107 protein-coding genes, 1 tRNA gene and 1 pseudogene are annotated in these 93,597 nt (G+C 46.5%); 82 read left to right on the top strand and 27 right to left on the bottom strand.

Going from position 1 to position 93,597, the window contains the following annotated elements; translation table 11 throughout:
• The first annotated feature begins 313 nt into the window (after positions 1-313).
• Positions 314-1,516, top strand: coding sequence for an MDR family MFS transporter (locus ACWP87_RS06520; protein WP_029944032.1), 1,203 nt, complete (start codon positions 314-316; stop codon positions 1,514-1,516).
• A 76-nt stretch (positions 1,517-1,592) separates the two neighbouring features.
• The gene (locus ACWP87_RS06515; RefSeq protein WP_014569426.1) at positions 1,593-2,408 is read left to right on the top strand and encodes a Cof-type HAD-IIB family hydrolase; all 816 of its coding nucleotides are present in this window, start codon (positions 1,593-1,595) and stop codon (positions 2,406-2,408) included.
• 75 nt (positions 2,409-2,483) lie between these two features.
• On the opposite strand, the gene ACWP87_RS06510 is transcribed toward ACWP87_RS06515, so the two are convergent.
• Complete coding sequence (locus ACWP87_RS06510) at positions 2,484-3,359, bottom strand: PPK2 family polyphosphate kinase (protein ID WP_014569427.1); 876 nt, start codon at positions 3,357-3,359, stop codon at positions 2,484-2,486.
• A 122-nt stretch (positions 3,360-3,481) separates the two neighbouring features.
• Here ACWP87_RS06510 and ACWP87_RS06505 point away from each other — a divergent pair, with 122 nt between their 5' ends.
• The gene (locus ACWP87_RS06505; RefSeq protein ID WP_014569428.1) at positions 3,482-5,380 is read left to right on the top strand and encodes a M13-type metalloendopeptidase; all 1,899 of its coding nucleotides are present in this window, start codon (positions 3,482-3,484) and stop codon (positions 5,378-5,380) included.
• Positions 5,381-5,508: 128 nt separating this feature from the next.
• Here the strand turns inward: ACWP87_RS06505 and ACWP87_RS06500 are convergent, their stop codons facing one another.
• The 4 genes from ACWP87_RS06500 to ACWP87_RS06485 all read right to left on the bottom strand — a co-directional run bounded on the left by ACWP87_RS06500 (position 5,509) and on the right by ACWP87_RS06485 (position 8,577).
• Complete coding sequence (locus tag ACWP87_RS06500; protein ID WP_014569429.1) at positions 5,509-5,964, bottom strand: GNAT family N-acetyltransferase; 456 nt, start codon at positions 5,962-5,964, stop codon at positions 5,509-5,511.
• 380 nt (positions 5,965-6,344) lie between these two features.
• A complete protein-coding gene (locus ACWP87_RS06495) occupies positions 6,345-7,217 on the bottom strand; it encodes a DegV family protein (RefSeq protein ID WP_014569430.1) in 873 nt (290 codons plus the stop codon).
• 191 nt (positions 7,218-7,408) lie between these two features.
• Complete coding sequence (locus tag ACWP87_RS06490; protein WP_014569431.1) at positions 7,409-8,341, bottom strand: SPFH domain-containing protein; 933 nt, start codon at positions 8,339-8,341, stop codon at positions 7,409-7,411.
• Positions 8,342-8,382: 41 nt separating this feature from the next.
• Positions 8,383-8,577 carry a hypothetical protein gene (locus ACWP87_RS06485; RefSeq protein WP_005716079.1) on the bottom strand — a complete coding sequence of 65 codons (195 nt, stop codon included), beginning with the start codon at positions 8,575-8,577 and terminating at the stop codon, positions 8,383-8,385.
• A 440-nt stretch (positions 8,578-9,017) separates the two neighbouring features.
• On the opposite strand from ACWP87_RS06485, the gene ACWP87_RS06480 reads away from it, so the two are divergent.
• Together ACWP87_RS06480 and ACWP87_RS06475 are read left to right on the top strand one after the other, a co-directional pair.
• Entirely contained in the window at positions 9,018-9,743 is a 726-nt protein-coding gene (locus ACWP87_RS06480; protein WP_015764902.1) for a GH25 family lysozyme, read from the top strand.
• 131 nt (positions 9,744-9,874) lie between these two features.
• Positions 9,875-10,231, top strand: coding sequence for a YxeA family protein (locus ACWP87_RS06475; RefSeq protein WP_005685769.1), 357 nt, complete (start codon positions 9,875-9,877; stop codon positions 10,229-10,231).
• Between the two features lie 313 nt (positions 10,232-10,544).
• On the opposite strand, the gene ACWP87_RS06470 is transcribed toward ACWP87_RS06475, so the two are convergent.
• On the bottom strand, positions 10,545-10,901 hold the full coding sequence (locus ACWP87_RS06470; protein WP_005685770.1) for a DUF4828 domain-containing protein: 357 nt from the start codon (positions 10,899-10,901) through the stop codon (positions 10,545-10,547).
• A 324-nt stretch (positions 10,902-11,225) separates the two neighbouring features.
• Between ACWP87_RS06470 and ACWP87_RS06465 the strand changes: the two genes are divergently transcribed.
• The 7 genes from ACWP87_RS06465 (at position 11,226) to recQ (ending at position 17,527) form a co-directional block, all read left to right on the top strand.
• Positions 11,226-12,179 (top strand): Gfo/Idh/MocA family protein, encoded by a 954-nt coding sequence (locus ACWP87_RS06465; RefSeq protein ID WP_005685771.1) that lies wholly within the window; start codon positions 11,226-11,228, stop codon positions 12,177-12,179.
• Positions 12,180-12,236: 57 nt separating this feature from the next.
• Positions 12,237-13,532, top strand: coding sequence for a DEAD/DEAH box helicase (locus tag ACWP87_RS06460; protein WP_014569433.1), 1,296 nt, complete (start codon positions 12,237-12,239; stop codon positions 13,530-13,532).
• A gap of 37 nt (positions 13,533-13,569) precedes the next feature.
• Entirely contained in the window at positions 13,570-13,899 is a 330-nt protein-coding gene (locus ACWP87_RS06455) for a PTS lactose/cellobiose transporter subunit IIA (RefSeq protein ID WP_005685773.1), read from the top strand.
• Between the two features lie 330 nt (positions 13,900-14,229).
• Complete coding sequence (locus ACWP87_RS06450; protein ID WP_015764905.1) at positions 14,230-14,652, top strand: DUF3284 domain-containing protein; 423 nt, start codon at positions 14,230-14,232, stop codon at positions 14,650-14,652.
• A 96-nt stretch (positions 14,653-14,748) separates the two neighbouring features.
• A tRNA-Arg gene (locus tag ACWP87_RS06445) sits at positions 14,749-14,822 on the top strand.
• An 84-nt stretch (positions 14,823-14,906) separates the two neighbouring features.
• Positions 14,907-15,629 carry a hypothetical protein gene (locus ACWP87_RS06440; protein WP_014569436.1) on the top strand — a complete coding sequence of 241 codons (723 nt, stop codon included), beginning with the start codon at positions 14,907-14,909 and terminating at the stop codon, positions 15,627-15,629.
• Positions 15,630-15,745: 116 nt separating this feature from the next.
• Positions 15,746-17,527: a DNA helicase RecQ gene (recQ, locus tag ACWP87_RS06435; protein WP_014569437.1), complete on the top strand. Its 1,782-nt coding sequence runs from the start codon at positions 15,746-15,748 to the stop codon at positions 17,525-17,527.
• A 364-nt stretch (positions 17,528-17,891) separates the two neighbouring features.
• Here the strand turns inward: recQ and ACWP87_RS06430 are convergent, their stop codons facing one another.
• Positions 17,892-19,127 (bottom strand): aminopeptidase, encoded by a 1,236-nt coding sequence (locus ACWP87_RS06430; protein ID WP_014569438.1) that lies wholly within the window; start codon positions 19,125-19,127, stop codon positions 17,892-17,894.
• 274 nt (positions 19,128-19,401) lie between these two features.
• Between ACWP87_RS06430 and ACWP87_RS06425 the strand changes: the two genes are divergently transcribed.
• From ACWP87_RS06425 to ACWP87_RS06415, 3 genes are all read left to right on the top strand, one after another.
• Entirely contained in the window at positions 19,402-20,010 is a 609-nt protein-coding gene (locus ACWP87_RS06425; protein WP_005685782.1) for a TetR/AcrR family transcriptional regulator, read from the top strand.
• A gap of 444 nt (positions 20,011-20,454) precedes the next feature.
• A complete protein-coding gene (locus ACWP87_RS06420; RefSeq protein ID WP_014569439.1) occupies positions 20,455-21,831 on the top strand; it encodes a DUF2252 domain-containing protein in 1,377 nt (458 codons plus the stop codon).
• A gap of 155 nt (positions 21,832-21,986) precedes the next feature.
• A complete protein-coding gene (locus tag ACWP87_RS06415; protein ID WP_005717397.1) occupies positions 21,987-22,991 on the top strand; it encodes a YihY/virulence factor BrkB family protein in 1,005 nt (334 codons plus the stop codon).
• A gap of 73 nt (positions 22,992-23,064) precedes the next feature.
• Here the strand turns inward: ACWP87_RS06415 and ACWP87_RS06410 are convergent, their stop codons facing one another.
• Positions 23,065-23,526, bottom strand: coding sequence for a flavodoxin (locus ACWP87_RS06410; RefSeq protein WP_005685786.1), 462 nt, complete (start codon positions 23,524-23,526; stop codon positions 23,065-23,067).
• A 1,431-nt stretch (positions 23,527-24,957) separates the two neighbouring features.
• Here ACWP87_RS06410 and map point away from each other — a divergent pair.
• Together map and ACWP87_RS06400 are read left to right on the top strand one after the other, a co-directional pair.
• Entirely contained in the window at positions 24,958-25,782 is an 825-nt protein-coding gene (map, locus tag ACWP87_RS06405; RefSeq protein ID WP_005685788.1) for a type I methionyl aminopeptidase, read from the top strand.
• A 182-nt stretch (positions 25,783-25,964) separates the two neighbouring features.
• Positions 25,965-27,008, top strand: coding sequence for a glycosyltransferase family 2 protein (locus ACWP87_RS06400; protein WP_005685790.1), 1,044 nt, complete (start codon positions 25,965-25,967; stop codon positions 27,006-27,008).
• 369 nt (positions 27,009-27,377) lie between these two features.
• On the opposite strand, the gene ACWP87_RS06395 is transcribed toward ACWP87_RS06400, so the two are convergent.
• Together ACWP87_RS06395 and ACWP87_RS06390 are read right to left on the bottom strand one after the other, a co-directional pair.
• Positions 27,378-27,611 carry a DUF2922 domain-containing protein gene (locus ACWP87_RS06395; protein ID WP_005685793.1) on the bottom strand — a complete coding sequence of 78 codons (234 nt, stop codon included), beginning with the start codon at positions 27,609-27,611 and terminating at the stop codon, positions 27,378-27,380.
• Positions 27,612-27,626: 15 nt separating this feature from the next.
• Complete coding sequence (locus tag ACWP87_RS06390) at positions 27,627-27,836, bottom strand: DUF1659 domain-containing protein (protein WP_005685794.1); 210 nt, start codon at positions 27,834-27,836, stop codon at positions 27,627-27,629.
• A 336-nt stretch (positions 27,837-28,172) separates the two neighbouring features.
• On the opposite strand from ACWP87_RS06390, the gene ACWP87_RS06385 reads away from it, so the two are divergent.
• The 3 genes from ACWP87_RS06385 (at position 28,173) to ACWP87_RS06375 (ending at position 31,254) form a co-directional block, all read left to right on the top strand.
• Positions 28,173-29,246, top strand: a complete 1,074-nt coding sequence (locus tag ACWP87_RS06385; RefSeq protein ID WP_005685796.1) for a phosphomevalonate kinase — start codon at positions 28,173-28,175, stop codon at positions 29,244-29,246.
• A gap of 208 nt (positions 29,247-29,454) precedes the next feature.
• A complete protein-coding gene (gene galU, locus ACWP87_RS06380; protein ID WP_029943618.1) occupies positions 29,455-30,369 on the top strand; it encodes a UTP--glucose-1-phosphate uridylyltransferase GalU in 915 nt (304 codons plus the stop codon).
• 258 nt (positions 30,370-30,627) lie between these two features.
• The gene (locus tag ACWP87_RS06375; protein WP_005685800.1) at positions 30,628-31,254 is read left to right on the top strand and encodes a hypothetical protein; all 627 of its coding nucleotides are present in this window, start codon (positions 30,628-30,630) and stop codon (positions 31,252-31,254) included.
• Positions 31,255-31,330: 76 nt separating this feature from the next.
• Here the strand turns inward: ACWP87_RS06375 and ACWP87_RS06370 are convergent, their stop codons facing one another.
• From ACWP87_RS06370 to ACWP87_RS06360, 3 genes are all read right to left on the bottom strand, one after another.
• Positions 31,331-32,797: a glycoside hydrolase family 1 protein gene (locus ACWP87_RS06370; protein ID WP_014569441.1), complete on the bottom strand. Its 1,467-nt coding sequence runs from the start codon at positions 32,795-32,797 to the stop codon at positions 31,331-31,333.
• Positions 32,798-32,811: 14 nt separating this feature from the next.
• Positions 32,812-34,647 (bottom strand): beta-glucoside-specific PTS transporter subunit IIABC, encoded by a 1,836-nt coding sequence (locus ACWP87_RS06365; RefSeq protein WP_014569442.1) that lies wholly within the window; start codon positions 34,645-34,647, stop codon positions 32,812-32,814.
• 444 nt (positions 34,648-35,091) lie between these two features.
• Positions 35,092-37,740 carry a YfhO family protein gene (locus ACWP87_RS06360; RefSeq protein WP_014569443.1) on the bottom strand — a complete coding sequence of 883 codons (2,649 nt, stop codon included), beginning with the start codon at positions 37,738-37,740 and terminating at the stop codon, positions 35,092-35,094.
• Between the two features lie 354 nt (positions 37,741-38,094).
• Here ACWP87_RS06360 and ACWP87_RS06355 point away from each other — a divergent pair, with 354 nt between their 5' ends.
• A complete protein-coding gene (locus ACWP87_RS06355; RefSeq protein ID WP_014569444.1) occupies positions 38,095-39,822 on the top strand; it encodes a glycosyltransferase family protein in 1,728 nt (575 codons plus the stop codon).
• A gap of 92 nt (positions 39,823-39,914) precedes the next feature.
• Here ACWP87_RS06355 and ACWP87_RS06350 read toward each other — a convergent pair whose 3' ends face one another.
• Complete coding sequence (locus ACWP87_RS06350; RefSeq protein WP_014569445.1) at positions 39,915-40,844, bottom strand: glycosyltransferase family 2 protein; 930 nt, start codon at positions 40,842-40,844, stop codon at positions 39,915-39,917.
• 66 nt (positions 40,845-40,910) lie between these two features.
• Positions 40,911-41,555 carry a YkyA family protein gene (locus ACWP87_RS06345; RefSeq protein ID WP_005685809.1) on the bottom strand — a complete coding sequence of 215 codons (645 nt, stop codon included), beginning with the start codon at positions 41,553-41,555 and terminating at the stop codon, positions 40,911-40,913.
• A gap of 306 nt (positions 41,556-41,861) precedes the next feature.
• Here ACWP87_RS06345 and ACWP87_RS06340 point away from each other — a divergent pair, with 306 nt between their 5' ends.
• From ACWP87_RS06340 to purB, 9 genes and pseudogenes are all read left to right on the top strand, one after another.
• Positions 41,862-42,827 carry an aromatic acid exporter family protein gene (locus ACWP87_RS06340; protein ID WP_014569446.1) on the top strand — a complete coding sequence of 322 codons (966 nt, stop codon included), beginning with the start codon at positions 41,862-41,864 and terminating at the stop codon, positions 42,825-42,827.
• Positions 42,828-43,153: 326 nt separating this feature from the next.
• The gene (locus ACWP87_RS06335) at positions 43,154-43,354 is read left to right on the top strand and encodes a cold-shock protein (protein ID WP_005685812.1); all 201 of its coding nucleotides are present in this window, start codon (positions 43,154-43,156) and stop codon (positions 43,352-43,354) included.
• A gap of 241 nt (positions 43,355-43,595) precedes the next feature.
• Positions 43,596-43,839 (top strand): annotated as a pseudogene (mazE, locus tag ACWP87_RS06330) (type II toxin-antitoxin system PemI/MazE family antitoxin).
• A gap of 240 nt (positions 43,840-44,079) precedes the next feature.
• Complete coding sequence (locus ACWP87_RS06325; protein ID WP_014569448.1) at positions 44,080-44,562, top strand: GNAT family N-acetyltransferase; 483 nt, start codon at positions 44,080-44,082, stop codon at positions 44,560-44,562.
• A 5-nt stretch (positions 44,563-44,567) separates the two neighbouring features.
• Positions 44,568-45,203, top strand: a complete 636-nt coding sequence (locus tag ACWP87_RS06320; RefSeq protein WP_005685815.1) for a glycoside hydrolase family 73 protein — start codon at positions 44,568-44,570, stop codon at positions 45,201-45,203.
• 190 nt (positions 45,204-45,393) lie between these two features.
• Positions 45,394-45,972: a xanthine phosphoribosyltransferase gene (locus tag ACWP87_RS06315; RefSeq protein WP_005685816.1), complete on the top strand. Its 579-nt coding sequence runs from the start codon at positions 45,394-45,396 to the stop codon at positions 45,970-45,972.
• A gap of 8 nt (positions 45,973-45,980) precedes the next feature.
• Positions 45,981-47,309: a nucleobase:cation symporter-2 family protein gene (locus tag ACWP87_RS06310; RefSeq protein WP_005688928.1), complete on the top strand. Its 1,329-nt coding sequence runs from the start codon at positions 45,981-45,983 to the stop codon at positions 47,307-47,309.
• A 20-nt stretch (positions 47,310-47,329) separates the two neighbouring features.
• Positions 47,330-48,439: an ATP-grasp domain-containing protein gene (locus ACWP87_RS06305; protein WP_014569449.1), complete on the top strand. Its 1,110-nt coding sequence runs from the start codon at positions 47,330-47,332 to the stop codon at positions 48,437-48,439.
• 102 nt (positions 48,440-48,541) lie between these two features.
• Complete coding sequence (gene purB, locus ACWP87_RS06300; RefSeq protein ID WP_014569450.1) at positions 48,542-49,837, top strand: adenylosuccinate lyase; 1,296 nt, start codon at positions 48,542-48,544, stop codon at positions 49,835-49,837.
• A 184-nt stretch (positions 49,838-50,021) separates the two neighbouring features.
• On the opposite strand, the gene ACWP87_RS06295 is transcribed toward purB, so the two are convergent.
• The 3 genes from ACWP87_RS06295 to ACWP87_RS06285 form a co-directional block, all read right to left on the bottom strand.
• Positions 50,022-50,591, bottom strand: coding sequence for a hypothetical protein (locus ACWP87_RS06295; RefSeq protein ID WP_005685821.1), 570 nt, complete (start codon positions 50,589-50,591; stop codon positions 50,022-50,024).
• Positions 50,592-50,600: 9 nt separating this feature from the next.
• On the bottom strand, positions 50,601-51,347 hold the full coding sequence (locus ACWP87_RS06290) for a hypothetical protein (RefSeq protein ID WP_014569451.1): 747 nt from the start codon (positions 51,345-51,347) through the stop codon (positions 50,601-50,603).
• 84 nt (positions 51,348-51,431) lie between these two features.
• Complete coding sequence (locus ACWP87_RS06285; RefSeq protein ID WP_014569452.1) at positions 51,432-53,690, bottom strand: LTA synthase family protein; 2,259 nt, start codon at positions 53,688-53,690, stop codon at positions 51,432-51,434.
• 439 nt (positions 53,691-54,129) lie between these two features.
• Here ACWP87_RS06285 and ACWP87_RS06280 point away from each other — a divergent pair, with 439 nt between their 5' ends.
• The 3 genes from ACWP87_RS06280 to ACWP87_RS06270 all read left to right on the top strand — a co-directional run bounded on the left by ACWP87_RS06280 (position 54,130) and on the right by ACWP87_RS06270 (position 57,410).
• Positions 54,130-54,735 carry a VanZ family protein gene (locus ACWP87_RS06280; RefSeq protein ID WP_014569453.1) on the top strand — a complete coding sequence of 202 codons (606 nt, stop codon included), beginning with the start codon at positions 54,130-54,132 and terminating at the stop codon, positions 54,733-54,735.
• A gap of 280 nt (positions 54,736-55,015) precedes the next feature.
• Positions 55,016-55,873 (top strand): GRP family sugar transporter, encoded by an 858-nt coding sequence (locus ACWP87_RS06275; protein ID WP_014569454.1) that lies wholly within the window; start codon positions 55,016-55,018, stop codon positions 55,871-55,873.
• 196 nt (positions 55,874-56,069) lie between these two features.
• A complete protein-coding gene (locus tag ACWP87_RS06270; RefSeq protein ID WP_005685831.1) occupies positions 56,070-57,410 on the top strand; it encodes a glucose-6-phosphate isomerase in 1,341 nt (446 codons plus the stop codon).
• Positions 57,411-57,536: 126 nt separating this feature from the next.
• Here ACWP87_RS06270 and ACWP87_RS06265 read toward each other — a convergent pair whose 3' ends face one another.
• Entirely contained in the window at positions 57,537-58,721 is a 1,185-nt protein-coding gene (locus tag ACWP87_RS06265; RefSeq protein WP_014569455.1) for a tyrosine-type recombinase/integrase, read from the bottom strand.
• Positions 58,722-58,867: 146 nt separating this feature from the next.
• On the opposite strand from ACWP87_RS06265, the gene ACWP87_RS06260 reads away from it, so the two are divergent.
• A complete protein-coding gene (locus ACWP87_RS06260; RefSeq protein WP_223804796.1) occupies positions 58,868-59,098 on the top strand; it encodes a hypothetical protein in 231 nt (76 codons plus the stop codon).
• On the opposite strand, the gene ACWP87_RS06255 is transcribed toward ACWP87_RS06260, so the two are convergent.
• From ACWP87_RS06255 to ACWP87_RS06245, 3 genes are all read right to left on the bottom strand, one after another.
• A complete protein-coding gene (locus ACWP87_RS06255; protein ID WP_014569456.1) occupies positions 59,066-60,067 on the bottom strand; it encodes a DUF6414 family protein in 1,002 nt (333 codons plus the stop codon). The genes ACWP87_RS06260 and ACWP87_RS06255 overlap by 33 nt on opposite strands.
• 110 nt (positions 60,068-60,177) lie before the next feature.
• Positions 60,178-60,381 (bottom strand): hypothetical protein, encoded by a 204-nt coding sequence (locus ACWP87_RS06250; RefSeq protein WP_005716134.1) that lies wholly within the window; start codon positions 60,379-60,381, stop codon positions 60,178-60,180.
• Positions 60,382-60,404: 23 nt separating this feature from the next.
• Complete coding sequence (locus tag ACWP87_RS06245) at positions 60,405-60,830, bottom strand: pyridoxamine 5'-phosphate oxidase family protein (protein WP_015764910.1); 426 nt, start codon at positions 60,828-60,830, stop codon at positions 60,405-60,407.
• 133 nt (positions 60,831-60,963) lie between these two features.
• Between ACWP87_RS06245 and ACWP87_RS06240 the strand changes: the two genes are divergently transcribed.
• Together ACWP87_RS06240 and ACWP87_RS06235 are read left to right on the top strand one after the other, a co-directional pair.
• Positions 60,964-61,131 (top strand): hypothetical protein, encoded by a 168-nt coding sequence (locus ACWP87_RS06240; RefSeq protein ID WP_016364973.1) that lies wholly within the window; start codon positions 60,964-60,966, stop codon positions 61,129-61,131.
• A gap of 84 nt (positions 61,132-61,215) precedes the next feature.
• The gene (locus ACWP87_RS06235) at positions 61,216-61,434 is read left to right on the top strand and encodes a hypothetical protein (RefSeq protein WP_016364974.1); all 219 of its coding nucleotides are present in this window, start codon (positions 61,216-61,218) and stop codon (positions 61,432-61,434) included.
• Here the strand turns inward: ACWP87_RS06235 and ACWP87_RS06230 are convergent, their stop codons facing one another.
• From ACWP87_RS06230 to ACWP87_RS06215, 4 genes are all read right to left on the bottom strand, one after another.
• Positions 61,435-62,190, bottom strand: a complete 756-nt coding sequence (locus ACWP87_RS06230; protein ID WP_003606998.1) for a hypothetical protein — start codon at positions 62,188-62,190, stop codon at positions 61,435-61,437. It lies immediately after the preceding gene.
• Between the two features lie 106 nt (positions 62,191-62,296).
• Positions 62,297-62,998 carry a DUF3862 domain-containing protein gene (locus ACWP87_RS06225; RefSeq protein WP_014569458.1) on the bottom strand — a complete coding sequence of 234 codons (702 nt, stop codon included), beginning with the start codon at positions 62,996-62,998 and terminating at the stop codon, positions 62,297-62,299.
• Positions 62,999-63,057: 59 nt separating this feature from the next.
• On the bottom strand, positions 63,058-63,480 hold the full coding sequence (locus ACWP87_RS06220; protein ID WP_014569459.1) for an ImmA/IrrE family metallo-endopeptidase: 423 nt from the start codon (positions 63,478-63,480) through the stop codon (positions 63,058-63,060).
• Positions 63,470-63,805, bottom strand: a complete 336-nt coding sequence (locus ACWP87_RS06215; protein WP_005714743.1) for a helix-turn-helix domain-containing protein — start codon at positions 63,803-63,805, stop codon at positions 63,470-63,472. The genes ACWP87_RS06220 and ACWP87_RS06215 overlap by 11 nt, the downstream gene beginning before the upstream one ends.
• Positions 63,806-63,942: 137 nt before the next feature.
• Here ACWP87_RS06215 and ACWP87_RS06210 point away from each other — a divergent pair, with 137 nt between their 5' ends.
• Together ACWP87_RS06210 and ACWP87_RS06205 are read left to right on the top strand one after the other, a co-directional pair.
• Positions 63,943-64,185, top strand: coding sequence for a helix-turn-helix transcriptional regulator (locus ACWP87_RS06210; RefSeq protein WP_014569460.1), 243 nt, complete (start codon positions 63,943-63,945; stop codon positions 64,183-64,185).
• Positions 64,182-64,430 carry a hypothetical protein gene (locus ACWP87_RS06205; protein WP_029943629.1) on the top strand — a complete coding sequence of 83 codons (249 nt, stop codon included), beginning with the start codon at positions 64,182-64,184 and terminating at the stop codon, positions 64,428-64,430. Before ACWP87_RS06210 ends, ACWP87_RS06205 begins: the two co-directional genes overlap by 4 nt.
• Here ACWP87_RS06205 and ACWP87_RS06200 read toward each other — a convergent pair.
• Positions 64,427-64,654: a hypothetical protein gene (locus ACWP87_RS06200; RefSeq protein ID WP_014569461.1), complete on the bottom strand. Its 228-nt coding sequence runs from the start codon at positions 64,652-64,654 to the stop codon at positions 64,427-64,429. The genes ACWP87_RS06205 and ACWP87_RS06200 overlap by 4 nt on opposite strands.
• A gap of 87 nt (positions 64,655-64,741) precedes the next feature.
• Here ACWP87_RS06200 and ACWP87_RS06195 point away from each other — a divergent pair, with 87 nt between their 5' ends.
• The 44 genes from ACWP87_RS06195 to ACWP87_RS05980 all read left to right on the top strand — a co-directional run.
• Positions 64,742-64,900: a hypothetical protein gene (locus ACWP87_RS06195; RefSeq protein WP_014569462.1), complete on the top strand. Its 159-nt coding sequence runs from the start codon at positions 64,742-64,744 to the stop codon at positions 64,898-64,900.
• Positions 64,901-64,965: 65 nt separating this feature from the next.
• On the top strand, positions 64,966-65,514 hold the full coding sequence (locus ACWP87_RS06190) for a hypothetical protein (RefSeq protein ID WP_014569463.1): 549 nt from the start codon (positions 64,966-64,968) through the stop codon (positions 65,512-65,514).
• Positions 65,493-65,723 carry a helix-turn-helix domain-containing protein gene (locus tag ACWP87_RS06185; protein WP_015764912.1) on the top strand — a complete coding sequence of 77 codons (231 nt, stop codon included), beginning with the start codon at positions 65,493-65,495 and terminating at the stop codon, positions 65,721-65,723. Before ACWP87_RS06190 ends, ACWP87_RS06185 begins: the two co-directional genes overlap by 22 nt.
• Positions 65,724-65,726: 3 nt before the next feature.
• Entirely contained in the window at positions 65,727-65,855 is a 129-nt protein-coding gene (locus ACWP87_RS06180) for a hypothetical protein (RefSeq protein ID WP_014569465.1), read from the top strand.
• Positions 65,856-65,866: 11 nt separating this feature from the next.
• Positions 65,867-66,094, top strand: coding sequence for a hypothetical protein (locus tag ACWP87_RS06175; protein ID WP_014569466.1), 228 nt, complete (start codon positions 65,867-65,869; stop codon positions 66,092-66,094).
• A complete protein-coding gene (locus tag ACWP87_RS06170) occupies positions 66,087-66,257 on the top strand; it encodes a hypothetical protein (protein ID WP_015764913.1) in 171 nt (56 codons plus the stop codon). The genes ACWP87_RS06175 and ACWP87_RS06170 overlap by 8 nt, the downstream gene beginning before the upstream one ends.
• A gap of 43 nt (positions 66,258-66,300) precedes the next feature.
• Positions 66,301-67,176, top strand: a complete 876-nt coding sequence (locus tag ACWP87_RS06165; RefSeq protein ID WP_014569467.1) for a recombinase RecT — start codon at positions 66,301-66,303, stop codon at positions 67,174-67,176.
• A gap of 19 nt (positions 67,177-67,195) precedes the next feature.
• Positions 67,196-67,960 (top strand): PD-(D/E)XK nuclease-like domain-containing protein, encoded by a 765-nt coding sequence (locus ACWP87_RS06160; protein WP_014569468.1) that lies wholly within the window; start codon positions 67,196-67,198, stop codon positions 67,958-67,960.
• Between the two features lie 15 nt (positions 67,961-67,975).
• Positions 67,976-68,932, top strand: coding sequence for a DnaD domain-containing protein (locus tag ACWP87_RS06155; protein ID WP_014569469.1), 957 nt, complete (start codon positions 67,976-67,978; stop codon positions 68,930-68,932).
• Between the two features lie 12 nt (positions 68,933-68,944).
• Positions 68,945-69,430, top strand: coding sequence for a single-stranded DNA-binding protein (gene ssb / locus ACWP87_RS06150; protein ID WP_014569470.1), 486 nt, complete (start codon positions 68,945-68,947; stop codon positions 69,428-69,430).
• Between the two features lie 17 nt (positions 69,431-69,447).
• The gene (locus tag ACWP87_RS06145; protein ID WP_014569471.1) at positions 69,448-69,663 is read left to right on the top strand and encodes a helix-turn-helix domain-containing protein; all 216 of its coding nucleotides are present in this window, start codon (positions 69,448-69,450) and stop codon (positions 69,661-69,663) included.
• Positions 69,660-69,851, top strand: a complete 192-nt coding sequence (locus ACWP87_RS06140; protein WP_015764330.1) for a helix-turn-helix domain-containing protein — start codon at positions 69,660-69,662, stop codon at positions 69,849-69,851. Before ACWP87_RS06145 ends, ACWP87_RS06140 begins: the two co-directional genes overlap by 4 nt.
• A 369-nt stretch (positions 69,852-70,220) precedes the next feature.
• Positions 70,221-70,670 carry a hypothetical protein gene (locus ACWP87_RS06135; protein ID WP_014569472.1) on the top strand — a complete coding sequence of 150 codons (450 nt, stop codon included), beginning with the start codon at positions 70,221-70,223 and terminating at the stop codon, positions 70,668-70,670.
• 46 nt (positions 70,671-70,716) lie between these two features.
• The gene (locus ACWP87_RS06130) at positions 70,717-70,971 is read left to right on the top strand and encodes a hypothetical protein (protein ID WP_014569473.1); all 255 of its coding nucleotides are present in this window, start codon (positions 70,717-70,719) and stop codon (positions 70,969-70,971) included.
• Entirely contained in the window at positions 70,968-71,369 is a 402-nt protein-coding gene (locus tag ACWP87_RS06125) for a RusA family crossover junction endodeoxyribonuclease (protein WP_014569474.1), read from the top strand. The genes ACWP87_RS06130 and ACWP87_RS06125 overlap by 4 nt, the downstream gene beginning before the upstream one ends.
• A 12-nt stretch (positions 71,370-71,381) precedes the next feature.
• A complete protein-coding gene (locus ACWP87_RS06120; protein WP_014569475.1) occupies positions 71,382-71,846 on the top strand; it encodes a hypothetical protein in 465 nt (154 codons plus the stop codon).
• A gap of 11 nt (positions 71,847-71,857) precedes the next feature.
• Positions 71,858-72,043: a hypothetical protein gene (locus ACWP87_RS06115; RefSeq protein WP_014569476.1), complete on the top strand. Its 186-nt coding sequence runs from the start codon at positions 71,858-71,860 to the stop codon at positions 72,041-72,043.
• Positions 72,040-72,546, top strand: coding sequence for a DUF1642 domain-containing protein (locus ACWP87_RS06110; protein WP_014569477.1), 507 nt, complete (start codon positions 72,040-72,042; stop codon positions 72,544-72,546). Before ACWP87_RS06115 ends, ACWP87_RS06110 begins: the two co-directional genes overlap by 4 nt.
• Complete coding sequence (locus ACWP87_RS06105) at positions 72,536-72,715, top strand: hypothetical protein (RefSeq protein ID WP_015764915.1); 180 nt, start codon at positions 72,536-72,538, stop codon at positions 72,713-72,715. The genes ACWP87_RS06110 and ACWP87_RS06105 overlap by 11 nt, the downstream gene beginning before the upstream one ends.
• Complete coding sequence (locus ACWP87_RS06100) at positions 72,702-72,905, top strand: hypothetical protein (protein ID WP_029943632.1); 204 nt, start codon at positions 72,702-72,704, stop codon at positions 72,903-72,905. The genes ACWP87_RS06105 and ACWP87_RS06100 overlap by 14 nt, the downstream gene beginning before the upstream one ends.
• Positions 72,895-73,326: a hypothetical protein gene (locus tag ACWP87_RS06095; RefSeq protein ID WP_014569478.1), complete on the top strand. Its 432-nt coding sequence runs from the start codon at positions 72,895-72,897 to the stop codon at positions 73,324-73,326. The genes ACWP87_RS06100 and ACWP87_RS06095 overlap by 11 nt, the downstream gene beginning before the upstream one ends.
• Positions 73,323-73,685 carry a hypothetical protein gene (locus ACWP87_RS06090; protein ID WP_015764916.1) on the top strand — a complete coding sequence of 121 codons (363 nt, stop codon included), beginning with the start codon at positions 73,323-73,325 and terminating at the stop codon, positions 73,683-73,685. The genes ACWP87_RS06095 and ACWP87_RS06090 overlap by 4 nt, the downstream gene beginning before the upstream one ends.
• Positions 73,682-73,921, top strand: a complete 240-nt coding sequence (locus tag ACWP87_RS06085; RefSeq protein WP_014569479.1) for a hypothetical protein — start codon at positions 73,682-73,684, stop codon at positions 73,919-73,921. The genes ACWP87_RS06090 and ACWP87_RS06085 overlap by 4 nt, the downstream gene beginning before the upstream one ends.
• Before the next feature lie 78 nt (positions 73,922-73,999).
• Positions 74,000-74,230: a hypothetical protein gene (locus tag ACWP87_RS06080; RefSeq protein WP_015764917.1), complete on the top strand. Its 231-nt coding sequence runs from the start codon at positions 74,000-74,002 to the stop codon at positions 74,228-74,230.
• Positions 74,231-74,447: 217 nt separating this feature from the next.
• Positions 74,448-74,876: an ArpU family phage packaging/lysis transcriptional regulator gene (locus tag ACWP87_RS06075; protein ID WP_005711378.1), complete on the top strand. Its 429-nt coding sequence runs from the start codon at positions 74,448-74,450 to the stop codon at positions 74,874-74,876.
• Positions 74,877-75,903: 1,027 nt separating this feature from the next.
• Positions 75,904-77,052: a GcrA family cell cycle regulator gene (locus tag ACWP87_RS06070; protein WP_014569480.1), complete on the top strand. Its 1,149-nt coding sequence runs from the start codon at positions 75,904-75,906 to the stop codon at positions 77,050-77,052.
• A 12-nt stretch (positions 77,053-77,064) separates the two neighbouring features.
• Entirely contained in the window at positions 77,065-77,607 is a 543-nt protein-coding gene (locus ACWP87_RS06065; protein ID WP_014569481.1) for an NUMOD4 domain-containing protein, read from the top strand.
• Positions 77,600-77,920: a thioredoxin domain-containing protein gene (locus ACWP87_RS06060; protein ID WP_015764918.1), complete on the top strand. Its 321-nt coding sequence runs from the start codon at positions 77,600-77,602 to the stop codon at positions 77,918-77,920. Before ACWP87_RS06065 ends, ACWP87_RS06060 begins: the two co-directional genes overlap by 8 nt.
• Positions 77,921-77,956: 36 nt before the next feature.
• Positions 77,957-78,490, top strand: coding sequence for a terminase small subunit (locus ACWP87_RS06055; RefSeq protein WP_014569483.1), 534 nt, complete (start codon positions 77,957-77,959; stop codon positions 78,488-78,490).
• Entirely contained in the window at positions 78,468-79,823 is a 1,356-nt protein-coding gene (locus ACWP87_RS06050; RefSeq protein WP_029943635.1) for a PBSX family phage terminase large subunit, read from the top strand. The genes ACWP87_RS06055 and ACWP87_RS06050 overlap by 23 nt, the downstream gene beginning before the upstream one ends.
• Before the next feature lie 4 nt (positions 79,824-79,827).
• Positions 79,828-81,255: a phage portal protein gene (locus tag ACWP87_RS06045; protein WP_014569485.1), complete on the top strand. Its 1,428-nt coding sequence runs from the start codon at positions 79,828-79,830 to the stop codon at positions 81,253-81,255.
• Positions 81,221-82,213 (top strand): minor capsid protein, encoded by a 993-nt coding sequence (locus tag ACWP87_RS06040; RefSeq protein WP_014569486.1) that lies wholly within the window; start codon positions 81,221-81,223, stop codon positions 82,211-82,213. The genes ACWP87_RS06045 and ACWP87_RS06040 overlap by 35 nt, the downstream gene beginning before the upstream one ends.
• 124 nt (positions 82,214-82,337) lie before the next feature.
• Positions 82,338-82,994, top strand: coding sequence for a DUF4355 domain-containing protein (locus ACWP87_RS06035; protein ID WP_014569487.1), 657 nt, complete (start codon positions 82,338-82,340; stop codon positions 82,992-82,994).
• A gap of 15 nt (positions 82,995-83,009) precedes the next feature.
• A complete protein-coding gene (locus ACWP87_RS06030; protein WP_014569488.1) occupies positions 83,010-84,023 on the top strand; it encodes a hypothetical protein in 1,014 nt (337 codons plus the stop codon).
• Between the two features lie 227 nt (positions 84,024-84,250).
• On the top strand, positions 84,251-84,625 hold the full coding sequence (locus tag ACWP87_RS06025; protein WP_014569489.1) for a phage head-tail connector protein: 375 nt from the start codon (positions 84,251-84,253) through the stop codon (positions 84,623-84,625).
• A gap of 4 nt (positions 84,626-84,629) precedes the next feature.
• A complete protein-coding gene (locus tag ACWP87_RS06020; protein WP_014569490.1) occupies positions 84,630-84,932 on the top strand; it encodes a hypothetical protein in 303 nt (100 codons plus the stop codon).
• A complete protein-coding gene (locus tag ACWP87_RS06015) occupies positions 84,929-85,294 on the top strand; it encodes an HK97-gp10 family putative phage morphogenesis protein (RefSeq protein WP_015764920.1) in 366 nt (121 codons plus the stop codon). The genes ACWP87_RS06020 and ACWP87_RS06015 overlap by 4 nt, the downstream gene beginning before the upstream one ends.
• Entirely contained in the window at positions 85,295-85,699 is a 405-nt protein-coding gene (locus ACWP87_RS06010; RefSeq protein WP_014569492.1) for a gp17 family tail completion protein, read from the top strand.
• Between the two features lie 11 nt (positions 85,700-85,710).
• A complete protein-coding gene (locus tag ACWP87_RS06005) occupies positions 85,711-86,313 on the top strand; it encodes a phage tail tube protein (RefSeq protein WP_014569493.1) in 603 nt (200 codons plus the stop codon).
• Positions 86,314-86,399: 86 nt separating this feature from the next.
• Positions 86,400-86,732 carry a tail assembly chaperone gene (locus tag ACWP87_RS06000; RefSeq protein WP_014569494.1) on the top strand — a complete coding sequence of 111 codons (333 nt, stop codon included), beginning with the start codon at positions 86,400-86,402 and terminating at the stop codon, positions 86,730-86,732.
• A 104-nt stretch (positions 86,733-86,836) separates the two neighbouring features.
• On the top strand, positions 86,837-87,190 hold the full coding sequence (locus ACWP87_RS05995; RefSeq protein ID WP_015764921.1) for a hypothetical protein: 354 nt from the start codon (positions 86,837-86,839) through the stop codon (positions 87,188-87,190).
• Entirely contained in the window at positions 87,183-90,272 is a 3,090-nt protein-coding gene (locus ACWP87_RS05990; protein WP_014569496.1) for a phage tail protein, read from the top strand. The genes ACWP87_RS05995 and ACWP87_RS05990 overlap by 8 nt, the downstream gene beginning before the upstream one ends.
• A gap of 2 nt (positions 90,273-90,274) precedes the next feature.
• The gene (locus tag ACWP87_RS05985) at positions 90,275-92,263 is read left to right on the top strand and encodes a distal tail protein Dit (protein ID WP_015764922.1); all 1,989 of its coding nucleotides are present in this window, start codon (positions 90,275-90,277) and stop codon (positions 92,261-92,263) included.
• On the top strand, positions 92,263-93,597 hold a 1,335-nt coding region (locus ACWP87_RS05980), incomplete at its 3' end, for a phage tail protein (RefSeq protein ID WP_048654076.1). The genes ACWP87_RS05985 and ACWP87_RS05980, both read left to right, overlap by 1 nt.

Genomic DNA, 93,597 nt, shown 5'->3' with positions numbered 1-93,597 from the left:
AATACGGCGATAGTGAACTGCCACAACCCAAAATCTCTAATATACTTTATGTACGCGCTTACCATAGAAGTGTTCAAAGTATATTGGGGGTTTTTGCTATAACATTGTTGGCACTCGATTAACCTCGATGTTCGAGTCTGACAATAGCTACGGCACTAGTGGACAAAGCTGCCTTCGGATACTGGTTTTACCCGCGGTTTTGCTGCGGCTTGACGGCAGAATCATGATAACCGCCTAAATATTTGCTCATTCAAGTTGCTATGTTTGGCTGGTTTCGATTATGATCAGTATCAGTGACACGAAATGGGGGAGAATGGTGCAGCACAAGACTTTGGCAATGAAGTGGTTGTTTTTGGGATCACTAATCACCAATACCGGCATTAGTTTGATTTGGCCGTTAACAACGATATATATGCATGAATATTTGGGTGAATCACTCACAGTGGCGGGAATCGTCCTTTTTTTGAATTCAATGTTTATGGTTATTGGCAACAGTCTCGGGGGCGGGTTATTTGACCACTGGCAGCCGTATGGGACGGCGCTGGCAGGCATTTGTCTGAATCTTGGTGCAACCGGTTTGTTGATCTTTTTCCATGGCTGGCCGGCGTATCCGTTACTACTGGTTATTTCCGGTTTTGGCAGTGGGATCACATCCACGGCGATTAATTCTTATGCGACGCGGATTCGCGACAAACGCCCGAGTGTGGTGTTTAATATCTTGTATTTCACATCAAATCTAGGACTTGTGATTGGCACGCTGATTGTCGGGTTTGTCTTGCCTTATGGGATTGCCATGGTGTTTGCATTGGCCGCGCTGCTATTTGCGGTCTTTTTAGTGGTCGCGATCTGGCATTATCGTATTGAAAAAGAAACTCCGACAGCCGCCGAACAGCCAGTCGCCCGCGGCAGTCGCAATCCGGCGCGCCCACGGTTGATCATGCTGATAGTGACGTTGTTTGTGACGTGGTTAATGTATGAACAGTGGCAAAGCAATATTTCCGCCTTTATGTTAAGCGAAGGCCTCACAGTCAAGGACTACAGCTTTTTGTGGACAGTTAATGCACTGCTGATTGTTTTGTTCCAGCCGGTTTTGACAGCGTTTGATCACTGGTTGTTGCAGCATATCCGGTTGCGGTTGATTGGTGGTTTTGTCTTATTTGCCGGTTCTTTTTTGATTTTGCTAAATGGTTCCGGGCAATATCTGACATTTATTATCGCCATGGTGGTTTTGACTTTAGGCGAAATTCTGGCATTGCCGGCAGTTTCAACTTATGTCACTTTGTTTACGCCGCTTGCACAACAAGGGCATTATCAAGGTTTGATTCAAGGCTTTGCGTCAGCGGGCCGAGCACTGGGGCCATTGTTAGGTGCAATGGTGATTGAAGGTACGCAAAGTTATCGGCTGTTGTTTGTCGGTGCCACCGGTTTGATTTTATTAGCGGTGTTGGGCTTTGCCTTTACGGTTCGCGAAAGTATTCCGGCACTGAATGATCCGTTACACCCAGCGGCTCATTAACCGCCAAATGATGCAAATTCAGTTTTAGGTTTCATGCAATAGGCACGTGCAAAGGCACAGGGAAGGGGAATTTTTCTTGCACTATCGGTTGATTCTGAGTGATATTGATGGCACACTGCTTAATTCAAAACACGAGCTGACTGTCGGCGTTAAACAAGCGATTCAGCATTATGTTGCTGCGGGCGGGACTTTTGTACTTGCTTCGGCGCGGCCGCCTTTAGCCATGACCGCGCTTGCGCAACAAATGGGGTTGGCGGTGCCGCTTGTCAGTCTTAATGGTGCGGTCATTGCTCAGCCAACCGATGATAAGAAGCTAAAAGTGTTGGCAACGACGCCTTGGCCAGCAGGAATTGCAGCCAAAGTTTATACCGCATTATCTAGCTTAACGCTGAGCTTGAATGTGTTCAGTGACACGCATTGGTATGTCGCTGATACGAGTCAGTGGACCCGGCAAGAAGCAGCGATCACCGGTTTTGCACCGGAAACAGTTCCGATTGAAACAGGGTTAGCAAACGGTCTGCCAGTGCACAAACTTTTATGTATGGGCGAGCCTGACATGATCGATCGCACTGAACAAATCGTTTTAGCCCATCCGGAATGGCAGTTGGTTGCCAGTCGGTCGAAGGCAACTTATCTGGAAATTGTCCGGCAAGGAGTGTCGAAAGAGGCGGCGTTAAAAACGCTCAGTCATTTATTCGACATTCCAATGGCGGCAACGATGGCACTCGGCGATGGTGAAAATGACCTGCCAATGTTGCAAGCAGCCGGCCTAGGGGTGACCTTGGAAAATGCTTTGCCTCAGGTGTTAGATGTCATTAAAACAGTTGTACCTGATAATGATCATGATGGGGCAGCAGTCGCCATCAAGCAGTATGCAATGGGTGAAGGTTAATAAAAAAGCGAGTCGAATTCTTGGTGATGGAAGTCGACTCGCTTTTTATTTTAACCAAAATAGTTTTATTTAAACCTAATCTTTTAAGTCAGTAATCGCCTGTTCCAACTCCTGCTTCTGAGCTGTAGAGATTTCCGGATATTTTAGCGGCAAAGCGGTGACTTCGCGGTTGATGATTTGGGACACAACCAGTCGGGAATACCACTTATCGTCTGACGGAATGACGTACCAAGGATTTGTTTTGGTGGCGGTGTGTTGAATGGCCTCTTGATAAGCTTGCTGGTAATCATCCCAAAAGCGGCGTTCGTGAATATCCGCCAATGAGAACTTCCAATTCTTTTCGGGAATTTCGATTCGTTTTAAGAAGCGATTTTTTTGTTCGTCCTTGGAAATGTGTAAGAAGAACTTGAGCAGCAAGATGCCATTGCGGTGCGCATAGGTTTCCAGCGCCTTGATATCGTTGAAACGTTTGGCCCATAAATCATCATGGACATCAGCAACGGTGTCAATTCCTGGTAGGTTTTCTTTTAATAGCAACTCGGGATGAACTCGGTCGACCAGCACTTCTTCATAATGGGAGCGATTGAACACCGTCAGTTCGCCACCAGCCGGGAACGCGTTGTGGATGCGCCATAAAAAGTCATGGCTTAGTTCAAGCTCAGTCGGTACCTTAAACGACACCACTGAGGTTCCCTGCGGATTGACGCCGGACATGACGTGTTCAATCATGCTGTCTTTGCCGGCTGCATCCATCCCTTGAAAAATAATCAAGACGCTGTATTGTTTCTGCGCCGCCAAGTGTTGCTGAACTTTAGAGAGCACCTTGATGTTATGATCAATGTCTGCTTTGATCTGCTCTTTTTTATTTTGAAAATGTTCTGGCGGTGCGGTCGCAAATGCTTGAATGTTAAAGGTGCCAGCACCGTCAAAACGATATTTTTCCAATGTCATCTTATCACCCTCGATTTATGCTTAGTTTCAACATAGTAGTTACGCCTAGGATGTGCAAGCAATTGACGCCTTGGCGGATTAAATCTATGCTGAGATTACGACATGAAAACGGAGGCAATTGCATGACATTACCAAGAATTCAAGATGATTTGTACCTGGCCGTCAATGGCGAATGGCAAGCCAAGACGCCGATTCCACCTGACAAAAGTGTTGTGAGTGCGGATAGTAATCTGACCGATGATATTCGCCAAAAACTAGTGGCTGACTTAAGCACGATGACGAAAACAGCCAAAACTTTGCCGCTCCAGTATGCAGCGCGGTTGTTTGCCAAAGCCAATGACCAAACCCGCCGTCAGCAGCTAGGCATTGAGCCAGTTCGTGACCGGATAAGCTTTTTGATGACGCTCACGACGCTTGATCAATTTCGCAGTGCTATGCCCAAACTGGTTGCTGACCAATACGTCTTACCGATCAGTCCCTACGTTGATGCTGATATGCACGATGCTGAGCATAATATCCTGAATCTTGGCGGGCCAGACACGATTTTACCTGATGCGGCGATGTACCAACATGAAGATGCCGAAAATGCGGCGGATCTGGCAGCGTGGTCGCAGATGGCAGCTGCCATGCTGGCTGCGGTGGGATTCAGTCAGACTGATCAAACAGTATATGTTGAAGCGGCTAAACGATTTGATCGGCGTTTGGCTGATTATGTGCCAGCAAATGTTGACTTAGCGGTAGATAGCACGTATGACAATCCATTGAGCTGGCAGGCGTTTGAAGATGCGGCCGGTTATTTGGGGATTCCACAAGCCTTTGCAACCTACATGCCGCAAACACCGGCGAAAGTCAATGCGGTTGTACCGGCTTATCTTCCGCACTTAAGCAAACTATTGACGCCGGACAATTATTCAGAATGGCACGCATGGATGGTGATTAACGAATTGCTAACCTGCGCCACTTACCTCAGTGATGATTTACGTCAATTGGCCGGACAGTATGATCGGTTTTTGGCGGGTCAACCTGAGGCGTTATCGTGGACGAAACACGCTTTTGGGATTGCCAACGAGTATTTTGACGATGTGATTGGTCAGTATTATGGTCAAACCTACTTTGGTGCCGATGCTAAGGCAGATGTGACGGCCATGGTTAAGCAGATTCTTGCGCAATACCGCGTACAGCTAGAAAACAACACTTGGCTGAGTCCGGCTACGAAGCAAAAGGCGATGCGCAAGTTAGCCACGATGCAAGTCAAAATGGGGTATCCGGAGCGACTCTTTTCCTTGTATGATCACTTGAGCGTGGATGCTGACGATGATTTGTTAACGGCAATTCTGAAACTTAGCGCACAGACGCAGGCCTTTTGGTTTAAACAGGTAGGCCAGCCGGTGGATCGGAATCAATGGAATATGCCGGGACACTTGGTGAATGCCAGTTATGATCCGCTGAAAAATGACATCACTTTTCCCGCTGGTATCTTGCAGCCGCCGTATTACTCACTCAAATGGACCCGGGCGGAAAACCTCGGAGGGACAGGCGCAACGATCGGTCATGAAATCTCGCATTCGTTTGATAATAACGGGGCGCTGTATGATGAATATGGTAATTTGCATAACTGGTGGACGCCAGCGGATAAGCAGGCATTTGATCAACTGGTAAAAGCGATGTCGGCACAGTTTGATGGCCGTGACTATGAAGGGGTCAAGGTCAACGGCACCCTGACCGTTAGTGAAAACATGGCAGATAACGCCGGCATGGATGTGGCGTTGGCATTACTAGGCGATCAGCCGGATGTTAAGGACTTACAGGCATTCTTCATCACTTACGCTCGTTCATGGGCCACCAAAATGCGACCGGAGCGGGCTAAAACTGTTTTGCGGCAAGATGTTCATGCGCCGGCTACCTTACGCGTGAATGTGCCGGTGCAAAACTTTCCTGCATGGTACCAAGCGTTTAATGTTCAGCCACAAGATGGCATGTATCGGCAACCACAGCAGCGGCTGACGATTTGGAATCGGTGATATTTAAATAAAAGAGTTTTATGTGAACCTTTTTCGAGAACCGCGAGATCAACTGTATGTCACACTGTTCATGGGGAAGCGTAAGCAAAAAGGCAACGATTGCCATGTCAGACAATCGTTGCCTTTTTTCAATCTTGGGACAGGTCGTGGTAATAATGCAGCCAGCCGGTTTCACGTTCACCGATCTGATCATACAAATGTTGAGCGCCAAGATTGCTAGTACGAGTCTGCCAACTTGCGCCGCTGTATCCGTGCGCTTTTGCCAGGTCGAACGCTGCGATCATGAGTTGACGCGCCAACCCGTGCCGACGAAACTTTGGTGCCACGTAGACGTCATTGATAATAAGCAGTGGTTTCAGCGCTCGGGTTTCAAAGCTGCGGTATAAAATCGCAAATCCGGCTAATTCTTGATCAACGGTGGCGACCAATAAGTGACCAAGACTGGTATCGGAGCACAGGCGGTCAAGGTGAACAGCCATTGCCTGTGAGTCAATGGTCAGCGGCACTGGGCTATCATGATAGTAACCTTGAACAAGCGGTAATAAGAGTGGGATATCGGTTGTCACTGCAGGGCGGACTGCCATAATAAAATCCTCCTTGATTGAAGTGAGCGTGAACCGGCGCGCTTAGAAGTCGGAGTGTAAGTGGCCTCAGTCGTGATGGCCGGGCTTTGGCCATTGCGACTGAGGTCCTTATACGCAGACTTCTGCGCCAGTGAACGCGTTATGGAGCGTGAGTTGACGCGGCTAGGGATCGGAGTGTAAGTGGCCCAGGTTTGACCATTGCGATCAAGACCCTTACATGCAGATTCTTGCGTCAAACAACGCGTTATGAAACACGTGATGAAGCCTTAACGATTGTGAAAATAAGCACTGCACACAAGTTCATCTGCAACTATTTTACCTGCAACAACAGCAAAAAGCTGCTAATGAAGTCTGAGCTTAAAATTTCTTGAAAGTCTAATTTATTTCCGCTCCGAAGTCGCCATTGAAAAGACCGCCACACAGCCAAAGCCTGTGTGACTGGCAATGGTTGGACCGATGTTACCAATCTGCAGCGGCGTTTGCGGGGAGGCGTCATGCAGGCGCTCTTTGACAAAGTTTGCTGCCTCAAAATCGCCGGATGTTGATATGATAATGCGATGTTGCGGATTTTCCTGAATGGCTTTTAAAGTCTCGTTGGCTAAGTCAATCAGCGAGCGTTTGCGGGCGCGAACCTTGCGCACAACGCGTAATTTACCGGCCGTATCAACGTCCATCACCGGTTTGATGTTTAACATCGTTCCCAATGCCGCGGAAGTACGCGACACGCGGCCACCGTGGTACAGAAAGTCCAATTTATCGACCGTAAACCACATCCGGTAGTCCAGTCGGTGCGCTGTGAGCCAGTGCGCCAGTTCATCGATTGGCATGCCAGCATCGCGTTTTTCAATGGCATCCAGTACCAATTGTCCTTCACCAGCACACGCAGCTAGGGTATCAACCAAGTAAATCTGCGCATCTGGATACTTTTCCAGTAACATGGCACGCGCTTGAGTCGCCGAATTGAAAGTGCCGCTTAAACCGCTGGAAAAGCCAACATATAAGATGGGCGTGTTTGCTTTGACATACGGTGTGAAAAAGTCAACGAACTGGCCGACATTTACCTGTGTCGTTGTGGGCATCACATTTTGCTTCAGTTGCTCGTAAAATGCATTGATATCGTAATGGTCTTCTCCAAGATCGTCTTCATAATCTGTGCCGTTGACGGTGAAGTGCATGGAGACAAATTCAACTTGATGATCATGCAAAGTCTGGTAGGGTAAGTCGCAACAAGAATCGGTTAACAGTTGATACATGGTTTCACCTCAAAATATCCGCACTAAAACGGATCTGTTTTCATCAATACTACGCTGTTTGGGGTTGTTCTGAAAGCTAAGGGCGGATGGCGTACCATAAAGTCGTTGAACGATACCAGCCCTACCTGATGTGATGCGCAGTAGCGGAACTTAAAAAGTCGAATTGCATTGTGCCATTCGACTTTTTAACCTTACTTTTCCTTGGTGGATGCTGACGGTTGTTTTTGATTGAACAGGGTTCCCACAGCAGGAAGACTGCCTAATGAATCAATCGCGGTACTTGGTAGAACCACTGTGTTGGCAGTGCCTTTAGCTAAAGCTTCGAGTGCCTCAACATTTTTATATTTCAAATATAAATCGCCATTGTCAATCAAGCCGGCATTGATCGAGTTAATTTGATCCTTAACCGCCGCTGCAATCAGCCGTTGACTTTCTGCGTGGCCTTGTGCTTGAAGGATTTGCGTTTGCTTATTGGCCTCGGCTTCAAGAATCGCGGCCTGCTTTTCACCTTCAGCTTTAGCGATCGCTGCTTGCTTATGACCTTCAGCTTCCATGATGTTGGCTTCCTTTTCCCGTGAAGCGCGCAACAGTTTGTTCATGGAGTCTTGAATGGTAGCATCGACTTGAATGGAATCAATGTTGACCCGATCAACATTCAAGCCGTAGCCAGCGGTGGTTTCGGCGATTTGCTGAAACAAGGTTTGGTTAATGGTTTCGGTGCCGTTCAAGACGTCATTCAAATCCATATTGCCGATAATCCCACGCAGATTAGCCCGCGTATCTTGAACCATGGACAACACGGAATCCTTGTTTTGATAAACATAGGCGTTAACATCAGTGATATGATATTTCAACGTTTCGGAAATACGGACGACAACGTTATCTTTTGTAATCACTTCCTGTTCATTGACCTTCAGCGGAATCTGCTTCATGTTGACGATTTCGGTGATCCGATAGATGAATGGTGGCACCACATGAAAACCTGGCTCCAACGTTGCTACATATTTCCCCAACCGTTCGACAATGCCAACTTCACCGGTATGGATAATGGCAACGCTGGTGAAAAGAATTGCGATGACGATGACTAAAACAATGACTAGAACAGAAATCAGGATAATATTCATGCGAAAGCCCCCCGTGTGAGCGAGTCAATTACGACTCAATCTCAATAATGTAAGCGATGTTCTGGTTTGACGACGCTAAGATAAAGCGGCGAGACCGCATTGACAACGACAGTATCGCCAGCCGCAGCGTCATCAGTGACCCGGTAATGATAATGAATGCCATAAAGCGTAATCTCACCCTCTTGATACGATGTTGGTAAGACAAACGTTGTCCCTAAAAGGCGATCGTCAAGCATGGGCGCTACTCCTTTCTGGTCATCTTCATTGATTGCTTTGTTACTTGACGCTAGCAATGATTATCACAAGCCAATTTTAAAGCAGGGTTGAATGAAAGACAATTGGGACGGCTTAGAAAGAAAAAATTATGCTCGTTATTCTATGCTGGAACTTTAGTACAGTCTATGCTTCATTCCGTAATTAGTTCAAACACTTTTTATTGTGGAAGACTTTGTTACAATAAGACCATTGTGGCACGAATGGTTGGAACGGTTAATGTAGGTGTGTGTCGTTGCCTGCGCTGGCTCACGCTCCATAACGCGTTCCCCAGCGCAGGGATCGGAGTGTAAGGACCTTTGCCGCAATGGCCAAAGCCCGGCCATCACGTCTAAGGCCGCTTACACTCCGATCCCTAACCGCGCTGGCTCACGCTCACTTTATTTTAGAAAGGATGTTGTTGATGCGTAGACGACGAGTTATTTATGCAAATACTTATCGGCATCGGCGGCGGCTGTGGTTTTTGCTGATTAGCGCAGGAGTGGTCACGGCCTTAGTAATCGGCTGGTGGCTGCTGCGTAATCCACGGCCGGATCCGACCGCTTATCCAGTGTTGGGCGTTCGCCTTGATCAAACCGATGGCGTTCAGGATTTTGATCGTTTACGTAGCAGCCGGGTTAGCTTTGTTTATTTGAAGGCCACAGAAGGCAGTAGCTATTTTGACGATAATTTTAATACCAACTTTACTCAGGCAGCAGGGAGCCGAATGAGCATAGGCGTGTATCACGTTTTTAGCTTTGAAACGACACCGGAAGCTCAAGCAGCTCAATTTATCCGCAAAGTAGGCTCCAACATTGGCGATCTGCCAATTGGTATTTACCTAAGTTATTATCGCGAGCAAAAGCCGAGTTCCGCGTGGTTGACACAGCATCTAACCGAGTTTATCACGCTCGTTCAACAACGCTATCATCGCCAAGTGTTGCTGATGGGTAGTCCTGATATTTTAAAGGTGGTCAAAACAGTGGTTCCACAAGCACCGCGGTGGACGATCACGGACAAGCGGCCTGCTGACAATGGCGGCTTTTGGCAATATACTGACGGTGCGCGGTTGCCAGACGGTCCTCAGGCATCCTATCGAGCAGCGGTATTCATGGGCAAGCGCAGCACATTTTTGAAGCTGGCTCAATAGTCGGACCACCATTAATTCGTGCAAAAAGCCGAGCATTGCACTGATCTAACAAAAATGTTCGTTGAATGTTCGCCGAAACTATCTACTTAATTGAACGATTGGGACATACTGATAAGCGAGGTGAACAGATAATGAAAAAAGTCCTGATCGGCTTGGTTGTGCTGATTGTGCTCGTTTTTGGCGGTTTGAAAATTTTTGAAATTACCAACTATGGCGGAACCACGTACTACACAAAAATTACCAACACTGGTCAGCGGGTGACGGATCGCGATGATGAAGGCAACAAGTACATCATTTATGCCTATGATTTGCCTGGATATGATGAGAAAGGCGGTCTGCAGCAGTTGAAGTTTAATGCGAACCAAGATCGACCGCTGAGAAAAAATGCTTATCTAAAAGTAACGTACAATGATAAAAAAGGGGTCACCAGCTGGGAAAGTGTGCCGCGTTCGGAAGTTCCCAAAGCGGCCTTGTCAAAACTTGAATAAAGCAATCAAACGCATCACTTTCTATAACGCGCTCCCCGGCGCAGGAGTCTGCGTGTAAGGACCTTGGTCGCAATGACCAAAGACCGGCCATCACGTCTGAGGCCACTTACACTCCGATTCCTAACCGCGCCGGGGAGCGCTCACCATAACGCGTTCGCTGGCGAAGGGATCTGCGTGTAAGGACCTTGGTCGCAATGGCCAAGCCCAGGCCATCACGCCCAAGGCCGCTTACACTCCGATCCCTAACCGCGCCAGCTCACGCTCACATCAAAAAAAGTGCGATCCGATTTTGCTGGATCGCACTTTTTGCATCTTATGCGCTGGGAATGATAATGGCGTAGGTAGCATCTTCTGCTTCGTCATAAATGGTTTGCGGACCATTATCATCCGCTTTAATGACTAATTTGTACCCATAATGATCGAGAAAAGTCAGCTCGTTGATGGTGATGCCGACAACTTGCCCAGGTAGCGTTTTATTGTCGATCTTAATCTGCAGTTGGGGCGAAATCGCTAGCGAGTGGGTCTTATTGGTTTGCTCATCAAGAAAAGCAAAACTCCCTGTGAAATTCTTTGCCAACGCCAATGCGGGATTAGGCGCCTTGTCCTGTGCCTTCTGATGATGACCGTGGTGCGCGAGTAAATGTTTCAGCCCGCGTAAAAAACTCGCCATGTTTTTCGACCTCCCATTTCTGTTTAAGCATAGTCTACCATGAGTTTTTAGTTTAGTGGTTACAGTGGTGCTGTTTTTCTGTTACTGGGCTGTTACAATAATCATGAGCAGTTTTGCCAGCTTGATGTTAAATCACGGCAGAGCTGGATATCATACGTACAGCCGTGAGTGACTGTTATAATGCTTGATAACGCGTTTACTGGCGCAGGAACTTGCGTGTAAGGAGCTAAGTTGCAAGGGTCAAGTTGGGCCATCACGCCTGAGGACACCCCTTACACCCCGATATTCTGGCGCGCCAGCTTACGTTTAGAGGAGGATTTTACCATGTTGAAACTTGGTGTGATTGGAACAGGATGGATTACTAAGCAGTTTGTGGATGCAGCGGCGGCCACGAAGGCATATACGCTTACTGCCGTTTATTCACGTCATCAGGAGAGTGCTCAGACGTTCATTGATCAAACTGCACCAGCAACAGCGTATACCAAGATGGACGATTTTCTCGGCAGTGATGTCGATGTGGTGTATATTGCCAGTCCTAACAGTTTGCATGCGTCTCAAGCCTTGGCAGCTCTTGATGCCGGCAAGCATGTGATTGTTGAAAAGCCCTTGGTTGCAACCGCTATGGAATTTGAAAAACTAGACGAGGCATTACGCAAAAAGCCTTCTTTGTATCTCTTTGAAGCAGCTCGGCATGTTTATGAGCACAATTTTCAGGTTGTCGATCAATTTACCCATCATCATCCGATTGACGGGGCTACCCTGACTTATATGAAGTATTCTTCTAAGTACGATGCTTTTTTGGCTGGCAAGTTGCCGAATGTTTTTAATCCCGAGTTTGCCGGTGGTGCATTGATGGATCTGGGTATTTATTTGGTCTACGATGCCGTGGCTTGGTTTGGGGTTCCCGATAACGCTGTTTACCTTCCACATTTTCTCAAGAGTGGTGTGGATGGCGATGGGGTTGCGCGCTTGGATTATGATCAATTCGCAGTAACGTTGATTACGGGTAAAACAACCAATAGTTTCTTGCCATCCGAGATTTATTCCGGTAAGCAAACGTTGACCATGGACAATGCTGCTGAACTTGAAACTATCAAGCTCGATGATCAAGTGCTTAGTACCGAGAAATTGGCGAACCCGATGGAAGCAGAAGCAGCTTATTTTGCCAAAGCTATCACCGGTCATGATCGCAATGCGTTTGATAAGGCATGGCAGCTGGCCAAGGAAGTTCATCAAGTCATGTCAATTCTGCGGACGTCCGCAAACCTTGATTTTTAGTGAGCGTGAACCGGCGCGGTTTCTAGGCTGGCGAACGCGTTATGGAGGACAAATATTGTGACAATTGCAACCCCGTTTCAAAAACGTTGGCAGGCTGCCGGGTATACGGAGCAGACACCCATTCAAGCAGCGGTTTATCAGCCGTTGAAAACCGATGAGGATGTCATCGGTCTGGCTCCAACCGGCTCAGGGAAAACCTTGGCATTTGGCCTACCGTTACTGGAAAAAATCGTGCCCGGCGATGGTTTGCAAATACTGATTTTGGCGCCATCGCAGGAGTTAGCGATTCAAACGCGGGATGTTCTAACGCCGTATGCACACGATATCAATGTGGCGGTGCAGGGCATCATCGGGTCGGCTAATGTGAAACGGCAATTGACGAAGCTAAAAGAAAAACCTGAAGTCATTGTCGCAACAGCGGGCCGTTTGCTTGAACTGATTCAATCGCACAAGCTGAAGTTGGATGGCTTGCAAACGCTGGTTGTTGATGAAGCCGATGAGATGTTACGGGATCCGGGATTCGATCAGGTTCGCGAAATTGCGGCTGCGGCTCCGGCCGATGCCCAACTTGCTTTCTTTTCAGCGACACCGAGTCCGTATTTTAGCGAGATGCATAAATGGTTTGGCAAGACGCCTAAGCTGGTTGATGTTCGTGCGATTGATCAAACACGCGGGACGGTTCGGCATTTATTCTTGCAAACGGATCGGGCACATCAAATTGATTGGTTGCGAACGTTGGCGCACACTGATGGCTTCAAGGCACTGGTGTTTTTTAATCAAAATGCATCGTTGGAACGCGCGGCCGGTATTTTGCGCCACCAAGCCGTTCGTTTTGCCGTATTGTCGCGGGAAGGCCGACAGACTAGCCGCCAAAAAGCGTTGACGGATTTTCGTAACGGCCGGATTACCTTATTACTTGTGACCGACATGGCTGGCCGTGGATTGGATATTCCTAAGCTTCCTGCCGTGGTTAATTTCGAACCGCCTAAGCGTGCTGAAGCCTACATTCATCGCGCAGGTCGTACCGGCCGGATGGGTGAACCCGGACTAGTGGTAACGTTAGGAGACGACCACGATCGCCGGGACTTGAAAAAACTGGTACCGCAATATGCCATTCAGCGTGCCTATATGAGCGATGGAAAGCTGGTGACCACACTGCCAGCCCGAAAGCCAGATAACGAAACGCCGGTGACGGTCAAATTACCAGCACCGAGTCAGCGTAAAAGTCGGCAGGTTGCGGCTAAAGATCGGCCGGTTGCGACAAATGAACCCGAACAAAAACCGCGGCGTAAGCATAAAAAAAAGCGGTTACGTGATCAGCGCAATAAAGGCAAGCACAAAAACAACACATGAGGCTGCATCAGCGGTATGATAAGGATGGAGGGCAGTCATGGCGAGTATGAAGGCGGAACAAATGGCTGCAATGATGACACTGATGAGTGCAGCCGGTGATGCGGAACAGGCAACAATGGCAGCGATTGAAGCAGCCAAAGCCGATCAGATCGACCGCAGCCGCAAATTGTTAAAGCACGCGGATGCCAAGTTGAAACAGGCACATCAAGCCCAGACCCAAATGCTTACGTATGAGGCACGAGGGCAAAAAGTTGACGTAACGTTATTAATGGTGCACAGTCAGGATCATCTAATCAGTGCCATGACGATTCGCCGGCTTGCGGATGATATTATTGATCTTTACCAGCAAGTGCACGCACAGAAGTAGGTCAAGGGTTTGTTGGTAGAGGTTGGTTGTCTGGCGAGTGCGTTGGGGCACGGGCTCACGATCACCATAACGCGTTCACCGGCGCAGGGATCTGCGTGTAAGGACCTTGGTCGCAATGGCCAAACCCAGGCCATCACGCCCAAGGCCACTTATGCTCCGGTTTCTAACCGGGCTGGCTCACGCTCACCATAACGCGTTCACCGGCGCAGAAGTCTGCGTGTAAGGACCTCAGCCGCAATGGCCAAAGTGTGGCCATCACGTCTGAGGCCACTTACACTCCGACTTCTAAGCGCGCCGGTGAACGCTCACTTTATAAAAGAGGTAATCCCCATGAAAATCGAGAAAACATTACAGACACCGGCAGCATTTTTATATAGTAAAATCGTTGCACCGGTTCAGGCCGATATTGCGGCGGCGAGTCATCGTAAGGTTGAAGTTGATGAACTTGCTGGTTATACCTATCGCAAACAATTTCCTGATGGTGAATGGGCAAAGGTCAAGATTACGCAAAATGTCATCAATCGTGAATTTGCGATGCTGACGATGACCCGTTTTTCTCGCTTTAAGGTTCGTTATTTGATCACGCCGCTTAGTGCTGATGCAAGTCGTGTGCAGGTAAGTGAAACCGTGCAGCCGGTTAATTGGGCGGCGCAGCTTAAACAGATGATCACCGAGCTATTTGTCGGCCATAAGCGGCGGCGTAATGTTGGCCGGATGTTGGACTCGATTGAGCGTTCTTATATGACGGCTTAATGAGGCTAAAAGGAACGATATCGTTGAGCTGCAGCTGCTGAGACAACAAATCTATTTGAATTGCGCTGCTGCTTTTGGCATAATTGACTTTGTCTGGTGCCCTTAGCTCAGCAGGATAGAGCGACTGCCTCCTAAGCAGTAGGTCATCGGTTCGATTCCGATAGGGCACAGTCATAAAAAGCACAGTCATTTGGCTGTGCTTTTTATTAAATTGAAATAGGCATCTTTCAATAGCAAACAAGGAGGGGCCTTACATGCAGGCGTTTATGGCCGTCTATGTTCCAGGTTGGCTGATTTTTATTGGCGGGATCGTGTTGATCAGTACGGTCAACGGGGCGACAGTTCAAGCCTTGGTTAATCGCGTTGGTCGGTCTAATACGCAGATCTGGTATATGAAGCCGGGAATTTTTGTCCATGAATTACTTCACGCAATTGTTGCGCGGCTATTTGGTTTGCAGGTGACGAATTTTTCGTTGCGGGCTGATCCGCGACAAGGCAGTGCCGCTCATGTTAGTTTGCAATATCAACGGCATAATCCGATTGCCCAGCTAGGACTGTTTCTTTCTAGCAGCGCTCCGGTTTGGGGAATTAGCCTCATTTTGCTGGTACTAGGGCGGTGGGCTTTTTTCTCGGCAGGTAGTCAAGTGTGGCAGGTGTTTGCGACCACGGCCAGTCTCGGTGAAAAATGGGTTATGATGCGCGACATGATGCAGATTAATTGGCGTTGGCTGCTGATTTTTTTCGTGTTAACCTTAGTTTTAACGCCAGGGGTTGCTTTGTCGCATCGGGATTTGCAAAATATGTGGCAGAGTGCGCCGATTGCTTTTCTGGTAACAATTGTGATCTTTTATAGTTTGCTGACGTTTTGGCCAGCAGGATTTGCTTGGTGGGCGTGGGTAAATTTGAATTTGTTACTGTTGAATTTAGTGATGCTGAGTTTTAGTCTGCTCATCTGGTTACTGGTCAGTATGTTTTAGTTGCTGTGATGAAGTAGCAGTTGGCGTTATGCTAATCAGAAATTTTTAAAAGGGAAATTCAATTGCGATGGCATAATCTATGATTGAGTCAGTCAAGTTTTTATAGGAGGAAAAAGATGCTTTTGCCGCAGCCAGCGACGATTTTAAAAGAAAAATTTGGGTACGATCACTTTCGAGCCGGTCAAAAGCAGGCAATTGAGCGAATTATGACCGGCAAGAGCACGCTGGTCGTGATGCCTACCGGTGGCGGCAAGTCTTTGTGTTATCAGGTGCCGGCGATGATTCTGCCAGGCTTGACGCTGGTCGTTTCGCCTTTAATCGCTTTAATGAAAGATCAAGTTGATGCGTTAAACGACAATGCCATTCCGGCGGCGTTTATTAATAGCACGTTGGATTATCGTGAAATTACTGCACGTCTGGAACAGGCGCGCAGTGGGAACATTAAGTTGTTATATGTGGCGCCGGAACGGTTTGATGCGGATTGGTTCCTTCAACAGCTCGGTGACATGAATATCTCGCTTTTTGCTATTGATGAAGCACACTGTATTTCACAGTGGGGACATGATTTTCGGCCGAGTTACCTCAACTTGGCTAATGTTGCGGCTCAATTACCCTCGCAGCCGCCGGTCATTGCCTTAACTGCGACGGCGACACCGCGGGTTGCTCAAGATATTTGCCAACGCTTGATGATCCCGGACGATGGGGTCATCAACACAGGGTTTGAACGTGACAACCTGAGTTTCAAAGTGGTGCGCGATCAGGATGAGGATCGGTACTTGTTGGATTATCTTAAACTCAATGTTGACCAATCTGGCATTATTTATGCAAGTACGCGCAAAGAAGTCGATCGGATTTATGCGTTTTTGCAGCATAAGCAGTTGCCGGTAGCCAAATATCACGCCGGCATGACTGAAAAGCAACGTGCTGCTAATCAGGAAGACTTTTTGTTTGATCGTAAGCCGATTATGGTCGCTACCAACGCGTTTGGGATGGGGATTGATAAAAGTAACGTTCGCTTCGTGATTCATGCTCAGATTCCGAAAGATTTGGAATCGTATTATCAAGAAGCAGGTCGCGCCGGTCGTGATGGGTTGCCTAGTGAGGCGATCTTGTTATTTAGACCGCAAGACTTGCAGGTGCAACGGTTTTTTATTGAACAGTCTGAAGGTGACGAGGCGCATCAACGGCGGCAGTATGACAAACTTAAAGTTATGGAACGCTATGCCAACACCGATCAGTGTCTGCAGCAGTTTATTTTGAACTATTTTGGTCAGACTGGCACTGCCCCGTGTGGACGTTGTTCGAACTGCTTAGATGATCGTGAATCCGTTGATGTGACCATTGACGCGCAGAAGGTTTTGTCGTGCGTTGTCCGATTGCATGAGCGGTTTGGTAAAGGCATTGTTGCCCAGGTCTTGGCTGGCGCCCACAATCAGCGCGTTTTGTCGTTTCACCTCGATCAGTTGTCAACATATGGGCTGATGAAAAATCGGCGACAGCGGGATATTACGACCTTCATTGATTTCCTGACGGCCGGTGGCTTTCTGGAAACGCGTGGTGGTCAGTATCCAACGCTTGGCTTAACCGCAAAAGGCGCTGAAGTGTTACGCGGGCAGATAACCGTTTTCCAAAAGACCGCGCAAAAAGTTACTCAGACGCTTGAAGTGGATGACACGGTCTTCCAAGAACTGCGTAGTACTCGCCGGCAATTGGCGGAGCAGCAGCATTTACCGCCGTATATGATTTTTTCCGATAAGACGTTAAAAGCGATTGGCAATGCGATGCCGAAAACGTTGGATGAGTTGCTGGCGGTTAAAGGGGTTGGCCAGGCGAAACTTGATAAGTATGGGCAGATTTTCTTGGACGTATTGAAGGCGATTCAAACGGAGAAAGCGTGATTAGGGCTCACGCTTGCGATAACGCGCTCCCCGGCGCAGAAGTCTGCGTGTAAGGACCTTAAGCGCAATGGCCAAGAGCGGGCCATCACGCTTAAGGCCACTTACACTCCGATCCCTAACCGCGCCAGCTCACGCTCACCATAACGCGTTCGCCAGCCCAGAAACCTGCGTGTAAGGACCTCAGCCGCAATGGCCAAAACCCGGCCATCACGTCTGAGGCCGCTTACACTCCGGTTTCTAACCGGGCTGGCTCACGCTCACACAAATAATAACGCATAGAAAAACCGAGCCGTTGATTTTTGCAGAATGAGTGCAAAAAAGTCGCGGCTCGGTTTTTTACTAAAATAACGGTAGCGATGAGAAGTTAGGCCCAGTCGCCGTTGCGGAAAATTGGGATGATGGTTCCGTCTGGTTTGATGCCGTCAATGTTCATCGCGGCGGAGCCCATCATGAAGTCAACGTGGGTCGGACTTTGGTTTAATCCCACCGCCGCGCGTTGTTCGTTGGTCATGGCAACCCCGTCTTTGACTGAGAACGGATAGGCTTGACCGAGTGCCATATGATCGGAAGCATTTTCGTCAAACAGCGTGTTGAAGAAAATAAGTCCTGATTGTGAGATGGGGGAAGGATCCGGAACCAACGACACTTCGCCTAATGAACGAGCACCCGGCGTTTTCAGCAGGTTTTGTAAGACGTCATCACCTTGTTTGGCGTGGGCTTCCACAATTTGCCCGTCTTTGAAAGTAAAGTGCATATCTTCGAGGATGTTGCCGCCATAACTAAGCGGCTTGGTGGAAACAACGGTCCCGTCGATGCGCCGAAAATCAGGGGCAGTGAAGACTTCCTCGGTTGGCATGTTAGCCATAAATTCCTCACCACGCGGGTTAAAAGCGCCGGCGCCTTCCCAAATGTGGTTCTTTGGTAAACCGACTACCAAATCCGTTCCCGGAGCCATGTAATGCAGCTGATCAAATTGTTCGTTGTTTAACCAAGCCGCTTTTTCCCGCAGCTTTTGATCGTGGGCTTTCCAGGCAGCTTCCGGATCGGGTTGATCGATTCGGGTAGTTTTGAAAATTGCCTCCCAGAGTAGCTCAGTTGCTTCTTCAGGGGTGGCGGCATCAGGGAAAACTTTTTGAGCCCAGCGCGGACTTGCAGCACCGATAATCGTCCAGCTAATGCTCATGGAACTGATTGCTTCCATGAGTCGTTTGTAGGCTTTTGCGAACGCTTCTTGATACTTGGCAATGCGGTTGGAATCAATTCCTGCCAAGTTATCCGGATCTGATGAAACCACGGTAATCCGCTTGGCTTGGTGATCAACCCAATAATCGAATTGACCTTTGACAAACGCCGGGATGTTGAAAAGGCGCTCGTCTGCCATGTGCGCCATATCTAAACGCTTGAGTACATCATCGAACCACTGAACCTGAACTTCCGCGGCACCGCGTTGGTAAGCAGCCGCAACGATCAAGCGTGCCAGCTGTGCTTGGTCCACTGAAATTTGCACGTAAACGGTATCGCCGGGTTTAACGGACACCCCAATATCGACTGCCAATTCGGCATATTTTTTAAGGCTTTCGTTAAAGTTAGATAATGTCATAAAAACGCTCCTCCTCAAAGTGATTGGCAATAGTTTACCATAGGGCGGCGAATTCTCGGTGCAAAATGCTGCTGTGCCGTGGCAGAAATCTTCAAAATAAATTAAGAAAAACTGAAATTTATTAGTAAATTCTGTTTCCTTCTGACTTCATGTCTGGTAAAATAACACCAAGACATGAAGTTGGTCTTTTGGAGTGGAGATTTAACTTTATTTGTCAGAATTAAGTTGTGTGCAAGCTAGTTTTAAATAACTTAAAGAAAGTAAGGGGAACAATATGGCACGAAAAAAAACGATCACACATGATCAGATTTTAAATGCAGCATATGATCTCGTTGTGGAACAGGGCTTTAAAAGTTTCACGGCGCGTAATATCGCTAAGAAGATGAACTGTTCAACGCAGCCGATTTATTTGGAATTCAAGAATATGGCGGAATTGAAACAGGCCGTGATGGATCGTATTAAAGAACTGCTGGCTTTAAAGATGGCAAAACACTACACCAATGATCCAGTGGTTGATTTAGGTTTGGCGTATATCTATTTTGCTCTTGAAAATCGGCCGCTTTACCGAGCAGTATTTGTTGAAGATCACTTTGGCGTTGATGAAATGCGTGAATACGCTATGAGTACTGCTATGCGCGTGTTTGATGCGTATGAACCGGCTAAGAATCTAAGTGAGGCACAATTACGCAATACGATTTGCGGGGTATGGATCGTAGCAACCGGGATTGCCAATCTCATGGCACCAGGGTTCATCGACATTACACGCGATCAAATGGTTGATATCTTAACGGCGGTCACACAAGATTTCATCGTTAACGGCCGCTTCTCAGATGACCCGCGCATTTCTTGGTTCGAAAAAGCAAAAGTCGCCCAAGGCTATTAATAGTTTAATTGGGGCTAACCGTTCCGCGGGGGGAGCGGTTTTTTTTGTTGGTGAGCGTGAGCAGGAGCGCTTAGCAATCGGAGTGTAAGCGGCCTCGGGCGTGATGGCCCGGGCTTGGCCATCGCGTTCGAGGTCCTTACACGCAGATTGCTGCGACTGCGAACGCGTTATAGAAAGCAAAATAAAACCCCAAAATTGCCCAAAAGAGAATACTTATGTCCCTGCCGCAATTTTCTCAATAACCACTGCCCCAACCCCTTTACTCACAGCTCCCTCACCTCAGCCCCTGATCGCCAAATGCACATAAAACTGGAAAACTGGCGGCCAATGCGCTACTTTTGATTTAATAAGTAAGTGCCATGCTGGTACAAATAGCTGACATGCAACATAACGCGCTCGTCAAATGGAAGGATTTGCGTTAGAAGGCGTTCGAAAGAGGTTATTATGGGAAGTTCATCAGATCTAAAAGATTTATTACGCGAACGAGTCGCCACTAAGTACACAATTGACGACCTCAAGGAAACCGGCAAAAAGATTCGGCAAGCGGTTCCGATTGAAAATCTAGGGGCGGTCAGCAAGATTGACCGTGATCCAGTTCAGTTTATTAATAGTGTTGAGCAGAATCTTATCAAATCGTTGCTGCCGATGCGCCATCAGCGAATGGGTGCATCCCAGGCAGCTTTTTTCCGCGGCACGGCCGAATTAATGGCTTATGATTTGCGGCAAGGCGAAAAATCAGGCATTAATCTATTAATTGACGGGGATGCCCATCTGCAGAATTTTGGTTTTTATGCCTCGCCGGAACGCAATTTGCTGTTTGACCTCAATGACTTTGATGAAGCTCAGATCAATAGTTTTGAATTCGACATCAAGCGCCTGCTGACCAGCGTTTATTTGCTTGGCGATCAGCAAGGGTTTGACAGTGATGATCTTGATGATTTAGTCCAAAACGATGCCAGTATTTATCGGAAAACATTACGGGATCTATTCAAGCTGGGCGCGCTTGATCGGTTCTATCAATCGACTGAAGTAGAACGTTTAGTGCAGGTCATCCCCGGAGCCGAAGATTCACCGTTGTTGGCCAAATTCATTAAAAAGGCGACCAAACGCAACAACGATTCGGTCATTAAAAAGTACACCGAGACGAATGAAGCGGGGCACATGCGATTTAAAGATGATCCGCCGAGTTCGGTTCACATTGATCAAACAACTTATCAGGCAATTTATGATGGCTTTACCCAGTATCGCAAAACCACGCGTCCGGACATTTTGGTTTTACTGAGCCAATATCGCATTACTGATATTATTCATCACAGTGTCGGGATTGGCAGTTTCGGGACGAATTGTTATTTGATCCTGTTGAGTGGTTTAGGCGGTAGTCATTTGGTGCTACAAGTTAAAGAGGCGTTACCGCCACGCCGGGAATTATTGCCCAATATGGAACGCATGACCTTGCAACAAGAAGTCAGTCAGGGGCAGCGAATTATTGCGGCTCAAATGATCCTCCAAAAAGCGTCCGATCCGTTTCTGGGGTGGTTTAATGTGGACAACAAGAGCTACTATGTCCGCCAATTTCGCGACATGAAGGGCTCCGTTGATCTTGATGAGCTTAGTTTTCCCGAGTTCAAGTACTATACGCAAATTACGGCTTATCTTTTGGCCATGGCGCATGCGCAAACCCCGCAAGCGGCAGTCGTGACCGGTTATCTGGATAAACATTTCGATAGTGCGGTGCAATCCTGGAGCAAGTGGTATCTGAATCAGGTGAAGGCCGATTATTCTGCGTTTATGCGCGCAGTCAAGCAACGTGTTTTAGCCTAAAAGTGCTTGATTAGCCGGTGTATTTATTTGCCGGATTTATTCGCAAAATTTATTCATAAAAATAAGTTTAGCTTGTTTTCTGCGGATTGCTTCTGGCAGAATTAAAGAGGATGATCGTCTGCGATTAACGAGCAAGGCTGGGAGGGAGGTAAAGTATGGGACGGAAGAAGCACCCGTTGAAACGGTCATTATTGTCGGCAGAGCAAGCAGCCGACATTCGCTCAGGACGTACGGCTTTAGCAGACATGAAGCTACCAAAGCGCACCAAGTTTTGGGTCTTCATCAAGCTTGCCATTAATCGGATTTCCGACTCCAACATTGGGCAAAGTGCTGCTGCATTGGCTTACTATACGTTGCTATCGCTTTTTCCGCTAATCTTATTTGTTGCCAATGCTTTGCCGTACCTTGGACTGAAGTATAGCAGTTTGGCCACTTACTTAACGCAGGCGGTGCCGGCAAATGTCATGGAATGGCTCGATCCCATCATCGCAAATTTACTGGATTCAAGCAGCGGGGGATTGCTGGGAATCGGGGCAATTGCAACGCTGTGGGCAGCCAGTCTAGGTGTAACCGGCTTAAAAATGGGCTTTAATCAAGTCTACGGTGTGGAGGCAACGCAAAACTTCATTATTCAGCGATTATTATCAATGCTCATGACTTTTACCTTAATTATTGTGATGGGCGCCATTTTAATTGCCTTTGCATTTGGCCGCCAATTTTTGGAATGGCTGATACCGTTGCTACGACTGGATACCAGCTGGCTGCGAACCTTTAATACGTTACGCTGGCCCATCACGGTTACCGCATTGTTCATTATTATTATGTTTTTGGATTATTTTTTACCGAATGTCAAAATCAAAATGTGGACGGTGTTACCCGGAACTGCCTTCACCGTTATTGGCTGGCTCTTAATTGCTCAGGCATTTTCGTTATATATGCATTATTTTGGCACGCGTTATCTTTCTTATGGCACGATCGGTACGTTTATTGCGATCATGCTGTGGTTGAATTTCTCCGCGCTCGTCTTGCTTTGGGGCGCTGTGATTAACGCGTTAACCGCAGAATACTTCATCGGCCGGTTGCACAGCAGCAAGGGTAAAGTGCACGACTTTTTGAAACGCCGAGTGAAGTCAGCACATTCGGAAAAAGAAACTCCGTGACCGCCAATATAAGATGATCTAAGGCATACGAAAAGGCTCGCACTGAAATCAGCGCGAGCCTTTTGCCTACTTACTATTGCATGGCGTTGAACTTATCAACCAACTGTTTTGTAAAAGCTTCAAGATGCTTGATGTCATCTTCTTCAGGAGAAAGATCAATCTTAACATTCTCTGCTCCTTTGGTGGCGCCGGTTTTGGCAAAGGCCTTGTCAAAATCATCAACCGAAGTGGCAAAGTCATCATAGAAGCGGTCACCGCTACCGCAACAACCATAGACTTTTCCAGTTAGATCCAGCTCTTGCAATTCTTCATAGAAATCAACCGCTTCGTCCGGCAGTTCGCCATCGCCGACATCTGAGTACGTGTAAGTTGCCGTGACACAAATATCGACATCTTCAAAATCACTCGCGAGTGCTTGGGAAACTTCAGTGGTCGTCACGTCCACATTCAGGTCTTCAAAAGCTTCTTCAATGATACCGGCAATATCTTCATTATTACCGGTCAAACTGGCATATACAATCCGTGCGCTTGCCATTTTTCTTGTATTCCTCCTAAAACACAGCACTCGGGAGCTTACAAGTCGGCGAGGCTGTCATTCTTGTTCATTCGCTTGATTATAGCATACGGGAAAGCCGCTTGGGGAGATTCACTGAAGTTGGCTATGTGTGGTGGGGTAGGCTTTGGACCGTCCCCCCTTCGTCTCCTGATTTACGTGGAAGTATTTTGTTGACGTCAATTCTCATTATCTGTAGACTGTCATTACGGTTTTGAAAAGGGATTCATCATCTTTTTCGTTGAGCCCAGTGATTTGGATGGCACACACCTCTCGACATTTTGATAAAACGGAGGTGACAGCCATGCCAAAATCAGGAGACGAAAGGGGATCGCCGCGTTGGACGTGGCAACGATTATCGTCGCTATAAGCATACTGCTTACTAGCGGTGCTAAGGCATACACGATAATCAAAAAAGCTAACCGAAACGGCTAGCTTTACCCAAAAACGTCATCTGATATCACGTTGAGGTCATCGGGGCTCCATCCTGATGGCCTCTTTTCGACCTCTAAAGTATACCTTAGGCGCTGGTGAAGCGTCAAGATATTGACTGGCTTGTATTCATTGAATCGCGTTATGTTTGGAGTCTTGTACCGTACGCTCTCCCTGCTTATTATGTTGATTTATTTTATTGACGCAGATTCATATTATCTATAGACTATCATTACGGCTTTGAAAAAGACTGAAAAGCTTTTTTCGCTGAGCCGAGTGATTTGGATGGCACACACCCCTCGACATTTTGATAAAACGGAGGTGGGGGCCATGCCAGAATCAGGAGACGAAAGGGGATCGCCGCGTTGGACGTGGCAACGATTATCGTCGCTATAAGCATACTGCTTACTAGCGGTGCTAAGGCATACGCGATAATCAAAAAAGCTAACCGAAACGGCTAGCTTTACTCAAAACGTCATCTGATATCACGTTGAGGTCATCAGGAAGCACCCTGATGGCCTCTTTTCGACTTCTAAAGTATACCTTAGGCGCTGGTGAGGCGTCAAGATATTGACGGGTTTGCATTCATTCAAAAAAGCTAACCGAAACGGCTAGCTTTACCCAAAACGTCATCTGATGTCACGTTGAGGTCATCGGGGCTTCATCCTGATGACCTCCCCCTCGACAGATAAAGTATATCTTAGAAACTGGTAAATAGTCAAGGGTGTTAACTGATTTGACGATGGGATTAACTCGCATACTAACAGCATTGGTTGTTTAGAAAATGCGTCGGCTCGAGCTCTCTTTAAACGCGCTCGCCAGCCCAGAAACTTGCGTGTAAGGACCTTGGTCGCAATGGTCAAAGCCCGACCATCACGCCCAAGGCCACTTACACTCCAGTTTCTAACCGGGCTGGCTCGCGCTCTCTTCTAATTAATGCTACACTAATTGCGAGTTAAATTCGTATTGGAGGCTGGAAGTTTGATCACCATCAAATCAGCACGTGAAATAAAAGGTATGGCTAAGTCGGGAGCGATTCTGGCGGCGATGCATGTTGGCTTGCGCGATATTATTAAGCCGGGTATCTCGAGTTGGGAGATTGAAAAGTTTGCTAAGGAGTTTTTTGAATCCCATGGCGCCAAGGCTGAGCAGGTCGGTTTTGAAGGTTATAAGTATGTTACTTGTGTCAGTATCAATGATGAGGTTGCCCATGCTGTACCGCGCAAGGGCTTGAAGTTAAAAGACGGTGATGTCGTCAGTGTGGACACCGTTATCAGTTGGAATGGTTATTTTAGTGACTCTTGCTGGACATACGGGGTCGGGAAGGTTTCTGAAGCTGACCAGAAATTGATGGATGTGACCAAGAAGTCGCTTTACCTGGGTATTGACGAAGCGGTTGTTGGTAATCGTATTGGTGATATTGGCGCTGCGATTCAGACTTATACCGAAGATGATAACGGCTATGGCGATGTGCGTGAACTGGTTGGACATGGCATTCAGCCTACGATGCATGAAAGTCCTAACGTTCCGCATTATGGCGTGCCCGGTCACGGGTTGCGCTTGAAAGCCGGCATGACGATTACCATTGAGCCAATGATTACGGAAGGTACATGGAAGATTAAGGGTAAACAAGTTCCCGGCGATACATGGGAATACTATGTAACCGCCGATGGAAGTAAGTGCGCACAGTATGAGCATACCCTGGTGATTACCGACAATGGTCCTAAGATTCTGACCTCGCAAGGTGATCCGATTGATGCTAAATATCAGTTAACCGAAGACGATCTGAAGACGCTTCCGGAATAACGGGGATCTCCGTTACTATTTTTATGTGTTATGAGGTGCCGGAAGCATCAAATCGTCAAGCAGGAAGCAAGCAGTCATTGTTTCCTGCTTTTATTTTATTGTCTTTTTTAAAATGTTAACCGGTTTCGTTTAACAATGGAGCAATTACGTTATACTAAAACACGAAGGAAAAGAGGGACGATATGGCAGGTCATGAAGCATTGGTTTCGGTCATCATGCCGGTTTATAATGCCGAAAAGTATTTGACTCAGGCGCTGGATAGTTTGCTCGCCCAGGACTATCCCAATTTTGAGGTACTTTGTGTGGATGACGGGTCAATGGACACTAGCAAGGTTATCTTGGCGACTTATGCACGTCAGAATCCACGGATACGTGTTATTCGCGTGGAAAACGGCGGACAGGCACGGGCTCGACAAATTGGCATTCAACACGCCAAGGGCTCACTGATTACCTTTATGGATAGTGATGATCTGGTTCATCCCCAGTGGCTAGCAACCATGGCAGAAGGGATGCGAGCCCCACGCGTGGATATGTCTGTGGTCAATTACTATAACTATATCGGCGGCACCAAGCTGAAAGCCCGTTCTTTTCACGAGAAGGTTAAGATTGCCGGTGATGACAAGTACCGTTATTGGCTTGAGGATCGCGACCTGCGAGGATATTTGTGGAACAAAATGTTTCGCGCTGAGTTATTTAGCCAGCCGGTACCAGTGGCGAACTTCAACCTGCTTGAGGACGCCTACTTTATCGGACAACTGCTGCCACGAATAGACCAGATCAACTTTATTGATGAACCGCTTTACTACTATCGCTTCAATGCGACCAGTAGCGTCCACGCCAAGTTTCAAAAGCGTGATTTGGAAGCCATTCATCAACTGGGTGCCGTTTTCTTAACGTTGGCTCGGGAAAAACCGGAGTTAACTTCACTGGCAGTTCGTCGTTATGCTGCCTTAAGCTTGTTCGTTTTATCGAAAATGTCGCCACGGCAACTCGTAGCTAACTGGGGGTATGTTCAACAGCTAGGGATGGTCTTGGCACAATATGCCCGCGAGTTTCAGGGGATTATCTCAGCGGGGGATGCGGATGATTTGGCCACAGATAAGTCCGATAAGGCGAGTTTGTTGGATAAACTGCGTGCTTGGTCGCATCTGTTAGGACTGCCAACATTTGATGACTTGAACAAGTTGGCAGATAGTGAAGACGAGAATGTTAAAAAGGAGTCTTAGCGTGTAGGGGGGATTCAAGGGTAGGTTGGGTTGTACTTTCATAACGCGCTCCCCGCCGCAGAAGTCTGCGTGTAAGGACCTCAGCCGCAATGGTCAAAGTGCGGCCATCACGTCTGAGGCCACTTACACTCCGATTTCTAAGCGCGCCGGCTCACGCTCACCATAACGCGCTCCCCGCCGCAGGAATCTGCGTGTAAGGACCTTGGTCGCAATGGCCAAAGCCCGGCCATCACGCCCAAGGCCACTTACACTCCGGCCCTATCCGCGCCGGCTTGCGCTCCGCAAAAAAGCCATTTGCCAAAAAGTTGGCAAATGGCTTCGTATCGAGATCAAACATATCGCGGCACGTTGGGGTGTTGGTGCAGGCAATTAAGCCGGTTTTTTCTCCGTGGTGAAGATTTCGGTGCTTTGGGTTTCGGTCACCTTTGCGCCAACCGGAGTTGCATACAGGCCGATGCCTTCTTTCTTGAACGCTTGAGCTTGTGCAACTGCATCGGCAAAGGCTTGTGCTTGTTCAGCCGTGATGGCACCTTCGTACTTGCTAATCCGAATACTTGTGGATTTACCAGCTTCGGATTTGAAATTAAAAATCAGTGTTTTCATTGATTATCCCTCCGTTTAGGCTGTGACTTCTGCGTTTTGCTGCAAGACAATGCTCGTCAAAGCAGCGTTTGGATAAAGCTTGGCAAAGGCTTGCCCGATCGCGACCAGTTGCTCGTCCTTCGCATCGGCAGCGACATTGTTCATCCGGCGCACCTGCTTAAATGCCTCGTTCTCCGGATCAGTTAGGGTGTACACGATGGTTTGCTTGTTAACGTTGCGACTCATGATGTTTCCTCCTCAGTTAGAATTTGTGTTGTCCGAATGTGGCCTGCATTCCAGACAGTTATTACTGGATATTTTGGTCCAAAATCCCGATCAGTGTAGGAAATTTTTGCGTCCTACACTGATATAAATCGGTGAGTTAGTGAATATGACAACCCTTAACTTATAAATTTGTAGCCATTGCAGAATATCGAATGTCTGCTAAAATAATTAAGGTATTTCTTTAGAAAGAGTAAGGTTTTTGCTGACTTACAATTTTGTTATGTGCAGTCAGCTATACTTACAGTCGGATTCCTTCTGGGGTCCTTGATTAATGAAAATTTGAAGGGTTCTGATTGTGTGATAACAGCGCAGGCGCCAGGTAAACTTTATGTTGCCGGTGAATACGCGGTGGTCGAAACTGGTTTCCCTGCGATCATCGTGGCGTTAGATCAATTCGTCACTGTAACCGTTGAAGCAACGAAACATTTCGGCAGTATCGTGTCTGAACAGTATCAGGAAAATTCGTTGTATTGGCAACGTCAAGGCGATGAAATGGTCTTTGATAACCGGGATAATCCGTTCCACTACATTCTCTCGGCAATTAAATTAACGGAACAATATGCGCGTGAACTTAACAAACCGTTGGCGCTGTATAAGTTGTATATTGATTCACAACTGGATGCTAAAGACGGGAAAAAGTATGGGTTGGGTAGCTCAGCCGCAGTCACCGTGGCAACGATCAAAGCACTTGCCAAGTTCTATGACTTGAAGATGTCCAAGGATCAAATCTATAAACTGGCGGCCATTGCCCATCTTGATGTTCAGGGTAATGGCTCTTTAGGTGACATTGCTGCGTCAGTTTATGGCGGTTGGATTGCTTATCGTTCGTTTGACAAAGCATGGTTGGCGGCAGCTAGAAACCAAATGTCGCTATCGGCACTGATCAATGCTGAATGGCCGGAGTTGTCGATTGAACTCTTAACGGCACCGGCTGATATGCAACTTTTGATTGGCTGGACAGGATCGCCGGCTTCAACCTCTCAATTAGTCGATAAAATTACGTTAGCCAAAGCCAAAAAACCACAGCTCTACCATGATTTCTTAACTGCTAGTCGTGAAACGCTGGAGAAATTGATCGATGGGTTCCGGGAGCATTCGCTTAGCCACATTCAAGCTGGCATTCGGCGCAATCGCGAATTGTTGGATGAATTAGCGCACTTCTCGGGAGTGGCGATTCAGACGCCAGCATTACGACAATTGGTGACGTTAGCAGAGCAAGCAGACGGGGCTGCCAAGTCTTCTGGAGCAGGCGGCGGCGACTGTGGGATTGTTTTAATTGATTCTCATCAGGCGATTCAACCCCTGCTAGCAGCTTGGCGTAAGCACCACATTGAACCACTGAAATTCAAAGTACACGAAATCAACGATTAACAACATCTCAGCTATGATTTGGTAAGCAGATTCCGGATGGATAGGATCCAATGGCGAAGCAAATACCCAGTAGCTGGGATTTTTTTATTTTTATACGAATAACTTATGAATTTTTCTGGGAATTATCAGAAAAGGCGTACTCTTCGCAAGCGGTTTCTAGTATAGTAGAGTAGGTAGTTAAATTAGTAGAGAAGGGACTTGTATGAGTGTGAAAGTTCGCAAAGCAGTGATACCGGCAGCCGGGCTTGGGACCCGTTTTCTGCCAGCAACCAAAGCTTTAGCTAAGGAAATGTTGCCGATTGTCGACAAACCGACCATTCAATTTATCGTTGAAGAAGCTAAGGCCAGTGGGATTGAGGATATTCTGATTGTTGAGGGTAAACAAAAACGCTCTATTGAAGATCATTTTGACTCAGCACCTGAGCTGGAACAGAATCTGAAAGAAAAACATAAAGACGCCTTGCTACAGCTGGTTCATTCCACAACCGACATCGGCGTCAACTTATTCTTCGTGCGGCAGCCATATCCGCGTGGTCTTGGTGATGCCGTTCGCTTAGCCAAATCGTTTGTTGGCGATGAGCCATTCGTGGTCATGTTGGGTGATGACCTGATGAATGACAAAGTGCCGTTGACCAAGCAATTAATCGATGAATACGATAAGACCCATGCGTCCATTCTTGCCGTTAAAAAGGTGCCGCATGATGAAGTATCGGCATATGGCGTTATTGATCCGGAAAAAGAAGTTTCCAAAGACCTCTATAACGTTAAGAAATTTGTTGAAAAGCCAGCCGTTGCTGATGCCCCAAGTGACTTGGCAATCATCGGCCGCTACCTGCTGACCCCGGAAATTTTTGATATTCTTGATAATCAAAAACCAGGCAAAGGCAATGAAATTCAGTTAACCGATGCGATCGATACTTTGAACCAAACTCAGCGCGTCTTTGCACATGAGTTTAAAGGTGATCGCTATGATGTTGGTAATAAGTTCGGATACGTCAAGACCAATGTTGAATATGGTTTGACCCATCCGGAAGTAAAAGATGAACTCCGCGCGTACATCCTTGATCTGGCTGCTAAGTTGCAGTCAGGCAATCCTGTGGGGAAGCCGGCAAATAAGAAATAGGCATTGTATTTTTAGCCATAATAAGAGCTCGAGCAGAATCGGTTATGAGGATGCTCGGGTTCTTTTTGTGCGTTGAGCGCTATGCCGGGTAGTACAGGATGATATTAAAGAAATCCTTTTTTTAAAATGGCAAAGCATTATCAACCGAGCAAGTGCTTTCATTTTTTGCATTACTTACATATAATTAACTATGTAATATAAAAAGTATTATAATAATTTCTGAATAAGGATCAAAGAGGCAGTCAGGACTATTCGCCGGTGGCTGGTGAACAAATCACGAATAATACCGACACTTTAAACTGGCAAAATATCCAGGCGGCGGCAGGGACATTGTATTATCAGTTAGAAGTTGAATTTGATAGCGGCCAAAAGTCTTATTGGTACAGTAACATCGCCCCACTAACCATCACCGCCTCCGCTCCGCAGCTGCACGCGGTTCCTAATCTGCAGTTTGCGCTTAGTTCGGGCGCTAACCCAAGCATTGCCGATTTTTATGCCGCACAGGGTGTGACCATGGTGTATCAGCCGAGCACAATCGCTAACCAGACAAACTGGGATGGTAACAATCATGGTGCGTTGGCGATTGCTGGCGGCGGTAGTACCTGGAGTTTGAATGTTCAGTTTTCACCGTTTAAAAATCAGACAACGCAGCACTATTTATCAACGGAGACTGGTGGCAGTGCGGCCGTGACCTTGCATTTTGCTGATGGGACCGCGGCTCAGGCCAAAGATGACCGCCAGCCGGTGACGGTTTATAGTAAAGTGACCAAGGATGTTACTACGACAACCGCTACCACGACTTCGCTGCAGGTGCCACAAACGTCAACGATTCAACCGGGAACGTATCAGTCTACCGCCACTTGGACGCTGGTCAAGGCACCTTAATCGTGTGAATCTAAAAAACAACCCGCACTTCGCTATCATTGCGAGAATGTGGGGTTATTTTTGCGCAGCGGCAGGCTTATGCGTCAGATTCTGATAGCCCGTTTTGCCGGATGACTTGCTGATACCAATAAAATGATTGCTTCCGGTAGCGGTTTAACGTACCGCTGCCATCATCATGTTTGTCAACGTAGATATAGCCGTAGCGTTTGGCCATTTCGCCAGTGCTGGCGGAGATTAAATCAATCGGCGCCCATGAGGTGTAGCCGATTAGATCCACGCCGTCTTGAATGGCGTCATACATGGCAGCAATGTGTGCGCGAAGATAGTTGATGCGTGCCGTGTCATTAACGGTTTTTTGGCCATCTTGTTCAATCAATTCGTCACGCGCACCGAAGCCATTTTCGACGACCATCACCGGCACTTGGTAGCGATCGTAAATTTGATTAAGCGCCGTGCGTAACCCGCGAGGATCGATTTCCCAGCCCCAGTCACTGCGTTGAAGGTAGGGATTTTTGACGCCAGCAAAAAAATTACCGCCGCTGGTTTCGCCGCTTTCAGTGGTGGTCATAGTGCTGGATTGGTAATAAGACAAAGCAAAGAAGTCCACGGTGCCTCTTTTAAGGAGCTCTTCTTCCCACGGCTCTATGTCGATGGTGATATCGTGATCGCGCCAATAACGTTTGGCAAAATAGGGATAGCGACCTTTCACTTGGACATCGCCGCAGTAAAAGTTATTGAGTTCGGTGGCAGTTTGGACAAGGGCAATATCTTCTGGGTGACTTGTCAGCGGATAGAGCATGCGATAAGCCAGCATACAACCAATTTTCAGGTGTGGATCGAACCCATGGGCAAAGCTGCAGACTCTGGCACTGGCCACAAATTGATGATGCAGTGCTTGGAGGCGCATTTGGGTGGAATCGATATCAGGGCTGATGAATCGGTTGGTGTCGTCTACATACATACCGCCAGCTAAGTAGGCTCCCATCGGTCGGGTTAGCATATTGATCTCATTGAAGGTCAGCCAGTAGTGGACATCATTGTGAAAGTTGGCAATGACAGTTTGCGCAAATGTAACATATTCTTCGATCATGTCTCGTGACGCCCAGCCGTTGAACGCCTTCGTCAGTACAATTGGTGATTCAAAATGCGAGATCGTGACAAGTGGCTCAATGTTGTAACGCTTGAGTTCAGCAATCAACGCCGCGTAAAAGGCAAGCCCTTCTTTGTTTGGGCCGTCGCTTGCAGAACCGTTTGGGTAAATCCGCGTCCAGGCGATGGAGAAGCGGTAGACTTTAAAGCCCATTTCCGCAAACAGTGCAATGTCTTCTTGATAACGGTGAAAATGATCAATGGCTTCATGACTGGGGTAAAACGCGTCCGGACGTACCTCGCGCGTGAGTTGACGGGGGACATTGTGAGTGCCACCCAGTAACAAGTCGCTGGTCGACAACCCTTTGCCGTCCACGTTATACGCGCCTTCAAGTTGATTGGCAGCAGTTGCGCCACCCCAGAGAAAATTTTCGGGAAATTGACGAATGGACATAACGACCTCCTTCATTAGGTTTCGGGGATGAAACTGAATAGCTTATCGCCTGGGCGGACAGATGCTTTTTCATGCACTTCAATCCGTTCGGGAGGCGTATTCGGTAGCAAAACGATCACCGTGGGATCAAAGCCAGACTTTTCAATCAGCGGCAAGTCGATTTTAATGAGCGGTTGGCCGACTTTGACGGATTCACCTTGAGAGACAAGAGGTTTGAAAAAGCGTCCATCCAGTCGCACCGTGTCAATGCCGATGTGGATCAGCACCTCTTGTCCCGAGGCCGTGGTTAAGCCGATTGCGTGGTTCGTTGGATATAACATGGAGACAGTGGCATCGGCCGGTGCAACAATGGTGCCGCTTTCAGGAATAATAGCGACCCCGTGTCCCAGCGTGCCAGCTGCAAAAACCTCATCCTGGACGCGAGCAAGCGGAATCATCTCACCGGCGACCACACTCTGAAAAGGTTGCGGCTGGGTTTTAGCGCTGGTGCTTGCATTGGTCTCGACGGTGGCAAAGAAGTAGGTGGAAAGAAAAGTCGCGCCAAACGCGATGGCCACAGTCAGTAAGGCGTTGCGGAAATTAGTAGGATTAGCGCCGATGAAGACGGGTAGGGTGAAGATCCCCGGTGAACCGAATGAATAGCGGACCAGCCCAGTGAGCCCGGCAAAAAGACCGGCCAGTCCCCCGGAAACCACGACGCAGGTTAACGCGTGTTTATACTTGAGCGTGACGCCATACAGTGCCGGTTCCGTGATGCCGGATAACGCAGTGACGCTGGCAGAGAGCGCGATTTGGCGTCCGCGGGTTTGTTTTTCGCGCACGGCAATGGCAGCAGCGGCTCCGGCTTGGGCAATATTGATGGCTAACATGCCGGGACCCATAATCGTTTCACTACCAAACTTGGTCATGGACAAGGTCGCTAATGGCAAGAGTGAAACATGCATGCCAACCATGACGAGCAGTGGAGTGAAGGCGCCGACCAGAGTTGGAACGAGCCACGGCGTATGTTGATTAATGAAGGTGACAGCGGTATAAAGGCCATCGCCTAAAAGACTGCCGATGGGACCGATGACAATTAAGGCAATCGGAGCGGTAATGAGTGCGACTAACAGCGGTTTGAGCATGTTTTTGATCATGTTGGGTGCGACTTTTTCCGCGAATCGTTCGACATAGCTCATAAACCAGACGATTAAAATGATGGGAATGACGCTTCCACCATAGGATGCTAGACGAATGGGCGCACCGAATAACGCAATGGGCTTGCCCGCTGCGACCAGCGCTGTGAAGTTAGGGTGAAGTAGCACACCGGCCATCATCATTGCCAGATAGGTATTAGTGTTGAACTTCTTGGCTGCGCTGACGGCGAGCATGAATGGCAGAAAATAAAACGCGGCATCAGCCATGAAACTCAAGGTGAGATAGGCAGTGCTTTTTGGATCGAGGCCCAGTAAAGCTAAGATGGCGATGACGACTTTGAACATCCCGCCGGCAATGAGAACGGTGATGATCGGGGCCATGATACTGACGATGGCGTTAAGAATCCGTTTAATTAAATTCTTTTCTTGGGCTTGTGTCGTTTGATTCGGTTCGCCTGCTTCATGAAGCTGATATTGTTGTTGGATAGCGGCATAGTATTTGGTCACGTTAGCACCGATGACGACTTGAGACTTATCGCCGGCCACCACGGTACTAAGAACTTCCGGCATTTTTTCGAGTTGTGCCTGATTGAATTGCTGCTTATCGCGTAAAGTGAAGCGGAGGCGAGTGGCGCAGTGGGTGAGGCTTTTGACATTTTGGATCCCACCTACAGCAGCCATGATTTGGGTGGCGATTTTGGCTGGATCAGACATGTTCAAGACACCCCCTTAACGCCACGGTCATTTTGCCGCGTTGATGCCCGAATCCTTTATTCAACTGGTTGCTCGTGCGACAGTCATGCTTTTGTACTTGCAATATGAATAACCCCCTTCATAAATAAACCCTGTTATTGGCAGTAAAAAAACAGACATAGCCAAGAAGATCGTTTGAACGATAAAACGATGATCAAAGTTCTGTCTGTTTACCCGGTAACAGTAGATGTGATATCAGCTGTTAAGCGTATGATAACGGATACAAAAATAAAAAGCAACCCGATAAGATTGCTTTTTGCATTGTTTGTATCCAACTATTTATTATTTATCTAAAAATAAATGATAAATAGCAAGTTAAATTAAATTGTACATAAAATTAAAATGAATACCAACATGTTCATGCTTAATAATCTCAGCGGCGAATGTTTAATCAAACTGTTACGGCTAATGATTTTTAGGCTGGCCGCCAGTCACCATACGCTTGTGAAAACGCGGGTGATATTCATAGAAAATGAGGGCTGCGAGGCCGGTCAGCCCCATGATGGTGACCAGCCACCCAAGCGGTATCCCCGGGGTGTGGTAAGTGAGGGTAAAGGTAGTGGCTTTTTTAGGGACTTTAATCCCAATGAAGCCGCGATAATTTTGAATTTTCACGGACTGGGTATCTGCTTGCCAGCCTTTTTCGTAAGGGATAGTGAGCATGATGTAGCCACTGTTGTTTTCTTGCGTGGTTAACGATAGACGGCCGTTTTGGATGGTTTGCTTAGGTGCGTTGGCTTTGGCGGTTTTAACCGTTTGCTTGAAGGCTTGGCGGTTAAGGGTATACAGCGCAAAGTGATCGAGGTCGATTTGGCTGAAACCGCGATTGAAGGTCAAGGTGACGGTGGTCGGTTTCGTGGCATTAAGTGGCAACGATACGGTCTTGGAGCCGTTGTCGGGATCATTTTTAAGGGGGATGTTGTTAATGCTGATGGTCATATCCTTGCGCATGCCTTCACCCATCACGAGATATTGCTGCTCGCTGCTAGGGTTGACACTCAAGGTAATGCTGGCCCCAAGCTTTTTGTTTACCTTGGTTGCCACGGCATTGGTGAGGGTGGTCAGCGGTTTGACGTTATCGACACTGATCCCGGAGAAATCAGAAGTGGTGAAGATCGGGGCCGTTTGCTGGTTCGTCAAAGTGGCAAAATAAGCATTTTGTTGCAGGACCGGGTTTGCCTGCACTTGGGTTGGAATTTTGCTGAAAATCTGGGTGGCCACGGGTAAGGCATCCGGATTTTTGTAGATGTTAAAGAGCTGGTTGTGACCGACTAATTTGTAAGCCGGCAAATCATAGCGGGCATTGCAAATATTGCGCGAGGAAGCTTGTTGATACTCGGAAGTGCCGACTTTTTTACTCGTTGTGTTGAGGAGTAATAACTGTTTGACGCCGAGTAAGCTTTCTAGCGGCCAGGTGAGGTCATTGTTTTTGACCCGCCCGGCTGAACCGATTGCCCCGACATTGGTGAGGGTATTGATGGTGCTGGTGTTTAAAACCGATGAAAAGGTGCTGATCCCGTTGAAATTATATTGGTAGGGATCGTCCATGGAGCGTTGGGTGTCGGCGTTAATGCGATAGAACCCGGATGGCCCGATCTTTTTGGCGTCGTTGTAAGCGGCACTGAGCACTTTGCTGGTGACGGTGAAGTCGGCTTTGGAGATGAAACTGATGGCGCCAAGGCTGGCATAGGCATTGGCGCCTAAGTCGATGACAAGCAAAGCCAAAAGTGCGCCAACCGTCCATTTTACCGGGAATAGGCGGGTGGCATAACTGTAGAGCAGCACGGTGGCGGTTAGGAGAAGGATGCCAGCGAGGATCAGATGCGGTAAGGTGACATATTTGTGTGTTCCCATGCGCAAGGCGGCGGGGATGATGAGTAGCCCGCCGACGACTAGACTGGTGAGGAGTAAACGTAACCGGGACACGGATCGCAGCTGCATGAGTCCACGGAGACTGAGTAGTAAGAACCAGAAGATGACAATGAATGAGTGGCGGTATAAATACCACACCGGCGCGCGAAACCCTTGCCAGATAATGGCGAGAGGATTGAGCCAGATGGATAATATCAAGAGTAATGTCATGCCGGCCGAAATCAAGCGTTCACGAACCGGGATCGTCCGAGCAAGGAAATAAAAACTGGCACCTAATAGGCCGATCATGCCCATATACAGGTTAGGCAGGCCATTGGAGAGCTGATCAAAATTGAAACTGCCCGGAAGTAGCTTTGATGGCAAGTCGATCAGCGAATACAAGGCTTTGAAACTGAAATCAGCACCGGCGCTGGAAAGGCGGGAAGCACTCAGCGCGTAATAGGTTGGAATGAGCACGACCGCCGCGATCATACCGCTGAGTAACGAGCCAATAACGAATAGGCTGATTTTTCGCAGTAATTGCAGTTGATGTTGAATCGCCCAGCGCCAGCCAAAGTAAAGCGCCGCAAAAATGGCGACCATGAAGCCAATGTAATAATTGGTGATGAATGCCAGACTCAGCGGAATGACATAAGGTAACAGCCGTTGCTCATCAAATAATCGTTCAATGCCCAAGACCACGAGTGGTAACAGGATTACCCCGTCCATCCACATGATATTCAAAAAGTTGGCAACCAGAAATCCGGATAGACCATAGCTAATACTGAAGACAAAGCTATACCAGCGGCCGCCCGTCAGATAATTCGCCAACGCTTGTGCTGCCATGGCCGCGGTGCTGTATTTAAGCGCGGTCACGAATAAAACCGCCACCGGTAATGCGGAGCGGGGAACCAGAACAAATACGAGGTTAAACGGACTTAGCAAATAGTAAGTCCAGTTGGCATACATACCGCCGCCAAGACTATTGGAAAAAGAATAAGCTTTACCGGCAGTACCCAGCAGTGCGTGTTTTAGGTAAGTAAAGAAGTCGACATATTGAACGGCCGAGTCATTAGCAAGAATGGATGATGAGCCAAACGGAGCCATTTTTAAAGCCGCAAAAACGATGAGGCTGATGACAAAAGTGACGCCGAAACTAATGAACAGTAGTGGCCAGGTTGATTGTTTGTTTGAACGCGACATATCAGACGAGGACTCCTTTTTGAAAACCTTGAAAATCAAATATTGTTATTAATTATGATAGCAAGCGAAATAGCAGGTTAAAAAATCAGGTAACCTTAACTATTAATTAAATCATAACGCAGAATGGCTCGGCACGCGATCGTCAGGAACTGAGCGCGAGCCGGCGCGCTTAGAAGTCGGAGTGTAAGTGGCCTCAGGCGTGATGACCGTACTTTGGTCATTGCGCCTGAGGTCCTTACACGCAGACTTCTGCGCCGGGGAGCGCGTTATGGCAAGGGCTCCGTTCCTCGGCACACATGACAACTTACGATTTGAAAGTTACAATATTGGGAAAGCACTAACGGGAGGATTTTCATGCGCGCGGATACCGAAGATTCGGGTTTAGTTTCACAGCTTAAGGCCAATGCAATCTGGCTATTGCCACTTTTAGCGATTATTTTGGTGTTGCTTGTCCAGTGGCCGCAGTTACATCTGACCTACATTTTCCATCAGGATGATACGATGCCGCAGTTACGCCGAATGGAGAGTTATGTGACCAGCGTCCGGCATGGTAGCTACTTTCCAAAAGTCTTTCCCGAAGAAGTACGCAATTTCGGCTATGCTTTTGATGCCTTTTACCCGTCATTGTTGTTATTACCATATGTCTGGTTGCGACTGGCAGGGATGGGGATTGTCAGTGCTTATTACGGCTATCAGACGCTGATTCTAGTGGCAACTGTGGTCACGGCTTACGTTAGTTTTTTGCGGATTCGCCGGCAGCCACTGGCAGGATTCGTCTTTAGTCTGGTTTACACAACAGCGGTTTATCGGGCCTTGGATGCCTTTGTACGCGGGGCTTTGGGCGAGAATTTGGCGTTTATTTTCTTGCCGGTGATTGCTGCAGGTATGTATGAAATTTATGCCAAGCAGTCGCGTAACTGGTTCTTGCTGGCATTTGGCGTGACTGGGTTGATGTACGCGCATATGTTGTCACTCGTGATGGTGTTGGTATTTCTTGTCGGCGGATTCCTGGTTTTGGTGGCGTTGCAGCGGGTAACGTGGCGCATGGTCAGATATACGGCCATGGCAGCGGTGAGTGCGTTGTTGATGGGCTTAGGCAGTTATTTGCCAATGGTCGAACTTTCCCGGCACCTGTCACTTAAACTCGCGGATTCAGCAACGATTTGGCCCAATTATCTTCAATTTAACTTAGGTGATTTAGTCACGAATTCATTGAGCATGTATGCCTCAACCAGCAGCATGCAAAATGTCAATCAGGCTTTTCGGCCGGGGATTGGCGTCTTGATGCTTGTGACGGGCATTGCACTCGCCATTTTTTGGGGGAAGTTGTCGCGGGCAGTCAAAGTTGCGGCTGGTTTGGGCTTTATTGGTATTTTTCTAAGCACGGATTTATTTCCGTGGGCATTATTTAGCAAAACCGTGTTAGGCACGATTCAATTTCCTTGGCGATATTTGGAGTTAGTGACCTTATTCTTCAGTCTGGCGCTTGGTCTTTTGGTTGCAGATCGGCCGCAACCGCAACCATTAGCATTGGGGTTGGTGCTGGCGACTTGCATCGTCGGCTTCAGCTATGCCGTTAATATCAACACGACCATGATCAATGCCAACACTTACCGCATTACAGATAAAAATGCGGTTTCGTACTATCAGGATTCTACCGGTGGCGGAAGTGAATATGCGCCGCGAGAATTTGACATGACCACATTCTTTAAGAAGAATCATCAGACGGTTTTGGCTTCACATAACCTTGAGCGTGTTACCACCCCGACCCAAGACTACAATGACATGCAATTTTCGTACACGAGTCGGCGTACCGTGACGCTAAGATTGCCTAAGTTTGCTTATGTTGGTTACACGGTGACGGTTGACGGCCGCCCAACTGCCTATCACCCAAGTGGCAAACTTGCCCGTATCACGCTTCATGCTCCCGCGGGCACGCATCATGTGCGGGTGGTTTACACAGGAACCATCCTGCAACATGTGACCGGGTGGCTATCGCTGGCCGCTGCGTTTGTCTTTTTGGCTTGGTGGATAATCATGCAAGCTCGTTGGCATCGGGATGTGGACGAGATGCTGGATTAGTGAGCTTGCGGAAAGTGTTGTCGGTGGCATCGCGATATAACCAGAAAAATAAGGCAAGCTGACCTTGATTTTGCAAAGTCGGCTTGCCTTATTCACTTAATCTCGCGTGCAATGAAAATGGGGCGCCTTTTGGTTTCCAAATAGATGCGACCGATATAACGTCCTACGATGCCAAGTGCAAAGAGCTGCAGGCCGCCGATCATCAGAAAGATCGAGACCATGGAAGGCCAGCCGGATGTTGGATCGCCGAACAAAGCGGCACGGACAACGATGAAGATGAGGGCGATGAACGCGCCAATGAAGCTGGTGATGCCGACAATAGAAACAAACGTTAATGGGGCATCGGAGAAGTCGATGATGCCGTCAATAGCATAACGGAGCAAATTGGAGAACGACCAACTCGTTTGGCCGTGTTGGCGTTCAATATTGCGATAAGGTAGATACTTAGTCTTGAACCCAACCCAGCTGAAAAGTCCCTTGGAGAACCGATTACGCTCGGTCATTTGGACAATGGCTTCAACCACTTGCCGCGTCATTAAGCGAAAATCGCGCGCGCCGGGAACGATTTGCGTTTGCGACACTTTGTTGATGAATTTGTAGAACATATCCGAAAAGAAGGAACGCAGATGAGCCTCGCCAGACCGATCCACGCGCTGAGCTCCAGCCATGTCGTAGCCTTCTTGTAAAATTGCGTACATATCCGGCAGCATTGATGGCGGATCCTGTAAGTCGGCGTCCATGACGGCATAGTAGTCGGCTTTCGCGGTTGAAAGGCCGGCATACATCGCTGCTTCTTTACCGAATGAGCGGGAAAGATCGATATAATGAACCTGATCGTCTTTGGCTTGCAACTGCTTGATTTGATCGAGGGTATCGTCAGTGGAACCGTCGTTGACATACCAGATTTGCGGTTGCAATTGCGGCAAGTTTTCACGAAAAGTCTTGATCAATGCCTGATAAATCAGTGGAACATTTTCGGTTTCATTATGACAGGGAATAATAATTGCCACGCTTTGCGGCATGAAACGGCCTCCTCAATTTCAAGTTAATTCTCTTAATAAGTTGATGATTCCTAGCAAAATCAATACTCAATCATCATGCATCGTTTTAACGGCCTTGGCCAAGCTATCGGCCTGACTTGATACGGTTGTCAGGTTGGCGGTCATGACATCAATTTGCTGATTGAGTGAGCTGTAATATTGGTTTAGTTGGGAAATTTGTGTCTCTAGGTCGGCTTGAGACGTCTCTTCACTGTCAGCAGTGTTATCAAAAAAGGCATCTTCTGCTGTCTGCATTTCGCGGTAGTAGCTAACCAGCGTTTTGTGATCCAATTTGGCGAGCTTCAGACTTGTTAGCACTTTGTTGACTTGAGTTTGAGGGGTATCATCGGTCGGCTGGTTATTTAACTTAGTGAGCGTGTTATTGGCGTTTACCAAAGCAGTGTTGGCCGCCTCAAGCTGTTTGAACGCAGCTGCACGTTTGGCGAGCAGTTTTTTAACGGGCCCGTCATCATTTCTGAAATCTGTATCGGGATGATCTTGATACGCTTTTTCAAACGTTGATGGAAACGCGCCGACGCTATCGCCAATAATTTTTAGTGCAGCTTGTTCTTTTTGCACTTGTGTTTGAACGGTAGCGGTTGTGGTTTTTAATTGTTGTTTAGGGTTTAAAGTGGCCGAACATCCGGCAATCAGAAGTGCCAGACCCGCGAGCCATATGAGTATTTTTTTCATCAGCAACTCCTCTAAATATATGGTAGCGTAAAGCCGGCTGAAATACTAGCAGCAGGGGGATTGCAAATAAATTTCACCCCTGAATCCTGTTTCTTCAGGATACGAGAAAAATGAAGCGGCAACAAGTTATTTTCAAGGATCATACTAAGGTGGTCGGTCAGTGGAAAGTTTACGTGACGACAGCCGCGGCTAACGGTAAAATAACAGATATCTGAGCGCACATAGCTGACGGGCGGGCTAAAAAATTTGTGGTGTAACTGGTTTGATGCGTTCCTATGCTAAACTGACAGGTGGAGGGTGATGACGATGCACATTGGGATGCGCACAATCAAAACAGCGGTAGGGACAGCAGCGGCGATGTTGATCGCTTATTCGTTGCACTTGGAATATTGGGCCGCTGCCGGCATTATTACTATTTTGTCAGTGCAAAACACAACGAAGGCGTCGTTTCGGTTAGTCGCCTACCGCTTATTAGCCACGCTGCTAGGATTCGTGATTGCGATCGGGGCGTTCTTGGTTTTAGGCTACAATGCGTTTGCTTTTGGCGTTTTCTTGGTGATTTTTATTCCGATTACCAATGTGTTCGCGGTCCAAAGCGGGATTGTCATGACTGCCGTTTTGGTAACGCATTTTATGATGGCGCGCAGTTGCAGTTGGTTTTGGATTAAAAACGAACTTTTGCTGCTTTCGATCGGGGCCGGGGTGGCGCTCATTGCCAATCTGTTTATGCCAAGTCTTGAAGCTAAGATCATGGGCTTTCAAAAACAAGTCGAAGCCGAGATGCGTGAAATTATTGATCATATGAGTCAGCAGTTAGGGGCAGATCAGCTTAAAAGTGCGGACAATTGGGCTAATTTATCTGATTTGAAGATGACGCTGGACGCAGCAGTTGCGTGGGCAAATCGACATAGCGACAATCAGTTGTTGTCTGAAAACGACTACTATCAGGCTTATTTTGAAATGCGCGCGAATCAATATGAACTGCTGCGGCAGATGCAAGATAGTTTGGATCGTATTGAAACGCCGGTGATGCAGGCGGCGGTGATCAGTGATGCCTTGGCGATGACAGCCAGTGTTTTGAATGAAGACAATCCGGCAGCGCAATTGGTGACAATGGTGAAGAAAATTCAGCGTGATTTTGCTGCCTCACCCCTGCCAACGGATCGCGCTTCTTTTGAGAGTCGCGCCCGGTTGTTTTATTTTCTGGAGGATTTTTCCCGGCTGTTGCAGTTGAAGCGGAATTTTAATCATATTATTTCTTCGCAGAATTGAATGACAGGTGGCGGATTTTTAGGACTTGAGATTTGGGTAGGTTGCGGTTACCATAGCGCGTTCACCGGCGCAGAAGTCTGCGTGTAAGGACCTCGAACGCAATGGCCAAGCCCGGGCCATCACGTCCGAGGCCACTTACACTCCGACTTCTAACCGCGCCGGTTCATGCTCACCTTTCTACTTGCTTGGTTTTTACCGTGATGTTAGACTAAACATGTACTTTTTGAATGGTCGTGGTTGCATGGTTTCAGGACTTTCTTCCACTTGTACCAAACAGAAATACACGATATTATCATGCGTCAATAGGCGCAAGGAGGAATGTTCTCATGGAACACGGCACAGTTAAATGGTTTAATGCTGAAAAAGGTTACGGTTTTATCACACGTGAAGATGGCAGCGATGTTTTCGTTCACTTCTCCGCAATCCAAGGCGAAGGTTACAAGACCCTTGAAGAAGGCCAAGCGGTAACGTTTGAAGTTGAAGACAGCGATCGCGGCCCACAAGCGGTTAACGTTAACAAAGACTAATTTAAAAGTTTCAAAACAAAAGTGTACTATTTTGAATTTTATTTCAAAATGGTACACTTTTTCTTTTGATTAGGTGATTAGCGTTTAGCGCTTCAAGGCTCAGAAGTCCCGTCTGGCAAACTCGGGATCAGATAACACGTAAGTTCAATCACCGTAAAGCACAAGTATTGCCGTGGTTTGTAATGACACATATACGTGGTTTGTAATGACACATATAATTACAGGCGAAAGGGTGACAAGCATGACTGTTAAAACTTATCGGCTAGGAAACTCAATTGTGGTTACCATTCCAGCGTTCATTCAATATTGGCGAAAACGTTGAATATCAACCGATTATTGACGAAAATGGCGTCATCAGCCTGCTACCTGTTAAGCATCATATCTTCAGGGGTGATGCTGGCTACGATTTACGTCAGGCAATGCTGGAAGAAAATATTGGCGACAATGATATTCCAATTGGACGTGAGGACGCCTGGCATGAATAGTGATAGTCAGATCCCATATCAGTAGGCAGGTTGGGTATTTGGATACATTAAAAGATCGTTCATTTATGTCTGTCTATCAAACATTCAAAAAGGGGTCTACACTTTTTGGCATTGGTGATATATCAACACTAAAGATATAGGCCTTTTTTGGCGATGGAGAGCTTCATAAGCAGCTGTTCATGGTAAACTGATAGGTAGCAGTTATAAGCTTAGGATTGGGCTATGGAAGGCGGGGGGCACATGTTAAGATTTGAAGAAGTAGCACCTGACGCAAGACTCCAATATCTGGATCTCTTGTTGGTGGGCGATGAAGATCCGGCGATGCTTCAGCGCTATTTAGGTGCAGGGACACTTTTTGCGGCCACTGATCAGCAGGTGCCGGTTGGCGTTGCCATGGTGGTGGCGGTCAATGCGACCACGGTAGAGTTGAAGAATCTCGCGGTCACGCCTGCCCGCCGCCGTCAAGGGATTGCGTCAGGATTATTGCGGCATGTCAGTTTGGTGTACGCCGAGAAATATCAGGATATGCTGGTGGGTACCGGAGATGCTGATTTTGATAATCTTCGGTTTTATATGCGCCGCGGGTTTCGATTTGATTCGATTCGCAAGCATTTTTTTGATGAATATAGTCAGCCGGTTTATGCTGATGGCTTGCGATTACAGGACATGATCGTGTTACGCCGCAAATTGTTGTTGACGCGTGAGGATAAGACAAAGGAGTAAGGCTATTGGCGAAAAAGCGCCGACGTTTTACCTTAAAGAAGGTTCCATTGGCGGCTTGGCTGGTCATCGCTTTTTTTGCGGTTGGTTCAATGTTGGTTGTCAGCTCGTATTGGTCGCAACGGCAAGCCGAAGTTTCACAACGCCAAGCAATTGTCGATAAGAAGGCGGCTGAAAAAGCGAAGAAAGAGGCTTTTATCAAGCGATTGGTACCGACAGCCCAGGCCATGCAGAAACAGTATGGCGTCTTGACGAGCATTACGCTGGCCCAGGCGATTCTTGAGTCTGATTGGGGAACGAGCACGTTAGCCAAGGATTACCATAACTTATTTGGCATTAAAGGGACGGATCCTGCCACCACGAAAGTATTACGGACGAAGGAATACGTTAATGACAAATGGATCACGGTTGACGGCCGGTTTCGGGTTTATAGCGATGATGCTGCTTCGATTCGTGATCATGCCTTGCTATTCGTTAACGGTACCGACTGGAATCCGCAGCAGTATGCAACGGTGCGGGCCGCAAAAGATTATAAGACTGCTGCCTCGGCTTTGCAGACGGACGGCTATGCCACTGATCCGGATTATCCTCAGAAGCTGATTCATTTGATCGAAGCATGGAATCTGACTCAGTATGACAATTGAATGTTCGTATTTTGTTGATTATTGAATCCTCGTTATTTGGTTATGGTAGCGCCAAATTGCGGGGGTTTCGTTCTTTTATCGCTGTGAAAGCGGCTACTTAGTTTGTTCGGGAATTAGTGAGCTTGTATTGTTCCACGGCGTTTTTTATGGTAAGCTGATTGAAAATTTACAAATAAAAGGAGTGCTTGTGGTGAAATTACTGGAAGACCGGATTAAAAAAGATGGCCAGGTTATTGGAACAGACGTATTGAAGGTGGACAACTTTTTGAATCATCAAGTTGATCCTGATTTAATGGCTGATCTTGGTAAGGAATTCTACCGGCGTTTCAGCAATGAGCCGATTACAAAGATTTTGACAGTTGAAAGTTCTGGGATTGCCCCGGCGATTGCCACTGCGATGTCGTTTCACAAGCCGCTGGTGTTCGCCCGCAAGCATAAGAGTCTGACGTTGAAGGATCACCTGTACACGGCAACGGTTTACTCGTTTACCAAAAAGACTTCCAATGAGATTGCCATTTCGCGGAAGTTTTTGTCGGCTGATGACAATGTGTTGATTATTGACGACTTTTTGGCTAACGGACAAGCAGTTGAAGGATTAATGGATATTATTGATCAGGCTGGGGCAACTTTAAGCGGCGTTGGCATTGTCATTGAAAAGACTTTTCAAAAAGGCCGCAAATTGTTGGATGACAAGCACATTCGCGTGGAATCATTGGCGCGGATTCGTGCATTTGAAGACGGTCAGGTTGTTTTTGAACCGGAGGACTAGGCTCGAAGATGAAGAATAAAACAATTTCCAATCCAAAAGCAGCGGCATTGGGGCTGCAACATTTATTAGCGATGTATTCGGGTTCAGTGTTGGTGCCGATTTTGATTGGGGCATCGTTGCACTTTACCTCTGAGCAAATGACGTATCTTGTCTCGATTGATATCTTCATGTGCGGGATTGCAACGGCTTTGCAGGTGTTTGGTAACAAATATTTCGGCATTAAATTACCGGTTGTGTTGGGGTGTGCGGTTCAGGCAGTGGCGCCGCTTATTATGATTGGGCAGAAGTTTAACTTCCAAACCATGTATGGCGCCATCATTGTTGCCGGCCTGTTTGTTTTTCTGATCGGCGGCGCGTTTTCTAAACTGCGCTTTTTGTTTCCGCCACTGGTGACCGGTTCCTTGATTACCGTGATCGGTCTGTCGCTGATTCCGGTTGCTTTCCAGAATCTAGGCGGGGGTTCGACGACAGCCAAAGACTTCGGCAATATGACGAACCTGTTTGTCGGCGCATTTACGGTATTACTGATTTTGGCCATTAATGTCTGGGGGCGCGGCTTCTTGCATTCAATCGCGATTCTGGTCGGTTTGATTGCGGGCACGGTCTTAGGCGGGTTCCTCGGCTTAGTCAGTTTTCAGCCAGTCATTGAGGCAAGTTGGTTCCACGTCCCGACGCCATTTTACTTTGGGGTTCCACAGTTTGAATGGAGCTCAATTGTGACCATGATTCTGATTTCAATGACGTCTATGGTTGAAAGTACCGGCGTTTTCTTTGCACTAGGGGATATTGTCGGGCGTAAAATTGAAGCAGATGACCTGAAACGCGGGTATCGCGCAGAAGGCCTAGCCGTGGTACTCGGCGGTTTGTTCAACACTTTCCCGTACACAACTTTTTCACAAAATGTCGGGTTGGTGCAGCTTTCCGGAATCAAAACCCGCAAGCCAGTGATTTATTCGGCAGTTTTCTTGGTTATCCTTGGGTTGCTGCCGAAAATCGGCGCCTTGGCAACGATCATTCCGGCACCGGTTCTTGGTGGTGCTATGCTGGTGATGTTCGGGATGGTTGCGGTGCAAGGTATCCGGATGCTGCAACAAGTTGATTTTGAAAATGATAAGAATCTGCTAGTTGCCGCGATTTCAATCGGTTTAGGCTTAGGGGTAACGGTACAGCCGCATATTGTTCAGTTCTTGCCAAAAACCATTCAACTGTTGTTTGGATCAGGAATTTTGATGACAAGTCTGAGTGCGGTATTGTTGAACTGGTTGTTTAATTCACCAAGTCGTCATCCTGAAATGCCGGTTGATCGCGGGTTAAACGAACAGGATTCAGACAAATAAAGTCAAAGCGAGGAACAATTGTGACGCAATTTATTAGTCCAGGCGCAACCATCGGCATTATTGGCGGTGGCGTATCAGCTTTTCGCATGGCTGATACTGCTAGCTTAATGGGCATGCGGACTGTGGTTTTAGCACCGACGCAAACGGATATTGCTTTGGAAAAAGCCGATATTCCTTTGGTCGGGCAAGCGGATGATCGGGAAGCATTAAAAGAGTTGACGCAACTGAGTACGGTCATGACCTTTACCGATGAAAACGTTGACGGCGCTGTATTGGCTGAATTAGCAACCAGCAGTCAATTGCCGTCAGGAACCGATATTTTGACCGTGACCCAGGATCGGTACTTGGAAAAGGTCTTTCTTGACGATCTCAACATGAATATTCTGCCATATACCCAAGTCATCACGCCTAGCGATATTAATGAGGCAATTGACACCATTGGCTATCCGGCCTTATTGAAGCCAATTCAAAAGGGGATGGGCGTGGATCAGCAGTTGTTGCTGGCAACCCCGGCGGATGTCGATCGTGCCAAACAATTGCTGCAGCAGCGTCCGTACATTTTGGAAGCCTATTTGCAAAATATTAAAGAAGTTGCCGTCATGGTCGCCAAGGCCGATAAAGAAATCCGAATTGGGCCGGTGATTCAGAATTATTTTGAACATCATCAACTCAAAGCATCTTCGGTTCGGGCTGACGTTGATCCGGCGGTAATTGTTGAGATTCGCCGCATTGCAGAAAAAATTGCCAAGAAGCTTGATTATAATGGCATTTTCAGTCTTGAATTTTTCTTGGCGGCTAACGGGACCCTGTACGTCAAACGGGTTTTCCCGGGGCCAAAATTGTATGGTCACCTCATGCAATGTACCAGCGATATTTCGGAATATGAACTACATCTGCGCGCGATTCTCGACTGGCCGCTGCCAGAACTGGAATTGGCCGAAGATGGCGTTGCGATTCCGTTACGGCAAAAAGACATGGATGCGGTTTTGACGCAGATTCAAATTAAGCCGGATTGGCGGTTTGCTTTCTATCCGACTGGCAATGAGTTAGTCGGCGAGATTGAAATCGTTGGTGATTTGAAAGCGATAAAAGACAGTATCAATGCCACGGGACATTTTGTGATTCAGTGAAGGTTCTCGAGCGTGTCGGCTGCATGGAAAAGTCGGCACGCTCACCGGTGATACGATGATGAGTATAGAACATGGCGCTTACAATAGAGGAGGAAACCACCTGTGATTCCGCGTTATAGTCGTCCTGAAATGGCGGCAATTTGGTCAGAAAAAAATCGTTATGCTGCATGGCTGAAAGTTGAAATTTTAGCGGCTGAAGCCTGGTCGAAACTAGGCGAAATTCCGGAAGCCGATGTTAAAGCTTTACGGGCCAACGCCAAGTTTGATGTCGATCGAATCCACGAAATCGAAGCGGTCACGCACCATGACGTGGTCGCATTTACGCGGGACGTTTCCGAAAGCCTTGGCGAAGAGAAAAAGTGGGTGCACTTTGGCTTAACCAGTACCGATGTGGTCGATACGGCTCAAGGTTACTTACTTAAACAGGCTAACCAGATTCTACGTGCGGATTTAGCCGCATTAAAAGCAAGTTTGGCGAAACTGGCAAAAGCCCATAAAGATACGGTTATGATGGGACGGACACACGGGGTTCACGCTGAGCCAACAACATTCGGTCTGGTTGTTGCCACTTGGTATTCAGAACTGAATCGCGATATTCGGCGATTTGAAGATGCGGCAAGTGATGTCGAAGCAGGAAAGATCAGCGGTGCGGTCGGGACTTTTGCCAACACGCCGCCAGCTGTGGAAGCTTATGTGACCAAGCAGTTAGGCATTCGCGCACAGGAGATTTCAACTCAGGTATTGCCGCGTGATCTGCATGCCCATTACATTCAGACGCTGGGCCTGATTGCCACCTCAGTTGAACGGTTTGCCTTGCAGATTCGCCATATGCAGCGGACCGAAGTACATGAAGTCGAAGAACATTTTAATAAGGGTCAAAAAGGTTCCAGTGCGATGCCGCATAAGCGTAACCCAATCGGCTCGGAAAATGTCTCCGGATTGGCGCGGGTGATTCGCGGCTATGAAACGCCGGCACTAGAAGACGTCCTACTATGGCATGAACGCGATATTTCCCACTCCAGTGCCGAACGTATCATGCTGCCGGACGCAACCGGTTTGCTAGATTACATCCTGCACCGTTTCACGAGTATTTTGGATCATCTGGATGTTTTCCCAGAGCGGATGAAGGCCAATATGAACCTCACACACGGCTTGATTTATAGCCAGCGAGTGATGTTAAAACTCATCGAAAGTGGTTTGAGTCGGGAACAAGCCTATGACCTAGTTCAGCCTAAGACCGCGATTGCATGGGACGAGCACCGCGACTTCCGGCCGCTGTTAGAAGCCGATCCGGAAATTATGGGCCGGTTAAGCGAGGCTGACTTAGACGATGCGTTTGATTATCACTATCATCTCAAGCATGTTGATGAAATCTTCAAGCGCGTTGGACTGGCTTAGTTTCACAAGTTTGCTCAGAATATGATAACGAAAATTGACGCTAGAATTTTTCTAGGGTCAATTTTTGTGTTTAAATTTTAAATTTGAACGACAGTCGTTATCTGGTACGCTAGCGCTAACTTTTCAAAATCGGTGCCGGTGACAATAATCGCAAAAAAAGACCTTGCAATGTAACTTCGCAAGGTCATTTGGTGACGGCATGTAATGATAAGACAGGTGGTTGTTGCCAAGCATTTTGAGGATTGGCACTGAGCAGCGATTGATCGGTTGTCAGGACCAATAAGCAGCTTTCGGTTTGTTGCAAAGCATGGTTGGCTTCGGTTAAGAACTCGCGGGTAACTTGCGGATCAAAAATCTCGGCATGACCGCTTAATAGTAAATATCGTTTTTTACCCATCAAACCACGATAAAATTGCAAATAGATCCGTTGCAACGTGTTTAAAGTGGCCGCGGGTTGATCGAGAACCGGAGAAGTATTGGCAAGCCATTCCGGCAAAAAGTCCGTATGCTTAGTGTGCCCATTGATGCAAAGGTTATTCCGAACACTGAGATAATCCAAGATACCAGTGTCGCGACTACTGATGAAAGCAAGTTGCTTGATGAGGCCACCATTAATAAAATCCTTGATATATTGGTCGCGTAATGCGGTCAGTGCTTCCTCATCCGGGACGTATAAATATTGAATCGTTTTGGGCGCGAAAAGCTTTGCAAGTCTTTCACGATAGATATCAAGCTGCTTTGACCGAAATAACATAGCTGTCTCCTAACGCGGCATGACAAGCCGTTTGCGAATAATCGAAAGCGGGGTTACCAAGCCTAGATTGGTGACGAAAATCACGCCAAGGCCGTTTCTCAATGTTGTCAAGAAGCCGGCCGGTTGGGTGAGGTCGTCCGTTTTACCGCCGTAATAGAATAAGGTTTCACGCGTAAAGCCAGTTAGGTGACGGGCAAAGAGTTGCTGAAAGGCGTGATTCATGTCAATTCCACGATAGCCTTCCTGTAAAAGATGACCAAAAGCAGAACGATTCGCATTGGTCAGAAGCTGAATCAGCTGATCATTAAATAAAATAATCAGAAAAACACTAATGATAAAGCTGATTAAGAAACTGAAAAATGCTTCAAACGCATATTGTAACCCGATGGACATGCTGCTTTTGCCGACCAAATAAAGCGCATCGGTTTCAGAACGTCGCAGAAACCACAGCAAGGCCGTCCCGATCAACCAGCAAACACCATTAATGATGACGACACGATTTAATAATGTTTGCGTGATTTGCATCATTTTAATATGGGCTTGGCCAACTTGCGTACTTAGCAGAATCGTTTGTTTATTTTGGGCACCAAAAGAATTTAGCCGCTGTAAAAAAGCGCTTTGTGCGGATTGGTCGATCATTTCACTCGTTATCAGCATGATGCTGATCAAGCAGAACGCAACTGACAGCAGCATCATCACAAAGTAATAACGGCGATGATAACGGAAACCCGAGAACGTTCGCTCAAAGAAATGCATCTACCCGTTCACCTCACAAGCAGTATAAGCAATGAATTTGAACAAAGTGTGAACATAAACCGAGCATTCACTATGTTATTTGATTCATTTGAGCTGGTTATTCTTGATATTGAGGGTACTGGAGCTGCTAGATGCACTGCTGCTAGCGGATGAATCGGTTTGATTTTGAACTTTTTCCGGAAAATCGGTGATCGGTGAGGTGTCATCTGCTAATTCAGGCGCATCGGTTTGATAAAGTCCGGTTGTTGATTGGTCGTTATTTTCGCTATAAAGACTCGTGCTCTTGCTGCCGCGACCGTGTTCAATTGACAGCACATTGCTGAGACTTTGATTGTAATCATACTGGCTGGGATTAATCGGTTTAAAGCCTAATGGTACATAGAAACGCAATAGATTACGATTAGCAACGTCATCGGATAGACTGAGCCGCGTGTCGACTGATTTCTGCTCCTTATCAATGGTTGCTTGTAAGGCTGGCGTCATGGTGACGAGCTTGCCAGTCGTATTATCATAAACTTTGCTGCCTAAAACAGTGTACTTCGGCGTGACAAAAATGTGATTTCGAAAAGCAACGACATTGTCATGCTGGTTGGAAAGCAGATCGGTACCAAATTGGACGTAGCGCTTACTGCTGATCCCAAGCAAATGCAGTAGCGTCGGCAGAACATCAATTTCACCGCCATAGGTATTGTTCACGCCGCCTTTAAGACCCGGCATGTGGAAGATTAGCGGAACCCGCTGCAGTTGGGCATCGTCAAAGCCATTCCAGTCACTGGCATCTTTACCTAACAATGGCGCTAAGGTGGTATTACGATCGTTGCTGATGCCAAAATGATCGCCATACAGCATCACGAGTGAATTCTTTTCCAAACCACTGGCTTTCAGATAATTAAAGAATTCCCTTAGTGCTTCATCGAGGTAGTGAGCCGTCTTGAAGTAACCGTTGATCGTCGCGTCATCAGTGCCGGCATCCGGGAAATCCGAATCCGCCTGGGTAATATAAAATGGATTATGGTTACTGGTCGTAATAATTTTAGTGTAAAACGGTTGCTGGAGATGCTCTAAATACTTCGGTGTTTCTGCCAGCATCAATTTATCTTTAATCCCATATTCGGTGGCCGCTTTTTCATCATGATTATAGAAGTTACCGGAAAAGTAATTGTTATAGCCAAGACTCTTATAAACATTATCGCGATTCCAAAATGAAGCGGAGCCGCCATGGAAGACAGCACTGGTATAGCCAGCGCGTTGATTTAAAATTGCCGGGGCGCCTTCAAACGTATTTTCCGTTCCCAGACTGCTGAACAAGGATCCATTGGCAATCCCGAACGTACTGGTTTCCAGCATATTTTCCGCGTCACTGGTTTTGCCGAGTCCGACTTGATGGAAGAAATTATTGAAGCTTAACGTGTCTTTTTCTTTAATCAACGAGTTCAGAAATGGTGTTACTTCTTGACCATCGATTTTTTGACCGATCAGAAATTGTTGGAAGCTTTCAAGGTGAATGATGATCACGTTCTTGCCTTTAGCGGCTCCGTAATAGCTAGCGTTAGGAGCAGCATAATGCGAACGCGTGTATTGTAGAACCGGATCGAGATTCGCACTGTCTGCCTGAGCCCGTACCTGATTGTTTTGCGCCGTTTTAGCTGCGTCGTAAATTGTAAAAGGCGCCAAACCGAGATATTTGACGATGTAATTACGATCAAAGGTCCGCGTCAGCAACTGTGGTCGATTCATTTCACTCACTGCCGTCATCAAAGCAAAAAAGGCAATGCCAAAAACCGTCACCGCTTGGGGCAGATGGAAGGGCAGGCGGCTAGTATCCAACGACAGCCCAAAATGCGGCCACTTAAGCCGTTGATTATGGATGTAACGCCAAATATTCCAGATGCTGTAACCTAAATAAGCTAAAATTACGATCACAATGTCCAGAATATAAATTAAATCGTGGGGTTTGACCATGCTTAAAGAACTGGCGCCGAGTCCTTGGCTGACTTTTGACACACCAAGAATCGTTGTGACCGTCAAGAAGTCGGTAAATTCACGATAATAAAGGATGTTGGCGAGCAATAATAACGTACTTAATATGTAGACGAGCAGGCCAATAGCGTAACCGCGGCGGGCATGCTTAGGGTATAGCCCTAATGACAGGAGAATGATGCCCGTTCCCAGCGGATTTAAGATGAGTAGGGTATACTGCAGCGGGTCATTCAGCCCGAGCGAGAAGTCAACGAAATACCCGAAAATCGTTTTTGCCCACAATAAAAAAAGCAGCAGGGCTAAGAAGCCGATTCGAGTATTGCGTACCCATTGTAAAAGTTGATTGAGTCGTAACCGTTTCAAAGCGGCAACTCCTTTCCACTTTGTTCTTTGTCATTGTACCCGCAAAACGGCAATTGCACAAAAAGAGACGGTAAGCGCGAGCCGGCGCGGTTAGAAGTCGGAGTGTAAGCGGCCTTATCCGTAATGGCCCGGTCTTGGCCATTGCGGATAAGGTCCTTACACGCAGACTTCTGCGCCGGGGAGCGCGTTATGGGCGTAAAAGCAGACTAGTAACCTTGAGCGTGCTCACAGGCTTTTGATCATTGCGTCTAAGGTTCTTATGTACAGGTTCCGGGCTGGTGAACGGGGAACCGCCAATGATAATTGCTGTATTCAATAGCGTACCGCAGTTTGCCTTAACCTAGGCATTGACGGCTGATTCTTATGGAGTCTTTAAAAGTTGCAACGCTTGTGGGTATCACGCGTTGTGTTTGCTACAATGGCAACTGGAGGTATCGCCATGCTTTTTTTGGGGCCATTTTATAACTGGATTAATTCAACGTCTTTGAGTCAGGTGAACCATTTTCCTTTGGTGCGGCTCATTATTTTTAGTCTGGACAAGACCATCCTTTACCTATTAGTGTTTGCCGTTTTGCGATGCCTCTGGCTGGTTCGACATCATCGGCGAACGACATTCGGACGCGAACTGAAATTGGGATTGTTTGTCGGCTATTTGATGCTACTGTTTGCACTCACGGTTTTTCGCGATGTGTACTATCCGTGGCAATTGGTTTTTCATTGGCAACGCTCACTTTCTGTCATTAATCTACAGCCCATGGTCGAAACGCTGAAATTGCGGCAGGCCGCCAGTCATTTTGACTTATGGTATCAGTCGTTAGGCAATGTTGCCTGGTTTATGCCGCTGGGCTTTGGCATTCCTTGGGTCAGTGTGCATCGGCGGCGCTTGTTTGCCGTTGTCGGGATCGGACTTATCACATCATTAAGTATCGAGACATTACAATTCTTGCTGATTAGCGGCGTTGCTGATATTGATGACGTCATCTTTAATGTTATCGGCGCTATTTTGGGATATGCCTTTTACCGGTTATTGCATCCAAAAGGTTAAGACGGCGGTCGTTTCAATTGAAGCAGTCAAGCAATTTTTCCCAGCACTAACCGCCTACCTGCGCGAAAAATTCGACTTGTTTTGCTGGGAAAAGAACGATAGAATATTTTTTTGTGTTCTATTTTCGATAAAAAGCGCGTATATCTGCAGGCGCTTCTGTATAAAGACTTTCTATGGAAGAAACCCACGTTCATCTCACGTGTAAAGTCGTTTATATGAAGTTTTCTAAGCAGGTGTATTCGTACTCAGTTAAACGATACGATAAAGAAAGAGGCGCATTATGGTATTTTTACTTGCGTTGATCCCGGCACTTGCTTGGGGTTCCATTGGCTTGGTCAGTGGCAAACTTGGCGGCAATGCCTATCAGCAGACTTTGGGGATGACGTTTGGCGCGCTGGTTTTTGGCGTTGGCACGTTATTGATCATGCATCCGGTTCTTGACGCTAAGACCTGGCTGCTTGGCATTATTTCGGGGTTATTTTGGGCATTAGGACAGGGACAACAGTTTCAGTCTATGAAATATATGGGTGTCTCAATGACCATGCCAATTTCAACCGGCATGCAACTGATTGCGACCACGTTGGCCGGTGCATTGCTGTTTCATGAATGGCATACTGGCCGTGATGTGTTGCTTGGCATCTTGGCGCTGGCGTTACTAATTATTGGTGCGACGTTGACTTCGCGGCGGGAGCAAAATGATGACTTCACCTCGGAAACCGGCGTCGCTAAGGGTTTGCGGACGTTACTGATTTCAACAGCAGGTTATGCCGGCTACACGATTATTGTCAATGCCGGCCAGCTTGGTGCTTTGGCAGTGGTGATGCCGCAATCGCTTGGGATGATTATTGGCGCTTTGTTGATGAGTATCGGGCATGAGCCTTTTGCTAAAGCCACTGCGAAGAATGTTTTAACCGGACTCTTGTGGGGGACCGGTAATGTGTTCATGCTGTTGTCAATGGCAAATGTCGGACTGGCAGTTTCCTATTCACTTTCACAAATGGGCATCGTTATTTCAACGTTTGGATCCATTTACTTACTTGGTGAGCATAAGACGCGTAAGGAAATGATCTGGGTCAGCTGCGGTTCGGCTCTCGTCATTCTTGGCGGGGTCGTTTTAGGGATCATGAAAGCAAAGTAATCTGATGAGAAGTTGCTGGATTGCTTGCTTTTTTACAAATTCAATTTTAAAGTTAACTTGTTAGAGTGTGAATTTGAACAGCGTACTGCACTGGCGTAAACTTTTGGTTGGAAGCGGTGCCGCTATTTTTGATGGCGATGCCGGTTTGATCAAAAGTTTCACGGTAAGGTACGTATTTAGAGGAGGAACGCACACGATGTCGTACATCAAATTTGATTCATCTAAGCTGGATAAGTTCGTTCACGCGAATGAACTTGAACAGATGCAGCCGTTAGTAACTGCAGCTGACAAGGAATTGCGTGAAGGTACAGGTGCCGGCAAGGATTTCCGTGGTTTTCTCGATTTGCCAGTCAATTATGATAAGGACGAATTTGCCCGGATTAAGGCTGCGGCCAAGAAGATTCAAGGCAATTCCCAGGTCTTTGTTGCGATTGGGATTGGCGGTTCTTATTTAGGCGCACGGATGGCAGTTGATTTTCTTTCCCAAACCTTCCGTAACCTTGATCCTGAGCTGAAGTTCCCAGAAGTCTATTTTGCGGGTAACTCAATCTCCGGTACTTATTTAGCTGATTTGCTCGACATTATCGGCGATCGTGACTTCTCGATTAACGTCATCAGCAAGTCCGGTACCACGACTGAACCTTCCATTGCTTTCCGTATTTTGAAGGCTAAGTTAATCGAAAAGTATGGTAAAGATGGTGCCAAGGAACGAATTTATGCGACAACCGATCGGGCCAAGGGTGCTTTGAAGCAAGAAGCCGATGCGGAAGGCTACGAAGAATTCGTGGTTCCTGATGACGTTGGCGGCCGCTTCTCAGTGATGTCAGCAGTTGGCTTGTTGCCAATCGCAGTTGCTGGCGGCGACATTGACGAAATGATGCGCGGTCTCGGTGATGGTCGAAAAGCCTATGCATCAGCTGATTTGAAAGAAAACGAAGCCTATCAGTATGCAGCTTTGCGTAACATTTTATATCGCAAAGGCTACACCACCGAACTGCTCGAAAACTACGAACCAACCTTGCAATACCTTGGCGAATGGTGGAAGCAATTAATGGGCGAATCTGAAGGTAAAGATCAAAAAGGCATCTATCCTTCAAGCGCTAACTTCAGTACTGACCTGCACAGTCTCGGCCAATACATTCAAGAAGGTCTCCGCAATCTGATGGAAACCGTTGTGTGGGTTGAAGAACCTAACCGCGACCTAACCATTCCTGACGACGCTCAAAACCTCGATGGCCTCGGCTACTTGGCTGGCAAGAAGATGTCCTTCGTTAACCGCAAAGCTTACGAAGGCGTTGTTCTGGCCCACACAGATGGCGGCGTCCCAGTTATGACCATTTCCATTCCGAAACAAGATGCCTACACCTTAGGCTATCTGATCTACTTCTTTGAAGCGGCAGTTTCCATCTCCGGCTACCTGAACGGGATCAACCCATTCAACCAGCCTGGTGTTGAAGCTTACAAGAAGAACATGTTCGCGTTGCTCGGCCGTCCGGGTTATGAGGATATGACCAAGGAATTGAACGCACGCCTTTAATCGCAAGGGCTTGCGCGTTTTGAAATAAGGTAAATAAAGAGCTCCAGAATCATGTTAGAAAAGTCCGTGGTGAAGTTTTGGTGAAGGCTTCGGACTTATACACAGGTTCTGGAGCTCTTTTTGTGTTCACTGATTTAGGTATTTTTCGAATTGTTGATGGTTTTCTTTCTTTTTTGCCGGAGAGATTTCAGCATAGATTTGAGTGGTTGAAATGTCTTTATGCCCAAGATCATCTTTGATGTCATCAAGGCTTAATCCTGCCTCACGCATTAAAACGGCATGCGTGTGTCTTAAATCATGGATACGGATGTGAGGAAGTCCAGCCCGATTGGTGATGCGATTAAAAGCACCGGTAGTTGCTCGAGATCGGAGCGGTTGTCCAAACTTGGCATCAGACGAATAGGTGAAGACAAAATCGTTATTGTGGCTAGTAGAAAACCGAAAACCTTGTACATTGCCGTGACTGAAATGGCGCTCATATTGTTGTTGAAGAAGATCATTTACTCGAGCGGTCATGTATTCGGTTCTCTTAGAGCTTAATGTTTTGGGACGATCAAGCGCTATTTTGCCAGCGTTTGATCCAGTTTCAGCACGATAGATTCGTGTTGCATTGACTGATAAGGTATTTTTGTTGAAGTCAATGTCTGACCAGCGAAGAGCCATGGCTTCACCCACACGAAGCCCGCAGTCAATCAGCGTCACAAAGAATGATAGCCACATGGGCTCTTTATCTTCTTCAGCTGCTTCTATAAAAGATCCAACTTGATCTTTTGTCCAAAAGTGAAGTTTTTTGGAATTGTCTTTAGCATACGCACTGAACTCGACACCAACGGTAGGGTTTTTGGTAATGTAACCAATTGCAACGGCTTTTTTTAACGCATTGTGCAATGTTCCATTGATGAGCTTTACTGTGTTAAGAGACAAGCCATCATTGAATAGACTGCTGATGAACTCCTGATGTTCCTTAAGCGTGTATTTGGCCAGTCGAATATCCCCAATTTTGGGGATAATGTATTTCTTGAGGTTATATCGATAGATGATCATGGATCCCTCTTTTACATTAACCTTAAGCTTGGTGATCCACTGATTAAGATAATCAGCCATTAAAATTCTTTCAGTTTGGTAGTGAGAGTGGCCTCTGATTATTTCGGACTCAGCTAAAGTTGCTTCTTGCTGGGCTATTTTTTCGGTTGGAAAACCTCGCCGATGGATCTTTATTTCTTTTCCTGTCTGCGGATCAACACCAGCGAATATATAGAATTCCCAGGCCTTTTTGCCATCTTTTAGTTTATATGAGCTAATTGATGCCATGATATCGCACTTCTTTTGAACTCTTAGAGCTTGTAATTCAAACGTATGTTCGTTATGTCCTTAAAATAAAAGCCTCATTAAAAACAAGGCTCCGTTGGTTCTAAATGGATAGATTCTTTTGGTAGACCGTTTGCAACTTTTATATTATGATTGCATGGAAAGGTGGTGGCATGATGAAGGCTTTCAAAATCCAAGACGCGGTTAAACTTTATTCGTCGCTTAAAAAAACTTACGAACGTGAAGACTCTAAAATTCAGAAAATGCAAGAAGAGATTGATCGTGAAATGAAGAAAGCTTCTCTGACCACCAAACCAAGTGCGGAACACCAAGGACCTAAACGACATTTAAAAATACATAGAGATAGGCCGAATTCTTAAAGAATCCTCTTTTTGTGAAATGCCAAAGTTAGTCAATGCGATTGATGACAAGTAACTTGCAATCGCACCAATATCACGGGGTGCCAATTGAGAATTTGTAAGAGTTTGGTGTTTCCAATTTGTATTATCTGATTTGTTTTCCACGATTCCCATTATATAAAGGGTTCGTGGATTTTTTTGTAGCATTTGAAGTTGTGATGGGCTTAATCTAAAAAGAGACTTTTGTGCAAAAACAACGGTTTGCTCAGTGGAAACAATGACACTATTCGGCATACTTTTTGAAAAGAAGTTCACCATTGCATAAACACTTCTAAAATTCTCTTGCGAGCTTTTGTCCTCTGTTATCTTTTGTTCTGCTTTTTGGATTTTCTTCTTCATGTCATCTATTTGCATTTTCGCGTTGCTGGCATTCCTTGTCCTTGCTTGGATAACTCTCAGCTGTTTTTTGTAACCATCTAACTTTTCTTCTGAAACATTATCTGTAGACAATCTCAGCACTGGATCAATAATTTCAGGGTTGGTACCGGCTTCAAGAGAATCGAAGTCGTATAAGGAAAAGCTATCTTTGTAAAGTACCAAGTCTCCTGGTTCCGCATTCTCAACAGGAACAAATTGTTTTTTTAGATAGCCTTCAAGGATCTCGACCCCGTAATCACCGTATACTATATTCTCTGAATACTGATGCCTATTATGTGTTGAACTTTCGTCTGCCATAGAGTGGCTATCTTCGGCCGATCCTGAACCATTTGCTATCCCTGGGACTCCGCCGCTAATTTTTGCGGATTTTCTTCCACCTTTAGTTGCGACCTGAGTCAGTATGGAGGTTTTCTCATTCATACGCGTAGTCAGGGTGCTCAAGCCTTCGTCAAACTGGGCTAATAAGGAATTCATTAAGTCGGTGTCAACATAGATATACTCTCTCAGTTTCTTTTCGGCTTCAGCCTCATCATGCAGATTATGGTCTTCCATTTTATTCTCCTTCAAATAGTTTAATTTTTAGTTTTGCTTCATCGCCCACGCAGCCTTCCGCGGAAGGCTATTTCTTTGTCTGAAAACTAGCCCCCCTTTATGAAGTCGTATTATTGCATCTTTCTAACCATCATCATGAGCACGCCGATAATGATGAAAACGGCTGCCAACCAGAGGCTGCTGCCGGGTTTGTCTGGGTCAATGAGCCAATATACCCAACGGTGTTTGTGGCCAAATAAGGCTAAGTAGACGCCTATAAGAACAATGATGAGGCCAATGAAGTGTGCCTCACTTAATGTAACTGGACCATTCATAAGTGCATCTCCAAGAACTGAGCTTAGATTTCGTTTAGCTTGCTGAACTCGATGTCATTGTTGTATCTGATCTTGACGGTTAGTGGGTTGCAACGGATGATGACGGGTCGATCATACTGTAACGATTTTTGAAAAGAATTGAGGCTTTCCGTAAAGCTTGGTATGGCCTCCTCAGCGGTCAATACAACGGCCTTTGCACGCAATAGCAACGATGAGTGGTGTAGCTCATTGAAGCAGTAAACAGCCACCACAGGCTTCTCTAGGACGTTTTGAATGGTAGTAGTGTCGCGATCAGTGTAAAAAAGGATTTCTTTCAGCGATCGGTGTGATTTAAGTGGTGTTAGCGAAACTATATTAGGAAAACCGGTATCGGTATCAAGCGTAGCTACCTGCATAACGGTACACTCTCTTAACAGTATATCGGCCTGCCTGATCGTAGAATTTGCCATAAGTAATACTCCTATCTTAACTATTAATTTGATACGAGTAGCTATGTTTTTAACCGTTGATGGTGAATCAAATTCATTTTTGCTATAATTAGATGAATATTGTTCATTAGCGACTAGAAGGGCAGTGACTAAAATGGAAAATCGTGTTGAGATAAAAGAAGGACATGTTTTTGTAAATGGAACCGAAATTAACCTGGTCAATGATATACAGCTTCATCCTGCGCTGAACGACACAACGCAAGTTCAACTGAGTTTTAAAGCTACGAGCCTGGATGTAGTTTATCCCGGATCTCGGCGGTGATGACGTTCTGAATGATTAGTACGAAATTCTTTATGATATAATCAGTGAAAGATAACTAGACATTCACATAGAGGAGCGATGATGATGAATGAAGACAAGCTAGGTTATAGTTATTCATATGATTTGAAAGATGGAATTGTCAAGGTGAAGGATTTTGTGAAATATTTAGAGTCTTTACCCAGTGATTCCACAATCAGAATTCAGGGTATTTCAGATGATCGTCCGGCTGTTATTGATGACAATGTCTATTTTGAAAAAAGTAGTGGGCAATTGGTTATCCAACCTGATTCATTATCTATATGATCACCAAAAAACTCTGTGGTGGATATCCATGATTATTTTGAAGCTTCGATTGAATTCTACGTCTAGTTCTTTATCCTTATGTACCACTTGTATAGCTGACAGAGTGTAAAGTTTTCCTACAAGAACTGCGAGCTCATGCTCTTTTTTGTTGCTAATAATTGCCTCATAGTTATCCGTGGCAATCGCATCCTGATAATTTGAGATGGGACAGTACCCATCGTCGTCAATCCAGCTAATTTGGAAAAACTTGACGACTTGGTAAACATTCTTAATTACTTCTTCGCAAAGACCCTTTGTTGGGATTAAAGTCCCGTGAATAACTCTGTTGCGTTTTTCTGTGGAATCGTACATTTTGTTCAACATAGGAATTGCTGATTCTCCAAATAGTAGTAGGGAAATCGTTGCAAACGAAGCAATAGATCTTTCTGAATACTTGATAGCGTGTGATTTATCAATGATTTTGTCCATTGGTTTGTGGTTGTTTGTTGACCAAAAGTAAGCTTTGATAGCTGTGTTTCTGAATTTTTCCAAGCTCGTAACTGCGCTTAGATAGCACTCATAGTATTCTTCATCATCATACGCTCGTAAAGCATTTTCAAATATCGGAACATACAGAGGGGTGCGTAATACTGCATGAAATGTATGACCCCTAGGACATATAAATTTCAGTGATTCGTCATCAGTTACTTCCGCGACAGCACTAGATTTATAATCGCGGCATTCGGCACACATTGTTTCAATTTTCGTGTCAGACATCTCCTTACATTGTACTGACCGTGTTTACTTGGTTTGCTTATTAGCCCTCGCCACCGGGGCTATTTTTGTGCCCAGCAAAAGCCCCAAGTAGGGGCCTGTAAAAGGGCTATTTCATATTGGACTGGGTTTTCCCGCTTAAAGCATCATTTGTAAAGGTCACGTTGAAGTTGGAACCCAGATCACCTTTTACACCAGATGTATAACCGGCCACAACATTCTTTTGACCGCCGATAAGGCTTTCATTGTAGTAGTCGGGTTGTCCCCATTTTGAGGTGAAGTCAGCGTATTTTGTACCGTCCTGGAACGCGTTGAAATCTGCCAAAGTAATCTTTTGCTTGCGGCCTAACTTGAAGCCAGTAAGATTCTTGCTGAACGCATTTCCGTCGGTGAAGGAAACAATTACGTTAGCTCCCCAGCCACCCTCAACATTAGTCCACGTTACAAGATCAGTCTTAACTCCATTTGTGGTACTGCTCGAAGTAGAGGACGGGTTCCCAAACTGGGCTTTTAAATCATCTAATTTGGCACCACCATTGCCGTTTTCCATCAAATCACCCAATTTGATGCTGTCAAAGTCTGCTCGAGTAATCTTGCCGCTGTCCTTTTTTGATGTACTTGAAGATGATTTATCCGTTTTGCTAACTGCGGTTTTTTCCGTGGATTCGCTGCTTGATTTGCCCTTATTGTTGAGGCCACCGCCAATTGCTGCTACCACAACAATAACCAATATCCAAAACCACACACGTTTGTAAAAAGGCTTCTTCACCTTATATTGCTTACCGTCAGCACCCATTACCTTTTTTGCCATTTTGTTTTCCTCCATAAATAGTTTTCAGCTTTTACCGTCTTCCGTATCTGGACTAACAATTAATTAATGTAAAATTCTTTTATTGCTTCCAAAGCAGTGTCTTCCATTGGTGCAGGAATGTCAAAAGCTTCCATAAATTGATTCAGGTTAGCATCTTCTTTATCGATGTAAGCAAAGTATAAGGGAACGAGAATCTGGATTCCTCCTATGTTAGCTTCACCTTCAATACTATTTTTTGATGCTGAATAGAAATACAGACAAGCTGGATCTTGATGTAGAACGTGCATGATTTCGTGTGCAGCCTGATAAGGCAATTGCTTAGGCTTGTGCCAGTTCATATTAACCGCGATCCAACGTGTTTCAGGATTAGAAACTGACGGAGTGTACGGCTTCAGCTGATATGTCAGCTCAGCCCCAACTCCACGGTCAAATCCGTAGTTTAAAACCTCTCTCAGCATGTCACTAGTAAAATCAGTCATCATGTTTGCCACCTCGAAGAAGTCTCTTGATTATCTCAAGATCTTCAGGCGGAATGGGGCGACCTTCAAAAGTCATGATGGTGTCATTTTTTGAATCTGATATGTCAATTTGCTCCGGCTTTGAGCGAACATCAGTAACCCCAAGCAAAAAGTCGGTAGAAACATTAAAGTAACTGGCTAGTTTCTTAATAGAATCTTGGTCAGGAGTTCTTTCGTTCTTTTCATATAAAGAAACAGACGCTTTGCTGACATTTATAATTTTTCCGACATCAGATTGGGTCATCTTCTTTTCGTTCCTAAGTTCTTTTAGTCTTTCTCCGAAGCTCATCATATCACCTCATAGGAATAGAATAGTGTATACAAATTGTAAACTCAACAAAGTTTAAAAAAAGTTCACTTTTTTAGTTGACAGTTTACTAATTGTAGATTATAGTGTTTACATAAAGTTGATTAGGAGGTGATCATTTGAACGAAAAGCTGAAAGAACGCCGCAAGGAATTTCATCTTACAATGCAAGATATTTCAAATATGATTGGCATTAGCAAAGGATATTATTCATTGATCGAACGCGGAGAACGCCGTGTCAGCTATGAATTGGCATTTAAAATTGCCACTGCATTAAAAACAAAGCCGGATCTTATTTTTTTGGAATATCAGTCAACTTTAAGTAAACACATTCCCGCTCAGCGAGAGGAGGTGACACGATGAGCAAGAAAGAACACGACGAACACCAGATTCAAAACTGGGAAGAACATGACAAGAGACAGCTTCAAAGCTGGGAAGAACTCACCCAGGAAATAACTGAACATCTTAAGTCTGGAGACCAAAAGCTGCAAAATATACACTTGACGAATTTGTATGACAGGTACGACGGCTTCAAATCCTACGGAACATTGCTTGTGGCTGTGCTTGTAAATACAAGAGACACCCCGAAGGATGCCCCGAAAGATTAGTCACCATCAGCACTTTCTGGAATCCAGTTAGTGCCTAGTGAAAATGGATCTTCGTTGACAGTGAAGACCGTAAACGAATATCCGCGTAGTCTTGCTTTTTCGTGAACGAGGGTTAGCGGACTGAATTGTTCGGTCTTGTCTCCCATCTCTGCGACGATCGAAATCACTCCATAAATGGTCTTCGGCAAACCGGTCTGGGTATTTATGAAGGTTACGTCCCACATTTTTATCACCTCCCTTCGATGCAATTATCGCACTCGGCGGGAGGCAATCACACAATATTCAGTTTTCAAGTTAAGGAGGTGAGTCACATGGATCGTAAGGACATGATTAAGGATCTGACCACAGATCATCCAGAACACACTGCATCTTATTGGTCAGCATTCGATGACAATACCTTGATGCAAATCATTGAACTAGATCATAAGGAGGTTCAACGGAACGTCTCTGATCAACTTGCTATGGGTTAATCATAGCCCTCTCTAGCATGAATCAATATCCACCAATATTTCATCTTTTAAAGGAAGTGGAACGTATGAAAGCAACAATTAGTAGCCCTTTGAATAGGTTCGCTACTAGAACCAACACGCCACAGAAGGTGATCGCTTATGCAGCAAAATTAGGGCGCTCAACGATCAACAACTATTTTCATGGAACTCCCATTAGAGCAAACGAGGCTACTGACATTGCCAATTCGATGAATGACAGCGAACTAAGCTATGAAATGGCTAACTTGTTTCTAGGAATCCCTAAGCTGTTTAGCGGTGACGGAATATACCACGATTTACGCGGGCTTTTAGTCACCGATAAACGAGAAGAAGACGAGGAGAAAGCTTCTTTCATCAAGCACGACATTGAGGGCCTTGCTAATGACCCCAACTTTACACGCGATGACGCTAAAAACTTGAAAGCATACGCATTCGAGAAACTTGATAGCACAGTCGCAGATCTAACCGAACTAAATGCTATTTGCGAAATGCTAGGCATCTCAATCATGGATCTTTTCAGCGAAAGGCTCCCGCATTACCAGAAACTTCATTATATGAGGAAGGATGAGCAGGCATGGAACAAGGATTTACACTGATCGATCCCACTAAGCCGCAAAGGACACGCAAGCCCTTTAAGCCCAAAGTTTATTGGACGCCAAAAGATGTTATGGCACACTATCAGGTTTCTGCCGCGACAGTGAGCCGTTGGAAGAAAAAAGGTGCTCCATTTGTCGGTCCCGGTAAGACACAACGTGTTGAGCCAGAAAAGATGGAACGTTGGTTTGCACGTCAGCAGGGGGTATAGGCAATGCTAGAAGCAATCTTATCGATACTGCTAGACCCGAGCGCGTTGTTCTGGAAATTCTTTATTGTTGGCATGTTCGGTATCCTGATCGGTGCCACGGCGGTGGGCGGATGGAAGCAGTGGATTGAATAGGAGGAAAGCACATGCGAGATACCAAAGAGTATTGGCAAGACGTGCACGATCAGGTCGAAAACGTGATCTATAAAGGCCATGCTGATCGCGGTTGGCTTTGGATGTTCGAACTTAGTCAACGGATGCTCAACAAATGCGCACAAAAAAATCCCATGGCGGCAACCACGGGACATGAAAAACAAAGCAAATTAATTTATAGGTCAAGTTTATCACGAAAAGGAGGTGCCCGCCATGCTTGAACCAGATTGGAACACGGCGGCATTGAACGAGTATCAAAATCGCCAGGCACGACAAGAGGAAGAGCCACCTCTGGATTGGCAAGGCCATCGCTGGTTGATGGCGAGACCTACCTTGAATACCACGACGAACTCGTCAACGAATATGACGTCATTGACTTCTTAATGAGCCTTGGCGCGACTGAATATGACTACTAGGAGGAACAGAAATGGCTAATGAAATTGTAGCAAGTGTCAACAACCGCATCACTGAGATGCAGAAGAATGAAGGCTTGAAACTTCCGGCGAACTATAGCCCTAGCAATGCGCTGAATTCGGCTTGGCTCACGCTATCAGATAACAGCAAAGGGCCATCGCTGTTAGATAAAACTAGCCCGCAATCGCAAGCTAAAGCATTGCTTAATATGGTGATTCAGGGTCTCAGCCCAGCTAAGAATCAGGTTTACTTCATTCCTTACGGCAAAGACCTGACCCTGATGCGCTCGTACTTTGGTAGCCTGGCGATCCTGAAGCGTTTGGATAATGTGCAGGATGTTTGGGCCGAGGTTGTTCGGGAAGGCGATAAATTCCAAATTGGCTCTGATCGAGGCCGGACGGTCGTCAAAGTATTCGAGCCGCGTATTGAGAATCAGGACAACGCTATTGCCGCAGCATTTGCTGTCATCGTCGATAACAATGGCGTTGAGAACTTCACCATCATGACCAAGAAGCAGATTGATCAAAGCTGGAGTCATGCCAAAACCAAAAAGGTTCAGCAAGAGTTCCCCGAGGAAATGGCTAAGCGAACGGTGCTCAACCGGGCTGCCAAGTTCTTCATCAACTCAAGTTCTGACAACGACCTTTTACTTGGGGCCGTCAATGACACCACGGCCGATGAATATGACAACGCGGAACCGAAGGACGTCACGCCAAACTTTGATGACCTGATTGATAGCAAGCCGAAGGAGGAGCCGAAACATGCTGCAAATGCCAAGGAAACCAAAGAGACAAAGCCAAAAGAAACCAGCCAACCAGACCGAGCTGAGCATAGGCCGGTTACCGACAAAGAAGTCGCGAACCTCTTCCAGAACCAAGTTAACAAGTAGAAACTATTACAGCAATCGCATGGATTGGCAGTATCAGTCCCCAACTTGGTTCAAAAAGTTCATGGCTTGCGAGGCCGAGGCTTTGGCGGAATTGAAGGGCGAGTGGAAGCCCAAGCGCGACCCAACGGCCTTGTTGGTCGGCAACTATCTTCACAGCTACTTCCAAAGCCGCTATGCGCACAACAAGTTTAAGCAGGAACATCCAGAGATTATTTCAACTCGCGGTGCAACAAAAGGACAGCTCAAAAGAGAATATCAAGTTGCTGACAACATGATTAGAACTTTGCGAACAGATCCTAAGTTCAAAGAGTTCTATCAAGGAAAAAAAGAAGTCATTGTCAAAGGCGAGATCGGTGGGGTGGCTTGGAAAGGCAAACTTGACTGCTTAGCGGATAACCATAAATACTTCGCTGACTTGAAAACCACCATGGACATCAACAAGCGTTTTTATCTACCAGAAGAACATCGCTATGGTTCTTTCATTGAGGCTTACAACTACCCACTGCAAATGGCCGTGTATCAGGAGCTAATTCGACAGCAATATGGCGTTCAAGCCGTGCCTGTCATCATCGCAGTATCAAAGCAGGATCCGCCAGATAAAGCGGCGGTCTCAATGCCGCAAGATTTGCTGGACTATTGGTTGGAACGAGTTAAGGAACTACAGCCACGCATTGAAGCCGTTAAGAACGGCGAAGAAGAACCAAAACGGTGTGAGCACTGTGAGTATTGCCGGGCAACTAAGCATCTGACTCAGATCATCAGCCTCTACGATCTGGTCGAGTAGGAGGTGACTCACCGCATGGATTTATTCAAGCTAATTCGAGAGTTCTACATTCAGCAAAGCGTTAATCCGCTAAGCACAGGACAGATAGCATTATGGCATGGGCTGGTTTACCAATGTAACCAGCTAGGCTGGCCAAGCGAATTCAATATGCCGAATCGAACACTTGAAACGTTGACTGGTTTAAGCCGTCAGGGCATCGTCAAATCCCGTAACGCGCTAAAGCAGTCAGGGCTGATAGATTTTCAAACTAACGGTGTTAAGGCAACGACCTACTCAGTCATCGATATTTCACGAAAACTTAGTACGTCAGATAGTAGGCAACCTAGTAGTCAAGATGATGACAGTATGTCAAATAGTAGGCAACACGGTAGGCAACCTAGTAGGCAACACAGTTTACAAGGTAGTTTACAACCTAGTAGGCAACACAGTAGCACATACACTAAACAAGACGAGACTAAACTAGACAAAACTAAACGACAACAGACTACTGCTCCAGTAAAGGCAGCAGAGAGACCTGCTGGAGAACCGTCATCGTCGTCATCATCAATTCTTGATATTTGCAATTTCTGGGAAGGAAACGGGTTTGGACAACTGTCACCGTTCACCAGAGAAAGCCTTGTTGATTGGGTTGCTGACATGCGAAAAGCAGGATCACCTGAACCTGAGAAGCTGGTCCTAAATGCGCTGCGGACTGCGGTTGAAAGCAATGTCAGAAACTACAAGTACGTCAACGGCATCTTGAAAAACTGGGAAAGCAAGCGTCTTCTCACGGTTGCTGCTGTCGATGCAAACGATAGTGAACGCAAAACGAATCAGCCTCAGCGCCGTTACGGCAAGCCAGTTCGGAATGAGAAATTGCCTGATTGGGCTAAACCAGGTTACAAACCAGAACACAAAAAAGCGTCCGCAGAAGACAGAGCCGAATTGGCTGAGCAATTGCAAAAGCTACGAGCATTGGGCGAAAAGAATTAGGAGGGAAGCATATTGCTAAACAGTGTCTCACTAACAGGCCGGCTGACAAGAGATGTTGACTTGCGTTACACGCAAAGTGGCACGGAGACAGGATCATTCACGCTGGCCGTTGACCGCAAATTCAAGAGCAAAAACGGAGAACGGGAAACTGATTTCGTAAATTGCCAGATCTGGCGCAAGTCGGCTGAGAACTTTGCAAATTTCACTCATAAGGGTGCACTTGTTGGCATCGAAGGCCGTATTCAAACGCGTACGTACGATAACGCGCAAGGACAGAAAGTGTTCGTGACCGAGGTAATCGTTGATAATTTTGCTTTGCTTGAGTCACGACAGGCGTCTCAGAACAACCCTAAATCACAGCAAACAGCCAATGCATCAGCAGCAGCGACCACGAACGCGAGTCAAACGACTCCAAATGCTTCACGAGCGAATACCACGGATCCGTTTGCTAATAATGGCCAGCCGATAGACATCCAAGATGATGATTTGCCATTCTGATTGGAAAGGATGAAAACATGTGGCACATCATTGAAAGGCTTATGCGTGAAAAAGGTTACAGTATCAGGAAGTTTTCCAGAGTTGCTGGGTATAAAAATCCAACAACTATTTATTCAATCAAAACCGGTCAAAGCAAAGATCCGTCATTCTCAACGATGATCCGAATTGCGGATGCTCTAGGCGTTAGCCTTGACGAACTGAGGCCTGATAAGCAAGGAGAGAAGAAATCATGAGCGGAAATTCTTATTTAAAGTCTGTTAGAAAATCTATAGGTTTAACGCAGCGAGAATTTGCTAGGAAGATCAAATGCTCACAATCTCACTGGATCAAAGTTGAAGACGGTTTTTCTAATCCGAGTATCAAGCTATTAAAGCAAATCAAAAAGGAATTTCCTGACTTTGATCTCAACAAATTAGTCTGATTAAAAAAATCCCCAGTCGTGTCAGCAACTGGGGACCGCGAAATTTTGATCCGTTGACAATCTGACACTCATCTTCATCACTTCACTGGTATCGTCGCCCAGTACTGCTGATGAACTGATTCGATTGTTGTCGCTTCATTGACGCCCACTTGCGCACGCATCGATGCACCTACAATAACGTTTGCAGGAAACGAGGACGCAACAACTTCAAACCATTACTTCACAGTTAGCACCAAAAATGATTCCAATGGAATCACCCCTTTGTTAAGAGTATTTGGTACCACACAATTATATATCCATTTCCATTTTAAGGAAACGTTGAAAACCACATTTGGCAGAAGCCAAAAATTGTTAGCAGGAGGCAAAATCATGACACAAGTAACAGTGCGTTTATACGAGCAGGGAGACAAAGTGTGGCGCGACTTCAAGGCTGAATTACTTAAGCGCTATGAAAACTCAGCAATGCTAGACATCTCGAAAATCAAAGCATTCTCAAAAATCGAGAAGCAAGAGTTCAACAACCGGATTGTTGTATCAAAGAAAGCGATTGTCGAGAAACGTGCGGTAGCTGGTGTTGATGACAGCGATACTTTGAAAACTTCAGTCAACAATGGCCTTGAAAAGATTTCAAAAAAGCGAAAAGAAGCCCGTGCCAAATACGCACGCGGAATTGCAGAAGCGGCCTCACAATGTAACACGCTGATTGACGTTGCAAAACGGATCGGAAAGTCAACAACGTTCGTGAAGCGAGTTGCAAGCGAATTTGAGATCAAGTTACCGCGCCGCAACAACGGCCATGAAGAGATCGTGAGCCGTTAGCAATTTAGCGAGTGAGAATGCAAGAAACTACAGGAGGAATCTTCAAATGCAAGCAATTAAAACAAAAATGATGGTCGGTGATCTGGTTATGGTTCCTGATCGAGTATTCATGGGCGTGCGTGATCTTGGCGGTGTGGCACGAATCATCAGGATTGAACGATACAACGCCAGAGGAGCAAGACAAGATATTAACAAGCCAGTTGCTTTTGAAAACAATGCGCCTAAAGAGTTAATCGCAACGGTTGAGATGGTTGACGGCAAGCAACGTCAATACTATCTGAAGGACGTGAAACCAGCGTGATAAGGCTAACGATACCTGGCAACCCAGTACCACAAGGACGGCCGAGGTTCACGCGAATGGGTCATGCTTACGACCCGACTAAATCAAGAAACTACAAGCAGCACGTTAAGAGCGTAGCGTCAGAGCTCAATATTGAGCCTCTAAGCGGTCCGATAAGGGTGTCAATGGAAATATACCGTCAGCTTCAAAAGTCTGGCAGTAAGGCCTTAATAAGGCGAAAAAAAGAAGGCAAAGTTAGGCCGACAGTTAAGCCGGATGTAGACAACTACTACAAGTCTGTATCGGACGCGCTTACCGGAATTTTGTGGGAAGACGACAACCAAATAGTCGAAATCCATGTTGGCAAATGGTACAGCGATCAACCACGTGTTGAGATTGAAGCAGAAGAGATCGATTAAGGAGAAAAAATCATGAACAAAAAATTGACATTTACAGTAACTGTTTTAGCAGGACTTATGTTTGGGGCCGGTGCAACCACCATTGCCGACAATGTTTGGCAAGGTCACCAGAACATCGTGGAGACCAAAAACAATATCGACAAGCTGACGGCTAAGATTCACGCTTCAAAATCTAGCTTGTCCGATTTGCAACATCAGTTGTCTGACGCGCAGGCACAGTATGCGGCCCTAAAACAGCAATATGGAAACGACATGGCAAACAAAGATGCCCAGATTCAGCAAAAGATCGTTGAAGGCCAGCAAGCAGTTGCCCAGAAACAGGCTGAGGTCGATGCTAAGCAACAGACAATCAACGACCTTACATCACAGTTAGAAGCCGCCAAACAGGCAAACAATGACTTATCACAGGCAATCAAAGACGCGCAGAGCATCAAGGACTATTCAGATCAGGCTGTGAAGTCAGTCAGCGCGAAATGAGAGGCACACAAATGTACGTAGTAGCAGGATTAAACACAGAAACCGAGTATTATCGAGCCAAGTATCAATCTCAGTGTATCCGATGGATAAACGAGAACATGGCCAAGCACACGGAATCGCACAACACCCGTGGTGATGACATTAAAGTCAATATTCCGGAACCACTGATTATCAAGAAAGTAGAGGACGAAAAATGAGTGAAGAAAAACTGTACGCGGTAAAGAACGATGATGGGGAATACTTGACCGTTGAGCGTACGGCACCTTGGTGGAACAGTCCGGTAGGAACCGCTGTAAGAAATATTGATGTTGCGCTTGCATGGGCGGAAAAGTATGGCGGCCACGTTGTCACGTTCGTTGAGGAGCCTAAAAAGGTAGTCCTAACCAAGGAGCAAGCCGAAATCGTTGAACGTGCACATAGCGGCAAGTTCCCAGCAGCCAGCATTGCTTTCTATGGCGATGATGACGAAGAGCCGCTGATGAATGCTTACGTCAACGGCTACACCGTGGCAAAGGAGAAGAAATACAACGTTAAGGTGCCACATACCAAAGAGGTTTGGTATTACAAGTCCGGCGATACAGATTTGTTAACGATTTGCCCAGCGGATAAAGAACTTCGTGGCAAGTTCACCGAAGCAGAGATCGAGCACTACGGCTTGCAATACTGCGAAAAAGAAGAGGTGACTGACGATGACGAATAAAGCCGACATAGACGCTGCGCAAAAGGCCATCGATGCCGCGAACAATGCGATCAACAAACTTGATCTGTGTGGCCTGTATGATTGCGCGTGGCAAGCACATGATGGCTATCAACGCATCATCGATTACAACAAGGAACAGTTGGAGGTGACTGACGATGGCATTCGTTGAGCTTGAAGACGGTAGCTGGATAAACCCAGCTTTCATTGAGGAGATATACAAACGAAACCCCAGTGATACCGTATGGGAAGCTGGTATGAACCATGGAGAAGCTACCACAATAACTGACGCAGATCGCATTCTTATTCTCAAACACGCGGGGTTCGTGAGAGCTAGAAAGGAGAAAGACAATGAGCAATGAGACGAAGCAGGACGTGTTCGAGAAGGCACTAAGAGAATGGGACGATTATGTTCACAGTTGGGGACTTCAAGGAGAAGAAGCACACGGTGGATGCGAGTTTGACCCAATCTTAATTAAATATATGAAGGACTATGACGCCGCCCTGCCAGATGAAACCGAAAAGCAGAAAAACTGCCCATATTGTCATGAAACCGACCCACAATCAAAGCATGCACATTACGGCAAAGCTATTTCAGATAAGACAGAATATTTCGACTTTGTTCGCAAAACGAAGCTGTACAGACGGGTGAAGGCACGAATCAAATCACCAGAAGACCAGCACCCAAAGTTGTGTGTCACACAAATGAACCGGTTTAGAGAAGTATCAGTCGTTTTGGATAAGGCAATTAACTATTGCCCAATTTGTGGGAGGAAATTATGACAGAGACGAAGCGGGACGTGTTGGAGAAATTAGCAGAATGCTACGCCGAGGTTTCTGACGCATATACCAGCGAAACCGGAAGCCCATACTACTGTGGCGATGAGCCAAATTATCTGGAGGAATATGGCACATCCTTGCCAGATAATCTGCCGGTTATTCCGAAAGCGGTAGGCGATGTGATTGTAAAACTCAAACACAAAAAATTCTCTCTATCCGGAGCGATGAGCTACGCCGCAGTAGTTTCTTTATCTCCATGGATGACGTTTGAACATGAGGACACCTTCGCCCTTGCATGGGTGCTAGGTGTATGGCGCGTTGAGAAAACCGGCGAAATCGTGAAATTGGAGGCGGAAAAATGAAGTTAGTTAAAGGCGACATCATTCGAAACCCGTGGGTGAGCGACCCAAAATGGCGAGACTTCATTTTCATTCGGCGCGGGAAGAAATATGTGCACACTTTGAGATCTAATCGTGGACTAATTGAAGACGCAATGTTTGACAAAAAAGACGTGGACGAGCGTTTCACAAAAGTAGGCCATTCAGTTGGATTCGACACCATGCTGCGAGAAGTTTCTGGCGAGGAGGCGGAGAAATGAAACGAGAGATTAAGTTCAGGGGGAATCCGGAGCTATTGGAGGGAAAGCAATGAAAATAAGTCCTTACCGTTTCATGTCATGGCTTGGTTTCATATTAGCTCTGGCGTCTTCATTTTTACCTGCAAAATATATGAATTTTGGAGCTTACAAAACATTTACTGGTTTGACACTGATAGCAGTCTTGTTTGCACTTTGGGACATTTCGGATGCAATCAGAGAGAAGCAGAAATGAAACAGATGATTGCCGTCATGCTGCTCATCGCAGGTGCTTCAATGTGGATGTGGGCTAACTGGAAAAGAGGGAAATGATCGTAAACAAAAAGCGCGTCTGATGAAGGACGCGCCGGAGGCCAAACGTACGATTGAGAGTGAATGAAATCAAAGATTAGGAGTTGGCCTCCAATGACAGTATAGCAAACGCACATGTTGAACGCACGTTTAAGGCATCAAAAAAGCGCACCACGAAGGCACGCTTATCCCCAAAACTTTTACAAATTTAATTATACCATAAGGGGTGGCGCTTGTGATGGAGCTTTTATCAATTAGCGATGAAAAGGATCGGGAAGCAGTCGAAAATATCCTAAATAAATACCGAGCAGAGCGTGGATTCATAAAGGCGCCAGTCAATCCAAAGATCACTAGTGCATGGGGAGACGGAACTTCTGCCAGCACTGTTCAGCGTCCGCTGTATGCACAGCAGCGTTTGGAAAGACAAGAATCGGCACGTAAGTTCTGTGAATGGTGCGACAGTTGTATTGCATCAATGCCGAAACAATCACATCAGCGTTTATTAAGGGTGCGCTATTGCGATGGGCCAGAAACAGATACGCCAGACGGTGATGCAATGAATATTCTCGATATATCTGCAGCAACCTACACACGCAGAAAGAAAAATGCGTTGTTAGCAGCGGCCTGGTACTTTGGCGTCACACCCAGAAAAAGTAGTGAGCAATAAATGATCGATGAATGAGGACTATTTGAGGACTAATTGATTGATAAATGAGTGGCGAACTAAAAACGGAATCCCTTATGATTGTATTGTGCCAAAGGTGAGAAACCTGAGACACCGCATTTTTCCTCCGAGCCTCAGTGATGATAAAGCTGTGGCAAGGCGTGGCAATGAGGACTGACCGTGATAGTCAGGCGGGTTCGATTCCCGCATGCCACATTGTCCAGTTTAGCGACCGGACACAGCTTGCGATGACCCCATCTGACACTGGGAGAGCGAGCAAATCGCTGTGGCGGAATAGGTAGACGCTGAATTCAGTGAGATCGTCGTGTACGATAAAGCAAGCTCGTACATCTGAGGATTCGATTATGTTGGGTGCAAATCCCGACCAGCGATATTACCGGTAAAGCCCGGCGTGCTTGCTAGCGCGGACTAGTGGGTGAGTATAAAGCGTGGTCACATACCTTGCACTTCAAGGTAATGTGGGAACCACCGAAACCGAGGGCTCAGAAACCATCGCCTCGGATAGCAGCAACCGGAGGATTAACTTTGTGGCCTCTATTATCGGGTTCGACTCCCGGCGGTTGCATTGGATCAAGTCTGGTAAACCACATGAGTAGGCACCGGACTATGGCACTTCGCTAAAGTGAGGTGCTATTTTTGTGCAACAAAAAAGCCCTCAGAGACCAGTCCAAGGGCCAAAAGAATGAAAAAACGGAATACTTGTGTGAGCAGCAGCGGTTGACTTGGAGGAGAAAGGCCACTGCTCACATATATATATTAGCACATTCCTTATAGAAGATACTAAAATAGCCCTCGGTTGGGGGCCGAGAGCCTAAAGAAAGGGTATTACAAAGGAGTGAAAATGAGTATCTGTTGGGAACAATTTAATTCTAACTCATCGAAATTTTTTAAGCAACAAAAAAGCTTTCGGGGCCTAATCCGAGGGCTTAAGAACTCGGGAAGTTCTTCATGAGAATGTGAGCAGCGTCATCAAACTGCTCACGGACATTATATTTTCGGAGGCGAGTAGATGCAGTGGACAGATGAACAAATCAGTGACATTAGGAAGCTCGCCTCTGAAGGCTTTACCAGACGAGAGACGGCAGACAAGCTCGGGATTAGCTATGATGCGCTTCAAGGTAAAGCAAAACGGCTTGGCATCGAGTTCCAAAAACCGCTAAAGAATGAATACGATTCAGACGGCACACAGTCCAGTGAAACCATTCTAAAAGTTGTCAGGGGTCACAAAATGACGCCTAGAGAGGTTTTAGAAGCTCACGGGTATGATTACACCAAGTGGGAGCTTGTACGTGCCACAAGCAATTTTTGGAAGCAGACGCCTGAAGCGACATTGTATCAAAGCAAGATACAAATCAGGCCGCTAGTTGAAGCAGAACAATATGAATCATTGATGAATGACATCATCACACACAAGGAGCCGTATCAAGCTAAGGCTCCTATTTTTGTGGAATCAGATCGCTATTTGGTCATTCCTGCTTTTGATACACATTTCAACGGCCACACATTCGACCTATATGCTGAATCGCTTAAACGGCAACTAGAGATCATTCAACGCGGCCACTACGCCAAAATATTGCTCATTCTGGGCGGTGATCTTGCTCATGTGGATAATATCAACTCGACCACAGCAAAGGGCACACAGCTCGAAACAACTGACCTAGGCGAGACTGTGAACGAAATGGAGCAATACTTCGAGACACTGATTGAAGCAATCATTAAGAATGCCAATGAGTGTGAGGTCATGTATGCGCCAGGTAACCACGACCCGTCAGTTGGATATATGTTTGCACGTCTATTGAAACGTGCCTACAGCAACCAGTCGAACATCACTTGGGATATATCACTGAAGCATTACAAAGGCACAATGTTAGGCCATAACTTCATTGGCGCCACTCATGGTGATAAAGGTAAGAACAACTACCTTGCAAAATATCTTGATGAGTTCGGCTTCATGTTAGGCACAGCACAGAATCGCGAACTGTTCACGGGGCATCTCCATTCAGAGATGAGCAAAGACCTAGGCGGATTCGTTCAGCGTCAAGTATCAACGCGGAAACCTAATGACCGCTGGACTGATGACCTCGGGGTTGTTGCCCACAAAACGTTTGAGCTGGTCGAATATTCGGATCACAATACGACAGCCATATATTACGTTTGAGAGGTGATTATCATGAGCGAAAAGGAAATCTGGAAAGACATTGAAGGTTACGAAGGTCTATATCAAGTCAGCAACATGGGAAGGGTGAGAAGCCTTGCTCATAAAGATAAGTATGGCCGATTCACAAACGGAAGAACGCTCGCAGACTGGTGCAATAGCCGCGGATATCACATGGTAACTCTATATCGAGACGGGAACGCTAAAAAATGGTGGGTTCACCGTCTCGTAGCCACTACGTTCATACCAAACCAAAACGGATATCCGGCTATTAATCACAGGGACGAGAACCCAAGCAATAACCGAGTGGAAAACATTGAATGGTGCACAGTGCTTTACAACAACAGGTACGGCACTCACGGAAAGCGCATAGCAGAAGCACTTGAACGGCCAATTTACGCAATAACTAGTTCGGGGCATCGCTATTTCTTTAGCAGTGCAACAAAAGCAGCGGAACTCCTCGGGCTAAGCAGAGGGAACGTGTCTACGTGCCTTCACGGCAAGCGTAAGCACTGCCATGGCTTTTCTTTTGAATGGGCGGGCGACCCCGATGACTAGAGTATGGAACACTGACTACGGAAATATGTACGATGTTGAATTTCGGATCATTGAGAAACTATCGAGAGAAGAGAAACACATGAACGCAATTATCTATACGAAGCCGCGCTGTCAAAAGTGCCGGCGAACAGTATTAAAACTGTCACGTGTAATGCCAGTGCAAACAGTCACAGCAGACGCGGACGACTACGAACGGTTCCGCAAGCTGGGATACCGATCAATGCCAGTCGTAACAGTTTACAAGGCAGACGGCACACATGATGAATGGTGCGACTTGCGGGTTGACAAGATCAAACAATATACGGAAGGCTAAGAGCTTGTACAAATGCGGGAGGTGTGGTGATATGTAATGCGACTGACAGCAAAACAGAAGAAGTTCGTTGATTCTTATATTGCTGATAGCAATGCCACCAAAGCGGCACTAGAAGCAGGATACAGCAAAAGAACGGCTAGATTTGTCGGTGCAGAAAACCTAACAAAACCTAACATTAAAGCTGCCATCGATGAACGCATGAAACGCATCGAGTCTGACAAGATTGCCAAGGCTGCTGAGGTGCTTCAATACTTCACCACAGTGCTTCGTGGAGAGGCAAAAGAGACGATTATAGTTGGCACTCCAGATGGCGCAGAATCTGTTGAAAACGAGCCAAGCATCAAAGACCGCATGGCAGCAGGACGCGAATTGTTAAAGCGTTACCCTGGTAATGATGAGCTGCTCAATGCTCAGCTAACGAAGATTATTACTGATATTGAGAAAGCTAAGGCTGATGTTCGCAAGTCCAAAGCTGAGGCTGACATCATGGAAGCCAAGGCCAAGTTGCTTACTGATACGGATTCGCAAGATAGGACGGTGATTGTCGATGACGTCCCAGAAGATGATTAAGTTAAGTAAGATGGTGCAACCACATTTTTATCCGTTTTGGCGGTCAAAGGCACCATATCTGATACTGAACGGCGGTCGTGGCTCATTTAAATCATCGACAGTTAGTCTGAAGCTACTCATGATGCTTAAAAGGCAAGCACAGCAAGGACATAAAGCCAACGTCATCATCATTCGAGAGAACACGATTAACTTGCGTGATTCGGTTTACAGCCAGATCAGTTGGGCCATTGACATGCTCAAAATGACAGACGAGTTTGTGTTCAACGTATCGCCTATGCGCATAACGCATCGTGGAACTGGTAGCACATTCTACTTCTACGGCGGTGACAAGCCTGAAAAGCTGAAGTCTAACACCGTTCGTAACGTGATTGCTGTGTGGTATGAAGAAGCAGCCAACTTCAAATCTGCTGAAGTGTTTGACCAAACTAATCCAACCTTCATTCGACAAAAGTCACCGTGGGTTGATCAAGTTCAGGTCTTCTACACGTATAACCCACCGAAGAATCCATATGACTGGATCAATGAGTGGATCGACAGCGTGAGAGGAGACCCGGACTTCTTCATTGACACTTCAACTTATCTCGATGATGATCTTGGATTCACTGACGAACAGCAGCTGAAACTGATCGACAAGTATAAAGCCAACGACTATGACTACTACCGTTGGCTTTATCTTGGCGATGTGATTGGATTAGGAACCAACGTCTACAACATGGATTTGTTTCATAGACTGGATGAGGTGCCAAGCAACGATCCAATTAGGCGTCTCGTGTTCTCAATCGACGCTGGTCATATTAATAGCGCAACCACGTGCGTGGCGGCCGCTGTTACGGCCAAGAACAACCTGATCGTACTAGACACCTATTACTATTCTCCAGCTAATCAGAGCGTGAAGAAGGCACCAAGTGACCTTGTGCCAGAGATAAAGTCGTTTATTGATAAGGTAAGGTCAAAATACAATCATCCCGTGCTTAAATACACGATTGATTCTGCTGAAGGTGCGCTGAGAAACGAGTTTGTTAAAGAGTTCGGCATTCGCTGGCATGGCATTGTCAAGGGCAAGGAAGCTGACATGATTGACTTTGTGTCTAACTTACTTGCTCAAGGACGTGTGTTCTACTTGGACAATGACGACAACAAGATATTCATCTCAGAACATCAGCAATACCAGTGGGATGAGAAGACCGCACATTCTGACGATCCACACGTAATTAAAGAGCACGATCACACGGTCGATGCTTTCAAATATATGGTAATGGACAACGCCGGACAGTTGAAACTTAGCCAGGCCAACAAGGCACGAGCATTCAAGAACACAAGCAAATACTTCTAAGGAGGTGGCCATCATATTAACAGTTCAAGGTAAAGGATCAATCACAGACGGTGACGTATTTATTTTTCCAGTAGACACAGCTATTACTGGGGACGATATCACCAATTTCATTAGCGCAAATGATGAACTAGCTCGCAGAAAATATCTACCTGCTAAAAAGATGTATCTTGGCAAGCACAAGATTCTTCATGAAGATGCCAAAGACCACGGGCCGGACAATCGGCTTGTCGGCAACTTGGCTCACTATATCGTGGATACCTACAATGGGTTTTACATTGGCATTCCACCGAAGATCACGCTCGACAACACACAGGATAATACCGCGCTGCAAGAGTGGAACGACACAAACAGCGTTCAGGACAAATTAAGCGAAATCAGCAAGCAAGCAGCCATTTACGGACGGGCACTTGCTTTTTTGTACCAAGACGAAGACAGCAATACGTGCATTGCATACAGTTCGCCCATCAATTCATTCATTGTCTATGATGACACGGTAGCACACAAAGCCATTGCATTTGTCATGTATTGGCATGATGAAGACAACAATCTAACTGGCAAGGTGTATCTGAAAGACGGTATATACAGCCTTGATATGGTTCGCTTTGAAGGAACGGCCGGATTTAATCCATTTAGCGAGATTCCAGCAGTTGAGTTCTTCATGAACACCGAGCGTCAAGGCATCTTTGAGAACGTTGAGACGCTAATTGATGCACTGGACAAGGTGCTAAGCCAAAAGGCAAACCAGAATGAATACTTTGACAACGCGTACTTGGTTATCAGGGGCATGAGCCTGCCAGAGGATGATGACGGAAATCCAAAGCTTGATCTTAACGGCAACCAAATCATCTATTCGCCAGATGCTGACTCTACTAACGGTGTGGCCGAGTTTCTGACCAAGCCTGATGGTGATGCCATTCAAGAGCACCTTATTGACCGCCTCATCAGCATGATCTATCAGATAAGCATGGTGGCCAACTTGAACGATGAAGCATTCAGCGGCAATAGTTCTGGCGTTGCATTGCAATACAAATTGCTACCAATGCGCAATCTAGCGGCCAATCAAGATCGTAAGTTCACACAGTCACTCCGGTCCCTTTACAAGATCGCGTTCAGTGTTGGAACAATTCTGCCAGAAAGTAAAGCCGATGAATGGCAAAAGCTTAACTTCGCATTCTCGCGAAATCTTCCGGAGAACATTACCGACGAAGCAGACGCGGCTTCTAAACTCAAAGGCCTTGTATCAGATCAGACTATGCTTAGCACCTTATCATTTGTCGATGATCCTAAGGCTGAAATGAAACGCATTGCTGATGAGACTGCCAAGAAAGCAAAAGATGCTGCTGCTAACAGTCCGTCAAGCCCGGACTTCCAGAAATTGCTGAATGGTGGTGGCAATGATGACAACAACGACTCAACAACAGATAGCGAGTAATTCTGCCTACTGGAATAAGCGAACTGCCGCTGAACGTAAATGGATTGCCGAGAACCTTAAGAATGACGAGGCGTTCAATGCCCGAATTCAGGAATATTTTGACAAAGCTTTAAGCAACATTCAAAAGGATATTGATTCAGAGTTTGCCAAGTATGCCGCATACAGCAACGACAGTATGGCCGGTGCGCGTCAAGCAGTGATGGCCACCGATATTAAAGCATATCAAGCAGAAGCCAAGCGGATCGTCGATGATGCCAGAAAGATGTACAACGGCGAACCGCTCAAATATTCCGACTTCAGCAAGGATGTCAATGATCGTCTCAAGCTATACAACGCTACTATGCGCATTAATCGCTTAGAAATGCTCAAGAGTGAGATTGGTCAAGAAATGCTTGATGCACACATGAAAGTGAACGTCGATTTAATCTCAAAATTGAGTGATGATTATCAATCCGAGATCAAACGGCAAGCCGGAATACTTGGAGAGACGGTATCTAAGGGCGGCTACACTGATTTAGCCAAGTTACTCTCCAAACGAGAGGGCGATTACACCTTCTCACAGCGCATCTGGATCAACCAAGACATTCTAAAGGCTGAACTGGATGAACTGCTGACATCCGCCACCATTCAAGGACAGAGTCCACTAAAGATTGCTCGCAAGTTACGCGGTCAAGTGGCAGAAACGGTGAACAATCACCGCTATGTGACAGAACGAATTGTACGTACTGAGTCAGCTCGAATTCAGACACAGGCGCAATTAGATAGTTTCCACAAATTTGACTATCAGTACTGCAAATGGGTGGCTGAGCCAAGCGCGTGTGATGTGTGCAAGGAGATTTCAGAAGGTGGCAGAACTGGTGAAGGCATATACAGGGTTGATGATGTGCCGGATATTCCCGTCCACCCAAATTGCCGATGCTCCATTGCGGCTTATGCACCGAGTGATGAAGCTGAATAATTTCTAAGCCGCAGCTAGCGGCTATTTTTATGCCATCAAGTCCAAGCGTGATCGACTATAAAAGCTCCGGTAAATTAAGACGCAAGCCTGATCCGTCTAAAAAGCTGTGGAAGGAGTTCTTAACATGATTCCCAAGATTTTAATGCCTATGAATTTGCAATTTTTCGCTGAAGATAATCCTCAAGGCGATCCGAAAGATCCAGTCGATCCGCCTAAGCCAAAAGATGGTGATCCGGTAGATCCTCCTGAAGGTAAGAAGCAAGGAGAACCGGCTGACCCTGATCCTGATGGTAAGCACGTCTACACCGATGAACAGGTCAATGAAATCGTCAAGAAGCGTCTTGCTCGTGCCGAGAAGGAGAAGCAAGCTGCTGTTGACGAGGCTGCGAAGCTGGCCAAGATGAATGCCGACCAGAAGAAGGATTATGAGCTTCAAAAGGCTCAAAAAGAACGAGATGAGCTAAAATCACAGCTTGCCACCTATGAGATGGGAAAACAAGCTCGATCAATGTTCGAAGATGCCAAGCTGTCGGTCACAGAGGACGATTTGAAGCATGTTGTAACGCCTGAGGCAGAATCAACCGAGACCAATGTTAAGTGGCTCATTGCGCACGACCAAGCCGTAGCAGAGCGCGTCCGTCAAGAACTGCTGAAAGGCAGTACACCATTGGACCCGTCCTCCAACCGCAAGACGAAGAGCCTTAAGGATATGACTTTGCTAGAGCGCAGCGAATTGCAACGAAAAGATCCAGAGATGTACAAGAAATTACTAACAAAATGAAAGAGGTAAATAAATATGCCAGAATTTAGTGGTGCAACAGCCAAATTGAATTTGGTCGAACCTAAAGTATTCGCGGATTATGTCTTGGAACAGCAAACTGCTACTAACCGTCTGCTCTCTAGTGGCATTCTCACTACCGACCCAATCATTCAAGCGCAATTGCTCAAGGGCGGGACTTATGTAACTATTCCTACCCTGCAAAGTCTTAGCGGGGAAGCTCAGACGTGGAACGACACTAGCGACATTACTGTCGGCAATGTTGACAGTTACAGTGCTATCGCTCCACAAATGTACCAAGCCAAAGCGTTTGGGTACACAGACTTTGGTCAACTTTCCACCGGCGCTCCGGTTGCAGAACAAATTGCAGGACAATTCGCATCATTCTGGAACATCCAGGACAACAAGCTTCTGATTGCAGTCTTGAAGAACGCATTCCTCAATGCGGATTTGCAGGCTGTTAAGGCATATGGCATGGGCACGCCAGCGCCTTTGGCTGCTGGTGACTTTATTGCCGCATTGTCTCGCATGGGTGACGTTGCCAGCCCTCAACTGACGAAGATCGTGCTCAATTCTGCTGCTGTTGGTGCAATGCGTGATCAGAACCTGATTGATACTATTCAGCCGTCTAACGGTGGTACGCCAATCAGCTACTACAACGGCATTGAGATCGTTGAAGACGATGCACTGCCAGTTGCAGCAGATGGTACCACGGACGCGTTCATCATTGCTAACGGTGCTGTTTCTTATGGCTTGGCTAATCCGGAAAACAGCTATGAAGTCAAGCGCGACAGTCTTGGCAATGGTGGCCAGACTGCGGTTATCAATCGCCGTACTCTTGCAATGCAAATTGCGGGTACGTCATTCACTGATGTTACTAAGGTTGCCGGTCTTGGCTACAGCGCAATCAATGCTTCTGAAACATCTATGTACGATCTGGTTGGTGATCCTCGCAACATTGGCATCGTTGACTATCGCTTCACGATCGACAAGAAGTTCGTTGTTGCTGGAATCAATGCCCCAAAAGCGTAGCGCCGTCTGGGAATGACGACGGCTTCGACCCTAGCGGAGATGTCAAACCAACGAGCGATCAAACCGTTGATGAGATCAAAGCATGGCTGGACGCCCACAGTATTGATTACACTGGGAAGACTTTGAAGGCAGACTTGCTTGCGCTTGTCCCTTCAGACTAGCTTGAACACCGTCGCTTATGAAAATCACAGTGCTGCGAAAGCAGGGCGGCGGAAAGGAGGCATAACATGGCTGATACTGATCCGGTAACGCTTGCGGATTTGAAGACGATGATGGAAATCAAAACTGACACACAAGATGATGTGCTTACCCTCATTATCAAAAATACTACGCAGGCCTTACGATTTAAGCTCGGCTTGCGGACAGATGAGGCCTTTCCTAGTGAGTTGGCCTACATTGCCTTGGAAGTCTGTGTGCGACGATATAACCGGCGTAAGAACGAAGGCATGACGTCTTATGAGCAGGAGGGGCAGTCGTTCACGTTCAAGTCTAATGACTTCGATGATTTTGCTGATGACATCAGCGACTGGAAAGAAGCCAACGGTAAGAATGCCAAGTCTCTTGGCACCGTCAGCTTCATTTCTGGCTATCCAAAGAGGTGATCATATGCGGTTAGATCATGAGGTTACATTCTGGCTTGATGATGAAGAATATAATCCGCAAACACATCAATACGGTGATGTGAAAAAGGTTGCCACCGCTGTTGCCAGTGTCACCGACATGGGAACCGACAAGAGCGCTCAGCTATTCGGAAACTATGCTCAAAAGGCAAAGGTGATCCGATTAGTTGAGCCAATCACCGTCAATTGGAGCTATTTAACGATTGATGATGAAGCGACTCATTATGCCCTTAATACGGACCGCGTTCCGCTTCAAAACGCTACTTTGATTGTGGGTGAGACGAAATGAGCAAAGCCAGCATTAGCTACAACATGGAGATAAAAGGCATGGACAAATTGGTAGCGGGTCTGCTTAGCCGAGCAAAGATGGATGTTGTCAAACAAATCGTCAAACAGCAGGCAGCACAGCTCCAGACACGTGCTCAGCAAATGACTGGCACCGTGTACGCTCATCCTACTGGTGCTACCAAGCGCGGCATCAAGTTATCGCTTGAAGATGGCGGCCTAACGGGCATAGTTGGCATGTCGATGGAATACAACCCATACACCGAAAACGGGACCCGTTTCATGCGGGCACGTCCTGTATTGAAGCCTGCGTTCCTTTATCAGAAAGTTCAGTTTATTAATCAGCTTAAACAAGCAGCAAAGTAGGTGATTCAAATCACATCACCAGAGCAAGAACTCTACGATTATTTCTATGCGTTTTCGCAATCATCTGGGTACAAGACTTACGACCATTTGCCCATGCAGCAGGAGAACGCCCCGTATCCTTTCGTCATTGTTGGCGATATTCAAGTTGTTCCTATTGCAACAAAGACGTCACTCAATGGCAATGTGCTAATTACCATTGACATCTGGGGCGATAAAAAACAGCGTTTCACCGTATCTGATATGGCGGAGCGCTTTTTTCGTGCCGCGATTGGGCAAGTTCTAACAGATGATTACCGATTTTATGGACGTGTAGAAGACCAGTCAAAAGAGTTTACACAAGACCAGAGTGTCCCTGACACGGTTCTCAACCGAGCCACGCTGATACTCAATCTCAATATTTTATAGGAGGCCATAACATGGCAAATGAATTAAAAGTGCTAGAAGGCATGGACGTTGTTGCCTTGGCTCGCAAACATAGCGATCAAGCAACGGTTAGCGGCCAAATTATCCCTTGGCAGACTTCGCTGTCCTTTGATCCGTCTGTTGACAGTGATTCCACTGTTACCAAGGACGGCAATGTAGCAACACGAAGCTCTGCAAGTACCGATCTTGAGGTCGAGTTCCTGAACAACACGGCCGCAATTGCAGACGTAATGTATGACTCGCTGTTTGATGGTGAATTGCTCGACTTCTGGATTCTCTACCGCAAACGTAAGAACGCTGATGGTAAGTATTACGCATGGTATATGCAAGTAACCGTGCAAGAAGACAGCAGCGACAACGATCCTGACGATCACTCGACTCGTGATGTGACATTCTCAGTTAACGGTACGCCTAAACGCGGCTGGACTACGCTCGATGATGAAACTCAGGAACAGGTTGATTACGTGTTCCTTGGGGTCGGCAAGGTCACTGACACTGACAATACCGGCGGTGGCACAGTTTGGGACAAGGCTGTTGATCCGGGCACTAACACTGCTGATACTGCACCAGCGGGCGGAACTGGTACTGGAGCATAACAGCATAAGAGACTTGTCATCAGTCGCCTAAGAAAGTCACAGTACGGGTGAAACCCGGGCGGCTTTAAAAGAAAGGACTTTAAATCATGCAATTAACCATTAACGGTAAAGAATATGAACTCAACTTTGGCGTCCGCTTTGTTCGCGAAATGGATAAGAATATGGGTGCCGTCATGCACGGCATTAACTTTGGCATGGGTGTTGCAAAGGCTCTAGCTGGTCTAAGCGCATACGATGCTGCTGTTTTATCAGACACCATTTATTCAGCCACCGTGGCATCTAAGAAACGTCCGTCAGCCAGTGAAGTCGATGACTTTATTGACAGCAATTCAGACTTAGATTCGCTATTTAAGCAAGTTTCAGACGAAATGAACAGTGCTAACGCAGTAAAAGCAGTAGCAAAAAACATGAAGGCCTAGATGAGGACGAAAGCGTTCAAAAGAGTAGTGAAGAAACGTATCACGAAATTTTGTTAAACGCATTTGCCTATCTAGGCTTTTCTAATATTCGAGACATTGAACGTATGACACTTGTTGAGTATGAGCTGCGTATGGAAGCCTATCAGCTGAAGCAAGTCGACAGACAGAACGAAATTGCACAGCAAGCATGGATGAACCAGCAAGTGCAGGCAACCACCGGTAGCAAGAATCCTAAGCCTAAGTTCAAGACATTTGATGATTTCTTTGATAAGAAAGCAGCTATTGATAACGTGCGATCAAATTATGAGCCCAATTATGAAGTATCACAGATGAGCAAAACCGAGCTCAAACAAAAGAGAGCACAAGTGTTCGCAAAACGGATGGCCGAATTTCAGCGGTTGAAGCGCGAAGGCAAAATCATTCCGTTATCTGAAAGAAAGGAGGGAGCACATGGCTGACAGTTTTAGCGTTGAAGCAATTTTATCTGCCGTTGACCGAAATTTTTCGGGTACTTTCAAGAACATCGCGAATTCTGCGTCAAAGGTCGGTGATAGCTTTGAAAAGTCAACAAAACCAGCAGGCAACTTTGTGTCAACTGTGAGTAAGATTGCTGGTGCCATTGGCCTAACTAAAGTTGTGGGTGCCATTGGTGCAGGCGTCAAAAGCATGGCTGGTGAACTTGACGCTTCCAGCAAGGCGTGGCAAACGTTCGAGAGCAACATGAAGTTCCTCGGCAAAACGCCCGCAGAAATCTCAACGATTGAAAAGTCCTTGCAGAGTTACGCACAAAAGACCATTTACAGTTCATCTGACATGGCTTCTGCCTATGCACAGTTTGCATCAGTAGGTGTAAAAGGAGTCGGCCGCCTTGTTAAAGGTATGGGCGGCCTGGCTGCTGCCACTGATGATCCAAAGCAAGCCATGAAGACATTGATGGAACAAGGTACACAAATGGCCGCTAAGCCGATGGTACAGTGGGCTGACTTCCGCCTAATGCTTGAACAGACTCCAGCAGGCATGGCAGCCGTTGCTAAAGCAATGGGCATGAGTACAAAAGAACTGGTTGAGAATGTTCAAAACGGCAAAATAAGCACGCAGCAGTTCTTTGATGGTATCGAAAAGGCAGGCAACAGCAAAGCTTTCCAGAAGATGGCCACAAGTTATAAGACTGTCGGTGAGGCAATGGACGGCCTTCAGGAAACACTAGCAAACAAGCTTCAGCCTGCTTGGCAAGCAATGTCTAAAGTCGCTGTCGGAGCTATTAGCGGCATTATTGATAAGATCGGAGGCATTAACTTCGATTCAGTTCTTGCTTCAATTGGCCGCTTCTTTTCACCGTTTTCGACCCTGATCCTGAACATCAGGACTCAGCTTAGCAACCTAGGCAAGGGCGAATCAATGAGTGGACTCAGTTCGATCCTTCAAGGGATCGGATCCGTTCTTCATACCATCTGGGACCTGGTCGGCAGCTTAGCTAATGTTGCATTTGTCAATCTGATTGGTATTGCTCAAAAAGTGGGTGATGCGTTTAATTCGGTGTTCGGTGGTGGGCAGCTTTCGGGAGTTTTCGATGGTATCAAGCAAGCCGTCACTGACTTTGGCTATGCAGCCATGGGAGCCATCACAACTGTTAGTGATATTATTGCTAACTTACCGTGGAAAGCAATTTTTGAAGGTGTTAAGGCGGCTTTAACTGGTGTTGTTAACGTGCTGAAGCCAATTGCGGCACTCGTCAAGGCGGCATTTGCAAATGACATTGTTAAGTCGTTTGCGGTAGCGATCCTAGGAGCAGTGGGAGCCTTTAAGGTTATTAGTTTGGCCGTTGGAGGATTGTCCAGTGTCATCGGAATCTTTTCGAGGATGATCGGCCCAATTCGTGGTGTTATCGCTGTTGTTACTAATTTTGGAACAATTGCGAAAACTGCTGGCGGTATTTGGAAGGCTTTCGGATTAATATTGGGAATGAATCCGTGGGTACTTTTGATTGCTGGGATTGCAGCAGTGGTTGCTGGTCTGGTGTATTTTTTCACTCAAACAAAAACTGGTCAAAAACTTTGGTCGGGATTTGTTTCGTGGTTACAAGGAGCTTGGCAAGGACTTGTAGGAGTTGCGCAAACTGTTTGGAATGCTATATCGGGTGCGTTTACATCTGCAATTAGCGGCATTCAGACAGCTTGGAGCGGCATTACAGGTTTCTTCAGCAATCTATGGACTGGGATTACGACCACGGCATCAGCTACTTGGACAGCATTCACAACCACACTCTCAGTTATCTGGCAAGGTGCTGTTACCGCAGCAACGGCAGTTTGGAACGCGCTATCCACATTCTTCACGACTCTGTGGAATGGAATAGTTGCAGTAGCCACCGCTGTATGGTCAACCTTTGGTGGTTCCCTGACGACAATTTGGAATGGGATTGTCCAAGTTGCTACCGGTGTTTGGAACATGCTTAAAGCAGTTATTATGGGTCCCATTCTTATTGTCATTGATTTGCTTACTGGAAATTGGACACAGTTAAGTGCTGATCTTCAGCTTATCTGGAACAGCATTGTTTCCGCCGCTGGTCAGATCTGGAATGGCCTTGTTACGTATTTCTCCGGTATTTGGAGCCTTATTCAAACTTATGCAATGACTGTTTGGAATACTTTGGTTTCAGCTTTAGAGGGGCTTTGGAATGGTGCAGTATCTGCCGCTTCCGCTATTTGGAGTGCGCTTTCGTCATTTTTTAGCGGATTATGGAATGGTATTGTGTCTACCACCGAGGGCGTATGGAACGGTATTGCTTCATTCTTATCAGGACTATGGAGCGGAACAGTCAGCACAGCCGAGGGAATTTGGAACGCACTTCCCGGATTCTTTTCCGGATTGTGGAATAGCATTACATCATTCTTTTCATCAGCTTGGAGCAACATACAGTCTATTGTGATTGGAGCTGCTACTAGTATTTTTAATGGTGCTAAGGCTGTATGGTCTGGTTTTACTGGCGTGGTAAGTGGAATAGTTAATGGCATCAAAGGAGCATTCAATGCACTTCGTAATTTTAGCCTGGCTGACGCTGGCCGCGCTATCATGGATAGCTTTTTCAAAGGCCTCAAAGCAGTTTGGGGGAAGATCACCGATTTTGTTGGCGGAATTGCTTCTTGGATTCGCAAGCATAAAGGCCCAATCAGTTACGATGCCAAGCTGCTCATACCTGCTGGTAGCGCCATCATGAACGGCTTGAATGCAGGGCTTACTGACAAGTTCTCAAATGTCCAAAGGAACGTTTCGAGCATGGCACAAGCTATTGCTGATAGTGCTGCTGTTACGATGCCGGCAGTGAATACTTCTCCCTTTGATGCATCATTGCAGTCGCTCAATAACAGCGTTCAAGGTGCAACCTTGTCTTCAAATCTTGATGTCAACTACACTCGCAAGCAAACGATTGAGGTTCCTCTGTACATTGACGGCCGAGAGGTTGCTCGTGCAACCGCAAACCCAATGCAAACAGAGCTCAGTCGCATGACACGAATGAGCAATCGACGAAAGGGGATCGTTTAATTTTGTATGATTTTAGAGAGACAACGCCCTTTACGGGTTCTGATGACAACCAGCGCCCAGCAGAGGCGATGCTAATAGATGGCCAGTACATTGAAGACTTGATTCCGGGTTATAGCACGCTGCAAGTCAGTGGCCGAGAACTACTAAGCCAGTCAATCGAGAAACAAACGATTGGCAAGTCAGATGGCGAGTTTATCCAGTATGTTCGGAACCCTTCTCGTGAGATTATTGTCGGCTACAGGCTTTCAGCAGCGGACAATCTTTCGTTCCGACAAGCATTCTATAAGCTCAATGACATACTTCACGGTGACACTCATCAGGTTTCGTTCAATGATGACTTGTCTGTGTACTGGAATGCCGTGCTCACAGATGTTGACGATGTTCCTAAAGGCCGGAATGCGATCACTTCTTCATTTACTTTGTTTGTCCCCGATGGCATTGCCCACTCGGTAGCCACGCAGACGTTTGACAATATGCCTTACAAGGATATCCCGCTGAACCTTATGGCAGGCACAAGCGCTGACCCAGTATCAGTCACAGGGTCGGGCTGGAATATTCAAAAGCTTGGATCGTTCAACAATCCTACCGTTGGGAAAAAGTATGCAGCTACGGTCTTGCTTGGGCGGGCCGATTTTGCTGTCAGTTTCCAACTTTGGGCGAATGATATCAATGGCAATCGGATATCACTGGCTGGGTTTCCCGTGACCACACAAATGGGAGCAAATCAGCGCAGCACGATTGTCTGCACATGGCCTGACCCGGGGACGACTGGAGCAGCTCAGATTGAGGTGACACTTGCGTGGGCCTTCCAAAAAACGGATGTTGGCACCTATCAATATCTCAAAGCCAAGTTAGAGGAAGGCACCACTTACTCAACATGGTCGCCTAACCCAGCTGATCCTGAATACTATTCCGACACCATTACGGTGCACAATGGTGGCACTTATCCTGTTGAGCCAGTTATCACGGCAACTATGCATGCTGATAATGGGGTTGTTGCTTTTGTCAATGATCAAGGGTCAGTCTTGCAATTTGGTTCGCCCAGCGAGATTGATGGCGTTGTGCGGCAGAAGTCTGAACGGGTATACTATTTTGACTTTGAAAATGAACCTAATGGCATTGTGATGAATGATGGCGCGCTGACTTATCCCAACTATCGCGATAATCCGGCTACCCCCAATAAACAAAAAGGCATTTTCTCTTATGGACGCCCAGACGGCTATGACAATGCGATTGCTTACCCCAACACGGAACGTAATCCCTCTAACTATTGGAGCGGACCATCAATGAGCGGAAAACTTGCTGCTAATTCTAATGGCAAACAGAATGGCAACTTTGAATGGCGTAATCTAATCCGCTTTGCAACCATGACAAATTGGGCTGGACGAGTTGAATTCAATTTGACTTACGAAGGCAAAATCGTTGCTTCGTTGGCACTTTATGACCAAAGCACAACAGATGACCAAGTTATGTTCGAAGGCAAGATACATGACGGAAACGATGCGCGAATGCTATTTCATGAAGCGCTACCACGTGACCTCTATTCAAGGGCAAACAGTTTCGCCGTCATTTCAAAAATGGGTGACCAGTTAACTTTCCGTATTGACCGGGTTGGTGGTGGCAATGTTATTCGGCCATTCACTATTGCTGGGTTTGGTGCATTGCCAGTTGATGGCTGGACAGTATGGTTCTCTGCTTTCTCAGATGTTCTCGAAGCCAATATGGGCTGGCAGGACAGTTATTTTGATTGGGTAAACGTTGACTATTGGACAGACGTACCTAACCGATTCAAGGAAGGCGATGTGGTCAAGATTGATGTGGCTAAACGGGTTGTCAGTCTGAATGGTGCTGAAGACCCTACTTTACAGACTGTCGGTAACAACTGGGAAGGCTTCCAGCTGCTGCCAGGCAAAAACACGATTCAAGTCTTGCAGTCTGATTGGGCTAAACCATACACGTGTCAAGTTGAATGGCAGGAGGCGTGGCTATAATGGATTTTTATTTCACTGATCGTTCTTGGCACTTGCTGGGGATCGCCACAGCTGGTGAGGGGCCGATTCATATTGTTAATGATACTGATGATCAACTGATATCAGCTGGTGCGCGAACGTATTCAGGCACCATTTTATTTACGCCAGAAACCTCAGCTAAGGTCAAATCCATGGCTGCTTATGGCAATTATGTCTTGTACAAAGATACGCGGGGTAAGGCTGTTTTCATGACCATCATGGAATCAAACCATGATCCTTTACTGGGTGAGACCACTTTCACTGCTGAAGATGCCGGCATTGATCTTATCAATGAAACGGTTGGTCCGTACAAAGCCGATAAACCAATGAGTATTGCTGAATACATTAATTTTTTCGTGACAGATTCCGGATTTGATATTGGCTTGAATGAAATTCCAGACTTGAAGCGAACACTTGAATGGACTGGTGAATCAGATACAGCACTGGCGCGAATTTTGTCGGTGGCAACGCAATTTGACCATGCGGAATTGGAGTTCAGCTTTCAGTTGAATGGTACCTCGGTGGTACAGCGACTCATCAACATTCACAAACGCATTGGTGCCGATAAGCGGATTACCTTGTATGTTGATAAGGATATCAACAAGATTGTAACTTCTGGTAACATCTGGGATCTGTATACAGCGATTACACCAACTGGTGGCACGCCGGAAGCTAAAGACGGGGACACGAGCGAACAGAAGCCAATTACGTTAGCTGGCTATCAATGGACTGATCCTGATGGTCGGTTTGTATTGACCTCAGATGGCATCTTGCTTGATCCGGTAGCCAACCAGCAGTGGAGTCGGCTATTAAGCGGTGGCGCAAGGCCAGATGCCGCTGGCGCCTATATCAATCGGGTCAACACTTATGAAGCGACCACGCAGGCTTCACTCTTGCAGTCAGCATTGAGCGACCTAAAGAAGCACAATCACCCAGTTGTCAACTATGAAACGGATATAGCGCGTCTGCCGGATAATGTGGATATTGGTGATACAGTGCATTTAGCTGACGAAAATGAGCGGTTATATCTATCGGCAAGATTACTTGAATTGAAGTCCAGTTATTCAATGGATACGCACACGGCGACTTTGGGCGATTATTTGATTGAGACGGATCAAGTTGCCGCTCAGTACCGTGAACTGGCTGAGAAAATCAAGAACATTCCCAAAACAGTGCAGTATTGGCCTTGGGTACGTTATGCCGATGACGACAAAGGTACCAATATGTCGGCATTTCCAGCCAACAAGAAGTACATGGCAGTCGTTTACAGTAACAAGTCATCTGTACCAAGTGACAATCCGGATGATTACGCTGGC

Source organism: Lacticaseibacillus sp. 22 (genome assembly GCF_055413445.1).
Note: the sequence above shows the minus strand (reverse complement) of the source record. Positions and strands in the feature narration are given on the sequence as shown.

Excerpts from the sequence above, each read along its gene's own strand:
- ACWP87_RS06520 (WP_029944032.1), top strand. The coding sequence starts at position 314 with ATGGTGCAGCACAAGACTTTGGCAATGAAGTGGTTGTTTTTGGGATCA.
- ACWP87_RS06510 (WP_014569427.1), bottom strand. The coding sequence starts at position 3,359 with ATGACATTGGAAAAATATCGTTTTGACGGTGCTGGCACCTTTAACATT.
- ACWP87_RS06505 (WP_014569428.1), top strand. The coding sequence starts at position 3,482 with ATGACATTACCAAGAATTCAAGATGATTTGTACCTGGCCGTCAATGGC.
- ACWP87_RS06500 (WP_014569429.1), bottom strand. The coding sequence starts at position 5,964 with ATGGCAGTCCGCCCTGCAGTGACAACCGATATCCCACTCTTATTACCG.
- ACWP87_RS06495 (WP_014569430.1), bottom strand. The coding sequence starts at position 7,217 with ATGTATCAACTGTTAACCGATTCTTGTTGCGACTTACCCTACCAGACT.
- ACWP87_RS06490 (WP_014569431.1), bottom strand. The coding sequence starts at position 8,341 with ATGAATATTATCCTGATTTCTGTTCTAGTCATTGTTTTAGTCATCGTC.
- ACWP87_RS06485 (WP_005716079.1), bottom strand. The coding sequence starts at position 8,577 with ATGCTTGACGATCGCCTTTTAGGGACAACGTTTGTCTTACCAACATCG.
- ACWP87_RS06480 (WP_015764902.1), top strand. The coding sequence starts at position 9,018 with ATGCGTAGACGACGAGTTATTTATGCAAATACTTATCGGCATCGGCGG.
- ACWP87_RS06475 (WP_005685769.1), top strand. The coding sequence starts at position 9,875 with ATGAAAAAAGTCCTGATCGGCTTGGTTGTGCTGATTGTGCTCGTTTTT.
- ACWP87_RS06470 (WP_005685770.1), bottom strand. The coding sequence starts at position 10,901 with ATGGCGAGTTTTTTACGCGGGCTGAAACATTTACTCGCGCACCACGGT.
- ACWP87_RS06465 (WP_005685771.1), top strand. The coding sequence starts at position 11,226 with ATGTTGAAACTTGGTGTGATTGGAACAGGATGGATTACTAAGCAGTTT.
- ACWP87_RS06455 (WP_005685773.1), top strand. The coding sequence starts at position 13,570 with ATGGCGAGTATGAAGGCGGAACAAATGGCTGCAATGATGACACTGATG.
- ACWP87_RS06450 (WP_015764905.1), top strand. The coding sequence starts at position 14,230 with ATGAAAATCGAGAAAACATTACAGACACCGGCAGCATTTTTATATAGT.
- ACWP87_RS06440 (WP_014569436.1), top strand. The coding sequence starts at position 14,907 with ATGCAGGCGTTTATGGCCGTCTATGTTCCAGGTTGGCTGATTTTTATT.
- recQ (WP_014569437.1), top strand. The coding sequence starts at position 15,746 with ATGCTTTTGCCGCAGCCAGCGACGATTTTAAAAGAAAAATTTGGGTAC.
- ACWP87_RS06430 (WP_014569438.1), bottom strand. The coding sequence starts at position 19,127 with ATGACATTATCTAACTTTAACGAAAGCCTTAAAAAATATGCCGAATTG.
- ACWP87_RS06425 (WP_005685782.1), top strand. The coding sequence starts at position 19,402 with ATGGCACGAAAAAAAACGATCACACATGATCAGATTTTAAATGCAGCA.
- ACWP87_RS06420 (WP_014569439.1), top strand. The coding sequence starts at position 20,455 with ATGGGAAGTTCATCAGATCTAAAAGATTTATTACGCGAACGAGTCGCC.
- ACWP87_RS06415 (WP_005717397.1), top strand. The coding sequence starts at position 21,987 with ATGGGACGGAAGAAGCACCCGTTGAAACGGTCATTATTGTCGGCAGAG.
- ACWP87_RS06410 (WP_005685786.1), bottom strand. The coding sequence starts at position 23,526 with ATGGCAAGCGCACGGATTGTATATGCCAGTTTGACCGGTAATAATGAA.
- ACWP87_RS06400 (WP_005685790.1), top strand. The coding sequence starts at position 25,965 with ATGGCAGGTCATGAAGCATTGGTTTCGGTCATCATGCCGGTTTATAAT.
- ACWP87_RS06395 (WP_005685793.1), bottom strand. The coding sequence starts at position 27,611 with ATGAAAACACTGATTTTTAATTTCAAATCCGAAGCTGGTAAATCCACA.
- ACWP87_RS06390 (WP_005685794.1), bottom strand. The coding sequence starts at position 27,836 with ATGAGTCGCAACGTTAACAAGCAAACCATCGTGTACACCCTAACTGAT.
- ACWP87_RS06370 (WP_014569441.1), bottom strand. The coding sequence starts at position 32,797 with ATGTCCATTCGTCAATTTCCCGAAAATTTTCTCTGGGGTGGCGCAACT.
- ACWP87_RS06365 (WP_014569442.1), bottom strand. The coding sequence starts at position 34,647 with ATGTCTGATCCAGCCAAAATCGCCACCCAAATCATGGCTGCTGTAGGT.
- ACWP87_RS06360 (WP_014569443.1), bottom strand. The coding sequence starts at position 37,740 with ATGTCGCGTTCAAACAAACAATCAACCTGGCCACTACTGTTCATTAGT.
- ACWP87_RS06355 (WP_014569444.1), top strand. The coding sequence starts at position 38,095 with ATGCGCGCGGATACCGAAGATTCGGGTTTAGTTTCACAGCTTAAGGCC.
- ACWP87_RS06350 (WP_014569445.1), bottom strand. The coding sequence starts at position 40,844 with ATGCCGCAAAGCGTGGCAATTATTATTCCCTGTCATAATGAAACCGAA.
- ACWP87_RS06345 (WP_005685809.1), bottom strand. The coding sequence starts at position 41,555 with ATGAAAAAAATACTCATATGGCTCGCGGGTCTGGCACTTCTGATTGCC.
- ACWP87_RS06340 (WP_014569446.1), top strand. The coding sequence starts at position 41,862 with ATGCACATTGGGATGCGCACAATCAAAACAGCGGTAGGGACAGCAGCG.
- ACWP87_RS06335 (WP_005685812.1), top strand. The coding sequence starts at position 43,154 with ATGGAACACGGCACAGTTAAATGGTTTAATGCTGAAAAAGGTTACGGT.
- ACWP87_RS06325 (WP_014569448.1), top strand. The coding sequence starts at position 44,080 with ATGTTAAGATTTGAAGAAGTAGCACCTGACGCAAGACTCCAATATCTG.
- ACWP87_RS06310 (WP_005688928.1), top strand. The coding sequence starts at position 45,981 with ATGAAGAATAAAACAATTTCCAATCCAAAAGCAGCGGCATTGGGGCTG.
- ACWP87_RS06295 (WP_005685821.1), bottom strand. The coding sequence starts at position 50,591 with ATGTTATTTCGGTCAAAGCAGCTTGATATCTATCGTGAAAGACTTGCA.
- ACWP87_RS06290 (WP_014569451.1), bottom strand. The coding sequence starts at position 51,347 with ATGCATTTCTTTGAGCGAACGTTCTCGGGTTTCCGTTATCATCGCCGT.
- ACWP87_RS06280 (WP_014569453.1), top strand. The coding sequence starts at position 54,130 with ATGCTTTTTTTGGGGCCATTTTATAACTGGATTAATTCAACGTCTTTG.
- ACWP87_RS06275 (WP_014569454.1), top strand. The coding sequence starts at position 55,016 with ATGGTATTTTTACTTGCGTTGATCCCGGCACTTGCTTGGGGTTCCATT.
- ACWP87_RS06270 (WP_005685831.1), top strand. The coding sequence starts at position 56,070 with ATGTCGTACATCAAATTTGATTCATCTAAGCTGGATAAGTTCGTTCAC.
- ACWP87_RS06265 (WP_014569455.1), bottom strand. The coding sequence starts at position 58,721 with ATGGCATCAATTAGCTCATATAAACTAAAAGATGGCAAAAAGGCCTGG.
- ACWP87_RS06260 (WP_223804796.1), top strand. The coding sequence starts at position 58,868 with ATGATTGCATGGAAAGGTGGTGGCATGATGAAGGCTTTCAAAATCCAA.
- ACWP87_RS06255 (WP_014569456.1), bottom strand. The coding sequence starts at position 60,067 with ATGGAAGACCATAATCTGCATGATGAGGCTGAAGCCGAAAAGAAACTG.
- ACWP87_RS06250 (WP_005716134.1), bottom strand. The coding sequence starts at position 60,381 with ATGAATGGTCCAGTTACATTAAGTGAGGCACACTTCATTGGCCTCATC.
- ACWP87_RS06245 (WP_015764910.1), bottom strand. The coding sequence starts at position 60,830 with ATGGCAAATTCTACGATCAGGCAGGCCGATATACTGTTAAGAGAGTGT.
- ACWP87_RS06240 (WP_016364973.1), top strand. The coding sequence starts at position 60,964 with ATGGAAAATCGTGTTGAGATAAAAGAAGGACATGTTTTTGTAAATGGA.
- ACWP87_RS06235 (WP_016364974.1), top strand. The coding sequence starts at position 61,216 with ATGAATGAAGACAAGCTAGGTTATAGTTATTCATATGATTTGAAAGAT.
- ACWP87_RS06230 (WP_003606998.1), bottom strand. The coding sequence starts at position 62,190 with ATGTCTGACACGAAAATTGAAACAATGTGTGCCGAATGCCGCGATTAT.
- ACWP87_RS06225 (WP_014569458.1), bottom strand. The coding sequence starts at position 62,998 with ATGGCAAAAAAGGTAATGGGTGCTGACGGTAAGCAATATAAGGTGAAG.
- ACWP87_RS06220 (WP_014569459.1), bottom strand. The coding sequence starts at position 63,480 with ATGATGACTGATTTTACTAGTGACATGCTGAGAGAGGTTTTAAACTAC.
- ACWP87_RS06215 (WP_005714743.1), bottom strand. The coding sequence starts at position 63,805 with ATGAGCTTCGGAGAAAGACTAAAAGAACTTAGGAACGAAAAGAAGATG.
- ACWP87_RS06205 (WP_029943629.1), top strand. The coding sequence starts at position 64,182 with ATGAGCAAGAAAGAACACGACGAACACCAGATTCAAAACTGGGAAGAA.
- ACWP87_RS06200 (WP_014569461.1), bottom strand. The coding sequence starts at position 64,654 with ATGTGGGACGTAACCTTCATAAATACCCAGACCGGTTTGCCGAAGACC.
- ACWP87_RS06195 (WP_014569462.1), top strand. The coding sequence starts at position 64,742 with ATGGATCGTAAGGACATGATTAAGGATCTGACCACAGATCATCCAGAA.
- ACWP87_RS06190 (WP_014569463.1), top strand. The coding sequence starts at position 64,966 with ATGAAAGCAACAATTAGTAGCCCTTTGAATAGGTTCGCTACTAGAACC.
- ACWP87_RS06185 (WP_015764912.1), top strand. The coding sequence starts at position 65,493 with ATGGAACAAGGATTTACACTGATCGATCCCACTAAGCCGCAAAGGACA.
- ACWP87_RS06180 (WP_014569465.1), top strand. The coding sequence starts at position 65,727 with ATGCTAGAAGCAATCTTATCGATACTGCTAGACCCGAGCGCGTTGTTC.
- ACWP87_RS06175 (WP_014569466.1), top strand. The coding sequence starts at position 65,867 with ATGCGAGATACCAAAGAGTATTGGCAAGACGTGCACGATCAGGTCGAA.
- ACWP87_RS06170 (WP_015764913.1), top strand. The coding sequence starts at position 66,087 with ATGCTTGAACCAGATTGGAACACGGCGGCATTGAACGAGTATCAAAAT.
- ACWP87_RS06165 (WP_014569467.1), top strand. The coding sequence starts at position 66,301 with ATGGCTAATGAAATTGTAGCAAGTGTCAACAACCGCATCACTGAGATG.
- ACWP87_RS06160 (WP_014569468.1), top strand. The coding sequence starts at position 67,196 with ATGGATTGGCAGTATCAGTCCCCAACTTGGTTCAAAAAGTTCATGGCT.
- ACWP87_RS06155 (WP_014569469.1), top strand. The coding sequence starts at position 67,976 with ATGGATTTATTCAAGCTAATTCGAGAGTTCTACATTCAGCAAAGCGTT.
- ACWP87_RS06145 (WP_014569471.1), top strand. The coding sequence starts at position 69,448 with ATGTGGCACATCATTGAAAGGCTTATGCGTGAAAAAGGTTACAGTATC.
- ACWP87_RS06140 (WP_015764330.1), top strand. The coding sequence starts at position 69,660 with ATGAGCGGAAATTCTTATTTAAAGTCTGTTAGAAAATCTATAGGTTTA.
- ACWP87_RS06135 (WP_014569472.1), top strand. The coding sequence starts at position 70,221 with ATGACACAAGTAACAGTGCGTTTATACGAGCAGGGAGACAAAGTGTGG.
- ACWP87_RS06130 (WP_014569473.1), top strand. The coding sequence starts at position 70,717 with ATGCAAGCAATTAAAACAAAAATGATGGTCGGTGATCTGGTTATGGTT.
- ACWP87_RS06120 (WP_014569475.1), top strand. The coding sequence starts at position 71,382 with ATGAACAAAAAATTGACATTTACAGTAACTGTTTTAGCAGGACTTATG.
- ACWP87_RS06115 (WP_014569476.1), top strand. The coding sequence starts at position 71,858 with ATGTACGTAGTAGCAGGATTAAACACAGAAACCGAGTATTATCGAGCC.
- ACWP87_RS06110 (WP_014569477.1), top strand. The coding sequence starts at position 72,040 with ATGAGTGAAGAAAAACTGTACGCGGTAAAGAACGATGATGGGGAATAC.
- ACWP87_RS06105 (WP_015764915.1), top strand. The coding sequence starts at position 72,536 with ATGACGAATAAAGCCGACATAGACGCTGCGCAAAAGGCCATCGATGCC.
- ACWP87_RS06100 (WP_029943632.1), top strand. The coding sequence starts at position 72,702 with ATGGCATTCGTTGAGCTTGAAGACGGTAGCTGGATAAACCCAGCTTTC.
- ACWP87_RS06095 (WP_014569478.1), top strand. The coding sequence starts at position 72,895 with ATGAGCAATGAGACGAAGCAGGACGTGTTCGAGAAGGCACTAAGAGAA.
- ACWP87_RS06090 (WP_015764916.1), top strand. The coding sequence starts at position 73,323 with ATGACAGAGACGAAGCGGGACGTGTTGGAGAAATTAGCAGAATGCTAC.
- ACWP87_RS06085 (WP_014569479.1), top strand. The coding sequence starts at position 73,682 with ATGAAGTTAGTTAAAGGCGACATCATTCGAAACCCGTGGGTGAGCGAC.
- ACWP87_RS06080 (WP_015764917.1), top strand. The coding sequence starts at position 74,000 with ATGGCTTGGTTTCATATTAGCTCTGGCGTCTTCATTTTTACCTGCAAA.
- ACWP87_RS06075 (WP_005711378.1), top strand. The coding sequence starts at position 74,448 with ATGGAGCTTTTATCAATTAGCGATGAAAAGGATCGGGAAGCAGTCGAA.
- ACWP87_RS06070 (WP_014569480.1), top strand. The coding sequence starts at position 75,904 with ATGCAGTGGACAGATGAACAAATCAGTGACATTAGGAAGCTCGCCTCT.
- ACWP87_RS06065 (WP_014569481.1), top strand. The coding sequence starts at position 77,065 with ATGAGCGAAAAGGAAATCTGGAAAGACATTGAAGGTTACGAAGGTCTA.
- ACWP87_RS06060 (WP_015764918.1), top strand. The coding sequence starts at position 77,600 with ATGACTAGAGTATGGAACACTGACTACGGAAATATGTACGATGTTGAA.
- ACWP87_RS06055 (WP_014569483.1), top strand. The coding sequence starts at position 77,957 with ATGCGACTGACAGCAAAACAGAAGAAGTTCGTTGATTCTTATATTGCT.
- ACWP87_RS06050 (WP_029943635.1), top strand. The coding sequence starts at position 78,468 with ATGACGTCCCAGAAGATGATTAAGTTAAGTAAGATGGTGCAACCACAT.
- ACWP87_RS06040 (WP_014569486.1), top strand. The coding sequence starts at position 81,221 with ATGACAACAACGACTCAACAACAGATAGCGAGTAATTCTGCCTACTGG.
- ACWP87_RS06035 (WP_014569487.1), top strand. The coding sequence starts at position 82,338 with ATGATTCCCAAGATTTTAATGCCTATGAATTTGCAATTTTTCGCTGAA.
- ACWP87_RS06030 (WP_014569488.1), top strand. The coding sequence starts at position 83,010 with ATGCCAGAATTTAGTGGTGCAACAGCCAAATTGAATTTGGTCGAACCT.
- ACWP87_RS06025 (WP_014569489.1), top strand. The coding sequence starts at position 84,251 with ATGGCTGATACTGATCCGGTAACGCTTGCGGATTTGAAGACGATGATG.
- ACWP87_RS06020 (WP_014569490.1), top strand. The coding sequence starts at position 84,630 with ATGCGGTTAGATCATGAGGTTACATTCTGGCTTGATGATGAAGAATAT.
- ACWP87_RS06015 (WP_015764920.1), top strand. The coding sequence starts at position 84,929 with ATGAGCAAAGCCAGCATTAGCTACAACATGGAGATAAAAGGCATGGAC.
- ACWP87_RS06005 (WP_014569493.1), top strand. The coding sequence starts at position 85,711 with ATGGCAAATGAATTAAAAGTGCTAGAAGGCATGGACGTTGTTGCCTTG.
- ACWP87_RS06000 (WP_014569494.1), top strand. The coding sequence starts at position 86,400 with ATGCAATTAACCATTAACGGTAAAGAATATGAACTCAACTTTGGCGTC.
- ACWP87_RS05995 (WP_015764921.1), top strand. The coding sequence starts at position 86,837 with ATGACACTTGTTGAGTATGAGCTGCGTATGGAAGCCTATCAGCTGAAG.
- ACWP87_RS05990 (WP_014569496.1), top strand. The coding sequence starts at position 87,183 with ATGGCTGACAGTTTTAGCGTTGAAGCAATTTTATCTGCCGTTGACCGA.